Genomic DNA, 111,660 nt, shown 5'->3' on the forward strand with positions numbered 1-111,660 from the left:
TCGACGACGCAGAACTGCTGGAACTGGTTGAAATGGAAGTGCGCGAGCTGTTGTCGAAATACGACTTCCCAGGCGACGATCTGCCGATCATCAAAGGTTCGGCCCGTATGGCGCTGGAAGGCCAAGAGGGCGAAATGGGCGTTGACGCAGTTCTGCGTCTGGCCGATGCGCTGGATGCTTACATCCCAACCCCAGAGCGCGCAGTTGACGGTGCGTTCCTGATGCCAGTGGAAGACGTGTTCTCGATCTCGGGTCGCGGTACCGTTGTAACCGGTCGTATCGAGCGCGGCATCATCAAAGTCGGCGAAGAGATCGAAATCGTTGGTATCACCGATACCGTCAAAACGACTTGCACCGGTGTGGAAATGTTCCGCAAACTGCTGGACCAAGGTCAAGCAGGCGACAACGTTGGTCTGCTGCTGCGCGGCACCAAGCGTGAAGACGTGCAACGTGGTCAAGTTCTGGCAAAACCAGGCTCGATCAAGCCACACGCGCACTTCACCGGCGAGATCTATGTTCTGTCGAAAGACGAAGGCGGCCGTCACACCCCGTTCTTCAACAACTACCGTCCACAGTTCTACTTCCGTACGACTGACGTGACCGGTTCGATCGAACTGCCAGCAGACAAAGAAATGGTCATGCCAGGCGATAACGTGTCGATCACCGTCAAGCTGATCAACCCGATCGCGATGGAAGAAGGTCTGCGCTTCGCTATCCGCGAAGGTGGCCGTACCGTTGGTGCTGGTGTTGTTGCAAAAATCCTGGCTTAATTCTTAAGCCTGCAAAAAAGAAGACGCGTCGTCGCCCGGCGCCCTTCTTTTTAATCAACTGCCGGGGTAGGCAAGCATTTTGGTGCTATCATGTCGACCCTGACGGTTGTTGCGTCAGAAATTCCCGTATGACCTCATTGCCGTGCAACTTGCGCGGTTCGTTCTTTTAAGGAAATAGCATGTCGACTCCAAACCAAAAAATCCGTATCCGCCTGAAGGCTTTCGATTACAAACTGATCGACCAGTCCGCTCTGGAAATCGTTGAAACCGCGAAGCGCACCGGCGCTGTCGTCAAAGGCCCAGTTCCACTGCCTACCCGTATTCAACGTTTCGATGTGCTGCGTTCCCCGCACGTCAACAAGACTTCGCGCGATCAGTTCGAGATCCGCACCCACCAACGCCTGATGGACATCGTGGACCCAACGGACAAAACTGTTGACGCGCTGATGAAGCTGGACCTGCCAGCTGGCGTTGATGTTGAAATCAAACTGCAATAATCGATTTTAAGATAACGGACGGCGCCTGCTGTCCGTATCTGTTAAAAACCGGGCGTGTTCGCAACTGCGGATACGCCCGGTTTTGTTTTATCCGGCCCTTGGTTTGGTGCGCAGCTAGTGTGGCAGAGCGGCTGCAGCGATAGGGCACTTGGCAGCCTGCGCGCTGGGCCTGTATGCGCGCACAACCGTCGTCTTCCGGCCGCTTGACCGCGACCGCAGCATGCCGCTGCTGCTTGGCTTCGTGCTCTCCGGTTTCTTTATCTGGCTGGCGGAAAACATCAGCACGTTCTGGGGCGTATGGCGCTATCCGAACCAGCTGGGTGCGTGGTCGGCGGTGCATGTCAGCAAGTGGAGTTCCTGGTCGCTGCTGATGGTCATGACCTTTACCATCGTGGCCCACCTCAGGCATATCAAGGCCAGCATTCACGTGGCCAAAACCTAGGGCGCAGCGCGGCCAGGAGCACGCTCCCGGCCGGTTTTTTGATCGCCTGGCCAGCAGTTATTTCAGCGTGGCGGCCGTTTCCAGGAAGCTCTTGCCCAGCGCCGCTTGCGGGCCGCCCTGCAGCTGTCTGGCGTACAGGTTCAGCACTTCGATCGAGTAGGTACGCGAGGTGGCCGACATCTTGTGCAGCAGTGGCTGGGCGCGCTCGAGGTAGCCTGCGCCTTCCTGCCATTTACCTTGCGCCGACAGCGCCGAGGCCAGCTCCACCAGGCGCCGCCCGATGCGCGCTTCGCTGCGCGGCATGGCCGCTTCTTCGGTCGCCAGCGCCTGCTTGTACAGCGCTTCGGCCTCGGCATGCTTGCCTTCCAGGCGTTTGATGCGTCCCAGGTTGTACTGGCGCTGCGACAGCAGTTCGTCTCTGGCGCCAGCCTTGACGGCGTTCTCGAGCGCCTGCGTGCACGCTGCCTCGGCCTGCACCAGATTGCCGGCCAGTTCGGCGGCATGGCAGGCGTCATGCTGCGTGGCGGAGGTGGCGAGCACGCCCGGGTCGGGCGCGGTGGGCGCGGTGGTGCAGGCCGCCAGCAGACTGGCGGCGCCGAACAGGCTGATCAGGCGGATGGTCGATGGTTTCATGGTCTCCTCGTACGGGCGGTTGGCGCGGTTGCATCAGTGGAATAGTATGTGATGAATATACTATAACTAATTTACTGTCGGCATTTTTTCGCGTCAGCCGTGCGCACCTGCCGCCAGCACGATTGACGCTGCCGGCGGGCCTAGTGGATACTCCGGCTTTCATCCTGAAACCTGGCGCCTTCGCATGAGCAAAACCATCCTGATTGTGGAAGATGAGCAGGCCATTGCCGACAGCATTGCCTATGCACTGCGCACCGATGGTTTCGAGCCGCGCCATGTGCTGCTCGGTGAGCAGGCGCTTGCCGTGCTGCGCAGTGAAAGCGCGCCCGCGCTGGTGGTGCTCGATATCGGCCTGCCCGACATGAGCGGGCTGGAAGTGTGTCGCCGCCTGCGCCAGTTTTCCGATGTGCCGGTGATCTTCCTGACGGCGCGCAGCGATGAGATCGACCGTATCGTCGGCCTGGAAATAGGTGCCGACGACTATGTGACCAAGCCGTTTTCGCCGCGCGAACTGGTGGCGCGCATCCGCGTGATTTTGCGCCGTGCCAGATCACTTCAGCCTTCCCTGGAGGCTGGCATGACGATAGCCACGGCGCCGGCGGGCCCGTTTGAATTGCGCCCGCTCGAGGCGCGCGTGCTGTTTCATGGGCGTGCGCTGGACCTGACCCGTTACGAGTATCTGCTGCTGAAAACCCTGTTGGAGCGCCCAGGGCATGTGCTGTCGCGCGCGCAACTGATGGAGCGCGTCTGGAGCGGCGCGTCCGAGACGCTTGAGCGCACCGTCGACGCCCACGTGAAATCGCTGCGCGCCAAGCTGCGCGCCATCGATGAAGCGCATGATCCGATCCAGACCCATCGCGGCCTCGGTTACAGCCTGGCGGGCGGCTGAGATGCGCATCGGCCTGCGCATCCTGCTCGGTTATTTCCTGGTGGTGGGGCTGGCGGCCTGGTTTCTGCTCAATGTTTTCATGCAGCAGGTCAAGCCCGGCGTGCGCTCGACCCAGGAAGATACTTTGGTCGACACCGCTCAGCTGCTGGCCAGCCTGGTGGCGCCCGACCTGCGCGCCGGCACGCTGGATGCCTCGCCCGTGGCGCAGCGCCTGCGCGACCATGCGCAGCGCAGCGTCGATATCGAGATCAACGGCATCCGCAAGCGTACGCTCGACTACCGTATTTATATTACCGACCGCCATGGCGTGGTGCTGTTCGATACCAGTAGGCGCGACGTGGGGCAGGACTATTCGCGCTGGAACGATGTGTACCTGACGCTGCAGGGCAAATATGGCGCGCGCAGCACGCGCGCCGATGCCTACGACGAATTGTCGACCGTGATGTATGTAGCGGCGCCGATTCGCGACGGCGATCAGGTGATCGGCGTGCTGACGGTGGCCAAGCCGAACGCCAGCGTGCAGCCGTTTGTCGAGCGCAGCCAGCGCATTATCCTGCAGCGCGGCGCCGTGCTGCTGCTTTTGTCGCTGCTGGTCGGGCTGGCGTTTGCCTGGTGGCTGCACCATGCGCTGGCCAGGTTGATGCGCTATGCACAGGCGGTCGAAGCAGGGCAGAAGGTGATGCTGCCCGAGCTGGGCAAAGATGAAATTGGCACCCTGGGGCGGGCGCTCGAAGCGATGCGCGTGCGCCTGGAGGGCAAGGAATATGTCGAGCAGCTGATGCATACGCTGGCGCATGAACTGAAAAGCCCGATTGCCGCCATCCAGGCCTCGGCCGAGCTGTTGCATGAAGACATGCCGGCGCCGGAGCGTGCGCAGTTCCTGGTCAGCATACTGGAACAGAATGCGCGCCAGCGGCAACTGATCGACAAGCTGCTGGCCCTGGTGCGGGTGGAAAAGCAGCAGCACCTCGACAGCCGCGAGCACCTGGCCATTGTGCCGTTGCTGGAGCAGGCGGCGCAGGATGGCGCTGCCGCGCTGGCGGCGCGCGGCGTGCAGTTGCAGATCGAAGCGCAGGATGTGCATGTCAAGGGGGACCGCCTGCTGCTGCGCCAGGCGCTGGGCAATCTGCTCGACAACGCCATCGGCTTTGCGCCGCCTGGCAGCATGATCACGCTGGCGGCGCGGCGGCAGGGCGAACGCGTGGACGTGACGGTGCGCGACCATGGCGCCGGCATTCCCGACTTTGCCACGGCGCGCCTGTTCGAGCGCTTTTATTCGCTGCCGCGCCCGGGCGGCGGCAAGAGCACCGGACTGGGCCTGCCATTCGTGCGCGAGGTGGCGCTGCTGCATGGCGGCACGGTCGAGGTGGTCAACCATCGCGACGGCGGCGCCGAAGCGCGCCTGGCGCTGCCGCTGGCGTAATTTCTGCTGCACTTCACACAGAACGCATCATCAGTGCATACAGCTTTTCTAGACTGGCCCCCTTGAACATTGCCAGAGGAAAGCACCATGCAAAAAACTTTACTGATCAAGGCCCTGATCGTGTTCGGGCTGATGCTGCTGATCGGCCTGCCGCTATTGATGATCCAGGAGACCATCAAGGAACGCATGCAGTTCCGCCAGGAAGCGGTCGACAGCATCGCCGCCGACTCGGTGCGCGAGCAAACCGTGATCGGCCCCATCCTGGTGATTCCGTACACCGAGCAATTCGATGAGCGGGTCGAGATCGCTGCCGACAAGGACCAGAAGAGCAGCGTGCCGGTGCGCACCGAAGTGCAGCGGCGCACTATGCAGCGCCGTTTTCTGGTGTACCCGAACAATCTGGAGTTGCGCGGCAATATCGAGACCGACCGCCGCTACCGCGGCATCCACCAGGTGCTGGTCTACAGCGGCCAGCATGCATTCAAGGGCGACTTTACGCTGCCGTCGCAGGAGCAGCTGCCGCGCAAGACCACCGACGCGCGCATTACGCTGGGCCAGCCGTTTATCGCGCTGTCGATCGAGGACGTGCGCGGCATCCGCAATATTCCCAAGATTAACTGGGGCGGGCGCCAGATCGAATTCGAGCAGGGCACCAATCTGTTTGCCTTTCGCAGCGGCCTGCATGCGCCGCTTGGTGCGCTGGCCCTGGCAGCGCAGCAGCAGGTCAATTTCTCCTTTGATCTGGGGCTCGATGGCATCGAACGCCAGCATTTCGTGCCGGTGGCCAAAAACAGCCAGATCACGCTCAAATCGAACTGGCCCCATCCGCAGTTTGGCGGGCGCTTCCTGCCGTCGCCGAAGAACCGCCAGATCGACGCCAATGGCTTCAACGTGAGCTGGGCCATCTCGGCGCTGGCCAGCAATGCGCAGACGCAAATTTCTGGTATCGAAGGCGAATTCAAGGTGCCCGACAGCGCGCCGCTGGGTCAGGTCGAGCGCTTCAATGTGGGTTTTATCGAGCCCGTCAATGTGTACTCGCAGTCGGACCGCGCCACCAAGTACGGCCTGCTGTTCGTGGCGCTGACCTTTGCCGCTTTCTTTATCTTTGAAATACTGAAAAGCCTGCCAATCCATCCGGTGCAGTACCTGCTGGTGGGCCTGGCGCTGGCCATGTTCTTCCTGCTGCTGGTGGGCCTGGCCGAGCATATTGCTTTTATTTATGCGTATCTGATTGCCAGCGCCGCCTGTATCGCGCTCAACAGCTTTTACCTCGCCCATGTGTTGCACGACGCGCGCCGCGGCCTGGGCTTCGGCGTGGCGCTGACGCTGCTGTACGGCGCCCTGTATGGCCTGCTCAATTCGGAGAGCAATGCGCTGGTAATGGGCAGCATTCTGCTGTTCGCGGTGCTGGCGGCCATCATGGTGGCGACCCGCAAAGTTGACTGGTATCAGGTGGGCAAAAACAACGCCGCGCCAGCCGCGCCTGCGCATGAATCGGTGGCGCCAGGCTGATTCGTGTTACTCTTGCTGCCCCTCGCGGTGGTCCCGGACGGCGGTGCCGGGATCGTCGCGCAACACTTTGACATACCTCGTGTTAACTTGTTGCGTCAAGGGTTTTTGTGCTATATACTAGCCGGCTTCGGTATGGATTCGTCTTTTTTGAGTCCTACGTTATTTGTAGTTAAACAAGCCCCGCCCAATCGCAGGTGGGAATGGAGAAAAAATGAGCCTAGGCCTTCTCGGTCGCAAGGTTGGCATGATGCGCATCTTCACGGACGAAGGGGATTCGATTCCTGTCACCGTGCTGGACGTGTCGAACAACCGTGTTGCGCAAATCAAAACCCCTGAAACAGATGGTTACTCCGCTGTTCAGGTCGCATTCGGTCAACGTCGCGCTTCCCGCGTGACCAAAGCTGTTGCTGGTCATCACGCTAAAGCTGGTGTTGAAGCCGGTACTCTGTTGAAAGAGTTCCGTGTTGACGCTGCTAAAGCCGCCGAACTGAAAGCTGGCGACGTTGTTGCTGCTTCCCTGTTCGAAGTCGGTCAGAAAATCGACGTACAAGGCGTGACCATTGGTAAAGGCTATGCCGGTACCATCAAGCGTCACCACTTCTCGTCGGGCCGCGCAACGCACGGTAACTCGCGTTCGCACAACGTTCCAGGCTCCATCGGTATGGCTCAAGATCCAGGTCGCGTTTTCCCTGGTAAGCGCATGACCGGTCATCTGGGTGACGTTAACCGTACCATCCAGAACCTCGTGATCGCCCGTATCGACGCCGACCGTCAGCTGCTGCTGGTCAAAGGCGCGATTCCAGGCGCAAAAAATGGCCAGGTAGTCGTTTCGCCAGCCATCAAAACCAAAGCCAAGAAAGGAGCTTAAACGATGGAACTCAAGCTTCTGAATGCGCAAGGTCAAGCTGGCTCGAATGTTGTTGCTGCTGATGAAATTTTCGGCCGTGATTACAACGAAGCGCTGATCCACCAAGTCGTCGTTGCTTATCAAGCAAACGCACGTAGCGGTAACCGCAAGCAAAAAGACCGTGAAGAAGTTCACCACACGACCAAAAAGCCATGGCGCCAAAAAGGTACCGGCCGCGCTCGTGCTGGTATGTCGTCGTCGCCTCTGTGGCGCGGTGGTGGTCGGGTATTCCCGAACTCGCCTGACGAGAACTTCACCCACAAAGTGAACAAAAAAATGTATCGCGCAGGTGTCTGCTCGATCCTGTCGCAGCTGGTTCGCGAAGAGCGCCTGATCGTCATCGACGATCTGACGATCGACGCGCCAAAAACCAAACTGCTGTCGCAAAAACTGAACGGCCTGGGCTTTGATTCGGTCCTGATCATCACCGACGTTCTGAACGAAAACCTGGAACTGGCATCGCGCAACCTGCCAAACGTGCTCGTCGTTGAGCCACGTCACGCAGATCCGATGTCCCTGGTGTTCTACAAAAAGATCCTGGTCACCAAAGCTGCACTGGCCAAGATTGAGGAGATGCTGGCATGAGCGCGATTTTGAAACATAGCGAAGAACGCTTGATGAAGGTGCTGTTGGCTCCTGTTATTTCCGAAAAGGCCACCATGGTCGCGGAAAAGAACGAGCAAATTGTATTCCGCGTACTGCCGGATGCAACCAAGCCTGAAATCAAGGCAGCGGTCGAACTGCTGTTCAAGGTTGAAGTCCTGTCGGTGCAAACCGCGAACCGTGAAGGTAAGCAAAAGCGCACTGGCCGTTTCAACGGTCGTCGTAACCATACCAAGCGTGCTTTCGTGTGCCTGAAACCTGGCCAGGAAATCAACTTCTCCGAGGAGGCTGCATAATGGCACTCGTTAAGATGAAACCAACCTCGCCAGGCCGTCGCGGCATGGTGAAGGTGGTCAATGCCGACCTGTACAAGGGTCGTCCATTTGCTGCCCTGGTTGAAAAGAAATCCAAGACCGCTGGTCGTAACAACAACGGTCACATCACCACCCGTCATATCGGTGGTGGTCACAAGCAACACTACCGCCTGATCGACTTCAAGCGCACCAAAGATGGTATTCCAGCGAAAGTGGAACGTATCGAATACGATCCTAACCGCACCGCGAATATCGCTCTGCTGTGCTACGCCGACGGCGAGCGTCAGTACATCATCGCGACCAAAGGCATGTCCGTTGGCGACAGCGTGATGAACGGTTCGGAAGCACCGATCAAATCGGGTAACTGCTTGCCAATCCGTAACATCCCAGTCGGTACCGTGATGCATTGCGTCGAAATGCTGCCAGGTAAAGGTGCCCAGATGGCACGTACCGCCGGCGCCGGCGTTGTGCTGATGGCCCGTGAAGGTACCTACGCTCAAGTGCGTCTGCGCTCGGGTGAAGTACGTCGCGTGCACATCGAGTGCCGTGCAACCGTGGGTGAAGTCGGCAATGCCGAACACAGCCTGCGTAAAATCGGTAAAGCTGGTGCGATGCGCTGGCGCGGTGTTCGTCCTACCGTTCGCGGTGTGGTCATGAACCCGGTCGATCACCCGCACGGTGGTGGTGAAGGTAAAACAGCAGCTGGTCGTCATCCAGTTTCGCCTTGGGGCCAACAGACTAAAGGTAAGAAGACACGCAGCAACAAGCGTACTACTTCCATGATCGTCTCGCGCCGCGGCAAGAAATAAGGGGTAGCACATGACACGTTCATTGAAAAAAGGGCCGTTCTGTGACGCCCACCTGGTGAAAAAAGTTGAAGCCGCGCAAGCTGCCAAAGACAAAAAGCCAATCAAAACCTGGTCGCGTCGTTCGACAATCATGCCTGACTTTATCGGCCTGACGATCGCGGTTCATAACGGCAAGCTGCACGTGCCGGTTTATGTTTCCGAAAACATGGTTGGTCACAAGCTCGGCGAATTCGCACTGACCCGTACGTTCAAGGGCCATGCAGCTGACAAAAAGGCTAAGAAATAATGGAAACTAAAGCTATCCTCAAAGGTGTGCGCCTGTCGGACCAAAAGGGCCGCCTGGTTGCTGACCTGATCCGTGGCAAGAAAGTTGACGCAGCACTCAACATCTTGCAATTCAGCCCGAAAAAAGGTGCTGCGATCATCAAGCGTGTTCTGGAATCGGCAATCGCCAATGCAGAACACAACGATGGCGCCGACATCGACGAATTGTTCGTGAAAACGATCTACGTTGAAAAGGGTCCGGTCCTGAAGCGCTTCACCGCGCGTGCAAAAGGCCGTGGCGACCGTATTTCGAAACAATCCTGTCACGTTTACGTGACTGTCGGTAACTAAGGAGCCACGATGGGTCAGAAAATTCATCCAACCGGTTTCCGTCTGGCGGTCACCCGTAACTGGGCTTCGCGCTGGTATGCAGGCAACGGCAATTTCGCTGCCATGCTGAACGAAGACCTGAAAGCACGTGCTTACCTGAAAAAGAAACTGAAGAACGCTTCGGTTGGTCGCATCGTTATCGAGCGCCCAGCAAAGAACGCGCGCTTCACGATCTACAGCTCGCGTCCAGGCGTGGTCATTGGTAAAAAAGGCGAAGACATCGAAGTACTGAAGTCCGCTTTGACCAAGATCATGGGCGTACCTGTTCATGTGAACATCGAAGAAATTCGCAAGCCTGAAATCGATTCGCAACTGATCGCCGATTCGATCTCGCAGCAGCTGGAAAAGCGTATCATGTTCCGCCGCGCCATGAAGCGTGCAATGCAAAATGCAATGCGCCTGGGTGCACTCGGTATCAAGATCATGTCGTCCGGCCGTCTGAACGGTATCGAAATCGCCCGTACTGAATGGTACCGCGAAGGCCGCGTGCCTCTGCATACCCTGCGCGCCGATATCGACTACGGTACCAGCGAAGCGTCGACCACCTACGGCATCATCGGTGTCAAGGTTTGGGTATACAAAGGTGACCGCGCGCCTAACGGCGATGCACCAGTCATCGATACCCCGCCTGACGAGAAGAAAAGCCGCGGCCCACGCCGTGACGATGGCAAGCCAGCTGGCCGTCCGCGTCCAGCAGGTGCCGGTGCGAAACCATCCACAGCACCAGGTGCACGTGTGCGTACCGCCGCTAAACCGGCCGCCGCAGCACCAGCTGAGAAAGCAGGAGAATAATCATGCTGCAACCAGCACGCAGAAAGTATCGTAAAGAGCAGAAAGGCCGTAACACCGGTATTTCGCACAGCCGCGGCACCGCCGTGTCGTTTGGCGAATTCGGTCTGAAGGCAGTTGCGCGCGGTCGTATCACTGCGCGTCAAATTGAAGCGGCGCGTCGTGCAATGACCCGTCACATCAAGCGCGGTGGCCGTATCTGGATCCGTATTTTCCCAGACAAGCCGATCTCGAACAAACCAGCTGAAGTCCGTATGGGTAACGGTAAAGGTAATCCAGAGTACTACGTCGCTGAAATTCAGCCAGGTAAAGTACTGTACGAAATGGATGGCGTCGATGAAGCGCTGGCACGGGAAGCTTTCCGTCTTGCCGCCGCTAAACTGCCACTGGCTACGACTTTCGTCGTACGTCAAGTTGGCCAATAATTGGAGTTGGATATGAAAGCAACTGAACTCCGCGGCAAAGACCAGCCAGCTCTGCAAAAAGAGCTGAATGACTTGTTGAAGGCACAGTTCGGCCTGCGTATGCAAATCGCTACGCAACAGCTGAGCAACACTTCGCAGCTCAAGAAGGTACGCCGCGATATCGCGCGTGTGAAGACGGTAATGAATCTGAAGGAAGCCAAATGAACGAACCAGTGAAACAGTCGCTCAAGCGCACGCTGATCGGTAAAGTGGTATCCGACAAGATGGACAAGACCGTTACCGTTCTGATCGAGCGCCACGTAAAACATCCTTTGTATGGCAAGATCATCATGCGTTCGAACAAGTATCACGCGCATGACGAGACCAACCAGGTCAAAGCCGGTGACACGGTAGAGATCCAGGAAGGTCGTCCGATCTCGAAAACGAAGGCATGGACGGTGACACGTGTGGTTCAAGCCGCACCCATCGTTTAAATAAAAAACCACTGTTTCGACAGTGGTTTTAATTAGTACTTGCAGGCCCGCAAATTGTATGTAATACTTGCGGGCTTCGTTCATGTAACGCCGCAAAGTGTCTGGCCACAGACAGTAGCATTCGCGGTCAGTTGATGTATGAAGGTCAAGCACCCAAACAGTGAAGCCCAGCAGGGCGGCTCTGGCGGGACCAAGACTGACCGCGGGTCTACATTGTGTGGATTCTTCGGCTTAAGTTGGGAAAGAGAATACTATGATTCAAACTGAAAGCCGGCTCGAAGTGGCTGACAATACCGGTGCCAAAGAAGTAATGTGCATCAAGGTATTGGGCGGCTCCAAGCGCCGTTATGCTGGCATTGGCGATGTGATCAAGGTAACCGTCAAGGTTGCTGCGCCACGTGGCCGTGTCAAAAAAGGTGAAATTTATAACGCCGTGGTTGTGCGCACCGCTAAAGGTGTTCGCCGCCAAGACGGTTCCCTGGTGAAGTTCGACGGCAATGCCGCCGTTCTGTTGAACGCCAAGCTGGAACCGATCGGTACCCGCATCTTCGGACCAGTGACGCGCGAGCTGCGCACTGAAAAGTTCATGAAGATCGTGTCCCTGGCACCTGAAGTACTGTAAGGAGTCAGCAATGGATAAGATTCGTAAAAACGACGAAGTCATCGTTCTGGCCGGTAAAGACAAGGGCAAACGCGGCGTCGTTTCGCGTCGCGTAGACGCAGAACACGTAGTGGTTGAAGGCGTCAACGTCGCTAAAAAAGCGACCAAACCGAACCCGATGACTGGCGTACAAGGTGGTATCGTCGACAAGACCATGCCAATTCACGTGTCCAACGTTGCATTGTTCAATGCAGCTAGTGGCAAGGCAGACCGTGTTGGTTTCAAAGATGTCGACGGCAAAAAAGTCCGCGTCTTCAAATCGTCCGGCGAAGTAGTGAAGGCTTAAGAAATCATGGCACGTCTCCAAGAGTTCTATAAAGAAAAAGTCGTCGCCGACCTGACAGCCAAATTTGGCTACAAGTCGTCGATGGAAGTTCCACGTCTGACCAAGATCACCCTGAACATGGGTGTTGGTGAGGCTATCGCTGATAAAAAAGTTCTCGAGCACGCAGTTGCTGACTTGACCAAGATCGCCGGCCAGAAACCAGTGACCACCAAGTCCCGCAAAGCGATCGCAGGCTTCAAAATCCGCGAAGGCTACCCGATCGGTACGATGGTCACCCTGCGCGGCGCTCGCATGTACGAGTTCCTGGATCGCTTCATCACCGTGGCTCTGCCGCGCGTGCGCGATTTCCGTGGTGTGAACGGCCGTGCATTTGATGGTCGTGGTAACTACAACATCGGTGTCAAGGAACAGATCATTTTCCCTGAGATCGACTACGACAAGATTGACGCGTTGCGCGGTATGAATATCAGCATCACGACAACTGCTAAGACCGACGACGAAGCCAAAGCTTTGCTCGCCGCCTTCAAATTCCCGTTCAGAAACTGAGATCATGGCAAAATTGGCACTGATTAACCGTGAGCAAAAGCGCGTAGACCTGGCTGCGAAATTCGCCGTCAAACGCGCTGCGCTGAAGGCCATCGTTGATGACCAGTCGAAATCGGAAGAAGAGCGTTACGAAGCGCGCCTGAAACTGCAGGCACTGCCACGTAACTCGAATCCGACGCGTCAGCGCAACCGCTGCGCCGTCACCGGTCGTCCACGCGGCACATTCCGTAAATTCGGTCTGGGTCGTATCAAGCTCCGTGAGTTCGCCATGCGTGGTGAAATTCCGGGTATGACTAAAGCAAGCTGGTAATAGGAGAATATGCAATGAGTATGAGCGATCCTATCGCCGATATGCTGACCCGCATTCGCAACGCCCAAGGCGTTCAAAAAACGACCGTGGCCATGCCATCGTCGAAAGTCAAAGTAGCGATTGCCAACGTCCTCAAGGACGAGGGTTACATTGAAGATTTCGCTGTTGCCGAAGCTGGTGGCAAAGCGGAACTGAAGATCGGTTTGAAGTATTATGTTGGCCGTCCCGTCATCGAGCGCCTTGAGCGCGTGTCCCGTCCGGGCCTGCGCGTCTACAAAGGCAAAGACGAGATCCCTGTTGTGATGAATGGCTTGGGTGTGGCGATCGTGTCGACTCCGCAAGGCGTCATGACTGACCGCAAAGCACGCGCTACCGGTGTCGGCGGCGAAGTTATTTGCTACGTGGCTTAAGGAGTTACACATGTCTCGAGTAGCTAAAATGCCAATCGTAGTGCCAGCTGGCGCAGAAGTCGCCATCTCCGCACAAGCGATCACCGTAAAAGGCCCACTGGGCGTGCTTTCGCAAGCCCTGACCGGCCAGGTGAAAGTGGAAAACAATGCAGGAACCCTGAGTTTCGACGTGGCTGACGAAAGCCGCGAAGCCAATGCCATGTCCGGCACGCTGCGCGCGCTGGTCAACAACATGGTTGTTGGCGTCACCAAGGGTTTCGAGAAAAAGCTGAACCTGGTAGGCGTGGGTTACAAGGCGCAAGCTCAAGGCGACAAGCTGAATCTGTCCCTGGGTTTCTCGCACCCTGTAGTGCATGACATGCCAGCCGGCGTTACCTGCGCAACACCAACCCCGACCGAAATCCTGATCAAGGGTATCGATCGTCAAAAGGTTGGCCAGGTAGCCGCTGAAGTTCGTGCTTACCGCGCTCCTGAGCCATACAAAGGCAAGGGCGTTCGCTATGCGGACGAAGTGGTTAAGCTTAAAGAAACCAAGAAGAAGTAATTAGGGGCTGACGATGGATAAGAAAGAATCACGGCTTCGCCGCGGACGCCAAACCCGCATCAAGATCGCGGAATTGAAAGTAAATCGCCTGTCGGTGCATCGCACCAACTTGCACATTTACGCCAACCTGATCAGCCCGGACGCTAAAGTTCTGGTATCGGCATCGACTGCCGAAGCCGAAGTGCGCGCTGAACTGGCAGGTCAATCCGGCAAAGGCGGCAATGCCGCTGCTGCAGCCTTGATCGGCAAGCGCGTCGCTGAAAAAGCGTTGAAAGCAGGAATCACCGAAGTTGCGTTTGACCGCTCCGGTTTCCGTTACCACGGCCGTGTGAAAGCGTTGGCAGAAGCCGCACGCGAAGCCGGTCTGAAGTTCTAAGGATCAATCATGGCAAAAATGCAAGCAAAAATGCAAAGCGACAAGCCGGATGATGGCATGCGCGAAAAAATGATCGCGATCAACCGCGTGACCAAAGTGGTCAAGGGTGGTCGTATCATGGGTTTCGCCGCGCTGACCGTAGTTGGTGATGGCGATGGCCGCGTCGGCATGGGCAAGGGCAAGTCGAAAGAAGTGCCAGTTGGCGTGCAGAAGGCAATGGAAGAAGCCCGTCGCAACCTGATCAAAGTACCGCTCAAAAACGGCACCTTGCATCACACGGTTGTTGGTCGTCACGGCGCCTCCAAGGTCCTGATGAACCCAGCCAAGCCTGGTACCGGCGTGATCGCTGGTGGCGCAATGCGCGCTATCTTCGAAGTAATGGGCGTAACGGACGTGGTGGCGAAATCCACCGGTTCGAACAACCCTTACAACCTGGTACGCGCTACGCTGGATGGCCTGGCAAAAATGAGTACTCCAGCTGACATCGCCGCCAAACGCGGCAAGTCGGTTGAAGACATCCTGGCTTAAGGTGAAGAAATGACTACCAAAACCCTCAAAGTACAACTGGTCAAGGGCTTGATCGGTACGCGTGAAGATCACCGTGCCACCGTCCGCGGTCTGGGTCTGCGTCGTGTTAACTCGGTTTCCGAGCTGCAAGACACCCCATCCGTGCGCGGCATGATCAACAAAGTATCGTACCTCGTTAAAGTAGTTGGGTAAGCCGCAGGGCTTACACACGGAGAAATCATGGAACTGAATACCATTCAACCAGCCGACGGCGCCAAGCACTACAAGCGTCGCGTCGGCCGCGGTATCGGCTCCGGCCTGGGTAAAACCTCGGGTCGCGGCCACAAGGGTCAGAAATCGCGTTCGGGCGGCTTTCATAAAGTCGGTTTCGAAGGCGGTCAGATGCCTCTGCAACGCCGTCTGCCTAAGCGCGGTTTCAAATCGCTCAACGCCACTTTCAAAGCTGAAGTGCGTCTGTCCGATCTGAACAACCTGGCTGTTGGCGAAGTCGACATTCTGGTCTTGAAGCAAGCTGGCGTCCTGGGCGTGTTGGCCCGTGACGTGCGCGTGATCTTGTCCGGCGAAATCACCAAAGCGGTGAATTTGAAGGGCTTGAAAGTGTCCGCTGGCGCGAAAGCAGCCATCGAAGCAGCCGGCGGCTCAGTAGCCTGAGTTGACCGCTAACAGCTTGATCGGAGCGAAAATTGGCGACTAATCCACAACTTGCTAAAAGTGCAGCAGCCGGTTTCCCTTGGGGACGGCTCTGGTTTTTGCTTGGCGCATTGGTGGTTTATCGTATCGGTGCTCATGTCCCGGTTCCCGGGATTGACCCGACACAATTAGCCTCGCTGTTCAAGGAGCACGAAGGCGGCGTCCTGGGCATGTTCAACATGTTCTCGGGCGGTGCCTTGTCTCGTTTTACAGTGTTTGCGCTGGGTATCATGCCTTACATCTCGGCCTCGATCATCATGCAGTTGCTGTCGATCGTGTCACCGCAGATGGAAGCGTTGAAAAAAGAAGGCGAAGCAGGCCGCCGCAAGATCACCCAGTACACCCGTTATTTCACGGTGGCCCTGGCTCTGTTTCAAGCGTTAGGCATTGCAGTCGCACTGGAGTCGCAAGCTGGTCTGGTGTTGGAACCTGGTCTTGCATTCCGCTTCGTAACGGTCGTCACTTTGTTGACCGGAACAATGTTCTTGATGTGGTTGGGTGAGCAAATTACCGAGCGTGGCTTGGGTAATGGCATCTCGATCATCATCTTTGCCGGTATTGCAGCAGGTCTGCCTTCGGCGCTGGGTGGTTTGTTCAGCCTGGTATCGAACGGTTCGATCGGCAGCCTGGGCGCGATTTTCATCGTCCTGCTGGTAGCACTGGTAACGTTCTTCGTGGTATTTGTCGAACGCGGTCAGCGCAAGATCTTGGTCAATTATGCGAAGCGCCAGGTAGGTAACAAGATTTATGGCGGTCAAACCAGCCATTTGCCGTTGAAGCTGAACATGGCCGGCGTGATCCCGCCGATCTTTGCTTCTTCGATCATCTTGTTCCCGGCCACGATCGTGGACTGGTTTTCAAAGGGCGCCGATAACGCTAACCCTGTGGTGCGGTTCCTGAAAGATTTGGCAGCATCGATGGGGCCTGGTGAGCCTATCCATGCGCTGTTGTACGCAGTGGCGATCGTGTTTTTCTGCTTCTTTTATACCGCGCTGGTGTTTAACAGCAAGGAAACGGCAGATAACTTGAAGAAAAGCGGTGCTTTCATTCCCGGGATTCGTCCAGGCGAACAGACAGCGCGCTATATCGACAAGATCCTGACACGCTTGACACTTGCCGGCGCAGTCTACATCACCCTGGTGTGTTTATTGCCGGAATTTATGCAAGCCCAGTGGAAAGTACCATTCTATTTCGGCGGTACTTCTTTATTGATTATTGTAGTTGTCACCATGGATTTCATGGCGCAAGTACAGAACTACGTGATGTCGCAGCAATATGATTCACTGCTGCGCAAAGCAAACTTCAAGGGCGGAATTCCGACGCGTTAAGCGCGGTAAACACACCGAATGGCAAAAGACGACGTCATACAGATGCAGGGCGAGATTCTTGAGAATCTCCCAAATGCAACATTTCGAGTGAAGCTGGAGAACGGACACGTGGTGCTCGGGCATATTTCGGGTAAAATGCGGATGAACTATATTCGCATTCTCCCTGGAGACAAGGTGACGGTGGAGTTGACGCCGTACGACCTGAGCCGAGCCCGCATTGTGTTCCGTACCAAGTAACACAGTGAATCAAACCATAGAAGCGAAAGAAAGAGCCTTAAAATGAAAGTTCTCGCATCAGTCAAGCGGATCTGCCGCAACTGCAAAGTCATCAAGCGCAAAGGCGTAGTCCGCGTAATCTGCGTGGAGCCACGTCACAAGCAGCGTCAAGGTTAATCGAGGAATAACAAATGGCACGTATTGCAGGGGTTAATATCCCAAATCATCAGCATACCGTTATCGGCCTGACCGCCATCTACGGTGTGGGCCGTCCACGCGCACAAAAAATCTGTGCAGCGACCGGCATTGCAACCAACAAAAAGATCAAAGATCTGGACGACAGCGAACTGGAAAAGCTGCGCGATGAAGTAGGTAAATTCATCGTTGAAGGCGATCTGCGTCGTGAACTCTCGATGAACATCAAGCGTTTGATGGATCTGGGTTGCTACCGCGGCATGCGTCATCGCAAAGGTCTGCCAGTTCGTGGCCAGCGTACGCGTACAAACGCACGTACCCGCAAGGGTCCGCGTAAAGCCGCTCAATCGCTGAAAAAATAATCCGTTAGGAAAAAATTATGGCCAAGTCGCAAAATAACGCCGCATCAGCACGCGTGCGTAAAAAAGTCAAAAAGAACGTCGCTGAAGGCATCGCGCATGTCCACGCTTCGTTCAACAACACGATCATTACCATCACCGATCGTCAAGGCAATGCCTTGTCGTGGGCTACGTCCGGCGGTGCAGGCTTCAAGGGTTCGCGTAAATCGACCCCGTTCGCAGCGCAGGTCGCCGCGGAAGCCGCTGGTAAAGTGGCTGTTGAGTGTGGCGTGAAGAACCTGGAAGTACGTATCAAGGGCCCAGGTCCTGGTCGTGAATCCGCTGTTCGCGCGCTGAACAACCTGGGCATCAAGATCACCGAGATCCAGGACGTGACGCCGGTACCGCACAACGGTTGCCGTCCACCGAAACGCCGTCGTATCTAAGACAGTATTGCAGAGGGCGCTTCGGCGCCAGCTGCTTTCTTGTCTGTTGTAACTTTAGTATAGTCGTGTGAAAACGCTGGAGCAGGGAGCCGGAAACGGTTATACTGCCCGGCTGTTATCGCCTGTCAAATTCGTTTGACGGGTTTTTCGTTTTCAGCCACCGTCTGCTCGATATCGGGTCAGACTAGCGCCTAACTGCATCAGCGTGCTTGTGCATGCGTGTAGCTGGGGCGTTATCATTTAAAAAAAGGAAGTATCGTGGCACGTTATATCGGACCTAAAGCAAAACTTTCCCGCCGTGAAGGTACAGACCTGTTCCTGAAGAGCGCACGTCGCTCGCTCGACAGCAAGTGCAAACTGGACGTCAAGCCAGGCCAACACGGTGTCAAATCCGGCGCCCGCACCTCGGACTACGGTAACCAACTGCGCGAAAAGCAAAAAGTCAAGCGCATGTACGGCGTGCTGGAACGTCAATTCCGCCGCTACTTCGCTGAAGCTGACCGTCGTAAAGGCAACACCGGCGAAACGCTGTTGAAGTTGCTGGAAACGCGTCTGGACAACGTTTGCTACCGCATGGGCTTTGGCTCGACCCGCGCTGAAGCGCGTCAACTGGTCAGCCACAAAGCGTTCACCGTGAACGGTATCGTTGTCAACATCGCTTCGTACTCGGTCAAAGTCGGCGACGTCATCGCTGTTCGTGAAAAATCGAAAAAGCAAGTGCGTATCGTTGAAGCACTGTCGCTGGCCGAACAAGTTGGTATGCCTAGCTGGGTTTCGGTTGATGCCAAGAAAATGGAAGGTACTTTCAAGTCCCTGCCAGAGCGTAACGAAATCGCCAACGACGTCAACGAATCGCTGATCGTCGAGCTGTACTCGCGTTAATTGTAGTTTAGCTGTATCACCGCCCACCTGGTTCGCCCGGTGGGCGTTTTACCAATATGCCATCAGCCTTATCGGTGTAATGAGCCGAGGGTATTGAAAAGGACATTTCATGCAAAACAGTTTGTTGAAGCCACGTATTATCGATGTTGAAGCGCTCGGCGCAGGTCACGCCAAGGTCGTGATGGAGCCGTTTGAGCGTGGCTATGGCCACACATTGGGTAATGCGCTGCGCCGCGTACTGCTGTCGTCGATGGTGGGCTATGCGCCGACCGAAGTGACGATCGCAGGTGTTGTACACGAATATTCGTCGCTCGATGGCGTGCAGGAAGACGTCGTCGATCTGCTGCTGAACCTGAAGGGCGTGGTCTTCAAGGTCCACAACCGTGACTCCGTCACGCTGACCCTGAAAAAGGAAGGCGAAGGCGCCATCCTGGCATCCGATATCGACCTGCCGCACGACGTTGAACTGATTAACCCTGATCACGTGATCGCCCACCTGACCGCTGGTGGCAAGCTGGACATGCAGATCAAGGTTGAAAAAGGCCGCGGCTATGTGCCGGGCAACGTGCGCCGCCTGTCGGAAGACACCAACAAGACCATCGGCCGCATCATTCTGGACGCATCGTTCTCGCCAGTACGCCGTGTGTCGTACTCGGTTGAGTCGGCTCGCGTTGAACAGCGTACCGACCTGGACAAGCTGATCATCAACATCGAAACCAACGGCGTGATCTCGCCGGAAGAAGCGATCCGTCAATCGGCACGCGTGCTGGTCGACCAGTTGAATGTGTTCGCTGCCCTGGAAGGCACGGAAGCTGCTGCCGAAGCGCCATCGCGCGCTCCGCTGGTCGATCCGATCCTGCTGCGTCCAGTCGATGATCTGGAGTTGACCGTGCGTTCGGCTAACTGCCTGAAAGCGGAAAACATCTATTACATCGGCGACCTGATCCAGCGTTCGGAAAACGAGCTGCTGAAAACGCCAAATCTGGGCCGCAAGTCCCTGAACGAAATCAAGGAAGTGCTGGCGTCGCGCGGCCTGACCTTGGGCATGAAGCTGGAAAACTGGCCGCCTGCTGGCCTGGAAAAGTAATTTGTAGTGGTAGCAAACTGCCTGGGACAGGTGTCCCAGGCTTTTATTTTGAAGTACCAAACCGGTCCGCGATGCAGCATTTGCCGCATCGATCGAAGAACTGGATTTAAACTCACCGAAAGGATTTACCATGCGTCACGGTCACGGCCTCCGTAAACTGAATCGTACCTCGTCCCACCGTCTGGCTATGCTGCGCAACATGACAGTATCGCTGCTGCGTCACGAAGCGATCAAGACCACCCTGCCAAAAGCAAAAGAACTGCGCCGCGTTGTCGAGCCAATTCTGACCCTGGGCAAAACCGACACCCTGGCAAACAAGCGTCTGGCTTTCAGCCGTCTGCGCGACCGTGAAATGGTCGTCAAACTGTTCGCTGAACTGGGCCCACGTTTCGCCAACCGTAACGGCGGCTACGTGCGTATCCTGAAAATGGGTTTCCGCGTAGGCGATAACGCTCCGATGGCTTTCGTGGAACTGATGGATCGTCCAGAAACCACCGAAGCAGTTGAAGTCGCTGGCGAGTAATCGCGGCAACTGCACGATGAAAAGCCAGGCTCTGCCTGGCTTTTTTGTTTTCTGCTGCAGCTAAAAGTTCTGCGGTGTACTATTCTGCTTTCGCGCCGCGCCCGCATTAGCACCGAGCACCGCGCGTCTCTCAGTCGAATGGCAGAAAAGGTAGTTCATGTCCCGTTTCCCCTCCCGCGCCAGCGCGCGCTCCGCTTCACTACAGCAGTTGATCTTCTTCCTGGCCAGTTGCATGCTGCTGGTCATGGCCGTGTTTGGCGCCGGCGCCGCGCGCGCCGATGACGAGTTTCTCGATCCTGAAGTGGCGTTCAAGTTTTCGGCCCGCATGCAGGATCCGGCCACCATCGCCGTGACCTATGTGATTGCCGATGGCTACTATATGTACCATGAGCGCTTCAAGTTCGAGGCGACCGGCGCCACGCTGGGCACGCCCGTCTTCCCGAAAGGCAAGGTCAAGTTCGATGAAACGTTCCAGAAGAATGTTGAAACGTTCCGTCATACGCTGACCATTACCATTCCGGTACAGGCCAGCGGCGCCTTTACGCTCAAGTCGACCGGCCAGGGCTGCTCCGACAAGGGCCTGTGCTATGCGCCGCAGGACGCCACCATCAAACTGGTGGGCGCCGGTGGCCAGAGCGTGGCGCCAGGCGCTGCCGCCTCGAAATTTGCGCTGCCGGCGGCGCCGGCCGTCGATACGCCCGCCATCAATGGCCCGCAGGCGCAGGCTTCGCCTGGCGTGTCGGTAATCAGCATTCCACAACCCGATATCACCAGTACGCCCGATGCGGCGCCGGCGGCGCCAGTGGCTGCAACGGCAGCACCAACGGCTGCGCCCGGCAGTGAAATGGGCAAGATCGAGTCGGCATTGAAAGGCGGCAAGCTGCTGGTGATCGTGCCGCTGTTTATGTTGCTGGGCCTGGGCCTGGCTTTTACGCCATGCGTGCTGCCGATGGTGCCGATCCTGTCGTCGATTATCGTCGGCGACGGCGCCAAGGTCAGCCGTTCGCGCGGCCTGCTGCTGTCGCTGACCTATGCGCTGGGCATGGCAATCGTCTATACGGCGCTGGGCGTGGCCGCAGGGCTGGCTGGTGAAGGGCTGGCGGCCAAGCTGCAAAACCCGTGGGTGCTGGGCTTTTTTGCGCTGCTGATGGCGGTGCTGTCGCTGTCGATGTTTGGTTTTTACGAGCTGCAGGTGCCGTCCTTCCTGCAGGGCAAGCTCACTTCGGTATCGAACCAGCAGTCGTCGGGCCGCCTGGCCGGCGTGTTTGTAATGGGCGCCATCTCGGCCCTGATCGTCGGTCCTTGCGTAGCCGCGCCGCTGGCTGGCGCCTTGCTTTATATCAGCCAGACGCGCGACGTGGTGATTGGCGGCAGCGCGCTGTTTGCGATGGCGGTCGGCATGAGCGTGCCTTTGATACTGGTTGGCGTCTCGGCTGGCACCCTGTTGCCGCGCGCCGGCATGTGGATGGAATCGGTCAAGCGCTTCTTTGGCGTGCTGCTGCTGGGCGTGGCCTGGTGGCTGGTCTCGCCGGTGCTGCCAGGTGCGGTGCAGATGCTTGGCTGGACGGTACTGCTGATCGGCTATGGCATGTATCTGCTGGCGGGCAACAGCAAGAACGGCTGGGTGGCCAAGGCCTTCGGCCTGGCTTTCGCCGTGCTGGGCGCCATGCAGCTGGTGGGCGTGGCCAGTGGCGGGCGCGATCCGCTGGCGCCGCTGGCACACCTGGGCGGTGCACCGGTACATGCGCAGCAATTTACGCGCATCAAGACCACCGCTCAACTGGACGCAGCGCTGGCGCAGTTGAACGGCAAGCCGGCGCTGCTGGACTTTTATGCCGACTGGTGCGTTTCGTGCAAAGAAATGGAAAAGCTGACCTTCGTGGCGCCGGCCGTGCGCGACAAGATGGCCCAGGCCGTGCTGCTGCAGGTCGATGTGACGGCCAACGATGCCGACGACAAGGCCATGCTCAAGCGTTTCGGCCTGTTCGGCCCGCCAGGCATTATCATGTTCAACCCGCAAGGCCAGGAGATTACCCATTCGCGCGTGATCGGTTTCCAGAATGCGGAAACCTTCCTGGCGTCGCTGGCGAAATTGCAATAAACCGTAGGTCGGATTAGCGGGGCGAGGCCCCGCGTAATCCGACAAATGCAAGGGTCAACAATGTTGTCGGATTACGGCCCGAAGGGCCTAATCCGACCTACGCTTTCGGTGCGTCGCGGTGGCCGCCATGCTTGCCGCCGGGCACGCTGTCATCAAACACCTTCTGTTGTTCCGGCGTCAGTACCGCGTAGAAAGTTTTCAGCGAACCCAGGCGCGCTTCCTGGCCGGCAATGCGCTCTTTGGACATCGCGATCCACTGCTCCATCCGTTGTGGCGCAGACAGCTTGGCAAATGCTTCGCGTTTGGCCTTCCAGTCGCTGGCCGGTTTTTTCGGCGCGTTAGCGGCGGTGAAGGTGGCCCAGGCCGGTTCTTGCGCTGCCGTCAGTTTCAGCTTGTCATGCAGGCGCGCCTGGTATTTGGCCATGCGTTCGGCAGGATTGCCGCGCATCGGCTTGTGGCCGTCGCCGCGGTGGCCTTCATGCGGGGCTACTGCCTTGGCGCCCGGCGCCGGTGCGCTGCTATCTTGGGCTTGCGCACCGAAAGTGGCGGCGCCGAGCGCGAGGGCGCTGACGGCGATCAGCAGGTTTTTGCGCATGGTATTGATTGTGGTGTTCATGGTGCTTCCTTTCAGGTTGTGAGAGATGTACATCGCTGCACATGAATCCATGTTGGACGCGCCATGTTTCTCCGAAGTGTCCGCTGTCCGACAGTTTGTATCGATATGTTTCTTTGCCCAAGCTATATACAAGACGATACAAATGCGCTGTGCAGCGCTGGCCGAAGTGCGGATAATTCAATCTATGGAACCTACTTCTACTATTCTGATCGTCGACGACGACCGCGATATCCGCAGCCTGCTGGCGGATTACCTGGAAACGAACGCCTACCGCACGCTTGACGCGGCCGATGGCGCCGCCATGTGGAAGGTGCTCGATGAAAACCGGCCCGACTTGATCGTGCTCGACCTGAACCTGCCCGGCGACGACGGCCTGACGCTGTGCCGCAAGCTGCGCGCGCAATCAAGCGTGCCGGTCATTATGCTGACGGCGCGCAATGAACCGCTCGACCGCATCCTGGGCCTGGAGATGGGTGCCGACGATTACTTGCCCAAGCCGTTCGAGCCGCGTGAATTGCTGGCGCGCATACGCAGCGTGCTGCGCCGCAGCCATGCAATGCCGTCCAATTCGCCGTCCGATAAAGCCCAGCAGATCCGCTTTTCCGGCTGGACGCTCGACCTGACGGCGCGCCACCTGCTCAATCCGTCGGGCCTGGTGATCATGCTGTCGGGCGCCGAGTTCCGCCTGCTGCGCGTGTTCCTCGAACACCCGAATCGCGTGCTCAACCGCGATCAGCTGCTGAACCTGACGCAAGGGCGCGACGCCGATCCGTTCGACCGCTCGATCGATATCCAGATCAGCCGCCTGCGCCAGAAGCTGGGCGAAGATGCGCGCCTGCCGCAGATTATCAAGACCGTGCGCAATGGCGGCTATGTGCTGGCCGGCCAGGTCAACGTGGAGCCGCACGCGTGAAGGCTTTTCTCGGCTCGATGACCGGGCGCGTATTCATGGTGCTGCTGCTGGGCGTGGTGGCGTCGGCCGCGCTCACGCAATGGCTGGCCGTGGGCGAGCGCCAGCGCGCCATCGAACAGTACCGTGACTTTCACGCCGTCGAGCGCGCCGAGCAGCTGGTGATGGCCACCGACATGGTGCCGCTCGCTTCGCGCGCGGCCTACCTGAAAGTGGCCAACAAGGGCAGCGTGCGGCTCGAACTGCGCCCCGACACGCCACATACGCCAGGCAAGGCCACCGAGTTTTCCAGCGCGCTGCAAGCCAAGCTTGGCGACGCCTTTCGCGTCACGGCGCTGGCCGAGCGCCCGGAAGCCTGTGTCAAGCCGCGTGAAGGCGGCCTGTTCGCACCGAAGCCCTGGGGCGGTTACTGCGAGAACCTCGACGTGCACATGCAGGATGGCCACGTGCTGCGCCTGCTGATCCTGCCGCCGCGCCAGCAGCCGCCGTTTACCGAACACAACGACTGGATGACGCTGCTGCCATTTTTGATCAGCATTGCCATCCTGGCCTACCTGGTCACACGCATGACCATGCGCCCGCTCAAGCAGCTGGCGCAGGCCGCCAAGGACCTGGGCAACGATATCAACCATCCGCCACTGACCCTGTCGGGCGCCAGCGAGATCCGCCAGGCCGGCGCCGCCTTCAATGCGATGCAGGCGCGTATCCGCCAGCATATCTTCCAGCGCACGCAAATGCTCGCCGCCATTACGCACGACCTGCAGACGCCGCTGACGCGTTTGCGCTTGCGGCTGGAAAAGGTAGCCGATTCCGATCTGTATGATCGCCTGGTGGGCGACCTGTCGGCCATGCAAAGCATGGTCAAGGAAGGGCTGGACCTGGCCCGTTCGATGGACAGCACCGAAGCGATGCAGGCGCTCGACCTTGACTCGCTGCTCGACAGTGTCTGCTCGGATGCCGCCGACGCGGGCCAGAACGTGACCTTGAGCGGCCAGGCCGGCATGGCGCTGATGGGCCGGCCGATCGCCATGCGCCGCTGCCTGGTCAACCTGATCGATAACGCCGTCAAGTATGGCCAGTACGCCCATGTGACGGTCGAGCGCATCACCGGTGCAGCGCGCATCCGCATCCGCGATGGCGGTCCCGGCATTGCGCCGGACCAGCTGGCCAAGGTGTTCGAGCCCTTCTACCGGATTGAAACCTCGCGTTCGCGCGAATCGGGCGGCACGGGCCTGGGGCTGACGATTGCACGCAATATCGCCGAGCAGCACGGCGCCACGGTTTTGCTGTCCAACCATGTCGATGGCGGCCTGGAAGTAACCTTGATCGTGCCGCAATATTACGCAGGGAAATAGGGTTTTTCGTGAGACAATATCGGCCTTAATTCCTTACGGCAATTAATCCAACCTGACATTCCGCGTCGAGACCGCGTAACAGCATAATGAAAAAAACAAGCCTGGTAATCCTGGTGGGTGCAGCCCTGTGTATCGGTGGCGGCGCCTGGTATGTCTATCATCAACCGGCGGCCAGCGGTGCTGCCGGCACTGCCAGCCCTGGCGGCAAGGGCAAGGGGGGCCAGGCGCCGACCTCGGTCAGCGTGGTCAAGCCGCTGCGCCAGGATGTGCCCATCGTGCTGTCGGCCAACGGTAGCGTGACGCCGATCAGTAGTGTCGAATTGCGCCCGCAAACGACCAGCACCATTGCCAAGGTGCATATCCGCGAAGGCCAGTTCGTCAAGCAGGGCGAACTGTTGTTTACGCTCGACGCGCGCACCGAACATGCGAACGTGGAAAAAGCCCAGGCGCAGGTGCTGCGCGACCGCGCCTCGGTGGCCGATTACGAGCGCCAGCTCAAGCGCAATACCGATTTGCTGAGCAAGAATTTCATTGCCCAGGGTGCTGTCGACACGCTGCAAAGCCAGCTCGACGCTGCGCGCGCCGTGCTGGCGGCCGACCAGGCCGCCTTGCGCGCCGCCCAGGTCGATTCCAGCTATACCGTGCTGCGCGCCCCCCAGGCTGGCCGTGTGGGCGCCATCGGCGTGTATCCAGGCAGCCTGGTGCAGCCAACCACGGCGCTGACCACCATCACCCAGCTCGACCCGATCGATGTGGTGTTTACCTTGCCGGAAAGCAGCCTGTCGGGCCTGCTGGCGGCGCAAAAGGCGGGCAATGTGCTGGTCTCGGCGCTGCTGGCCGACGCCGGCGGCCAGCAGCTCGAGGGCAAACTGAGCTTTATCGACAATGCGGTGGACGCCACGTCCGGCGTGATTAAGGTCAAGGCGCGTTTCAATAATACGCAAACCGATTTGTGGCCAGGCCAGTACGTCAACACCCAGCTGACCGTGCGTACGCTCAAGGACGCGCTGGTGATTCCGCAAAACGCCATCATCACCACCACCAGCGGCACCATGGTCTATTCGATGGCGCCCGACCAGAGCGCCAGATCGCACAAGGTCACGCGCGTCTATGCATTTGGCGCCAACGCCGTGGTGACCGGTCTCAATGGCGACGAGCAGGTGATTGTTGACGGCAAGCAGAACCTGCGTCCGGGCAGCAAGGTGCGCCTGGCTGAAAAACGCAAGGGCGCTGACGGCGCGCCGGCCAGCGTGGCGGGCCCGGCAGCATGAACCTGTCAGAACTGAGTATCCGCCGCCCGGTGATGGTGGTGCTGTTGTCGATCAGCATCATCCTGGCCGGCGTGCTGGCCTACCTGCATATTCCGGTAGCGGCCCTGCCGAGCTATAACACGCCGGTCATCAACGTCAGCGCCGACCTGGCCGGCGCCAGTCCGGACACCATGGCCTCGTCGGTGGCCTTGCCGCTGGAAAAGCAGTTTTCTACCATTTCCGGCCTGAGCCTGATTACCTCGACCAGTACCTTGGGCAATACCTCGCTGACGCTGGAATTCGATTCGAGCATCAACGTCAACGAAGCGGCAGTCGATGTGCAGGCGGCGCTGTTGCGCGCGCAGCGCCAGTTGCCAACTGAAATGACCGACCTGCCGTCGTACCGCAAGGTCAATCCGGCCGATGCGCCGGTGCTGTTCATCCAGATGACGTCGCCGTCGCTGAACTTGTCGGACCTGAACGATTACGCGGAAAACCTGATTGCGCCCAGCCTGTCGACCCTGCCTGGCGTCGCGCAGGTGCAGGTCAATGGTCAGAAGCGCTTTGCCGTGCGCGTGCGTGCGCGCGCCGACCTGATGAATGCGCGCGACCTGACCATGGACGAACTGGCCGCTGCGCTGCGCGCCTCGAACACCAATTCGCCGCTCGGCATCCTCGACGGCCCCAGCCAGACGCTGACCATCCAGGGCAATCCGCAGATGATGAAGGCGGCCGATTTTGCCGACCTGATCGTGGCTACCCGCAACGGCCAGCCGGTGCGCCTGAAAGACGTGGCCATCGTGGAAGACAGCTTCCAGTCGATCAAGGCGGTGGGCAGCTTCAACGGCGAGCGCTCGATCAGCCTGATGGTGCAGCGCCAGCCCGACGCCAATACGGTGCAGGTGGTTGACGGCGTGCGCCGCCTGCTGCCGGGCTTCAAGGAACAGCTGCCGCAATCGATCCAGATCAGCCTGGTTAATGACCGCTCACTGTCGATCCGCGAAGCCATTCACGACGTCAACCTGACGCTGGCCCTGACGGTGGTGCTGGTGGTGCTGGTGATCTTTTTGTTCCTGCACCGTGCTGCCGCCACCTTTATTCCGGCCGTCACCATGCCCATTTCCCTGCTCGGTGCGCTGGCCCTGCTGTACTGGCTCGGCTACAGCCTGGACAATATTTCGTTGCTGGGCATTACGCTGGCCGTCGGCCTGGTGGTCGATGACGCCATCGTGGTGCTGGAAAACATCGTGCGCCATATCGAGATGGGCAAAAAACCCATCCAGGCGGCGCTGGTGGGAGCGAAGGAAATGGGCTTTACGATTATTTCCATTTCCGTTTCGCTGGTGGCGGTATTTATTCCGATCTTCTTTATGCCGGGCGTGATCGGTTTGCTGTTCCATGAATTTGCGGTGGTGGTGTCGCTGTCGATCCTGGTGTCGGCGGTGGTGTCGCTGACGCTGGTGCCGATGCTGGCCAGCCGTTTTCTGCCGGCCGGTGCACAGGACCACGACCATACACAGGAAAAAACCTTTATCGGCCGTCACTTCGAGGCCGGCTTCACGCGCCTGCGCAACGGTTATGTGCGCGTGCTCGACCTGGCGCTGGCGCACCGCACCATCGTGCTGCTCATTGCCGTGGGTACATTTGCACTGACGGTGATCCTGTATTCTTCCATCCCCAAGGGCTTTTTCCCCGAAGAAGACTTGGGCCAGATCCAGGTCAATACGGAAGCGTCGGAAGATATTTCCTCGGAAGCGCTGCAGGATCTGCAGGCGCGCATGGCGGCCGTGATCAAGGCCGACCCCAGTGTGCAGGATGTGACCTCGTTTACCGGCGGCGGCAATACCGGGCGCATGTTCCTGGTATTGAAGCCGCGCGAACAGCGTCCGAAAATGCCGGTGGTGCTGGAAAACCTGCGCCGCGCCACCAGCGCCGTGCCGGGCATGGCCGTGTATTTCCGTCCGGTGCAGAACTTGCAGTTGGGTGGGCGCCAGAGCAAGAGCCGCTACCAGTACACGCTGCAAAGCGTCAGTCCCGATGCACTCAATGACTGGGCCGAAAAGTTCCTGACCGGCATGCGCGCCGATCCGGCTTTCCGCGACGTCACCAGCGATTCGCAGATCAAGGGCCTGCAGGCATCGCTGAAGATCGACCGCGACAAGGCCAATATGCTGGGCGTGCAGATGTCCGATATCCGCACCGCCCTGTACAGCAACTTTGGCGAGCGCCAGGTCTCGACCATCTATTCCTCGGCTGCCAGCTACTATGTCATCCTGGAAGCGGCCACGCCGGATCGCCAGTACGACGATGCCCTCACGCGCGTATCGGTGCGCAGCAAGAGCGGCGAGCTGGTCAAGCTGTCGAGTATTGCCAGCGTGCAGCGCACCATCGGCCCGACGTCCGTCAACCACCAGGGCCAGCTGCAGGCCGTCACCATTGCCTTCAACCTGGCGCCGGACGTGCCCCTGGGCGTGGCCACCGGCAAGATCGATGTATTGAGCCGCGACATGAATCTGCCGGCCTCGATTATTACCCGCTATGGCGGCGATGCGGCCGTGTTCCAGGATTCGCAGGCCAGCCAGATTATCCTGATCATCGCCGCGCTGGGCGTGATCTATGTGTTGCTGGGCGTGCTGTATGAAAGCTATATTCATCCGCTGACGATCCTGGCCGGTCTGCCGTCGGCGGCGGTGGGGGCATTGATCACGCTGCGCCTGTTCGGCATGGACCTGACCATGATTGCGATTATCGGCATCCTGATGCTGATCGGCATCGTCAAGAAAAACGCCATCATGATGATCGACTTCGCCCTGCATGCGCAGCGCAACGAAGGGCTGGCGCCTGCCGAGGCAATACGCCAGGCGTGTATCCTGCGGTTCCGCCCGATCATGATGACCTCGGCGGCGGCGCTGATGGGTGCCTTGCCGATTGCGCTGGGCCTGGGCGCCGGCGCCGAGCTGCGCCAGCCGCTGGGCCTGGCGGTGGTCGGCGGCCTGCTGTTCTCGCAGGTTATTACGCTGTTTATCACGCCGGTGATCTACCTGTTTCTCGACAAATACAGTGGCACCGGTCCGATGACAGACGAGCAATTGATTGCGCGCGATAACAAGGCCTGAAGTACCTGAACTGACCGGCGGCGCGTTGTTTCAATAGAAACAGCGCGCCGTTTTTGTATGGATGCGATGTTGATCTGGTGATACATACAGTAACAACCATCAAGCGCTGCCTCGGTTACTCTGAGCTACTGCAAGAAATGTCGCTATCCTGTACGCTTTGTGTTTCAACGCTGCGGCAGGTGTTTCCAAATGACGGGTACTCTGGCACTATGGCTGCCCTGTCAGATCAATTTTGTTGCTATACAGAAAGCATGATTTATTTTGCATGACGCGACGCACCCGCTGGCTGGAAACTCGGACTATTGCCCAACTTGCGGGCAATTAATCCAGCCGCCATTGACCTACGGAACCCGGACCAGCAACCGCCGCAAGGCCGTGCTGGGCGTGTCGATCTTGCTGCACGTTCTGCTGGCAGCTTATATCCTGTTTCACAGCGACAAGATTGAAAAAATCATCGAGCCGAAAAAAGAAAGCGCGATGGTGTATATCGCGCCGATGAAAGACAAGCCGCAGCCCAAGCCCACACCGAAACCGACGCCCAAGCCCACCAAGGAAACCAAGGTGGCCAAGGTCAAGCCGCCGCCGTCGCCAAGCAAACCGGTGGTGACCAAACGCACGCCGGTCGAGCAGCCGAAGCAGGAAACATTTACACCACCGCTGGTGTCGAAAGTGCCGTTGCCGCCACCGCCGGCCGAAGACATGAGCGCCATGATCGAGCAGCGTCGCAAGCAACGCCAGGCGCAGCAGCCGGCGCAGCCGGCCGAGGAAAGCGAGAACGACCGCGCCATCCGCGTGGCGAAAGCCAATATCGCCGGCGCCCAGGGGCGCAACTCCGGCGCCGACAATGACGACTCGGGTGGCGTGTTCTCGATCGTCAACCAGACCTCGTTCAGCGCCGAAGTCAAGTTCAAGGGCTGGAACGGCAACTTCAAGCGCAACTGGCTCAAGCAGGAAAAAGTTGAAATTGGCAATGAGCCCGATATTGAATCGGCCATTATCAAGAAGATGATCCAGCTGATCCGCGCCGAGAAGCCGGGCGACTTCGTATGGGAATCGCGCCGCCTGGGCCGCAATGTCAATCTGTCGGCGCGGGTGGAAGATACGGCCGAACTGACCGCCTTTTTGCGCCAGGAGTTCTTCTCCGAGCGGCAGCGGCCACGGCGCTAAAAAAATGCCCGGTTTCAACCGGGAAACTATTTCGATACCGGATCAGCCGGGTTTGCCGTCTTCCGGCTCCACATCATCTTCCATCGCGATCAGTTCGCCCACCTGGGCGGCAGCGCCGTCTTCACTGATGCCGGCCAGTTCCATGATCTTGGCAGTCGCTTCGTCGATACCGACCCGCTTCAATGCCGAGAATAATTGCACGGTAAACGGGAAACCGACGCCATCTTCGTCGACATAGCTGTCGAGCTTGGCCTTGGCCTGGCGCAGCGCGTTGACCGATTCATTGCGGTTGAGCTTGTCGACCTTGGTCAGGATGCAGTGGATTGGCTTGCCTGTTGGTGCGAACCATTCCAACATCTGGATATCGAGGTCGGTAAACGGGCGGCGCGAATCCATAATCAGGATCAGGCCGGCCAGCTGTTCACGGCGCTGTACATAGTCGCCCAGCAGGCGCTGCCAGTGCAGCTTGGCCGAGCCCGACACTTCCGCATAGCCATAACCGGGCAAGTCGACCAGCAGGCATTCGATTTCCTCGACAATGGTGGCATCCTTGCGGTGCTGGCCCACATGGGCGCCGCCGATCGAGAAATAATTGATGTGCTGGGTGCGGCCAGGGGTCTTGGAGGCGAACGCCAGACCCTTCTGGTTGCACAGAATATTGATGGCGGTCGATTTACCGGCATTGGAGCGGCCGGCAAAAGCGATTTCCGGCACCGTGGTATCGGGCAGGTCACGCAGTTGATTGACGGTCGTAAAGAAACGGGCTTGCCAGAGTTTTGACATGGGAGTAGTAAAGCAAAGAAATGGAGCGAAAAGGGCGCAAGAAGGGAGCAATATCGCCAAAAAGCTATTGTACAATAAGGAGTTGTTAATTGTTGCCGGCGTAGCAGCGATGCGGCTTGCGGCCCTGAGAATAAAGCAAAAATCCCCAGGGTGCGGCAAGATCCACCACTAATTTCTCACTGTCTCAGGGTGCCTGAATGAATCGTGCTTTTTCACCGTTGATCCCCTCCGTGCTGCTTGCCTTGCTGGCCGTCACAGTCACTGCTTCCGCGGCGGAAGAACCGAAAACAGCAGCAGCGCATCCACCTGCCGCAGCCGTCAAGCCTGACGCCGGCAAGGGCGCCACCCTGTACGCCGACGGCGACGCCGCGCGCGGCCTGCCTGCCTGCGTCTCGTGCCATGGCGCGGCCGGCAATTCGACCATTACGGTCAATCCCAAGCTGGCCGGCCAGAGCGAACACTATCTGTACAAGCAACTGGTTGATTTCACCACGCCGCAGCGCAACCAGCCGGTGATGACTACTTACGCAAAAATGCTCAGCGACGCTGACAAGAAAAACGTTGCCGCTTACCTCAGCGCTCAGCAGGCCAAGCCGGGGGCCGCCAAGAACAAGGATACGATCGAACTGGGCAAGAAGATCTACCGTGGCGGTATTGCAGCCAAGCAAGTAGCGGCCTGTGCCAGCTGTCATGGCGCGGCGGGCAATGGCATTCCCGTGCAGTATCCGCGCATTGCCGGTCAACATCAGGATTACACGGTGGCCCAGCTGACCAGCTTTCGCAGCACCAAGGCCGATGCGCGCAAAAACAGCGCCGACATGCATACCATTGCCAGCCGCCTGTCGGACGATGAGATCGCCGCCGTTGCCGACTATATCGCCGGCCTGAAGTAAGTTTTCATAGCGGCAAGCGATTGCCGGGCACCTCGGTGCGTATCAGCCAGGGCGGCCTTGATCAGGGGCTGCCTTTTTTTATGGCAACGGCAAAACAGTAGTATGCTGCCGCCTGGCGCGCGCATGCTGCCTGCGTCCCTGGCCCTTTTTTAGATTGCACTTTTCTGTATGAGTTACCACGCATGAGTACCAGTACCACCGGCATCGAGCTGAACACCAGGCGTCGCCGCCTGGCCGAATTCGTCGAGCTGATTTCGTCGATGCGCTTTGCCATCAGCCTGCTGACGCTGATCGCGATTGCCTCCGTGATCGGCACCGTGCTCAAGCAAAATGAGCCCATGCCCAACTACATCAACCAGTTCGGCCCGTTCTGGTTTGGCGTGTTTGACAAACTGAGCCTGTATTCCGTGTATTCGGCCTGGTGGTTCCTGCTGATCATGGGTTTCCTGGTGACATCGACCACGCTGTGCATCGTGCGCAATGCGCCGAAGATGCTCAAGGACATGCGCAGCTGGCGCGAGAGCGTGCGCGAGCAGTCGCTGCGCAACTTCCACCACAAGGTCGAGTGGCAGGCCGCGCTGCCGCGCGCCATCCTGGCCCAGCAGATGGTGCTGCGCCTGAAGGACGCCGGTTACCAGGCCAAGATAGTGGAAAAGGACAACGCCACGCTGGTGGCGGCCAAGCGCGGCGCTGCCAACAAATGGGGCTATATCTTTGCCCACGGCGCGATCGTGATTATCTGTATCGGCGGCCTGCTCGATTCGGAAATGCCGATCCGCCTGCAGCAGTGGTTCCTGGGCAAGACGCCGTTTGCCGGCAGCGGCGTGATTGCCGAGATTCCGGCTCAGCACCGCCTCGGCCTGTCGAACCCTACCTTCCGCGGCAACACCATGATCCCGGAAGGCTCGACCAGCAGCACCGCCATTATTCCGCAGGCCGACGGCGTGCTGATCCAGGATCTGCCGATCACCATCCTGCTGAAAAAATTCCATATTGATTTTTATAGCACCGGCATGCCCAAGCTGTTTGCCAGCGATGTGGTGATTACCGACCACGAAACGGGCAAGAGTTTTCCTGCCACCATCAAGGTCAACCAGCCGCTGATCTACAACGGGCTGGCGCTGTACCAGTCGAGCTTTGAAGACGGCGGCAGCAAGCTCAAGCTGACAGGTTTTCCGATGGTGGGCAAGACCGACAAGCGCTTCGATATCGGCGGCGAAGTGGGCGGCAGCACGCCGCTCGAGCGCAGCGACGGCAATTCCTATACGGTTGAATGGTCGGGCTTCCGGCCATTTAACGTGGAAAACCTCAGCGCCGGCCAGGATGTGCGCGCCGTCAACAAGGCCGAGAGTTTCAACGAGAAATTTGCCGTCGGCCTCGACAAGCGCCTGGGATCGGCCGCCAAGAACGCCAACAACAAGGACCTGAAAAACGTCGGCCCGAGCGTGCAGTACAAGCTGCGCGACAAGACCGGCCAGGCGCGCGAGTACCAGAATTACATGCAGCCGATCACCGTCGATGGCGCTACCGTGTTTCTGGCTGGCATGCGCGTCAACCCGAGCGATGCCTTCAGCTTCCTGCGCATTCCGGCCGATGACAACTACAGCGTGAACGAATGGATGCGTCTGCGCGCCGCCTTGCAGGACCCTGAACTGCGCCAGCAGGCCGCCGTGCGTTATGCCCGGCGCGCCATGCCGCAGGACGGCGCCGAAGCCTTGCGCACCCAGTTGCAGGAATCGGCCGCCAAGAGCCTGGGCATTTTTGCCGGCAATGGCGGTGGCCAGGACGGCGGCTTTTTGGCCATTTCGCGCTTCCTGGAAAAAGTACCAACAGCCGAGCAGGAAAAGGCGGCCGATATCTTCATGAAGATATTGAACGGCAGCATGTGGGACCTGTGGCAGGCCGCGCGCGCCAAGTCGGGCTTGAAACCGGTTGAAGGCGATGAAAAGCATGGCCGCTTCCTGCAACTGGCCACCAACGCGCTGTCGGACAGCTTCTTCTATGGCGCGCCCGTGTATCTGCAGCTCGATGACTTTACGGAGATCAAGGCCTCCGTGCTGCAGGTGACACGCTCGCCGGGCAAGGGCGTGGTCTATCTGGGTTGCTTGTTCCTGGTGATCGGCGTCTTTGCCATGTTCTATATCCGCGAGCGTCGCCTGTGGGTGTGGATCAAGGATAGCGAGCCGGGCAGTGACAAGGATAGTACGGCCCTGATGGCCATGAGCACGCAGCGCAAGACGCTGGACTTTGAAAAAGAATTTGAAAATCTGAAGGCAAAGCTGCCGCAATCGGCGTAAGCTGCGCACAGTTTGAGCGGGATTGGAGAGAATATGGAATTATCGGAAAAGCAAATTTACACCCAAGAGCCGGGCTTTTTCAAGCGCCTGAACCTGGTCGACTGGATCTACGGCGCCGGCCTGCTGGCGGCAGCGCTGTACGCGCTGGTGCACTTCGGCCAATTCATGGATATCTATGAGAAAGCGATCCTGCTGGCCAGTGCGCCGACCTTTGCCTGGCTGGGCTGGTACTGGAAGCCGGTACGCTGGCTGATCCCCGTGTCAGCGGTGTTGTCGCTGTTTGCCATCGAGCTGTACAGCGGCCAACTGGACATGGCGAACCAGAAGTTTTTCCTCAAATACATGCTGTCGAGCCAGTCGGCGATACTGTGGATGGGCACCTTTTTTGTGCTCTCGACCGTGTTCTACTGGATCGGCCTGATCACGCGCTCCGACTTTGGCGCCTCGGTCGGCTCCAAGCTGTGCTGGGCCGGCGTGGTGCTGGGCCTGACGGGCATGCTGGTGCGCTGGTATGAATCGTATCTGATCGGCGCCGATGTCGGCCATATTCCGGTGTCGAACCTGTACGAAGTGTTTATCCTGTTTTCGATCATTACCGCCATGTTCTACCTGTATTACGAGCAGCACTATGCAACGCGCCAGCTGGGCGCTTTCGTGATGCTGGTGATCTCGGCGGCGGTGGTGTTCCTGCTGTGGTACACCGTCACGCGCGACGCGGCCGATATCCAGCCGCTGGTGCCGGCGCTGCAAAGCTGGTGGATGAAAATCCATGTGCCGGCCAACTTTATCGGTTATGGCACCTTCTCGCTGTCGGCCATGGTGGCCTCGGCCTACCTGCTCAAGTCGAGCGGTTACCTGGTCGACCGCCTGCCGTCGCTGGAAGTGCTTGACGATGTGATGTACAAGGCCATTTCGGTCGGCTTTGCCTTCTTTACGGTAGCCACCATCCTCGGTGCGCTGTGGGCGGCCGAAGCATGGGGCGGCTACTGGTCGTGGGATCCGAAGGAAACCTGGGCGCTGATCGTCTGGCTCAACTATGCCGCCTGGCTGCATATGCGCCTGATGACGGGCCTGCGTGGCCGCGTGGCGGCCTGGTGGGCGCTGGCCGGCTTGCTGGTCACCACGTTTGCCTTCCTGGGTGTCAATATGTTCCTCTCCGGACTGCATTCTTACGGGAAATTGTAGGATTTTCTGCATGACAGCAACGTCATGAACGGCTTTGGAAATCTGGTGTAAGGTACAGCTAACCACCACTTTTCCGGAGCCGCCATGTTGATCAAGCGCAGTCCCAACGGCATCGACCTGCCATTTTCTTCCGAAATCACGCCGCGCGACGTCTTCGAATCGCGCCGCAGCTTTATCCGCCAGATGGCAGTCGGCTCGATTGCCGGCGCCTCCCTGCTGGAAATGGCCAACCGCGAAGCATTCGCGCAAGGCAACCTGCCCAAACTGGCCGCCAAGGCCAACCCCGCCTTTGTAGCGCCGGACAAGCAGACCGCCTACAAGGACGCCACCACCTACAACAATTTCTACGAGTTCGGCACCGACAAGAGCGACCCGGCGCAAAACGCCGGCACCCTGCGCACGCGGCCGTGGACCGTCAGTATCGAAGGCGAAGTGAAAAAGCCGATGACACTCGATATCGATGCGCTGCTCAAACTGGCACCGCTCGAAGAGCGCGTCTACCGTTTGCGCTGCGTGGAAGGCTGGTCGATGGTGATTCCATGGATCGGTTATTCCTTCTCCGAGCTCATCAAGAAAGTCGAGCCGACCGGCAACGCCAAGTATGTGGAATTCATTACGCTGGACGACAAGAAGCAGATGCCGGGCATCAACAGCCGCATTATCCAATGGCCGTACACGGAAGGCCTGCGCATGGATGAAGCCAACCATCCGCTGACGCTGTTGACGCTGGGTATGTATGGCGAGACCTTGCCGAACCAGAATGGCGCGCCGGTGCGCATGGTGATGCCGTGGAAATATGGCTTCAAGTCGGGCAAGTCGATCGTCAAGATCCGCTTTGTGAAGGAACAGCCGCGTACCTCGTGGAGCGTGCTGGCGCCATCCGAATATGGTTTCTATGCCAACGTCAATCCCAACGTCGACCATCCGCGCTGGTCGCAGGCCAGCGAGCGCCGCATCGGCGAAGACGGCTTCCTGGCGCGCAAGCGCAAGACGCTGATGTTCAACGGCTATGACCAGGTGGCGCCGCTGTATGCCGGCATGGATCTGAAGAAATTTTATTAAGGAAAACCATGCCCCTGCAACCGACGCCCAAGCAAGTATCGCTGATAAAAGGCCTGGTTTTCGTGCTGGCGCTGGTGCCGTTCGTGCGCCTGTTCTGGCTGACCTGGTCGGGCCAGCTGGTCGAGCCGCTGCAGTTTATTACCCGCAGCACCGGTGACTGGGCGCTGTATTTCCTGTGCATCGGCCTGGCCGTCACGCCACTGCGCCGTCTGGCGCACTGGAGCTGGCTGGCCCGATTTCGCCGCATGCTCGGTCTGTTCGGGTTTTTCTATGCCGCGCTGCATTTCACCACGTTTCTATGGTTCGATCATTTCTTCGATCTGCAGGAAATGTGGAAGGACGTGCTCAAGCGGCCCTTTATCACGATCGGCTTTATTGCCTTCGTGCTGTTGATTCCGCTGGCGCTGACCAGCACCAACGCCATGATGAAGCGGCTCGGTGGCAAGCGCTGGCAGTGGCTGCATCGCCTGGTCTACCTGATCGCGCCGCTGGGCGTCTTGCATTACTGGTGGATGAAGGCTGGCAAGAATGATCTGGGCCAGCCGCTGCTGTTTGCCGGCATCGTGGCGGTGCTGCTGCTGGTTCGCGTGTATTTTGCCTGGAACAAGCACGCAAAAAGCACCGCCACGGCCCGCTAGATACCTTCAGGTGGCTGGCACCGGCGTTGGTGCGGCCGCGCCTTCGGGCACGATGACCGGTGGCGGCGGTACCGGCGCCGGCTCGATTTTGCCTGGTGCGCCCTTGGCCGCTGGCGGCTTGGGCAGATAGAGGGCGCCGGGCTGGCCGCAGGCCGCCAGGGTGCTGGAAACCACAATGGCAGTGGCGATATAAAACGCTTTGGATGACTTCACGATTAGAATCACGGTTTGATTAAGATTTTTGGAGTGTAGCATGAGCGAATCGGAATTCCTGGCCCAGGCCGAAGCCACCCTGACCGCCATTGCCGCGGCGCTGGACCGCCTCAACGATGAAGACGTGGTCGACGTCGAATGCAGCCGCAGCGGCAATGTGCTGGAAATCGAGTTTATCGACAACGGCAGCAAGATTATCGTCAACAGCCAGGCGCCGATGCGCGAGATGTGGATCGCTGCACGTTCGGGCGGCTTTCACTACAAGCGCGTGGGCGACCAGTGGATCAACACGCGCGACGGCTCGGAGCTGTTTGCTGCCTTGTCGAGCCTGGCCAGCGAGCAGGCCGGGGTGGCGGTGGTGGTCAAATAACTGTTGCGGCATAAAAAAACGGCAGACTGTGAAGTCTGCCGTTTTTGTTTGGTGCGGTGTCAGAACAACTCGTTCTTGACCGCTTCCCTGGCTTTTTCTTCCTCCGGCGTACCACGCGCCGCGCCTTCCAGGCTGCCCACGCCGGTGCCGGGTGGGTTTTCCGCGTAGTAGTATTCGTCGCCCACGTGAACCATGCCTTCCGGTACGGCGCGCTCTTCGACCGGGATGCTCTTGAGCGCCTTGCTCATGTAGCTGATCCAGATCGGCAGGGCCAGGCCGCCACCGGTTTCGCGGTTGCCCAGGTTGCGCGGCTGGTCGTAGCCGATCCAGGCAATGCCGACCAGCTTGGCCTGGTAGCCCGCAAACCAGGCGTCGATGGAATCGTTGGTGGTGCCGGTCTTGCCGGCCAGGTCCGGGCGCTTGAGCGACATGGCCTTGTTGGCCGTACCGAAACGCACTACGTCGTTAAGCATGCTGTTCATCAAAAAGGCGTTGCGCTCGTCGATCACGCGGTTGGCCTCTTCGCCGGCCTTGTCGGGCTTGGCTTCGGACAGAACCTTGCCGTCGCTGTCGGTGACCTTGGCGATCAGGTAAGGACTGATCTTGTAGCCGCCGTTGGCAAACACCGCGTAGGCGCCAGCCATCTGCAGTGGCGTGACGTTGCCGGCGCCCAGCGCCAGCGTCAGATAGGGCGGGTTCTTGTCGGCGTCAAAGCCGAAGCGCGTGGCATATTCCTGGCCGTATTTGGCGCCGATCTTGTGCAGGATGCGGATGGAAATCATGTTTTTTGACTTCATCAGGCCCTTGCGCATGGTCATCGGACCATCGTACTTGCTGTCGTAGTTCTTCGGCTCCCACGCCTGGCCGCCGGTCTGGCCGGCGTCAAACGAGATCGGTGCGTCGTTGATAATGGTCGCCGGCGACAGGCCGCGTTCGAGCGAGGCGGAATAGATGAAAGGCTTGAATGCCGAGCCCGGCTGGCGCCAGGCCTGCGTCACATGGTTGAACTTGTTACGGTTGTAATCGAAGCCGCCCACCATGGCGCGGATGGCGCCGTCGGTGGTGCTGGCCGACACGAATGCCGATTGCACTTCCGGCATCTGCGTCAGCGCCCAGTTGTCGCCTTCTTTCATCACGCGAACCACGGCGCCGCGCTTGATGCGGCGATTCGGCGCAGCTTTTTCCGACAGCCAGGCCGAGCCGAAGGTCAGACCCGGGCCGGTAATGGTGATTTCTTCGCCGGCCGAGGTCACCGCCTGCAAGGATTTGGGCGAGGCCTGCAGCACCATGGCGGCAATGATGTCATCGCTGTCAGGGTGGTCGGCCAGTTCCGTTTCAATCGCATCGTCGGCCTCGGCCTTGGTTTTTGGAATCTCGATATATGCTTCAGGGCCGCGATAGCCGTGGCGTTTCTCGTAGTCCATCACACCCTTGCGCAGCGCAATGTAGGCAGCGTCCTGATCAGCCTTGGTGATGGTGGTGTAGACGTTCAGGCCGCGCGTATACGTGTCTTCCTTGAATTGCTCGTAGACCAGCTGGCGCGCCATTTCCGACACGTATTCGGCATGCACGCCAAAGGCGCTGCTGTCGGTCTTGACCTTCAGTTCCTCATGCTTGGCTTCTTCATATTGCGCTGGCGTGATGTAGCCGAGCTGCGCCATGCGCTGCAAAATATACTGCTGGCGCAGCCGCGCACGCTTCGGATTGACCACCGGATTGTAGGCCGACGGCGCCTTCGGCAGGCCGGCCAGCATGGCCGCTTCGGCAACCGTCAGGTCACGGATATTCTTGCCGAAATAAATCTGCGCGGCCGAGGCAAAACCGTAGGCGCGCTGGCCCAGGTAGATCTGGTTCATATACACCTCGAGGATCTGGTCCTTGCTGAGGTTTTTCTCGATTTTCCACGCCAACAAGACTTCATAGGCTTTGCGCTTGAGCGTCTGTTCGCTCGACAGGAAGAAATTGCGCGCCACCTGCTGCGTGATGGTCGAAGCGCCCTGTTTGGCGCCACCGGTCAGGTTGTGCAGCGCGGCGCGCGTGATGCCAAGGTAGTCGACGCCGCCGTGTTCATAGAAGCGGTCATCCTCGATGGCCAGCACGGCTTTTTTCATGACATCGGGAATGTCCTTGATATGCACCATATTGCGCCGCTCTTCGCCGAACTCGCCGATCAGCACGTTATCCGACGTAAAAATGCGCAGTGGCATTTTCGGACGGTAATCGGTCAGCGTATCGAGCGCCGGCAGGTTAGGGTAGGCCATGGCCAGGCCGAACACCACCAGCAGCACGCCGCCTATGCCCAGGCCGACTACCGATAGCAGCGCCATCAGCAGGAAACGTTTGGGTTTGCTGCCCTTGTTGGGTGGCTGCGAGCCAGCTTTGCCGGCGGATTGGGAAGAAGTCATGCGTGTTATGTCTTTTGGTTAATAAGCCGGGCCATTATAAGCGAGCTTGCCTGAGGGACGGCGCGCCGACGGGCCGTGCTTGTGCGGTTGCCGATACGCTATATAAGCATGTCTGTGCTGCCTGGCAACAAGGATTTGGTAACAAATATTTTGCGCCAGATCACGGCCGGGTCACTTAGGCGCACTGCTTTGCCGCCGCAGCGGTAGCATTTCGAATGGCGTTCGCCGTGCTGACGCAGGAGTGCGCGATGAGAAACTTGCTGGAGCTTCGTTGCTGGCCCGGGCCGCAAGGTCTGTTGGGCGTCGATATCGGCGCCACGGCCGTGCGCGTGATCGAACTGGTGCGGCTGCGCGGCGCACTGGCCTGCCGCCATTATGGCGTGGCCGTTCTACCTGCTTTGCCGCCTGGCGCGTCATGCCACGAGCATGATCTGGCGGCGCTGGCTTCGGCCATCGCCGGGGCGCGCCAGGCCAGTGGCAGCCGTGCCTGCCGCGCTGCGCTGGCCATGCCGGCCGACAGCCTGATCACCCAGACGCTGCGCCTGCCTGCCGGCTTGCCTGACGAGCAGCTTGAAATCCTGGTCGAACTCGAGGCGGCGCAATACATGCCGTTTGCCGTGGACGACGCCTGCCTGGACTTTTGCCTGCTGGGACCAGGGCCGTCGTCGGTGGGGGCAGTCAGCGAAGTCGACGTGCTGCTGGTGGCGGCGCGTCGCGCCAGCGTGATGCAACTGGTCGAGGTCGCTGCCGCCGCCGGCCTGCAGGCGGTGGCCATCGACAGCGACGCGCTGGCCAGGCAGGCGGCGATCAAGCAGGGCGGCTGGCGCAGCGTGGCCGATGGCGAAGCGGTGCAGGTGGCCTGGGGCCTGGCGCTGCACGGTCTGACGCCATGATTGCACCCGCCGCTATCCGCATCAATCTGCTGCCGCATCGTGCTGCGGCGCGCCGGCGACGCGAACGGCGGTTGCTGCTGTGGCTGGCAAGTGGCGTGCTGGCGGGTTTGCTGCCGGTGCTGTTGGCTGGTACAGCCTTGCATTTGAGTATCGCTGAGCATGAACGGCGCACACAGCAGTGGCGCCAGGCCAGCACCAGCCTGGCTGGTGCCCTGACGGCGGTGCGCCAGGCGCAGGCCGAGACCGGTATGCTGGCCCTGCGCCAGCGTGCCGTGATGCAACTGCAGGCGCAGCGCAATGACTGGGTCTTGCTGCTGGCCGCGCTGGCGCGCGCGGTGCCGGTCGGCGTCACGCTGCATGGGTTGCGCCAGCACGAAGGCCGCTTGCGCGTTGAGGGGCGCGCAGCGGCGCAGGAGCAGGTGGTGCAATTGCTCGATGCACTGGCGCAGGCCTTGCCGTCATCGCATCCGCAACTGCTGGAAGTGCGCGCTGCGCAGGAGGCGGGCGTCGAACTGGTGTTGCAACTGCAGTGGCCGGCGCCGTCGGCCTGTACAGCCGTTGGCGATGCATCATGCTGAGCATGATGACCGTGCTCAGGCAGGCTGCTGCGTGGCCGCGCCCCTGGCGCCTGGCCTGCGCCGCGCTGGTGGCCTTAATGGTGGCGGCGGTCACTGGCGCCAGCGTGCTGGCCAGCCTGCTTGAGCGCTGGCATACGGCGCAGGCGCACGAGGCCGAGGCGCGCATTGCCCATGCGCAGGCGCGCGCGCTGGCGGCGCAATTGCCGCAGCTGCGCGCACGCCAGCGCCAGGCTGGCGCTGTACTGGCCGAACTGGAGCAGCAATTACCGGGCAAGCAGGAAATGGCGGACTTGTTGTCAGCGATTAACCAGGCCGGCCTGGCGCGCGGCCTGCAATTCGAATTGTTCAAGCCGGGAGAGCCGGTGCCGCAAGACCAGTATGTCGCCATGCCCGTCAGCGTGCGCCTGCGCGGGACGTATCACGCCATCGGTGCGTTTGCCGCCGACCTGGCCCATCTGCCGCGCATTGTTACCGTGCAGTCGCTGTCGCTGGCTGCCAGCAAGCAGGGGCCGCCGGTGCTGGAGGCGCTGCTGCATGCTTTTCGTCTGCCCGATGCGGCTGAAATGGCTGAGCAGCAGGCGCGCGCCGCCAGGCTGCAGAAAGGCAAGCCAGCTGCTGCGCCTGCATGGCGTGCGCCGGCCTTGTCGCCGGCTTTGTCAGCGCGTTTGTCTCCATTTTTTGCACGCGAGTACGATGCCGCGCAGCTGCCCGATCCGTTTGGCGCGCCGCAGCCGGTGCTGGCAGCCAGCACCGGCGCCGGCATGGCGGCACCGGACTTGCGCCGCGTGCGCGAGCCGCTGGAAAGCGTGGCCATGACCAGCCTGGCCATGGTGGGCAGCGTGCGCCACGGCGGCGCGTTTGACGCATTGCTGCAAGCGGGGCCGCGCGTGCTGCGGGTGGCGGTCGGACAATATCTTGGGCCGGACCATGGCCGGGTCACCGCCATCGAAGAGCAGGCACTGCATTATCGGGAAGTGCTGCAGGACGCTGGCGGCGCCTGGCGCGAACGGCGCGGCAGTCTGCCGCTGCAGGTCGCTGGTGCGGCGTCAGCGCAGCTTGTTCCAGCGGAGCCTGGCAAATGAAGCCGCGCATGTTGTTTCTGCTGCTTCTGACGGTTGTGTTGTTCTCGCCGGGCGGCGCGGCGCAGGAAAGTACGGCGCAGGACAGCGCAGCAGTGGACGCGGTCGTGCAGGTCACCGCGCCGCGCCTGTATGCGGGTGAGGCGATCTCGATCGACTTCCAGAACGTGGCCGTGCGTGCAGCGTTGCATGTGCTGGCCGATGTGTCGGGCCAGAACATCATTGCCAGTGACAGCGTAGTCGGCAATGTGACGTTGCGCCTGCGCGATTTGCCGTGGGACCAGGCACTCGATGTGTTACTGCAGGCCAAAGGGTTGGCCATGCGGCGCATCGGCAATGTGCTGTGGATTGCACCGCGAGAAGAAATCCTCGCGCGTGAAAAGCTGGAACTGGAGCAGCGCGCACAGATCGCCGAACTCGAACCGCTGCAATCGGCCGTGTTCCAGCTCAATTACCAGAAGGCGGAAACGTTTCGCGCCATGCTCAGCCTTGATGCCGGCGAAGCGCGCAGCCGGGTGCTGTCGCGCCGTGGCAGCGTGCTGATCGATCCGCGCACCAACCAGCTGTTTGTCAGCGATGTGCCGGCCCGGCTCGAGCAGATCCGCCTCCTGATTGCCCGTACCGATGTGCCCACGCGCCAGGTGCTGATCGAAGCGCGCATCGTCGAGGCCAACGACAGTTTCAGCCGCAACCTGGGTGCGCGCCTGGGTTTTGCCGACCAGCGCCTGGCGCAGGGCGGCCAGGCCGGCTTTGCCATCGGTGGCGGGCGCCGCGCGGTGCTCGGTGGCAGTTACCAGGGCGTGGGCGAGGCAACCGGACAGACCGTGGCCGGCGTTGGCGCCTATGTGCCCAATACGCAGTTCGTCAACCTGCCGGCGGCCAGCATCAATGGCCTGGCGCCGGCCAGCTTTGCGCTGAGCCTGTTTTCGGCCGCCGCCAACCGCTTCCTGAACCTGGAACTGTCGGCGCTGGAAGCCGATGGCCAGGGCAAGATCATTTCCAGCCCGCGCGTGGTCACGGCCGACAAGGTGCTGGCGCTGATCGAGCAGGGCATCGAGCTGCCCTACCAGGTTGCCACCAGCAGCGGCGCCACCTCGATTACCTTTCGCAAAGCCAACTTGCGCCTGGAAGTCACGCCGCAGATCACGCCGGACGGCAATGTTGTGCTGGAAGTCGATGTCAGCAAGGACAGCGTGGGCCAGGAAACGCGTTCCGGCTTTGCCATCGACACCAAGCACGTCAAGACGCAGGTGATGGTCGAAGATGGCGGCACGGTGGTACTGGGCGGCATCTACCAGCAGTCCGAACGGGGTACGCAAAGCAAGGTGCCGCTGCTCGGTGATATCCCCCTATTGGGCGTTTTCTTCCGTAGCACGGGCCGCAGTCAAGAAAAAACCGAGCTGATGGTGTTTATTACACCGAAAATAGTGGCAGATCGGCCCCTAAAGCGGTAAGGTCATATCTTTGCGTTTAAGTAACAATTCATACCTCAGGGAAGCAAGGGCGGATATGCAGAATAGAGTCAATAACAAGGGGATGCTCGGCAGGGCATATCAATGGCTGGCGCTGCTGGTAGTGGGCACGCTGCTGGCGGCATGCGGCGGTGGCGGCGGCGATCCGACCATCGGTGGTGGTAGTGGCAGTGGTAACGGCGGCACGCCGGCCGTGGCCACGACATTGAAATTGTCGTTGCTGGGCGCGAGCGGACAAAGCAGCAATGCATTGAGCACTACCGCACCACTGACCGCCCAGGCACTGGTGCTCGATGCCGCTGGTATGCCAGTGAGCAATATGCTGGTGGCGTTTACCAGCGATGCAACCCTGGTGACCCTGTCGCCCACCAATGGCTCGGCACTGACTGATGCCAAGGGTATTGCCAGCGTGACCCTTTCGCCCTTCAATGCCACGGTTTCAGGCGCTGGCAAGTTGACAGCTTCCGTCACACCTGCCACCACGGGCGCGACCCCGATTATCGGGGAGGCTAATTATGTGGTCACGGCGGCACAGCCAGCCGGTGCCAGGATTGCGCTGTCATTGCTCAATGGTGCGTCCGCCAGTAATGCGCTGTCGAACGCAACACCGCTGACGGCCAAGGCCGTAGTGACCGATCTCGGTGGCAAGCCGATCAGCGGCGCGCTGGTCTTGTTTTCCACCGATAGCAAACTGGCGGCCCTGTCTTCTTCAACAGGCACTGCGCTGACGGATGCCAGCGGCACGGCCAGCTTGCGGGTCACGCCGGTCAGTCTGCAGGCAAGCGGCGCAGGCTCCCTGCAGGTCAGCACGACCGCCAATGGCGCCACTGCCAGCGATCAAGTCAACTATACGCTGAAAGCGACAGAATTGTATGCGCGCAATTTAAGTTTCTTGCCCGACACCATCGCGGCTTTCGACAGTACCACCATGACGGTTGATATCATCGCTGACGATGGTACCCTGGAGGGTGTTCCATATAACGGTTCTGGTGTCAGCGTCAGATTCAGTTCACCCTGCATTCAGTCAGGCAAGGCCAGCGTCGGTGGCGATGTGGTGGCCGTCAATGGCAAGGCAACGGTGGTTTATCGCGACCTCGGCTGCCGCACCGAGATGATTATGGCCAGTGTCGTCGGTTCGGATGGCGCGGCCCATAGCATGCTGACGATTGCACCGCAGATGGCGGCGTCGATCCAGTTGATCGACGTGACTCCGGCCAACAAGTCGATCGTGATCAAGGGACAGGGCGGACTATTGCGCACGGAAACGGCAACCTTGAAATATCGTGTCTATGACACGGCAAACAGGCCGCTGGCAGGGCAGGAGGTGCTGTTTTCGGTAGACGATGGCTCGCCTGTCACGCTCAATAAAGTATCAGCTTTCAGCGATGTCAATGGGGAAGTCATGACCACGGTCAATTCCGGTAACCAACCCACCACCTTCCGCGTAAAAGCCTGGCTCAAGTCCAATCTGATGTATTCCTATTCCGACTCCATGCTGGTGACCACCGGCAGCCCCGTGCAATCGGGATTCTCGCTCAGCGTGGACAAGGCCAATGTCGAAGGATGGCAATATGACAGCGGCACCAATAGCCCGGCCGCCACCGTGTTTGTCCTGCTGGCAGACCAGGCCGGCAATCCGGTTCCCGATGGCACGCCGGTAGCTTTCCAGACCAATCTGGGCTCGGTGGGATCCTCGAACATGGGTGGTTGCATTACCGCCAATGGCGGTTGTTCGGTCGATTTCCGCAGCCAGAATCCGCGCACGGCCAGCAATCCGCCGGTAACGCCATGCAACGATATCAGCAAAGGCGGCGTGCCCGACAGCACCCAGCCTGGTCTTGCCTCCATCTGCGCAAGCACCAGCGATGGCAGCAAGACCCTGTTCAGGAAAACCACCATTTTCCTCAGCGGCAGCCGGGCCGAGAATGTCATCATCAATGACACCAACAATCAGGGCAGTTTCAGCGCCAAGCTGACTGGCGCGCAATATAACCTTGGTACGACGGCCAACAGCGCGCAGCGCAAATTCAGCCTGAAAATCAGCGACCTGCATGAAAATCCGATGCCATACGGCACGACGGTAACGATCACCGATGCCGTCAATGCAACAGGCAGCGTGGTGCCGGCAACCATTAACAATGTCTATGCGCACAATGCACAGGGCGTCGATGATCGTACTGGCGCCAACCTCGAAGGCAACCAGGGAAGCTTCCATGCCGTTACAATTAACAGCCTGACACCGAATACCTGTACCACGTCGGTGAGCAGCACGTTTAATGTGACGGTGACGACGCCGATCGGCAATATCACCAGCTTTCCGTTTAAACTGGTGTTTTCTTGCCCCTGAGGCAAGTAAAGGCGCCGTCGGTGCGGCGCCTGTTATTTTGTGATTGATAGAAAAGTGGCTGAAATTTCCAACCGTAACATCTTCCTTGTCGGCCTCATGGGCGCAGGCAAAACCACGATCGGGCGCATTCTGGCCCGCAAGCTGGGCTTGCGCTTTGTCGATTCCGATCACGAGATCGAAGCGCGCACCGGCGCCTCGATACCGTTGATCTTCGAGATCGAGGGCGAGCCGAGCTTTCGCCGCCGCGAGGCCGAGGTGATCCGCGAGCTGTGCGGCCAGGAAGGGCTGGTGCTGGCCACCGGCGGCGGCGCCATTCTCAATGCCGAAAGCCGCGCTTTCCTGAAAGAACGCGGCACGGTGATCTACCTGCGCGCCAGCGTCAGCAATATCCTGGCGCGTACCAGCCATGACAAGAACCGCCCGCTGCTGCAGACGGCCGACCCGCGCAAAAAGCTTGAAGAACTGACGGCGCAGCGCGAGCCGCATTACCTGGAAGTGGCCGATATCGTGATCGATACCGGCCGTCCTAACGTACAATCGATGGTCCAGACCATCCTGATGCAGCTGGCCAGCCTCGAATGCGAGGCGTCGCCCAACTGCGTCATTCATGCAGAGCCTTCGATGAACGAGCAATCCAAAATGTTGTTGAGCGTAGACCTCGACGAACGCAGCTATCCCATTACCATCGGTCCCGACCTGCTGTTTGATGCCGACGCGCTGGTGCGCCATGTCAGCGGCAACAAGGTTGCCATCGTCACCAATACCACCGTCGCGCCGCTGTACCTGGAGCGGTTGCAGACAGCACTGTCGGGCGACGGGCGCGACGTGTTCAGCATCGTGCTGCCGGACGGTGAAGAGTACAAGAACTGGGCCAGCCTGATGCAGATTTTCGATGCGCTGCTGGCCAACAAGTGCGACCGCAAGACCACCCTGGTGGCGCTGGGCGGCGGCGTGATTGGCGACCTGACCGGCTACGCTGCTGCAAGCTATATGCGCGGTATCGGCTTCGTGCAGGTGCCCACCACACTGCTGTCGCAGGTCGATTCCTCGGTCGGCGGCAAGACCGGCATCAACCATCCGCTGGGCAAGAACATGATCGGCGCGTTCTACCAGCCGCGCGCCGTCTTTGCCGACACCACCACGCTCGACACGCTGCCGGCGCGCGAGCTGTCGGCCGGCCTGGCCGAAGTGATCAAGCATGGCGCGATTATCGACAGCGTTTTCTTTGACTGGATCGAAGCGAACATCGGCAAGCTGATGGCGCGCGACAAGGGCGCACTGGCCTACGCGATCGCGCGCTCGTGCGAGATCAAGGCAGATGTGGTGCGCCAGGACGAACGCGAGGGCGGCCTGCGCGCCATTCTCAATTTCGGCCATACCTTCGGCCACGCCATCGAGGCGGGCATGGGCTACGGCCAGTGGCTGCACGGCGAAGCAGTCGGCTGTGGCATGGTGATGGCGGCCGACCTGTCGTGCCGCATGGGCCATATCGACCAGGCCACGGTCGAGCGCATGCGCAAGCTGGTGGCCGCTGCCGGTTTGCCGGTCAAGGCACCGGACCTGGGCACCGCGCGCTGGCTCGAGCTGATGGAAGTGGACAAGAAAAACGAAGGCGGCGCCATCAAGTTCATTCTGTTGAAGCCGCTGGGCAGCCCGGCCATCACGGCCGCGCCGCAGGAACTGCTGCTGGCCACGCTGGCCGCCGGAGTGGCCTGAGATGACGCTTGACGACTTCCTCGCTCCTTACGCGGCCCACTCGGCACAGGGGCCGGGACGTCGTTTTGACGAAGCGGCGCACGCCTCGCGCAGCCAGTTCCAGCGCGACCGTGACCGCATCATCCACTCGTCGGCGTTTCGCCGGCTCGAATATAAAACCCAGGTTTTTCTCAATCACGAAGGCGACCTGTTCCGCACGCGCCTGACGCACAGCCTGGAAGTGGCGCAGATCGGCCGCTCGATCGCGCGCAACCTGCGCCTCAATGAAGACCTGGTCGAAGCCATCGCGCTGGCCCATGACCTGGGCCATACGCCGTTCGGCCATGTCGGCCAGGATGTGCTCAATGAGTGCATGAAGGAGCACGGCGGCTTCGAGCACAACCTGCAAAGCCTGCGCGTGGTCGACCATCTCGAAGAACACTATGGCGCCTTCGATGGCCTGAACCTGATGTTTGAAACGCGTGAAGGCATCCTGAAACACTGCTCGCTGGCCAATGCACGCGAACTGGGTCCGGTAGCGCAGCGCTTTATCGACCGCAGCCAGCCCACGCTCGAAGCGCAGCTGACCAACCTGGCCGATGAAATCGCCTACAACAGCCACGATATCGACGATGGCCTGCGCTCTGGCCTGATCACCATCGCCCAACTGGAGCAAGTGCCGTTCTTCGGCCGCCTGTGGCGCGAGGTGCAGGGCGCTTACCCTGGCCTGTCTGGCCGGCGCGCCATCTATGAAACGCTGCGCCGCCTGATCACGGCGCTGGCCGACGACCTGATCGTCACTTCCACCGGCCTGATTGCCGATGCCGCGCCACGCAGCGTGGCAGAAGTGCGCGCCAGCGCGCCGCTGATCCGCTTTTCCGACACCATGCGTCTTGAGGCCACCGAGCTCAAACGCTTCCTGCGCACCAATCTGTACCGCCACTACCAGGTCAACCGCATGCGCGTAAAAGCCAGCCGCATCGTGCGCGAGCTGTATGACAGCTTCATGGCCGAACCGGCGCTGCTGCCGCCTGCCTACCAGCTGCCAGACGCCGGCACCACCGAGCAGGCGCGCAAGATCGCCGACTATATTGCCGGCATGACCGACCGCTATGCGATTCGCGAACACCGCCGGCTGTATTCGCTTGATGAGTTGTGACCATGTAGGTCGGATTAGCGGGGCAAAGCCCCGCGTAATCCGACAACACCACCGACGCTAACAATGTTGTCGGATTACGGCCCAAAGGGCCTAATCCGACCTACCTCCCGCCGCCTCATATTTTCAAAACATGCTGCGCTGCACCGCTTGGCTGTCGCCGCACAGGTCGAGCAGCAGTTTCTTGACCGGCGCAGGCAGGGCTGCGTCTGCCAGTTTGTCGCTGTCCAGCCATACAAAACCGGCTTCGCCTGCGAGCAAGTTGCGATGCGCCAGCGTAATACGACAGGGCACGATATGCAGCTTGTAGTGAGTAAAGACATGCACGATCGGCAGCAGCGTTTCCACTGATTCGATTTCGCCAAACGGCGCCACGGCGCGCGTCAACGCCTGCTGGTCGATGGCGGGAAGCACGCTGCCGGTGTTGTGCAGCACATGGCCATCGAGTTCAGGCAGCGACAGCAGGCCGCCCCAGATGCCGGTACCCGGGCGCAGTTCCAGCAGCACCTGGCCCTGGTCGATCACCACCAGCATGACAGCATGCTTTTCGGGGCTGGTTTTTTTCGGCTTGCGCACAGGTAGGTCTTTGGTGCGGCCGGTGGCGTAGGCAACGCAGCGCGCCTGCAACGGGCAGCGCCCGCAGGCCGGGCTGCTGCGCGTGCAGACGGTGGCGCCCAGGTCCATCAGCCCTTGCGTATAGGCTTCGATGCCGGTTGCCGGCAGCAGCGCTTCGGCGCGCCGCCACATATCCTGCTCGACCTTTTTTTCGCCGGGAAAAGCGTCGATGCCGAACACGCGCGCAAATACGCGCTTGACGTTGCCGTCCATAATGGCTGCGCGCGTGCCGCTGGAAAAGGCGGCAATCGCCGCCGCCGTCGAGCGCCCGATGCCGGGCAGTTCGGCCAGCAGCGCGGGGTCGGCGGGGAACACGCCATCGTACTGCGCCACCACCTGCTGCGCACACTTGTGCAGGTTGCGCGCGCGCGTGTAGTAGCCCAGGCCGCTCCACTGCGCCATCACGTCTTCCACCGGCGCTGCCGCCAGGTCGCGCAGGGTCGGGAAGCGTTCGAGAAAGCGCGCATAGTAGCCGAGCACTGCCGACACCTGGGTCTGCTGCAGCATGATTTCGGACAGCCACACCAGATAGGCGTTGCGCGTGTTCTGCCAGGGCAGCGTATGGCGGCCATGCTGCTTTTGCCAGTCGATGACGGCAGCGGAGAAACTCGGGTCGGTATAGTCTTCAAGCGTGGTGAGCGAGAGCGGGTGCAGCAAACGTTTCATGCAGATTCCAGAAATTCAATAGGTAAGGTGGTCTCAGGCGTCGATGGCCTGGCGCAATAGCGCCGCCAGCTGCGCCAGTTGCTGCCGGTCGCGTTCCAGCGCCGCCAGGCTGGCCTCGAAGGAGGCGATCTTCTGCTCCAGCGTGCCGGTGGCGTCGTGGATGCGCTGGATCGACGCAAAGCGCAGTTTCAGCTGTTCCTTGTAGTCGACGATCTGCGCTTCGAGCGGCGCCATGATGACTTTCAGCCAGGCGCTGGCGTCGTCGTTGGCCTCGGTAAAACTGCGCCGCACGCGCGAGGCGATGGTGTCGAAAAACTTCTCCATCAGCACCACGCGGCTGGTAGTCAGCAGTGTCGCGGTGCCGAACTGCTGGTGGTAGGCCGCCTCGATATCGCTGATCTGCTGGCGGTAGCGCGCCAGTGTAAAGGGCATCGGCGTGGCCAGCGTCAGGCCGTGTTCGGCGGCGAATTTGCGGTACATGCCAGCCATCATGTCGGCAATCTCGGCGGTCTTGCGCTCCGAGCGGTCCAGGTTCTGGCCGATGCGCTCAAAATACTGGCGCACTGCTTCGCGCAGGCCCGTAAAGAAGCGGCTGCGCTGCATGGCCAGGCGCACCGCGTCGATATCGTCGCGCACGATATCCATGCCCAGGCTGGTATAGAGTTCGGTTGACAGGCGCGTAAATACCGCGCGCGTGGCCTGCAGCTTGAACACGCTGCTGTCAAACTGCTTTTTCTCGATATCGACACGGCGCATCATGTGCGCGATCACGCTCTGGTTCTTGCCGCGCAGGCTATGGAGTTCATGCAATTGCTCAGCGATGCCACGCGCACGCGCAGTGCACTGCACCTGCTGCGCAGCGAGGATGGCGGCCAGGTCGAAGTCGAGCTGGTGGCGGATAATGTTCTTGCGCGCCGGGATCAGCTCATTGAACAGCGCCGCTTCGAGCGGCAGCAGCCGGCTTTTTTCCAGCAGCGCATGATCGTGGTTGATCTTGCCCACCAGCGCCTTTTGCGCCGAGACGGGAAACACCTGCGCCTCGTCGAGCGCCAGGAGGTGCGCCACGCTGGCCTGCTGGCGCGCGATCGCCTGCGATACTTCCTCGCTGGCGCGCAATTCGTCCCACATGCTGTCGATCTTGTTGAGCACCACCAGCCGGCCCGTACCCTTTGCGCCATCGGCACCGATATGGTTGCGCCACACTTCGATATCGCTGCGCGTCACGCCCGTGTCGGCGGCCAGGATAAACAGCACCGCATGCGCATTGGGAATCAGGTTGAGCGTCAGTTCGGGCTCGGTGCCGATGGCGTTCAGGCCCGGCGTGTCGAGTATCACCAGCCCCTGCTTCAACAGCGGATGCGGGAAGTTGATGATGGCGTGGCGCCACATGGAAATTTCCACCAGACCGTCCTCGCCCAGCATGGCGCTGGCGTCGGCGTCATCGGCGTCATACAGGCCATAGCGCGTGGCATCTTCGACGCTGACGCGGCGCGTCAGGCTGACCTGGCGCACCGCTTCCTGCATGTCGTCGCCGGCATCGAGATTGAGTGGTAGCACGGTCCAGGCGCCGGGCAGGTCGCGGTAGTCGCTGGTCGACAGATTGTGCGCGCGCGTCTCGATTGGCAACAGCCGGATCGACGGCTCCCAGCCTGCGTGGTACAGCAGTTCGGTCGGACACATGGTGGTGCGCCCCGCGCCCGAGGGCAGGATGCGCTGGCCGTAATCGGCAAAGAAAATGGCGTTGATCAGTTCGGATTTGCCGCGCGAGAACTCGGCCACGAAGGCCACCGACAGGCGGTCGTCAAGCAGGCGCGACAGGCAGCGCGCCAGGCGCAGCCCGGTCGCGCCGTCGACCAGTGCGGCGGCCTGCGCGGCCTGCTGGTAAGCCTGCAGGGCCGTGCGCACATCCTGGCGCCAAGCGCTGTACTGTTCCAGATCCCTGACCATATGCCTGCCTTTACGGTGACTGATTGTTGACGGCTTACTTCTGGCAATTCACGCAATAGAACGTCGAGCGCTGGCCCTGCACGATCTGGCGGATCGGCGCGGCGCAGACGCGGCACGGCTGGCCGGTGCGGTTGTAGACGAAATACGTTTGCTGGAAATAGCCGGACTGCCCGTTGACGTTGATGAAGTCGCGCAGCGTGCTGCCGCCCTGGATAATCGCTTCGGCCAGCACCTCGCGGATGGCCTGCGCCAGTTTTTCATAGCGCGCCAGCCCGATGCGCCGCGCCGGCGTCTTCGGATTGATGCCGGCCCGGAACAGGCTTTCGGAACAATAGATATTGCCCACGCCGACCACGATATCGCCGGCCAGCAGCACCTGCTTGATATTGGTATTGCGGTTGCGCGTTTTTTCAAACAGCAGCTGGCCCGTAAAGCCGTCTTCCAGCGGCTCGACGCCCAGGCCGCGCAGCAGCACGTGGCTGTCGAGCGGGCCGTCGGCGGCGTCATGCCACAGCACGGCGCCGAAGCGGCGCGGATCGGTCATGCGCAGCGCTTGGGTGCTGCCGTCGGCGTTTTCCACGATCAGGTCGATATGATCGTGTTTTTGCACCTCGGTCTCGGGCGGCAGCACGCGCAAGTGACCCGACATGCCCAGGTGGATGATCAGCGTGCCATGCTGGAAGTGGATCAGCAGATATTTGCCGCGCCGGCCGGTGGCGCTGATGGTCTGGCCCGACAGCTGTTCGCCCAGCGCAGTCGGGAACGGCCAGCGCAGGCCGTCGCGGCGCAGCACCACCTTGCGCACGGCGCGTCCTTCGATATGGGGCGCGACACCGCGCCGTGTAACTTCGACTTCTGGCAATTCTGGCATAGGGCAGTGAGGAATAAAGGATCAAAACACAGGCAGGGCCAACCGCGGCAGCGCAGGGCGCCGCGCAATCGTATATATTTCGTTACACACGTGAAGCCACGCAAAACACGGCCAGGGCGTAGAATCAGCTTTTGCCGTTCAGCCAGGATATGCCTTGAAAAACGCTTTCGCCATTGTAACCTTGTCCGCCCTGATGGCTACGCATGCCATGGCACAGACCTCCGTTTCGCCGTTCGGCAAGCCGGCCAGCAAGCCTGTGCCTGCCGCCAGGGAAGACGACAAGTCCGATCCGTCCACTGCCAAGCCGGGCGCTTTGCCCAATGCCGAGTTAAGCAGCGATCTGCTGTACAAACTGTCCAAGGCTGAACTCGAATTCAAGAACGGCCAGTGGCAGGGCCCGTACATGACCATGATGGTGGCCGCGCAGCAGACGCGCGATCCGCGCCTGGCGCGGCGCGCCTCGGAAATGGCGCTGGCCGCCAAGCAGGGCGCCGAAGCGATGGCCGCCATCCGCCTGTGGCGCGAGCTGGCGCCGGACTCCGATGAAGCGACCCAGTTCTACCTGGGCTTCGTGGTGCTGACCGACAAGATGGACGAGGCCGAGCCGATCTTCGCCGAACGCATCAAGAATGCGCCGCCCGGTTCGCGCGGCGTGGCGCTGTTTCAGATGCAGCAGATCCTGCTGCGCGCCAATGACAAGCTGTATGCCTACGCCATGATGACGCGCCTGGTCGAGCCATATCTGAACATGTTCGAGGCGCACCTGGTGCTGGCGCAAGGCGCGCTGTCGCTGGGCGAGCGCCCGCGCGCGATTGCCGAAGCGAACAAGGCGCTGGTCATCAAGCCCGACTCCGAACTGGCCGTGCTGACGCTGGCCCAGGTGACGGGCGAGCCGCAGGCGGCTAACGCGGTGCTGGTCGACTTCCTGAAAAAGTATCCCGACGCCGTCGAAGTGCGCGCCGCCTATGCGCGCTTGCTGGTCGAGCAAAAGCAGCTCGATGCGGCGCGACTGCAGTTCGAGGCGCTGCTCAAAAGCCAGCCCGACAACCTGGCCGGCCTGTACGCGGCCGGCATCGTTGCGCTGCAACTCAATGACGCCAAGGGCGCGGAACAATACTTCAAGCGTTTCCTGGCGGCGCTGGAAAAAGCGCCGGCCGATGACCGTGATCCGTCCAAGGCCCTGATGATCCTGTCGCAGATTGCCGAGTCGCGCAACGACATGCCCGGCGCCATCGCCTGGCTCGACAAGGTCGACAACCGCGCCTCGCCCGCCTATCTCGATGCGCGCCTGCGCCGCGCCCAGCTGATCGCCCGCAATGGCGACCTCGATGGCGCGCGCAAGGCGCTCACGCAGATCGAACCGGCCGATGTGGCCGGCCAGGCGCAGGTGCTGCTGGTCGACGCGCAGTTGCTGCGCGACGCCGGCTACGCGCAAAGCGCCTACACGGTGCTGGAAAACGCGCTGCTGCGCTTTCCCGACCAGCCTGAATTGCTGTACGACTTTGCCTTGCTGGCCGAACGCATGGAGCGTTACGACCTGATGGAGTCGAGCCTGCTGCGCGTGATGAAGCTGGCGCCCGATAACCAGCATGCCTACAACGCGCTCGGCTACTCGCTGGCCGAACGCGGTGTGCGCCTGCCCGAGGCCCATGCGCTGATCGAGAAAGCGCTGCAGATGGCGCCAGGCGACCCATTCATCCTCGACAGCATGGGCTGGGTGCAGTTCCGCATGGGTAATATGGCTGGCGCCGAAGAATCGCTGCGCCGCGCCTATGGCGTGCGCCCCGACCCGGAAATCGCCGTGCATTTGGGCGAAGTGCTGTGGCAGAAGGGCAGCCGTGACGAGGCACAGAAAATGTGGCGGGAAGCGCAGCAGAAAGATCCGAAAAACGAGGCGCTCAAAAGCACGCTGGCGCGGCTGAAGGTCAAACTGTAAAAACCATGCCAAAAAAACTTCTTGCGCTTGGCGCACTGTGTTTGTCCCTCTCCGCCTGCTCGACCCTGCAGTCGCCGTTTTCCGGCAGCGCGGCGCCGTCGGCGCAGAGCGTGGCGCCATACCGCGAGCAGATCGAGCTGGCCGGCCGCCTCAACGTGGTCTACCAGAAGAATGACAAGCCCGAATCGGCCACCGTCAATTTCACCTGGCAGCAGTCGCCTGCACGCATCGATGTCGGCCTGTTCTCGCCGGTCGGCAGCACGCTGGCCACGATTGCCGTCACCCCACAACAGGCGGTGCTCGAGCAAAGCGGCAAGGCGCCGCGCAGCGCGCCCGATGTCGATAGTTTGAGCGCGCAGATGCTGGGCTGGGCGCTGCCGGTATCGGGACTGCGCGACTGGCTGCAGGGCTACGCGACAGGTGAAGACGGCAAGCGCTTTGTTGCCTCGCCGCAGCACGACAGCGTGACCACCAAGGATGGCTGGCGCCTGCGCTATGTATCGTGGCAAGATGGCGCCGCTGACGCTGTACCGCAGCCGCGGCGCATCGATGCCGAGCGCAATACCAGCGCCCAGGCCGACGCCGTCTCGCTGCGCATCGTGCTCGACCCGATTACTCCTGCTTCTGCTCCATGACACTGACCACCCTGAACAACTGCCCGGCGCCGGCCAAGCTTAATCTTTTCCTGCACGTCAATGGCCGCCGCGAAGACGGCTACCATCTGCTGCAAACCGTATTTCAACTGCTCGACCATGGCGACACGCTGCATTTCACGCTGCGCGACGATGCGCAGCTGGTGCGCGTGACCGATCTGCCTGGCGTGCCGCAAGAGCAGGATCTGATCATTCGTGCGGCAAAGCTGTTGCAGGCCGAAGTACAGCGCCGCACGGGTGCCTTGCCGCGCGGCGTCGATATCGCCATCGACAAGGTGCTGCCGATGGGCGGCGGCTTAGGTGGCGGCTCGTCCGATGCGGCTACTGCGCTGATGGCGCTGAACCGCTTGTGGAATGCGGGCCTGTCGCGTGAAGAGCTGATGGCGCTGGGCCTGCCGCTGGGCGCCGATATTCCGTTTTTTATCTTTGGCGAGAACGCGTTTGCTGAAGGCGTGGGGGAAGACCTGCAACCGGTCAGCACGCCGGACTGCTGGTATGTGGTAATCGAGCCGGGCGTGCAGGTGCCGACCGCTGCAATTTTTTCTGCAGAAGGCTTGACGAGGAATACTGAAGCCGTCACAATAGCGGACTTTTCCAGGCACCTCGCAGAAAGAAACAGCGCGAACGGGTTTGGAAGAAACGACTTGCAGCAAGTAGCAAGCAGTCTTTTCAAACCGGTAGCAGATGCGGTAGAATGGCTGGGTGCTTACGGAGAGGCCAGGATGACTGGTTCCGGAGCTTGTGTGTTTGGTGCGTTTTCCACTCAGGAAGAAGCCGATGAAGTGCTCAGCAATGTGCCACCTCACTGGTCAGCCTGGAAGGCAAAAGCGCTGAAACAACATCCGATACTCTCGATGTTGTAAGTAGTAAAAAAAGATTTTGCTTAGCTTCAAAAAATCGGTATAATACCGGCCAACATGACAGCAAGCAGTCAGTTGCGTAGGGGAATCGCCAAGCTGGTTAAGGCACTGGATTTTGATTCCAGCATGCGAAGGTTCGAATCCTTCTTCCCCTGCCACCCGTTTCACCGTAGTCTGTCGATGCGAAGTTGGCGTCCAGTACGGGAGGCAAAAATGCATCGCAACGCGATGCATGCACGTCACAGACTGACCGGGCTACTGCCCGGTTAGTTCTTTTCAAGACTTCTATATCACCTCTTGGGACTTCCATGGCTTACGAAAACCTGATGGTTTTTACTGGCAACGCGAATCCAGCGTTAGCAGAGGGGGTCGCAAAGAATCTCGGCATCCCTCTCGGCAAAGCAAACGTTTCTAAATTCTCCGACGGCGAAGTTATGGTCGAGATCAACGAAAACGTGCGCGGCAAAGACGTATTTGTTCTGCAATCGACCTGCGCTCCAACCAACGACAGCCTGATGGAAATCATCTTGATGGTTGACGCCCTGAAGCGCGCTTCGGCTGGCCGCATTACCGCAGCGATTCCTTACTTCGGCTATGCCCGTCAAGACCGTCGTCCGCGCTCGGCGCGTGTGGCCATCTCGGCCAAGGTCGTGGCCAATATGCTGGAAAAAGCCGGTGTCGAGCGCGTCCTGATCATGGACCTGCACGCTGACCAGATCCAGGGCTTCTTTGATATTCCAGTCGACAATATTTATGCGTCGCCGATTCTGCTGGGCGACCTGCAGAAGAAAAACTACCAGGATCTGCTGGTGGTGTCGCCCGACGTTGGCGGTGTGGTACGTGCGCGCGCCCTGGCAAAACGCCTGGGCTGCGACCTGGCCATTATCGACAAGCGCCGTCCGAAAGCCAACGTTTCCGAAGTGATGAACATCATCGGTGAAGTCGAAGGCCGTAACTGCGTGATCATGGATGACATGGTCGACACCGCTGGCACGCTGACCAAGGCTGCCGAAGTGCTCAAGGAGCGCGGCGCCAAGAAAGTGGTGGCGTATTGCACCCACGCCGTGCTGTCGGGCCCGGCCATCGACCGTATTTCGGCTTCGTCGCTCGATGAACTGGTGGTGACCGACACGATTCCGCTGTCCGAAGCAGCGCTGGCCTGCGGCAAGATCCGTCAACTGACGTGTGCACCGCTGCTGGCCGAGACCTTCAAGCGCATTATCAAGGGCGATTCGGTCATCTCCCTGTTTATTGATTAAAGCGCAGCAGTAACCAACGTAACAGCAGCGGCGCGGCCTGGTTTCATACCGGCCGCGCCGCTGTTTTAGTCTTTTTCGGGGTGCATGAATCGCATGCGCCCATTGTCGAAGATTCCTGGTCGCGGGAGTCTTCATAACACAAGGCGCAAGTCTTGTTCTTTTTGGAGTATCACATGAAAGTTATCGCATTCAAACGCGAATTGCAAGGTTCCGGAGCGAGCCGCCGCCTGCGCAATTCGGGCCAAACCCCTGGTATCGTCTACGGTGGCGCTGAAGCCCCTGTGCTGGTATCGCTGGACCACAACGCGCTGTACCACGCGCTGAAAAAAGAAGTGTTCCACTCGTCGATCCTGGATCTGGAAATCGACGGCGTTTCCCAGCAAGTTCTGCTGCGCGACTTCCAAGTCCACGCATACAAACAACTGGTTCTGCACGCTGACTTCCAGCGCGTTGACGCTTCGCAACCGATCCACGTGAAAGTGGCGCTGCACTTCATCAACGCCGACGTTTCCCCAGCAGTCAAACTGCACGGCGCGACCATCAGCCACGTTGCCAACGAAATCGAAGTTGCTTGCCTGCCAGGCAAACTGCCAGAATTCATCAACGTTGATCTGGCAAACATCGACGTCGGCCACTCGCTGCACGTAGGCGACCTGGTTCTGCCAGAAGGCGTGACCGCTGTCACCCACGGCGCCAACCTGACCATCGCTACCGCTTCGGTACCGGCTGGCCACGTTGCTGCTGAAGCTGAAGCAGCTGCTGAAGCCGACAAGAAGTAATCAGTTGCCGCGCAAGCGGCTGCTGGAGAAAAACCCGCCTGGCTTGCCGCGCGGGTTTTTTTCTGCCTGTTTTTACCGATTTTTCTAGGATACGCAAGCCATGCCCATACGCCTGATCGTCGGCCTCGGCAATCCCGGGCCCGAATACGAACAAACCCGCCACAACGCCGGCTTCTGGCTGGTGGACAACCTGGCCAACAGCCTGCCGGGCACGCGACTGCAGCGCGATTCGCGCTATAACGCCATGCTCGCCAAGACCAGCATCGGCGGCAACGAAGTGTGGCTGCTCGAGCCGCTGACGTTCATGAACCGCTCGGGCCAGTCGGTCGGCGCGCTGGCGCGCTTTTTCAAGATTGCCCCGGCCGAAGTGCTGGTGGTGCATGACGAACTCGATCTGATGCCCGGCATCGCTCGCTTGAAAAAAGGCGGCTCGGTCGGCGGCCACAATGGCCTCAAGGATATTACTGCCGCACTGGGCACGCAGGACTACTGGCGCCTGCGCCTCGGTATCGGCCATCCGCGCACCCTGAGCCTGCAGCAGCAGGTGGCCGACTTCGTGCTGCATCGTCCGCGTCGCGAAGACCAGGAGCTGATCGAGCAGGCCATCGACAAATCGTTGCTGGTCATGCCGCAGATCGTCGAGGGCAAGTTCGAGGCGGCCACCATGAAGCTGCATACGGCCTGATGTCGCCGACGCGTGCCGCAAGCATCGCGGCAAAGCTGTTGCCGCGCGCCGGGCAGGGGTACAATGACGCCTTGAATGCAATGCGTCTCCTGCCTGGAAACGGCGCCATTGCCGCCATTTTCCCTAACAGCACCGCAAGCACGCCGACTGGCGGCGCCATGTGCTTTGATAATTAAAGGTTTTCCATGAGTCTCCAATGCGGTATCGTCGGCCTGCCCAACGTCGGCAAATCCACCCTGTTCAATGCCCTGACCAAGGCCGGCATCCCGGCTGAAAACTATCCGTTCTGCACCATCGAGCCGAACGTCGGCGTGGTCGAAGTACCGGATCCGCGCATGGCCGCACTGGCCGAGATCGTCAAGCCGGAACGCATGGTCAACGCCATCGTTGAATTTGTCGATATCGCCGGCCTGGTAGCTGGCGCCTCGAAAGGCGAGGGCCTGGGCAACCAGTTCCTGTCGCATATCCGCGAAACCGACGCCATCGTCAACGTGGTGCGCTGCTTCGAAGACGACAACGTGATCCACGTGGCCGGCAAGATCAATCCGCTCGACGATATCGAAGTCATCCAGACCGAACTGGCGCTGGCCGACATGGGCACGGTAGAAAAAGCCATCCACCGCGAAAGCAAGAAAGCGCGTTCGGGCGACAAGGACGCCGCCAAGCTGATGGCCATCATGGAACGCATGATGCCGTACCTGAACGACGCCAAGCCAGTGCGCGCGATGGGCCTGGACGCCGACGAAATGGCCCTGATCAAGCCGCTGTGCCTGATTACCGCCAAGCCGGCGATGTTCGTGGCCAACGTGTCCGACAGCGGCTTTACCGATAACCCGCTGCTCGATCAGTTGACCGCATACGCGAAATCGCAAAACGCCCCGATCGTGGCCATCTGCGCCGCGCTGGAAGCGGAAATCGCCGACCTCGACGACGCCGACAAGGGCGCTTTCCTGGCCGACATGGGCATGGAAGAGCCAGGCCTGGACCGCCTGATCCGCGCCGCCTACAAGCTGCTGGGCCTGCAAACCTACTTCACCGCCGGCGTCAAGGAAGTACGCGCCTGGACCATCCCTGTCGGCGCCACCGGCCCGCAAGCGGCCGGCGTGATCCACACCGACTTCGAACGCGGCTTCATCCGCGCCCAGACCATCGCCTACGAAGACTACGTCGCCCTGAAAGGCGAAGCCGGCGCCAAGGAAGCTGGCAAGATGCGCGCCGAGGGCAAGGAATATATCGTCAAGGATGGCGATGTGTTGAACTTCCTGTTCAACGTCTGATTGGTAAGCCGGATCCGAGAAAATCGACTGGCACCGAAAAGCCCCGCAAATACCTAGGTTTGCGGGGTTTTTTATTCCGGGGAGCTGAGATTTCCCCCGATTTCAGGATAGATGTCTCGTCATTTACCACGACTGAAAAAAATGAACCTTACACCCCTATATCCCGCCTTATTGACCTTCGCTGCAGCAATCGTGGCCGGCGGGGTAGCGCGTTCAAACTTAATTGCTACCAAGGAAACGAAAGTCTCGGAGTTTCGACAAGCTTGGATTAATTCCTTGAGAGAGGAACTTTCAACCCTCTTCTCAAATACTCGCACCCTTGCGCGTTCGGTCCAGGAAGATCGCGATTCCAAGCCTGAAATAAAATCAAAATTCCATTTTGCGCAGGACAAAATTACGGATGTCCGGCACGGGGCCGCCGAAACCTACTACCGCATCAAACTCCGCCTCAACCGGGACCAAGACGACCACAAGGAACTCTTGAAGCTCCTGCGTGAAATGATGGAGGCACAGCAAAGGTACATGAGTGACCCGGCTGCCGACGTACAGCTTCCGCTCAATCAGGTAGAGAAGGCCTCTGACCAGGCCGAGAAGGTACTGAAAAATGAGTGGCGCACTGTCAAAGGAGGTGAGAAAGCGTACCGCAGCGCCATTAATATAACCACTTGGGTATTGAGTGTTTCAGTTGTTATTTGGATAATATTAGTTGCATTCTCAGTATATATGGCCTTAACGGAGCCAGAGCAGGCAACTAATGGGTTGACTTCCCTTTCGACCTCACAAGCGCCATCTCGTTCGACCGGGCCTGCAACAGTGTCGCTTCCGGCCGCACAGGGCAGTTCATCTGCCCCAAAACCACCGGCTTCGAAATAACATGAGTTGCCTCATACGACCGCGTTGAATGCAGAGCCAGTTTCCCTGAAGAAATCCGATGGTGGAGCAGTTTATAAATCGGGATAGGGCAGTAATGCCGCTAAGTTAAGGAAAAATGTTGGCAAACTAAGTAGGTCGGATTAGCCGCGTAGCGGCGTAATCCGACAATATCAGCTGCCAATTGTCGGATTACGCTACGCTAATCCGACCTACCGTCCTCTTAACTTAGCGGCATTAGGATAAAGCGGTCATTTTTATTGGCCGGCCCTATCCCGATTGCTTCTTGGGCTAAGTCGCTGCCCGCTCGCTCAGCCACTTATCAAATACTTTTTTGAACGCACGCGCCATTGGTTCTTCTTCAAAGTGGTACATCGACGGGGCAAACTCCTTGAAATAGTTCTCACGCACCTCGGCCCAGCTTTGGACGTCTAGGGGCAGGTGTTGACAGTCGATGGCGTCGTTGATGACGTGCCGGCGGTCGGTGTTGGCACCCTTCAGCAAACGGCTCCTATTCTCGATGAGCCAGCGCTTGAAGGAGGTCGACCACATATTCAGCATTTCCTCGTGCGTGGTCGTCCGGCGGTACAAGATGAGTGTTGTCGCATGGGCCGAGTACCAAGTCCAATCAGCCAACTCGGCATACTGCCACCCCACGCGTGCAGCCAGTGCCTGCGCTGCAGGCAGTTCCGGAATTCGAAACGAGCCTTTATACGGCATCGAGACCAGGGCGGTGCTGTACTCGACGTACTTCCCATTCGAAAGCGGGAGGCGTTCGTAGAATCGAACTTGGTGGTCGCTTCCCGGGAAATCGAGGCCGGGATGGTTCGTGTTGATTGAATTGCCCCAGCCAGGTTGGCAGGCCTTATGGTCAACCCCGCGGGTTAGGCGTTTCGCCAGACTCTTGTCGTCTTCGCTCGGCTCGACATATCCAATGCCGAAGGTCTTAGCGAACAAAGTCGCACATTGCCGGCGCAAGGCATGAATAACGGGATACCGCCCCTCCGGTTGTTCTTCTAGCTTCAACAGCCGGGCAATCAAGTCTCGGGCTTCCTCCGGGACATCTGTCGCACCAAGCCAGACCGAACTGAAGGCGAACGGCTTGATACCGGGGTACCCCAGTTCATGTAGGCGCTGAACGAACGGTTTGTCGTTCAGAAAGACGATAGGTACAGCCGTGGTGCTCTTAGTATATGCTAGCAGTGCTGCGTGTGTTCGGAAACCAGCGGTTACAGCAATTGCTTCGCTAAGGTGAGCCGATTTGACGGAGGGGAAGCGGTCTTGCAGGGCATTCTTGAGAGAACGCACGGTTGTAGAGGACAAGGCGAAATTAGCCATGGTGAAATTCCAATCATATATGCGGTCAGTGTCTCCCGATTACGCACTGGCCAAATGAATGGAATGCGAGTGCTACGTTTGCTGCAAGTCTGCTTTAACCCGGGAGCAGGTTAGGCCCAGACGCCTTTGACGCATAGTAACACCGCAACACGCTGGGCTGTCAAGACTTGAGATTAGACTTTCCTTATTGTCGGATTGAACCCTTGAATAGTTGCAGCCTTGCACGCGGTTTCGCTCATTCCGAGGCTCCCTCTGGCTGCGCTTCAGCTGAAGGGCTTGCGGATTCAATATTGTTCGATTAGGCATACAAAATCCTATTTTTGTCCATCTTATCGGACATAGAGAATTTTATTGAAATTTGAAATGTCCGATTAAATTGACAAAATTAACGGTATTGTCTACATTATCGGACATGAAGACTAAGACTCCACGCCCCTTTCCCTCTGTGGACCGACAACTCAAGGCATTTGGACAGCGCTTGCGGGAGGCGCGCCTGCGTCGGGACATCTCAACGGTACTATTCTGCGAACGAATGAATGTCTCGCGCGACACCTTGAACCGTATGGAAAAAGGCGATGCATCCATCGCCATTGGCACATATCTCCGGGCTCTACGCGTTCTGGGCATGGATAAGGATTTTGAAACGGTGGCCAAGAGCGACGAACTGGGCCGCAAGCTCCAGGATGCCAAGCTCTTGATACGGACTCCACGCGGGCGAGCGCAGAAGTCCCGCAAGGACGAAGAAGGCGCAATAACCGAAGGGAAGCCCCTCAATGAGCAAAGCTAAAGTACCAGTGGAGCGAGAATCCTATAACGTACACCTGGAGACAGCAGAACTGGGAATACAGGAACAGGTTGGCGTACTTCATCGCAATTTGCGCAAGGAAGACCTGCCGGCCTCTTTTCAATATGTTCCGAGCTGGGAAGAGCACCCTGGCAAGTTCATGCTGGACCCGCGCCTGGACCTTCACTCCGGGGAGCAGTACCCAGATGCCGGCGCGCCAGGCTTTGGCATTTTCCTTGATTCAGCACCAGACCGCTGGGGTCGGATGCTCATGGAGCGACGCGAGGCAGCCGAAGCCGACCGTGAGGGTCGACCAATGAAGGCGCTACGCGAAGTGGACTTCCTGTTGGGAGTGCACGACATTACACGCATGGGGGCACTTCGCTTTCGCAAGCTCGACAGCGCCAACTTTCTTGATGACCGTGAAAGAGCCGCACCACCCGTCACTAGCTTGGGCGAACTGGCCGAAATAAGCCGCAAGCTGGAAGAGCCCGGCGTCGAGAAACTTCCGGAATATGAGCGCTGGCTGTCAATGCTGATCGCTCCAGGTATGTCCCTCGGTGGCGCGCGCCCAAAGGCGAACTTTACTGACCTGACGGGCAAGCTCTGGTTCGCGAAGTTTCCGTCCAGGGAAGATCGATATGACGTGGCCGCCTGGGAGTTTATCGTTCACCAGATGGCTCGTGACGCCGGCATCTGGGTGCCGGCTTCTCGACTGGAGAAATTTGGGGATGGGTACCGCACGTTTTGTGTAGAGCGCTTTGACCGCGCAGGAGAGAGCCGCCGCATGTTTGTATCGGCAATGACCCTGCTCGAACGCCAGGATGGACACACCGGTGCCAGCTACGTCGACCTGGCGCAACTTGTCTCCGATCAAGGTGCTCAGGGCCACATCAATCTCGACCTCGAGCAGCTCTATCGCCGCGTTGTCTTTAATGTTCTTGTCGGAAATCGGGATGACCACCTGCGCAATCACGGGTGTATCCGCGACAAAACCGGCTGGCGCCTGGCGCCCGCATATGACATGAATCCTAACCTTTACAAACATGAGCATGCCTTGACCCTGGATGGAAATGTGGCCGCCCCGAGCATAAAAGCCGTGCGTGATACCGCAGAAGATTTTTATCGCCTCACCCGAGCCCAGGCAGACGCCATCGAAAAACAAGTGACAGACGTGGTCAAGGAGTGGCCAGACCGGGCCGACCAGCTGAACATGCCTCGTTTTGAGATTCAGCAAATGACCAAAGTCTTTCTTTCAGGGCTATAAGCACAATTTTTGAGCCGAAACTTGAACGTCCGATGGGAAGCGTAACCCCAGACTGGTTCGACCAAAGCTTGGGCATCGTCCCACCGGATAACTTTGTCGTCTTGCTGTCCAACGTCTAAGCCAGCCCCATGAAAACCCGCCGCGTGCGGTTTTTTTACGCCCCTTTTTACTCAGCCTGCATCGCTGGCAACTGCGTTTGATCAAGTACTTGCTCTTGTCTTGACGGGCAAACAGGAGAATAATGCGTTACATCTGCAACGCTTTGGAGCCTTGATGAAAACAGCAAACTTTCCTTCGCTGCGGGTTGATCCGGCGCTGCGCCAGGCGGCTGAAGACAGCCTGTTCGATGGCGAAACCATCTCTGGGTTTGTGGAGCAATCGATACGCGACAGTATTTTACGCAGGCAGCATCAGCGTGAATTTGTCGCGCGGGGCCTGGCTGCACGCGATGCGGCTGCCGCTGATGGGCACTATGTGAGCGCCGAAACTGTGCTTGGCAGATTGAGCGGAATGCTTGCCGAGGCTAGGGCACAGGCGGCTACCGAGGCTGCCGAGTGACTCTCACCGAGCGTTTTGCCGTTCGCTTTACGCCGCATGCCGAAGCCGATCTGGTGCGACTGTATGACTTTATCCTGCAGCGTGACACCAGCGATCTGGCGATGGCCGAACGCGCACTGACTGCCATTGGACATGCGATTCGGGGGCTGGAAATGTCGCCGTTCAGCTATCGCAAGGTGCGCAGCAATGATCCGTTTCTGCGTGAAATCATCATTCCCTTTGGCGCTGCCGGTTATGTTGCCTTGTTTGAGATCGGGCACGCGCATACCGTGACGATTCTGGCCGTGCGCCACCAGCTTGAAGACGATTATCTGTAATTAATCCCCGCTGCCACGCGCCGCCTGGCTTGAGCGTTGCCACGTCCACATCACCCCAAAACCGGCCGAGGTGCCGCTGGTTTGCTGCAGCAGCGGGCTGTTGCGGTTGGCTGCGCCTTGGTAGAGCTCGTGGCGCACGAAGGCAAAGGCGCGCCAGTCGGGATGCAGCAGGTAGGAGCCTGACAGGCCCAGGCGCGTGAGCATCAGGCCGCTTTTGGCGGCATAGGCAGGGCGCTCCGGCGTGGCGTATTGCGGCGCAACGGTGTAGAAGTAATCGTTGATATCGCGGTTGCCCAGCACGGCACTGAGTGACGCATCCATGCTCCAGCGTCCGCTGTCGCCCTGGCGTGCGTAGCTTAAGCGCGGCTCCAATGTCGCGCCCTGGCGGCGCAGGCCGCCGCGCGCTTCGATCACGGCGCGTAGCGGCAGTTCCAGTTGCCAGCGGCTGGTGGGCGTTGGCTCGGCCAGCTTGATTTTCAGGCGCGGGCCGAACTCCACCAGCGTGCCCAGATCGGGCATGCCGCGCCGGGCCGGCACGTCGTCGGACCTGGCCGGCAGCGACAGGGCAAAGCCCACGTCAAATTGCGTTCGGTCGGTATTGAGCAGGCGCGCACCAACGCCGGAGCGGTCGGCGCGCAGCACTTCGCCGCGGTAAATCAGATAGGGCAGCGCCAGCGTGCGCGTCGAGCGTTCGCTGGCGCCCGGGTAGGCGGGCGTGACGGCGCTGCCGGCAAAGACGCCGGCTTCCCACAAGGGTAAGGCTGGCTCGGCGGCCAGCAGCGGGCCTGCCAGGGCCAGCAGGCCGGCGCCTGCCAATATCCGGTAGTTTGATGGGCACATGTTGCTACTGTAGCGCATCGAGGCTGGTGCACGCTTGATGTTGCTGATTTCAACTTGGTACACAGGTGCGATGACATATAATTTGCACACGGTTCAGTTATTCCAAACATCCTATTGAGGAGCACCATGTTTTCACGTAAATTCCAGTCCTGCGCCCAGCTGATGCTGGCGACCGTCATGCTGAGCTTTGTCGCGGCGTCGCCTGCGCGCGCGCAGCAGCCTGCTGCCAAATTGCCCAACGTGGTGATCTTGGCGACCGGCGGCACGATTGCCGGCAGCGGCGCCGACAGCACCACCACCGTTGGCTACACCTCCGCCACGGTCGGCGTCGATCGCCTGATCGCGGCAGTACCGGAATTGAAAAAAGTGGCCAACGTCAAGGGTGAGCAGGTGTTCCAGATCGCCAGTGAAAGCATGACCAATGCACACTGGCTGACGCTGGCCAAGCGCATCAATGTGCTGTTGGCTGGAAGCGACGTCGATGGCGTGGTCGTTACGCACGGTACCGACACGATCGAAGAGACGGCGTATTTCCTCAATCTGACGGTCAAAAGCAACAAGCCTGTGGTGGTTGTGGGCGCCATGCGTCCGTCGACGGCTATTTCGGCAGACGGCCCGATCAATCTGTACAACGCCGTGCTGCTCGCTGGCAGCAAGGAAGCCGTCGGCAAGGGCGTGCTGGTGGCGCTGAACGACCAGATCAATGCGGCGCGCGAAGTGAGCAAAACCAACACTTCCACCACCGACACCTTCAAGTCGACCGAACTGGGCATGCTCGGCTATATCCAGGGCAGCAAGCCTTATTTTTATCGCCAGTCGACCCGCAAGCACACGCTGGAGTCCGAATTCGATATCAGCAAGCTCGACAGCCTGCCGCAGGTCGATATCGTCTACGGCTATGCCAATATGAACCGCATCGGCATGGATGCCTTTATTGCTGCTGGCGCCAAGGGCATTATCCACGCTGGCGTGGGTGATGGCAGCGTGGCCGCACAGATGAAGCCGGCACTGGTCGAAGCACGCCAGAAAGGCGTACTGATCGTGCGTTCGAGCCGCGTTGGCCAGGGCATCGTGGCGCGCAATGGCGAAGCGAACGATGATGAACTCGACAGCGTGGTGTCCGATACCCTGAACCCGCAAAAAGCGCGCATCCTGCTGATGCTGGCGCTGACCAAAACCAATAGCACGCAGGAAATCCAGCGTATTTTCTATACCTATTGATTTTGCTGCAGGCCATCAGCAGGTTGGCAACATCGCTGCCCCTAAAGGCGGATTGTCGCTGGCCTGCTTTGCTGCCATACTTCGCCCCTGAACAATTGCTGGCGTCAATCATGGCGCATCCTGCTGGCTTATGGCTATCCTGACCGACATCACGCTCTATCCGATCAAATCGTGCGCCGGTATTGCGCTGCAGGAAGCGGTACTGACGCGCGACGGCCTGATGAGCGAGCAGGTCTATGACCGCGAATGGATGGTCGTCGATGCCAACGGGCGCTTTCTGACCCAGCGCGAGCATCCGCGCATGGCGCTGATCGTGCCGCGCATCAAGGCTTCCACGCTGGAACTGCGCGCGCCCGGCATGCTGCGCCTGGAAATCGAACTGGGCTTGCCGCATCCGCAACTGGCGCCGATGCTCGAGGTGCAGTTGTGGGACGAGACTGTGCGCGCCTACGATTGCGATGACGCCACCGCTTCCTGGTTCTCCAAGGCCATCGGCGTGCCGTGCCGGCTGGTGCGCTTCCACCCTGAGGTGGTGCGCCCCACCAGCACCAAATGGACTGGCGGCATTGCCGCTTCCACCATGTTTGCCGACGGCTATCCGGTGCTGATCGCCAGCGAGGCTTCGCTTGACGACGTCAATGACAAGCTGCGTACCATCGGCCGCGCGCCGGTACCGATGAACCGTTTCCGGCCCAATCTGGTGATCGGCGAGATCGGCGCTTTTGAAGAAGATTATGCCGATTTCCTGCAGTTTGGCGCCACCACCCTGAAACCGGTCAAGCCTTGTTCGCGCTGCCCGATTCCTTCGGTGGACCAGGCTACTGGCGAGATCGGTCCGGACCCGCTGGACGTGATGCAGGCTTACCGGGCCAAGCCTGAACTGGACGGCGCCATCTGCTTTGGCATGAATGCCATCGTGACCGCCGGCGGCGACGAGCCACTGGTGGTGGGGCAGGAAGTCGGTTTCGAACTGGCGTTTTGAGTGTCGTGCGCGCACTGTAGGGTGTAAGGTAATCATGAACCAAGCAATTTTGCCCGTCACGGGTGCCGATGCCAGCGACGGGCGCCTTGCCCGTCTGGAGGCGGAAAACCAGAACCTGCGCGAGCGGCTGGCGTTCCTGCTTGAACAGGTCGAGCGCAACCATGACATCATGTGCCGTCACCAGGCGTTCGACCTGGAAATCGTCGGCGCTGCCACCTTTCCCGAACTGATCGGCACGATTTTTCGCACCTTGCCCGCGATCTCCGATCTCGACGGCGTGACCCTGAGCCTGCTCGATGAAGATGACGATATCTTGCTGGTGATGGAAAAGCTCGGTGTCGATTTCAGCCTGTTCCCGCAGTTGCTGTTTGTCCATGGCGTGCAGGAACTGGGCTTTGCTGTCGGCAGCGATCAGGCGGACGGCGCGCCGCTGCCGCTATTGGGCGCTTTTGACGCCGCCTTGCATGCGGCGCGTTTTCCGTGTTCGACGGTGGCGCTCGGCAGCGTGGCGCTGGTGCCTTTGCTGCGCAACAAACGCCTGATCGGCAGCCTGAACCTGGCCAGCAGCGATGCTGCCCGTTTTACCCCGGTGCTGGGCACCGACTTTATCAAGCATATGGCCTCGATCATCGCCATTTGCCTGGAAAACGTGATCAGCAATGAAATGCTGAAGTATATCGGCCTGACCGATGCGCTGACTGGTGTGTACAACCGCCGTTATATCGACCGGCGCCTGCTCGAAGAGATCGGCCGTGCGCGCCGGCAAAGCTATTGCATTGCCTGCATGTATATCGATATCGACCATTTCAAGCGAGTCAACGATACCCATGGTCATCAGGGCGGCGACGAGGTGCTGCGCGAGGTGGCCGTGCGCATCCGCCAGGAACTGCGCCGCTCGGACGCGCTGGGCCGCTTTGGCGGCGAGGAATTCGTGGTGCTGCTGATCGACGCCGACCTGGCCAGCGCTGCCTTTGTGGCCGAACGCATCCGCGCCAGCATTGCCGAGAAGCCATTTGAACTGCCGGCCGGCACGCAGACCTGGGCCAGCGTCTCGATCGGCGTCGCGAGCTTGCCGTCGCAGTCGCCGGACAGCCTGCTGCCGCTCGATGTGGTGGCGCAGCAACTGGTGGCGCACGCCGACCATGCGCTGTACCAGGCCAAGGCCGGTGGCCGCAACCAGGTAGTCAGCTGGAGCGAGGCCCAGGCCGCGCAGTGAGCGCAGCTACTTCAGCAGCAACGTTTCCGCTTTGGCCACGGCGTCGGCACTGCCGCGCAGCACCACCACGTCGCCACTGGCCAATTCAGTTTCAGGCGTGACCGACAGGCGGGCGCGGCCGCGGCGGATGGTGGCAACAGCCGCGCCGCAGGCGGCCACATCAACCGTCGAGAGCGGCAGGCCCACGCACTGCGCACCATCGCCGACTGTCACCGAATGCAGCCGTTCCAGTTCGGCTTCGTCGCCGCTGTCGCTGGCGCCATGGAAATAGCCGCGCAGCGAGGCATAGCGTTCCTCGCGCGCCGTTTGCACGCGGTGCACCACGCGCCGCAGCGGCACGCCCATCATGATCAAGGCGTGCGAAGCGAGCATCAGGCTGCCTTCCATCAGTTCCGGCACGACTTCGGTGGCGCCCGCTTCGCGTAGCTGGTCGAGGTCGCTGTCGTCATGGCTGCGCACGATCACCGGCAGCGACGGCGCCAGTTCATTGAGCAGATGCAGCAGGCGCAGCGCCGACGGCGTATTGGCGTAAGTAATCACGACCGCGCTGGCGCGATAGACGCCGGCGGCCACCAGGCTTTCACGCCGCGCTGCGTCGCCATACGAGACATGCGCGCCAGCCAGTTGCGCCTCCTGCACCCGTTCCGGGTCCAGGTCGAGCGCATGGTATTCGATCTTTTCTTCCGTCAGCAAAGTGGCCAGGCTCTGGCCGCTGCGGCCAAAGCCGGCGATCAATACGTGTTTCTGCGAGGCCATGGTGCGCGTGGCGATACGCGTCAGCGTCAGCGACTGCATCATCCATTCGTTGGCGGCCAGCTTCATCACGATGGCGTCGGACTTGGCGATGATCAAGGGCGCCACCAGCATCGATAGCACCATCGCCGCCAGCACCACCTGCACCACGAACGGGTCCATCAGCTTGATGCCGCCGGCCAGATTGAGCAGCACGAAGCCGAATTCGCCGGCCTGCGCCAGCGCCAGGCCGGTGCGCATTGATACCCCCGCTGACGAGCCGAACAGGCGCGCCAGGCCGGCGATCAGGGAAAACTTGAGCAGTACCGGCGCGCACAGCAGCAACAGCACCAGGCCCCAGTTGTCGAGCACCACGCGGATATTGAGCAGCATGCCCACGGTAATGAAAAACAGCCCCAGCAGCACATCGCGAAACGGCTTGATGTCTTCTTCCACCTGGTGCTTGAATTCGGTTTCCGAGATCAGCATGCCGGCCACAAAGGCGCCGAGTGCCAAGGATAATCCCGCGCGCTCGGTAATCCAGGCTGCGCCCAGCGTGATCAGGAGCAGGTTGAGCATGAACAATTCCTGCGAGCGGCGCTTGGCCACCACCGTCAGCCAGCCGCGTACCATCTTCTGGCCGAGAAACAGTAGCAGGATCAGCACCACCAGCGCCTTGGCGCCGGCCCAGGCCAGCGTTTCGGCCAGGTTGTCGGAGTCGCGCGTGAGGGCCGGAATCAGGATCAGCAGCGGCACCACGGCCAGGTCCTGGAACAGCAGGATGCCGATGATCTTGCGGCCGTGCTCGCTTTCGAGCTCCAGCCGCTCGGTCAGCATCTTCGACACGATGGCGGTGGACGACATGGCCAGCGCGCCGCCCAGTGCAAACGCGGCCTGCCAGCTCAGGTGGACATACGCTTGCAGGTAGTGCGCGACAAACCAGCCGAAGGCCATGGTGGCGGCAATGGTCGAGGCCACCTGCGCCATGCCCAGGCCGAACACGATGCGCCGCATGGCCATGAATTTGGGAAGGGAAAACTCGAGCCCGATGGAAAACATCAGGAACACCACGCCGAATTCGGCCAGCGTATGGCTGGCTTCGTTTTCAGCGGCCAGCCCTAGCGCATGGGGGCCGATCACGATGCCGACGGCCAGGTAGCCGAGCATGGGCGGCAAATGCAACATTCTGAAAGCAACCACGCCAAGCACGGCGCTGCCCAGTAACATCAATGTCAGTTCAAGCGAGGAAAACATGGGTTGCCTGTTGCGGTCAATGGAAATCGTTGTTTGTTGTGACTGGCAAGTTTTTTGCTTTCCTAATTCGTTTATACTTTGGGGATGAGTGTAACCCATGAAAAAACAATGCAGAAAGCTTTTGATCGAATTGACATGAAAGCCACAGCCGAGCGCGCCGTCGCGCTGGCGCGCACCACCTTGCAGATCGAAGCGGACGCCATCAATGCGCTGCAGGCGCGGCTCGACAGCGACGACAGCGTTGGCCGTGCCGTCGCCTTGTTGCTGCAGTGCAAAGGACGCGTGGTAGTGTCGGGCATCGGCAAGTCCGGCCATATCGCACGCAAGATTGCAGCGACGCTGGCCTCGACCGGTACGCCGGCGCTGTTTGTGCATCCGGCCGAAGCGGCCCATGGCGACCTGGGCATGGTCACTTCGGATGATGCGTTTATTGCCATTTCGTATTCGGGCGAGTCGTCCGAACTGATGGCCATCATGCCGGTGGTCAAGCGCATGGGCGGCGTGCTGATCGCCATGACCGGTAAGCCGAACTCCAGCCTGGCGCAACTGGCCGATGTGCATCTCGATATTTCGGTTGAAAAAGAAGCCTGTCCGCTCAATCTGGCGCCTACGGCCAGCACCACCGTGACGCTGGCGCTGGGCGATGCGCTGGCGGTGGCGCTGCTGGACCTGCGCGGCTTCAAAGAAGAAGATTTTGCCCGTTCCCACCCCGGTGGCGCGCTGGGCCGGCGCCTGCTCACGCACGTGCATGACGTGATGCGCAGCGGCGAACAGGTGCCGCAGGTGCCGCTGCAGGCCAGCCTGTTGCAGGCGCTGGAAGAAATTACCAGGAAGGGCATGGGCATGACGGCGATTGTCGACGAGCAGCAGCGTCCGGTTGGCGTGTTTACCGATGGCGACCTGCGCCGCATGTTCGAGCGCGTGCAGGATTTCACCAAGGTGGCGATCCGCGACGTGATGCACGCCAACCCGCGCAGCATTGCGCCCGAGCGCCTGGCGGTCGACGCCGTGGCCGTGATGGAGCAGTACCGTATCAACCAGATGCTGGTGGTCGACGCCGACGGCAAACTGGTCGGCGCGCTGCATATCCATGACCTGACGCAAGCGAAGGTGATCTGATGGACAGCGTAGCAGACAACCTGGCGCGCGCCGCCAAAGTAAAATTGATGATTTTCGATGTCGACGGCGTGCTGACCGACGGCAGCCTGCATTTCGGCCCGGACGGCGAAATGATGAAGACGTTTAATGTGTATGATGGCCTGGGCATCAAGCTGCTGCAGGAATCGGGCGTGCAAACGGCCATTATCAGCGCGCGCCGCTCGGCCATTACGGCGCGCCGCGCCGAGGATCTCGGTTTTACCCATGTGCATCAGGGCGGGCATGACAAGCTGACGCCGTTTCAGGCGCTGCTGGCGCTGACCGGCCTCTCGGCCGAACAGTGCGGCTATATCGGCGACGATGTGGTCGACGCGCCGCTGTTGAAACGCGTCGGCTTTGCCGTCAGCGTGCCGGGCGGCCGGCCCGAAGCGCATGCGCTGGCTCATCATGTCACGCAAGCCGGTGGCGGGCGCGGCGCGGTGCGCGAAATCTGCGAATTCCTGCTGCGCGCGCAAGGCAATTATGAACGCGTGATGGCGCCGTTTCTCGAGTGAAACGCGCCGCGACCATTTGAAAGAGAAGCAATATGGCTAAGCCAGGGGGCGCCCCACGCTGGCGCATGATCGTCACCGTGCTGGGCGCGGTATTTTTCGCGCTGGGCAGCTTCTGGCTGCTGCAGGTGATGAACCGCGGCGAGCAGGATATCAACGCCAGCAAGAAGCTCGATGAGCCCGATTATTTCGTCACCAATTTCAGCCTGGTGCGCATGGACCTGGAGGGCAAACCCAGCTATATCGTGTCCGGCACCAAGCTGACCCATTATCCGGCCGACGATTCGTCCGATATCGATCAGCCCTTCGTGCGCAAGCTCAGTCCGGCGTTGCCGCCGATGAATATGCGCGCCGAACTGGCCCATATCGACCAGAACAATACGCGCCTGCAGCTGACGCGCAAGGTCGAGATCGACCGGGCCGCCAGTGCCAAATCGCAGCGCATGTCGCTCAAGACCGAGGCGCTGACGATTTTCCCGGACGAGGAAAAAATGGAAACGACCGCGCCGGTCGATCTGCTGATGGGCGATGCCCACACCACGGGCGTGGGCATGACGGCCAATAACGCCACCAGCGTGGTCACGGTGCCGCAGTCGCTGCGCATCGTGTATCCGCCGCGCAAGCCTGCTGCGCGCGCGGCCAAATGACAGTATGCAAAAAGGAAAACCTCAAATGAAAAAAATCTTGCTGTTGGGCCTGTTGTCGGGCGTGTGCTCGCTGGCCATGCTGGGCCAGGCGCACGCCGAAAAGGCCGACTCCGACAAGGAAACCGTGATCATCGCCGACCATGGCGACGCCGATGAAGTCAAGCAGGTGCGCAATCTGCATGGCAATGTGTCGCTGGTCAAGGGCACGCTGGTCATGAAGGCCGGCCGCGCAATGGTGACGGAAGATCCGCAAGGCTACCAGTTCATCACCTTCTGGGCTGAACCGGGCAAGCTGGCCACGTTTCGCCAGAAGCGCGACGGCGCCGGCGATCTGTGGGTCGAAGGCGAGGCCGAGCGCGTGGAATACGACAACAAATCGGAAATCGTGCGCCTGTTTTCCAAGGCCAAGCTGACCCGCCTGGAAGGCAGCAAGCCGACCGACGTGGCCAATGGCGCGTTTATTTCCTACGACAGCCGCAATGAAGTCTTCAAGCTGGAAAACAGCGACAGCGGCACCAGCAAGCCGGGCGGCGGCAGTGTGCGCATGGTGATCCAGCCGAAACCGAAGGCGCCAGCGACACCTGAAGCAGGAAAGAAATAATGGACAATCAACGTTGCGGCAGCACCCTGATCGTGCGGGGGCTGCAAAAGACCTATGGCAAGCGGCAAGTCGTGCATGATGTGTCGCTGCAAGTCGAATGCGGCGAAGTGGTGGGCCTGCTGGGCCCGAACGGCGCCGGCAAGACCACCTCGTTTTACATGATCGTCGGCCTGGTGCCGTCCGACGGCGGTACCATCGATATCAGCGGCGTTGATATCTCCAGCCTGCCGATACATCGCCGCGCGCAGATGGGGCTGTCTTATCTGCCGCAGGAAGCGTCGGTATTTCGCAAGCTGACGGTGGAAGACAATATCCGCGCCGTGCTGGAAATCCAGACCGTCGACGGCCGCGCGCTGAAGAAAGCCGAGATCGAGGAGCGTCTCGACAAGCTGCTGGCCGACTTGCAGATTGAAAAGTTGCGCGAGAATCAGGCGCTGTCGCTGTCGGGCGGCGAGCGCCGCCGGGTCGAGATTGCGCGTGCGCTGGCGACCGACCCGCGCTTCGTGCTGCTCGATGAGCCGTTTGCCGGCGTCGATCCGATCGCCGTGATCGAGATCCAGCGCATCGTGCGCTTTTTGAAAGAGCGCAATATCGGCGTGCTGATCACCGACCATAATGTGCGCGAAACGCTGGGTATCTGCGACCGCGCCTATATCATCAACCAGGGTTCGGTACTTGCTTCGGGCCGCCCCGACGACATCATTGCGAATGAATCGGTGCGCCGCGTTTATCTGGGCGAACATTTCCGCATGTAAGTTGATGGGTAGCTGATGAAACAATCATTGCAACTGCGCACGTCGCAACATCTGGCTCTGACGCCGCAATTGCAGCAATCGATACGCCTGCTGCAATTGTCGACGCTCGAGCTGCACCAGGAGCTCGAGCAGCTGCTGACCGACAATCCCTTGCTGGAACGGCTCGACGATCCGCTCGACCGTTCCCTGCGCCTGTTGTCGGACGGCGCCCTGAGCTCGACCGCTGCGCCGGCCGAGGCACCGCCGCAGCCGCCTGGCCAGGAAGCGCCGGCGCCGGCTGGTGAAGCCGATAGCGGCGATGCTGACGCCGGTGGTGAATCGACCACGCCCGACAGCGCCGAGCCGGACTGGAGCGATACGCGCAGCGGCAAGGCTCCCGAAGACGACGATTCCCGCCCACAACTCGAAGCCCATCACTGCACGCTACGCGAACACCTGATGGAGCAAATGCGCGTCACGGTGCTCGAACTGCGCGACCGCGCGCTGGTCGAACTGATCATCGATGCGCTCGATGACAATGGCTACCTGGACGAGCCGCTCGAAGAGATCCTTGCGCGCCTGCCTGAAGAGCTCGAAGTCGATGCCGACGAGCTGCGCACGGCGCTGGTGCTGCTGCAAAGCTTTGATCCGCCGGGCGTGGGGGCGCGCACCGCCGCCGAATGCCTGGCGCTGCAGATCCGCCGCCTGCCGCATGTCGCGCTGGTGACGCGGCGCATGGCGCTGCAGATCGTGGAAAAACACCTGGCCTGGTTTGCCCAGCGCGACTTCAACAAGCTGAAAAAAGCCCTCGATTGCGACGAGGAAGATCTGCGCGAAGCGCAGGCGGTGATTCGCCTGTGCAACCCGCATCCGGGCGCCGTGTTTGCCTCCGACGTCTCCGACTATGTGGTACCGGACGTGGTGGTCAGGCGTGGCCGGCACGGCTGGCAGGCATCGCTCAACAATGACGTGATGCCGCGCCTGCGCGTCAACGCCATGTACGCCAACTTGCTCAAGCAGCGCAAGGGGGAAGGCGAGGGTGGCATGGGCACGCAGTTGCAGGAAGCCAAGTGGCTGATCAAGAACATGCGCCAGCGCTTTGACACCATCTTGCGGGTGGCGCAGGCGATAGTAGAACGACAAAAGGATTTTTTCTCGCATGGCGCCGTTGCAATGCGCCCCCTTGTGCTCCGCGAAATAGCTGATACACTGGGTTTACACGAGAGTACTATCTCGCGGGTCACAACCCAAAAGTACATGCTCACCCCGCATGGTATGTTTGAGTTGAAGTATTTCTTTGGCAGCCACGTCGCCACCGAAACGGGGGGAGAGGCGTCATCGACGGCGATACGTGCATTGATCGTGCAATTGACAGGAGCAGAGAACCCTAAAAATCCTTTATCCGACAGTAAGATTGCGGACATGCTGGGCGAGCAAGGCATGGTGATTGCGCGACGTACTGTTGCCAAATACCGGGAGGCGTTAAAGATCCCGCCTGTGAGCCTGCGTAAGTCCTTGTAGTTTTTTTCGGTTCCTCTGCGGACAAGGTTTTCATGTCACGCATGAACCCGATCATCTTTAGGAGTGTGTATGAATCTCACCATCAGCGGACATCATCTCGAAGTGACACCGGCCATCCGTGAATACGTACAAACCAAACTGGAACGTGTAAAGCGTCATTTCGATCAGGTGATCGATATTGCCGTGATTCTGACCGTCGACAACCTCAAAGAGAAAGAAAAACGCCAGAAGGCCGAAGTGAATCTGCGACTGAGCGGCAAGACCGTCTATGTGGAAAGCCTGGCGCAAGACCTGTATGCCGCGATTGACAGCCTGATCGACAAGCTGGACCGGCAAGTGATGAAGTATAAAACCCGCGTGCAAGGGCACGGTAAAGAGGCGATCAAGTATCTGCCGGACAACACTGAAGAAGCCGCCGTCGCCGCCGCATAAGGGCAGCAGGCCAGCCGCTTCCAGCTAGTCATCATCAACTAAGGGCGCATCGCGCCCTTTTTTGCGTCTATAGCTTTTGTATCAGCTGCGTTCGCGATGCCGCAGCACCACCCGTTCGCTGGCGCTGAAATACTGCGCCAGGTGCTCGGCCATATAGACCGAACGGTGCTGACCGCCCGTGCAACCGAGCGCTACCGTCAGATAACTGCGGTTGTCGGACTTGAACGAGGGCAGCCATTTCTCGATAAAGTTGCGGATATCGGCCAGCAGTTCCAGTGCGGCCGGCTGAGCGTCGAGAAAGGCAATCACCGGTGCGTCGCGGCCATCGAGCGGACGCAGCGCCAGGTCGTAATACGGATTGGGCAGCGCGCGTACGTCGAACACGAAGTCGGCGTCGAGCGGTACGCCGAGCTTGAAGGCGAACGACTCGAAAAACAGCGTCAGCGGCGCGCGTTCGGAGGCCACCATCTCCTTGATCCAGGCGCGCAGCTTGTTGGCGCTCAGCTCCGAGGTATCGATCACATGGCCGAGCTGCTGGATCGCCGACAGCCGTTCGCGCTCTTCCAGTATGCATTCGATCAGGGTACGGCGGCTGGCCGGATTATGGTCGGGCCGTAATTCATGCGACAGCGGGTGGCTGCGCCGTGTTTCCGAAAAGCGCGCCACCAGCGAGTGGGTGCTGGCCGTGAGAAACAGCACCTTGACATCGTGTCCTTGTTCGCGCAGCAGCTTGACGTTGTGCGGCAGACTGGCCAGCGACTCGGCGCTGCGCGCATCGACTGCCACACCGAGCTGGCTGGTTCCTTCATCGAGCAGGGTCTGCACCAGGCTGGGCAGCAAAGCCGGCGGCAGGTTGTCGACGCAATAGTAGCCGGTATCCTCGAGCACCTTGAGTGCAACGGATTTGCCGGAGCCGGAGATGCCGGTCAGGAGAATGATATGCATACGCGCGATCATACAATAAAGAGCGCGCCTGTGCCTTGCAGGCAACGGCTTTACAAACTATTGCAATTAGTCGCCGCTCATGGCCAGACGCTGGCGCTCCATGAATTCCTGCAGGGTGTCGATGCCGCGCAACTGCAAGATGGTATTGCGTACGGCCGCCTCCAGCAGCACCGCGATATTGCGGCCGGCAGCGACGGGAATGACGACCTTGCGCACCGGCAGGCCCAATACATCTTCGGTGGGGAACAGGAACGGCAGGCGTTCGACTTCTTCTTCCAGTGCATTGCGGCGCACCAGATGTACGATCAGCTTCAGGCGCATCTTGCGGCGCACCGCGGTTTCGCCAAAGATGGCCTTGATGTCAAGCAGGCCCAGGCCGCGCACTTCCAGCAAGTTCTGCAGCAGTGGCGGGCAACGTCCTTCGATCATGTTGGGCGCAATGCGCGAAAACTCGACCGCGTCGTCGGCCACCAGGCCATGGCTGCGCGAGATCAGCTCCAGCCCCAGTTCGCTCTTGCCGAGGCCCGAGTCGCCCGTGATCAGCACGCCCACGCCCAGTACATCCATAAACACGCCATGCATGATGATGCGTTGCGCCAGCTTTTTGGACAGGTAGACGCGCAGGAAGTCGATCACCTGCGCTGCCGGCAGCGGGGTGGAAAACAGCGGAATATTCTGCTCGTCGCAGATGGCCAGGATATCGGGCGGGGTTTCAAGCCCCTGTGCAATGATCAGCGCCGGCGGACCACCAGCGATCAGCTCGCCGATCACATGGGTGCGCGTGTTGACCTTGAGGCGCTGGTAGTAATTGATTTCCTGATGGCCAAACACCTGCAGGCGGCCCGGATGAATCAGGTTCAGGTGGCCGACCTGGTCGGCCGCTGACGAGACGTCGCCTGAAATGAGGCGCTCGCCGCCGGGAAAGCCGGCAAACCAGCCCAGTTGCAGGCTTTCACGATTATCGTCATACAGGCGTTGGATCGTCAGCGGCGTTTGCAACATGAGGGGCTCTTCAGGAGTGGGTCAATACCTGAAGTTTAACCTGCCGTCTGCAAGCTGGGTTGCCAATTGACGATGCGCGAATGCACGGACCGGGCATCGGGATCGGTGGCCAGCGCGGTGCGGATGGCGTCATCGGAAAACATTTCTGCAATTTCCGACAGGATTTCCAAATGCTGCTGGGTAACGTGATCGGGAATCAGGAGGAAGAACAGCAGGCTGACCGGCTTGCCATCCGGCGACTCGAAAGGAATCGGCTCGGCCAGGCGTACAAACGCGCCCAGCGGCGCCTTCAAGGTCTTGCTGCCCTTGATGCGGCCATGCGGCACGGCGACACCATGGCCCAGGCCGGTCGAGCCCAGCCGTTCACGGGCAAACAGATTGTCCGATACGGTGGAGCGGGCGATGCCGTAGTTGTTCTCGAAGATCAGGCCGGCTTGTTCGAAAGCGCGCTTTTTGCTGGAGACTTCCAGGTCGAGACAGACGTTTTCGAGGGATAAGATTTTGCTAAGATTAGTCATGACACTCAATGAAATGGTGCAATGCGCAGAAGGCTTGCGAGCCGAATTATAGGCCTGTTTATAGGGCCTGTAACCTCAATTCTCAACAGTATATGCCTGCTGCAGGCGCAGTGTGCGCTATGGCGGCAAGCACATGACATTTACCAAAAGAATAATATCAAGGGCAATTAGCCATTTCTTGATTGAAAACGAATGTCCTGCCGGTTTTTTCGTCGCCGAACACGGATTTTCCAATTTTTCAGCGTTTTTTTATTGCCGTTCGTCTCAACCGCAGCGTTGTATTAAAACACGGCGAACATGCTTATTGGCATTATTTTCCTGTTTCCAGCATGTTCGTGCCGTTGTTGCTCACACCTTACTGACGCGCGTTGCGCAGATTGCCCGGCATCTGGCCCGTGCTGAAATTGCTGCGCCAGGGGTTGATATCGAGTCCGCCGCGCCGCGTATAGCGTGCATAGACCGACAGTTTTTGCGGCTTGCATTGACGCAGAATATCGACAAAGATGCGTTCCACGCATTGCTCGTGAAATTCATTATGTTCGCGGAAACCGATCAGATAGCGCAGCAGGCTTTCCTGGTCGATCTGCGGCCCTGCATACGTGATCTGCACGCTGCCCCAGTCCGGCTGGCCGGTGACCAGGCAGTTCGATTTGAGCAGGTGCGACACCAGCGTCTGTTCCACCGGTGCTTCGTCAAGCGCCGCCTTGAGCAGCAGTGGCGAAGGCGTGTACTGGGTGATTTCCAGGTCCAGCCGGTCGAGCAGCACGCCGTCGAATTCGCCCATTTTGAGCTTGTCGAAATCTTCCTGCATGGTCAGCTCGACCTGTACCGGCGCGCCAAAGCCGTTCGACAGATCCTGTTTGAGCAACACCTGCAGCGCTTGCGGGCTTTCCAGGCGCGTCTGGTTGAACGAGTTCAGGTACAGCTTGAACGATTTTGACTCGACGATATTGGGCGAGTCCGCCGGTGCGCTGATGCGCGCTATCGCCACTTGCGGCTTGCCGCGCAGATTGAGCCACGACAGTTCGTAGGCGTTCCAGATATCGAGGCCAAAGAAGGGTAGCGTGCCCTGCAAGCCCAGTTCGTCGCGCTTGCCCTGGCGCGGAATCGGAAACAGCAGTTCTGGCGCGTAATCGGTGCGGTAAGCAGAGCTTTTGCCAAGCGGAGACAGTTCGGCGAGGTCGTTGGTGGTGGTCATAGTCGTACCATTCATACAGTCAAGCATGCATGGTAGCGCATCGGGAGCAGACCTGTTGAGGTCTGATCCTAAAGCCGCTAAAAGTGGCGGGCAGGGACGCGAACCTGAGAAAATGCCGATAGCCGTGGTGTTGTCGGGTTACGCCCTGCGGGCTAACCCGACCTACGCCTTGCCCTCGACATTTTTCAGGCCCGCTTGGCCCGGTGTGCCTTTGCTGGCACCCAGGCCCGGCAGTGATCAGGGGTTTAGCCTAAAAACAACTGATACACGGGATTGCTGGTCTCATCCCAATAACGGTAGCCCAGCGTATCGAGGAAGCGGCCGAATTCGCCCATCTCGTCTGGCGGCACCTGCAAGCCGATCAGGATGCGGCCGACATCGCCGCCCTGGCTGCGGTAGTGGCACAGCGAAATATTCCAGTTCGGCGCCATGCTGTCGAGAAAGCGCATCAGTGCGCCCGGGCGTTCGGGGAACTCGAAGCGGTACAGCAGCTCGTCCTGCGCCAGCCGGCTCTTGCCGCCCACCAGGTGGCGTATATGCGACTTGGCCAGTTCGTCGTGGGTCAGGTCCAGCGTGCGGAACTGGTGCTCCTCGAAACGCCGGGCCAGCGCACCCGATTCGTGGCGGTCGGCAATCTGGATGCCGACAAAGACGTGAGCGTCTTTTTCATCGCTGATGCGGTAGTTGAATTCGGTCACATTGCGCGCGCCGATCAGCGAGCAGAAACGCTTGAAGCTGCCGCGCTGTTCCTGCATGGTGACGGCAAACACGGCTTCGCGAAATTCGCCCAGTTCGGCCCTCTCGGCAACAAAACGCAGGCGGTCGAAATTCATGTTGGCACCACAGGCGATCGTGATCAGCGTTTCATGGCGGATCGGATGGCGCGACAGGGCGGCGCGCTCCACATACGCCTTGGCGCCAGCAATGGCCAGCGCGCCCGCCGGCTCCAGGATCGAGCGCGTATCGGTAAAGACATCCTTGATGGCGGCGCAGATGGCATCGGTGTCGACAATGATCACCTCATCCACATATTGCTGTGCCAGGCGGAAAGTTTCTTCTCCCACCAGGCGCACCGCCGTACCGTCGGAAAACAGGCCGACATCGGGCAGGGTCACGCGTTCTTTTGCTTTGAGCGAGCGCGCCATGGCGTCCGAGTCCACCGTCTGCACACCGATGATCTTGATGTCGGGGCGAATCTGTTTCACGTACGCTGCCACCCCGGCGATCAGGCCACCGCCACCGATGGCGACAAAGATCGCGTGTATCGGACCTGCATGCTGGCGCAGGATTTCCATGCCGATGGTGCCTTGACCGGCAATCACGTCCGGGTCGTCGAACGGGTGGACAAACGTGAGCTTTTGTTCCTGCTCCAAGGTCAGGGCGTGATTGTAGGCATCGGTGTAGGAGTCGCCATGCAGTACGATTTCCACGCTGCTGCCGCCGCGCGCCCTGACGGCGTCGATCTTGACCGGTGGCGTGGTAGTTGGCATCACGATGACCGCGCGGCAGCCCATACGCGCGGCCGACAGCGCCACGCCCTGTGCATGGTTGCCGGCCGACGCGCAAATGACGCCGCGCTTGCGCTGCGCTTCACTCAGCTGCGCCATCTTGTTGTAGGCGCCGCGCACCTTGAAGCTGAACACGCTTTGCATGTCTTCGCGCTTGAAGTAAATCTGGTTCTCCAGCCGCTGCGACAGGGCAGGAGCCAGTTCCAGCGGCGTTTCGGAGGCGACGTCATAGACGCGGGCGGTCAGGATTTTCTTGAGGTAGTCGATGTTCATGGTCTGCAAGCGTGTGATTCTGGGCCAGGGTTGACTGGTGCGTGTTCGTGTGCGGCGGCATCGTGCGCCCGGACGGATAGCCAGGTGCAGAGGTGCTGATGGAACGGCGGGGCCGGTGAGCCCTGCTGGCCCTTGCTTGACTGCACGGTTCGTGCGGCGCGCAAGCTGCGCTTCATTATAATGGAGAGCCTGACTGCAACACGAAGCGAGCAATGATTGAATCTGCAATTGCCTGGCTGCTGAACCTGATTGCCGCGCCGGAAGTAGGGCTGACCTCGGTTTTCCTGATCAGCTTTATCTCGGCCACCCTGCTCCCGCTGGGTTCGGAGCCGGCCGTGTTTGCCGTCATCAAGGCCAATCCGGCCCTGTTCTGGCCCACCATCCTGGTGGCCACGGTGGGCAATACGCTGGGCGGCGCCGTCGACTACTGGATGGGCTATCGCGCCAAGCAGGCGTTTGCCAAGGAGCGTGATACGCGCTGGTTCCGCTGGCTGGCCCGCTATGGCGCCAAGACCATGCTGCTGGCCTGGCTGCCCGGCGTGGGTGACCCCTTGTGCACGCTGGCCGGCTGGCTCAAGCTGCCGTTCTGGCCCAGCGTGGCTTATATGGCGGTTGGCAAGTTTGCGCGTTATCTCACCATGACCGGCTTGCTGCTCTACGTGCCTGATGGCGTGTGGCACCAGATCGGACAGTGGCTGGGTTAAAAACAGCGGGCCAAAAGCGTTCGCTTGGCCCGGGATGCCTTTGCGGGCGCCTGGGGCGGCCCCAGCATTTGGCAGTTTGCAACGCCTGTCTGCACCCATTTTGGGCAAAAAGATAGTTTGTGGACGGCGTCATATATTGGCATTTTCCAACTAAAAATAATTGGAAACTGATTTTTTATTTGATAAAAAATCGTCTTTTCCATATTTGATTCTGTTGCGTTCGCCTCACTTAAACCTTAGGCCGTCTAAGGCTGTTCCGGCATGGTGCGACGCAATAAGATAAAATGGGTCTTTAGGGTCCAGTCCACATCGTCCTCACATTCATGAACGCTCCCGCACATATTCAAGCTTTATTGGCAGAAACGCCCAATGGTCCCGCAGCGAGCCGCCTGCGCGAAATCCCGTATAACTACACCTCGTTTTCCGATCGCGAGATCGTGATCCGGCTGTTGGGAGAGGACTCGTGGCGCCTGCTCGACGAGCTGCGCGGCGCGCGCCAGACCGGCCGTTCGGCGCGCATGCTGTATGAAGTGCTGGGCGATATCTGGGTGGTGCGCCGCAATCCCTACCTGCAGGACGATTTGCTCGACAACCCGAAGCGCCGCCAGGGCCTGATCGACGCCTTGCATCATCGCCTGGCTGAAGTGGACAAGCGCCGCATGAGCATCGATGCGGCCGGTGACAACGCTCCAGAGGAAGCGCCGGAAGTGGCCAAAGCGCGCAGCCACAATGTTGAGCTGCTGCTGAAAGCGGCCAGCAAGGCCGTGGCCGACTTTGGCGAGGAATTTCGCAAGACCTACGACCTGCGCAAGCGCACGCTGAAGGTGCTGGGCCGCTATACCGAAAAGCACAATGTGCGCTTTGACGGCATGACGCGCGTGACCCACGTGACCGACGCCACCGACTGGCGCGTCGAGTATCCGTTCGTGGTGCTGACCCCGGAATCGGAAGATGAAATGGCTGGCCTCGTCAAAGGCTGTATCGAGCTGGGGCTGACGATTATTCCGCGCGGCGGCGGCACCGGCTACACGGGCGGCGCGATTCCGCTCACACCGATGTCGGCCGTGATCAACACGGAAAAACTGATTACCCTGGGCCCGGTGGAAATGACCGTGCTGCCGGGCCTCACCAGCGAATACGCGACGATCTATTCGGGTGCCGGCGTGATCACCAACAAGGTTTCGGAAGCGGCTGAAAAAGCCGGCTTCGTGTTTGCTGTCGACCCGACCTCGGCGCATGCCTCGTGTATCGGCGGCAACGTGGCCATGAACGCAGGCGGCAAAAAAGCCGTGCTGTGGGGCACGGCGCTCGACAACCTCGCTTCGTGGCGCATGGTCGACCCGAACGGCGACTGGCTCGATGTCACGCGCCTTGACCATAATCTGGGCAAGATCCACGATATCAAGCTGGCCCGTTTCCAGCTCGAATGGCGCCACCCGGCCACGCGCGATGCGGGCAAGCCCAATGCGCCGTTCAAGACGGAAATTTTGGAAATTCCAGGCCGCAAGTTCCGCAAGGAAGGCCTGGGCAAGGACGTCACCGATAAATTCCTGGCCGGCTTGCCGGGCATCCAGAAGGAAGGCTGCGACGGCCTGATTACGTCGGCGCGCTGGATTTTGCACAAGATGCCGAAGTTTGCCCGTACCGTTTGCCTGGAGTTCTTCGGCCAGGCACGCGATGCGATTCCATCGATCGTGGAAATCAAGGATTACCTGGACAGCTTGCCGGCCAAGGGCGAGCAATACACCACCATCCGCCTGGCCGGTCTCGAGCATCTGGACGAGCGCTACCTGCGCGCGGTCGGCTACGCCACCAAGTCCAAGCGCGGCGTGCTGCCGAAGATGGCGCTGTTCGGCGATATCGTCGGCGACGATGAAAACGCGGTGGCGCAGGCCGCCTCGGAAGTGGTGCGTATTGCCAATACGCGCGTCGGCGAAGGTTTCGTGGCCGTCAGCCCTGAAGCGCGCAAGAAGTTCTGGCTCGACCGCGCCCGTACGGCCGCGATTGCCAAGCATACCAATGCGTTCAAGATCAATGAAGACGTGGTCATTCCGCTTAACCGCATGGGCGAATACACGGACGGCATCGAGCGCATCAATATTGAACTGTCGATCAAGAACAAGCTGCAGCTGGCTGACGCCCTGACAGAGTTTTTTGCCAAAGGCAATCTGCCGGTCGGCAAGAGCGATGACGCTTCGGACGACCGCGTGGACGACGCTGAAATGCTGGGCGACCGCCCGGAGCAGGCGCAGCAGTTGCTGGCGCAGGTCACCGCGCGCTGGACCTATTTGCTGAGCCACTTGGACCAGCCTCTGGCGTCCATCCAGAATGAACTGGCCGGCGTGGGTCTGGAGCGCCTGCTGCCCGTGTTTGCAGCGCGCCTGGAAACCCAGCCCGGCGCCACCCTGTTCGACGTGGTGCAGGATCGCACCGTGCGCATTACCTGGAAGCAGGAAGTGCGCGCCCAGCTGCGCCAGATCTTCAATGGCGCCGCCTTCAAGCTGATTCTCGATGAAGCCACTGCCATCCACGCGCGCGTGCTGCGCAGCCGCGTGTTTGTGGCGCTGCACATGCATGCGGGCGACGGCAATGTGCATACCAACTTGCCGGTCAACTCCGATAACTACGCCATGCTGCAGGATGCGCATGAAGCGGTAGGCCGCATCATGATCCTGGCCCGCTCGCTTAATGGCGTCATTTCTGGCGAACATGGCATCGGCATTACCAAGCTGGAGTTCCTGACCGAAGAAGAAATCGGCGACTTCCGCAGCTACAAGCTGCGCATCGACCCGGAAGGCCGCTTCAACAAGGGCAAGCTGCTGAACCTGCCTGACATGGGCGCCGACCTGCGCAATGCCTATACGCCATCGTTTGGCCTGATGGGGCACGAATCGTTGATCATGCAGCAAAGCGATATCGGTGCGATTGCCGACAGCGTCAAGGACTGCCTGCGCTGCGGCAAGTGCAAACCCGTGTGCTCGACCCACGTGCCGCGCGCCAATATGCTGTACTCGCCGCGCGATAAAATTTTGGCGACCTCGTCGCTGATTGAAGCGTTCCTGTACGAAGAGCAGACGCGCCGCGGCATTTCCATCAAGCATTGGGAAGAGTTCGAGGATGTGGCCGACCATTGCACGGTCTGCCATAAATGCGTGACGCCGTGCCCGGTCAATATTGACTTTGGCGATGTGTCGATGAATATGCGCAATCTGCTGCGCAAGATGGACAAGAAGAGCTTCAATCCCGGTACCAAGGCCACCATGCTGTTTTTGAACGCCACCGATCCGGTGACGATCAATGCCACGCGCAAGACCATGATCGGCTGGGGCTACAAGGCGCAGCGCCTGGGGCACGACCTGCTCAAGAAATTTGCCAAGAAGCAGACCAAGGCGCCGCCGCCGACCACCGGCAAGCCGCCGGTCAAGGCGCAGGTGATCCACTTCATCAATAAAAAGATGCCGGGCAACCTGCCCAAGAAAACCGCGCGTGCGCTGCTCGATATCGAAGACGACAAGGTGGTGCCGATTATCCGCAATCCGAAGACCACCACGGCCGATACGGAAGCGGTGTTCTACTTCCCCGGTTGCGGTTCGGAACGCCTGTTCTCGCAGGTGGGGCTGGCAACGCAAGCGATGTTGTGGGAAGTGGGCGTGCAGACGGTCTTGCCGCCAGGCTACCTGTGCTGCGGTTATCCGCAGCGCGGCGCCGGCGAGTTCGACAAGGCCGAAAAGATGATGACGGACAACCGCGTGCTGTTCCATCGCATGGCCAATACGCTTAACTACCTCGACATCAAGACCGTGCTGGTATCGTGCGGCACCTGCTATGACCAGCTGGCAACATACCAGTTCGAGAAGATTTTCCCGGGCTGCCGCATCATGGATATCCATGAATACCTGCTGGAAAAACAGGTCAAGCTCGAAGGCGTCAACGGCACGCGCTATATGTACCACGAGCCTTGCCACAACCCGATGAAGCTGCAGGAGTCAAGCAAGACCATCAACTCGCTGATCAGCACGGTAGACAACGTGAAGATCGAGAAGAATGACCGCTGCTGCGGCGAATCCGGTTCGCTGGCCGTCACGCGCCCCGACATTTCCACGCAAGTGCGTTTCCGCAAGGAAGAGGAAATGGTCAAGGGCGCCGACAAGCTGCGCGGCGACGGCTTTGCCGGCGACGTGAAGATACTCACCAGCTGCCCGTCCTGCCTGCAAGGCCTGTCGCGCTACAATGACGATTCGGGCACCACGGCCGACTATATCGTCGTTGAAATCGCTAAACACTTGCTGGGAGAAAACTGGATGCCGGAATACGTCAAGCGCGCCAATGATGGCGGCATCGAGCGGGTGCTGGTTTGAGTTCGGGTGTGCGTGCCGGTGTGAGTTCGTGCGACCTGTGCAAGCTGCTCGACGGTTTTGCTGCCGGGCAGGGGCGCGAAGCGCTGCTATGGCGCAGCGAACAGTTGTCAGTGGTGGCGGTTGACGATCCGGCCTATCCCGGCTTTTGCCGCGTGCTCTGGAACAGCCATGTCAAGGAAATGACGGACCTGCTGCCCGCCGAGCGCAATGCCGTGATGGACGCGGTATGGCAGGTCGAGCTGGCCGTGCGTGAAGTGATGCAGCCGGACAAGGTCAACGTCGCCAGTTTCGGCAATATGACGCCGCATGTGCATTGGCACGTGATTCCCCGCTATGGCGACGATGCGCATTTCCCGCAACCGAGCTGGGCGCCTGTCCAGCGCGCCACCGATCCCGCGGTGCTGGCCGCCCGCCGCGCGCTGCTGCCGCAATTGCACGCCGCTATTATCGAACGTTTGTCTGCCTGAAACATACCATGACCGTAACCAATACTCCCCAGCCTACCGGCATCACCCTGCATAACGCTTCGCGCGTGCTGGACATCAGTTTTGACGACGGCGCCAGCTTTTCGCTGCCGTATGAATACCTGCGCGTCTATTCGCCGTCGGCCGAAGTGCAAGGTCACGGCAAGGGCCAGGAAACGCTGCAGCTGGGCAAGCGCCTGGTCGGCTTGTCCGGCCTGGAGCCAGTCGGCAACTACGCCGTGCAGCCGACCTTCAGCGACGGCCACAATTCGGGCCTGTACACCTGGAGCTATCTGTACAAACTGGGCGCAGAACAAGCTACCTTGTGGCAGGATTATCTGGACCGTTTGAGCGCTGCCGGCTACCCGGGCGACAGCGGCCGCGATGCCAAGGCCGACATGACCATCAAGCAGTCGTCGGGGCATGTGCATGGGCCGGGTTGCGGGCATCAGCATTAACTGCATGCGTTAGCAATGTTGTCGGATTACGGCCCCTGCGGGGCCTAATCCGACCTACGTGGCCACGTATCTACATCACGGCGTTGCCGGCTTCCACGTCCACACGCTGCCGGCTACCACCACCGGCTTTGGTATCAGCTTCTGCTGGTAAAACGCATCGGCCACGCGCTGCTGGTTGGCCACGATGTCGCTGGTGACCGGTACCGCGCCATAGCGTGAACGGCCTTGCCAGATGGCCACGATATCGGGCGGCAAGCCGGTCAGCGGGCCGACCAGCGCGGCAATTTCCTTGGGATGCTTATTGGCCCAGGTACCGGCCTCGCGTATCTGCCCGAGCACGGCCGACAGCAGCTGCGGCGACTGGCCGGCAAACTTGCGCGAGGCCAGGTAAAAGCCGTTGGCCAGCGGCAGCCCCGCGTAATCGGCCAGTACCCGCACCTGATAGGCCTGCTGGGCCGACGCAAAATACGGGTCCCATACCACCCACGCATCGATCTTGCCGCTGACAAAGGCGGCGCGTGCCTCGGCGGGCGCCAGATAAATCGGCGTGATATCGCGCATGCTCAAGCCGGCTTTCTGCAGCGCCACCAGCAGCAGAAAGTGCGAGCCCGAGCCTTTCTGGAACGCCACTTTTTTTCCCTTCAACTGCTTGACGTCGCGTAATGGCGAGTCTTTGGACACAAAGATCGCTTCGCTGTGCACCGGCGCCGGCTCCGCGCCCACATACAGCAGGTCGATGCCGGCCGCCTGCCCGAAAACAGGCGGCGGCGCACCGGTGCTGCCAAAGTCGATGCTGCCGGTATTGAGCGCTTCGAGCATCTGCGGGCCGGCCGGAAACTCGATCCAGCGCACCTGCTGCTGCGTGGCCGACAGGCTTTTCTCCAGCGTACCCTGGGCCTTGAGCAGGGCCAGCAGGCCGCTGCCTTTCTGGAAACCGATGGTCACCAGCTTTTGCTCGGCCGCCTGTGCCAGTGGCGCAATGCCGGCGATCAGGCTGGCAGCAAGCAGGAAGTGTTTGAACAGTTTCATGGGATTTCCTTTCAGGGGATTCAGGCGCTTTCGCGCGCAATAACGTCGCAGGCAAGCCGGTTCAGGCGCGCCTTTGCTGGCGGTGTGTCGCTGGCCACCACGCCCAGCGCTTCCAGAATGCGCAGGGCGGCAATTTCGCCGATGGCGCGCGCAGGCGGGCGGATGGTGGTCAAACTGGGCAGCAGCAAGGGTGAGATCGCGTAGTCGCCAAAGCCCATCAGTGCGCATTGTTGCGGGATGGGCACGCCGGCGCGCTGACCGGCCAGCAGGGCGCCGGCCGCCAGGTTGTCGTTGGCAAAGATGATCGCCTCGGCGCGCCCACGCTTGCGCAGGGCCAGCGCCTCGAACGCCTGGCGCCCGGCATCGAACGGCGCCGGCTCGGTGGGAACAAAGGTCCATGGCTGCAGGCCGGCTTCTGCCATTGCTTCCAGATAGCCATCGCGCCGGTCCAGTGCGCTCAGGTCGCCAGGCACGCTGTTTTGCACAAAGGCGATGCGCCGGTAGCCCTGGTCCAGCAGATAGCGCGCCTGCTGCTGGCCCACGTCCAGATTGGAAAAGCCGACCTGTATCGGTTTGCGGCGCGGCCGGTAATCCCAGGTTTCCACCACCGGTATCTGCGCCTGCGTCAGCATCGTTTCGGTGGCCTTGCTGTGAAACGGGCCGGTGACCACCAGCGCAGCGGGCGACCAGCCGAGAAAGGCGCGCACCGCGTTTTCTTCCTGCTCCTGTGAGAAATAGCTCGACGCCAGCAGCAGTTGGTAGCCGTGCGCGCTCAGGGTGTCGCTGAAGCTTTCGATGGTGTTGGCAAAGATCGGTCCCGAGATATTCGGGATCACCATGCCGACCACCCGGCTGTGGGTCGAGGCCAGGCCGCCGGCCACCAGGTTGGGTACATAGTGCAGCTCTTTGACCGCCTGCGCGATACGCGCGCCGAGCTCGCCTGAAACTTGCGACGGCTGCTTCAGGTAGCGCGACACCGTGATCGAGCCGACCTGCGCCAGGCGCGCCACATCGTGGATGGTGGCGCGACCGGAACCGCGCCGCTTGCGCGGTGCTGCTTTTTCTTCTGTCATGCGCTTATTCCCAAAAGACATATCCAAGAGTTTTTTAATTCTTTGACTTCAATCCGGCCATCAAAGACACTTCAGACGGTACCGGTACCATGAAAAGTCTAGCAGAGTTGCCGGGCAGGTCAAAGTTGATTCCATGACGTCGCCGCGCCATTTTTTGCATAAGGCGCCAGCGCAGAGGCAGCACATACAACAGGGGTAAAACATGCAGCGATTGAACAGCAAGCGCGCCGCCCGCCAGGCGGCTTTGGGACAAGGTTTGTTATTGAGCAGCGTGCTGCTGGCCGGCGGCACCCATGCCGACACGCTGGCGGCGGCCGGTGCGGACAATGCCGGTGAAGCGGCAATTGGCGTGGCGCAGGCCGGCAGCGAAGTGGCCAGCGTGACCGTCAGCGCCACGCGCCGCAACGCCAGCCTGCAGACCGTACCGCTGGCCATCACGGTGCTCGACGGCGAGCGCCTGGAACAGGCCAACCGCAACAGCATCGAGTCGATCGTGCAGGAAATCCCCAGCGCCACGTTTCGCCAGCAGGGCGGCAACAAGGACTCCACGCTGTTCGTGCGCGGCATCGGCACCATCTCGACCTCGCCCGGCGTCGAGCCGACGGTATCGACCGTGATCGACGGCGTGGTACTGGCGCGTCCAGGCCAGGCCACGCTGGACCTGCTCGATATCGACCGGGTGGAAGTGCTGCGCGGCCCGCAAGGCACGCTGTTCGGCAAGAACGCCTCGTCGGGCGTATTGAATGTGGTCAGCCGCAAGCCTGGCCAGCAACTGGCCGGGTTTGTCGACGGCGGCTATTACGAAGGCAATGAAAAGCGCGTGCGCGCCGGCGTTTCCGGTGCGCTGGTGCCGAACGTGGTTGCAGCTTCTCTCAATGCGCTGTATGCCGATTACGACGGCAACGTCAGCAACCTGCATGCTGGCGGCGGTAAAGTCAACGGCTACGAGCGCAAAGGGCTGCGCGCGCGCATCGATATCACGCCGCGCGACGATCTCGATATCACGCTGATCGCCGACTATCTGCGCAGCACCGGTTCGCCCAGCTTTACCGCCTACAAATCGACCAGCGCCGCGTTCTCGCAGGCTATCGCGCCGGTGCTGGCCAGCCCCGGCAACCGCAGCATCAACGCCGATCTGGCCAGCGATATTCGCGATACCAACCGCGGCCTCTCGGCGCAGGTGGACTGGCGTTTCAACGGCTACACGCTGACCTCGATTTCAGCCGCGCGCGACTGGGACAACCAGCAGTACACCAGCACCTCGGCGATTGGCAACAGCGCGGAGGCATCGCGCATCACCGCCGCCTATCCGGCCACGCGCGATATTGGCACGGTGGCGTTTTCACAGCTCTCGCAGGAGCTGCGCGTGGCTTCGCCCAAGGACGGCTTTGTCGACTATGTGGCGGGTGCCTATTACCTTCATGGCAAGGACCGCGAGGTGTATCAGCGCATCGTGACGACCAATGCCGTCAACAGCGGGCGCGCCGATTATGGTGTCAAGAATGACAGCTACGCCGTGTTTGGCGAAGCGACGCTCAATTTCACGCCGCTCCTGCGCGGCATTGTCGGTGCGCGCTGGAACCGCGACGAGCTGTCTTACGACCATGTGCGCACCTCGACTCAGGCGGCGGCCTTTCCCGGCGTGCAGCCGGCCACGCAAAGCGCCGGCGAAACCGACAAGGACGGCTACTCGGGCCGCCTGGGCCTGCAATACGACCTGGCGCCAGGCATCAACACCTACGCCACCTATTCGCGCGGCTACAAGGGCCCGGCCTACAATGTGTTTTTCAATATGCTGGCGCGCGACACGCTGGCGCTGAAACCGGAAACCTCGGACGCGTTTGAACTGGGGGTGAAATCGAGCTGGCTCGAGCGCCGCCTGACGGTCAATCTGGCCGCCTTCCATACGGCATACAAGGATTACCAGGCCAACTTCTATGACACCGTGGCCGGCGCCGTCGTCACGCGCCTGATCAATGCCGGCGAAGTCTCCACGCGCGGGCTTGAGCTTGACGTTACGGCACGGCCCACCCAGCGTTTGAGCCTGAACGCGGCGCTCGCTTATACCGATGCAAAAATCGACCAGTTCAACTGCCCCGCGGCAGCGGCTGCCTCGTGCAATCTCAATGGCAAGACGCTGCCGTTTTCGCCCAAGTGGAAAAGCTTTGTGCGCGCCAGTTACGGCCTGCCGCTCGACAACGGTCTGCTGCTCGATCTGTCGGCCGACTACAGTGTCCAGAGCCGTACCCAGTACGATCTGTTCCAGTCGCCTGACGCGATCCAGGGCGCTTATGGTCTGGTCAATGCGGGCGTGACGCTGTCGTCTTCCGAGGGCGGCTGGCGCGTGGCGCTGGTGGCCAAGAACCTGGCCAACAAATCGTATGCCACCAACTTGGTGACTTCGACCGGCTACGTCACGCGCGGCGTGCCGCGCGACGACAGCCGCTACTTCGGCATTACCGCCCGCAAGGAGTTTTAAGCATGAGCCGTACACCACCACGCCAGCTGAGCATCGGCGCTTTCCTGATGCGCCACGGCCACCATGTCGCAGCCTGGCGCCATCCCGATACCGATCTGGAAGGCAATGTGTTCCAGGTCTTCAAGCGCCAGGTGCTGGCGGCCGAACGCGCCTGTCTCGATGCGGTGTTTTTTGCCGACAGCGTGGCGCTGACCAATGGCGTGCCGGCGCTGGAACCACTGACGCTACTGTCTGCGCTGGCGGCGGTGACCGAGCGCATCGGCCTGATCGGCACCGCCACCACCACCTACAATGAGCCGTATCACGTGGCGCGCAAGTTCGCTTCGCTCGACGCCATTTCGCAGGGCCGGGCAGGGTGGAATCTGGTGACCTCCGACAACGCCATCGAGGCGCACAACTTCGGCCGCGACGCGCATGTGGGCCATGCCGAACGCTATGCGCGGGCGCGCGAATTTTATGACGTGGTCACCGGCCTGTGGAATGGCTGGGACGATGATGCCGCCGTCAACGACAAGGCCGGCGCGCAACTGTACCGGCCCGGCAGCGTGCGCCGGCTTGATCACCGTGGCGAGCACTTTTCGGTAGCCGGCCCGCTCAATGTGGCGCGCAGCGAACAGGGGCATCCGGTGGTGGTGCAGGCAGGCAGTTCCGAAGCGGGCCGCGACCTGGCCGCCGCCACGGCCGACGTGGTATTTACCGCCCATCCGGTACTCGCTTCAGCGCAGGCGTTTTACCGCGATCTCAAGCAGCGCGTGGCGGCAGCCGGACGCCATCCCGACCAGCTTAAAATCATGCCGGGCCTGTTTGCCGTGGTGGGCAGCAGCGAAGCCGAAGCGCAGGATAAATTCGGCCTGCTGCAGGAACTGATACAGCCCGATGTGGGGCTGGCGCTGCTGGGGCGCATGATCGGCAACTTCGATTTGTCCGGCTACGATCTCGACGGCCCCTTGCCCGAGCTGCCGCTGACCAATGACGGCCAGCGCAGCCGCCAGCAATTGCTGACCGCTCTGGCGCAAGGCGAGAACCTGACCATCCGCCAGCTGTACCAGCGCATTGCCGGCGGACGCGGCCACTTTACCGTGATCGGTACCGCGCAAACAGTAGCCGACCAGATGCAGCAGTGGTTTGAAGAAGGCGCCGCCGACGGCTTCAACTTCATGTCGCCGCACCTGCCCGGTGGCCTCGACGATTTCCTGCAAGGCGTGGTGCCCGAACTGCAGCGGCGCGGCCTGTTTCGCACCGCTTACGCGGGCAGCACCTTGCGCGATCATCTGGGGCTGGCCAGGCCGGGGAGGGCGCATGCGTAAGCTGGCATTGACAGTCATGCTGGCCGTGTCCATGGCCAGTGCGGCCTTGCCGGCTTGCGCCGAATGGGTGATCGGCGACGCCCGGCCCGATGCGCCCGAACTGGCCGCGCGCGGGGCGTTCAAGGTGGGCGTGCGCACCGAGCGCATCGTGCATCGCGACCAGTTCGATATATTGCGCGCCAGCGAGAGCAACCGTGCGCCGCGTTATGACCGCACCCTGACGCTGGAGCTCTGGTATCCGGCGCAACTGGCGCCAGGTCAGCGCGAGGCGGTGCAGTACACCGATGTGCTGGGTGCCGGCGCCAACAATCCGGCACGCCCCAATACGCCGTTTACGTTTGCCGGGCGCGCCGCGCGCGATGCGGCGCCGTTGCCGGGCAAGCCGTATCCGCTGGTGATCGTCTCGCATGGCTATCCGGGCTCGCGTCTGCAGATGAGCTACCTGACTGAAAACCTGGCGTCCAAAGGCTATGTGGTGGTGGCCATCGACCATATGGAGTCGACGCGGCTGGACCGCGCCGGCTTTGCCAGCACCTTGCTCAATCGCCCGTTTGACGACCAGTACGTGCTCGATACCGTGGCGGCTTGGGCCCGGCCGGGCAGCGGTCATTTCTTGTCCGGCATGGTCGATGCCGGCCATACCGCGCTGGTCGGCTATTCAATGGGCGGCTATGGCGCGCTGGTGGCGGCCGGCGCCGGCATTGAAGCGCCTGCACTCAAGCCCTTGGGTGTGACGGACACTGCACCGTTTGCATCGCTGCTGCATGGCGCGGCGCGCACGCTAGACACGCGCATCCGGGCGGTGGTGGCGTTTGCGCCGTGGGGTGGCTCGCGCGGCCTGTGGCAGGACGCCGGCCTGGCGCAGCTGCGCGTGCCGCTGCTGTTTGTCGCCGGCGAAGACGATCAGATCGCCGGCTATGCCGATGGTGTGCTGAGGCTGGCGCAGCAGGTCGTGCATGCGCCACGCTATCTGCTCGGTTACCAGCTGGCACGCCACAATATCGCCCCGAATCCGCCGCCGCCGGCCAGCCACGCCAATCCGATCGACTTTTCCGCCTACGCCGAGCCGGTATGGGATAGCGCACGCATTAACAATATCAACCAGCATGTGGTGACGGCTTTTCTCGAGCAGGCCCTGCGCCAGCGCGATATGTCGGCCTGGCTGGCGCCCGACTCGCCGGCGTCTCCGGCGCGCAGCATCGCAGGCGTGCATTGGCGGTACTGGCCGGCGGCGGAGAATTAAGCTTGGGCTAAGTTTGCTTTAAGTCAATTACGATAGTCTTGACTCCAGCTCAGTACATGTACGCGGCAAAGAGCTGGCCGCTTGTATAATGCAGGCAAATCAACAGGGCTGCCTACCATGACCAATACCACTCATTTCGGATACAAAACCGTCGCAGAAGAAGACAAAGTGCGCGAAGTCGCCAAGGTGTTCCATTCCGTCGCCGCCAAATATGACGTAATGAACGACTTGATGTCGGGCGGTCTGCACCGCTTGTGGAAAACTTTTACGATTGCCAATGCCGGCGTGCGCCCGGGCTTCAAGGTGCTCGATATTGCCGGCGGCACCGGTGACCTGTCCAAGGCATTTGCCAAGCAGGCAGGCCCGACCGGTGAAGTGTGGCTGACCGATATCAACGAGTCGATGCTGCGCGTGGGTCGCGACCGTCTCTTGAACCGTGGCCTGCTGACCCCCACCATGTTGTGTGATGCGGAAAAGCTGCCGTTCCCTGACAATTATTTTGACCGCGTCAGCGTGGCCTTTGGCCTGCGCAACATGACGCACAAGGATGTGGCGCTGGCCGAAATGCGCCGCGTTCTCAAACCAGGTGGCAAGCTGCTGGTGCTGGAGTTTTCCAAGGTGGCCGCACCGCTGCAAAAGCCGTACGACCTGTATTCGTTTTCCGTATTGCCATGGTTCGGCCAGAAAATTGCCGGCGACGCGGAAAGTTATCGTTACCTGGCTGAATCGATTCGCATGCACCCTGACCAGGAAACGCTGAAGACCATGATGGAAACAGCGGGCCTGGAACGGGTGCAGTACTACAATTTGACGGCTGGCATAGCCGCATTGCATACCGGCATCAAAATGTAAGGTTGTCCAACCTTGCCGGTTATTTTAGGAGATGGCATGAAAGTGAAAAAATTCCTGGTTGGCGTGATGCTGGCCGCAACCACCTTGTCGGTGCTGGGCGAAGCGTTGGCCCGTCCGATGGGCGGTGGCCGCTCGTTTGGCCGCCAGTCGCAAAACGTGGGTCGCCAGGCGCCTGCGCCGGCTCCGACGCCTGCACCGGCTGCTGCGCCACGCCAGGCCCAGCCAACTCCGGCGCCGGCACCGGCCGCTGCGGCCAAGCCGCCTAGCCGCTGGAAAGGCATCCTGGGCGGCGCCCTGCTGGGCCTTGGCCTGGGCGCACTGCTGTCGCATTTTGGCCTGGGCGGCGCCCTGGCCAGCATGATCAGCTCGCTGTTAATGATCCTGCTGATCGGCGGCGTGATCTTCTTTATCTACCGCATGGTGCGCAGCAAGCGTGACGCTGGCGCGAACAGCAGCGGCAATGCGCCGTTTGCCGGTTTTGGCGGCAACCAGCCTATGCCTGCTGGCGCTGGCAATACGCCAGAGATCGGCTCGCGCATTCCACCGCTGCCGCCGCTGCAACCAGTTTCGTCGGGCGTGGCGCTCGATAAACCGGCAGCTGCTGCGCCATGGGGCGTGCCGGCCGACTTTGACAAGGATGCGTTCCTGCGTCATGCGAAAAGCAACTTCATTCGCCTGCAGGCGGCCTGGGACAAGGCCGATACCAACGATATCCGCGAATTTACCTCGCCGGAAGTGTATGCCGAACTGCGCATGCAGATCCAGGAGCGCGGTGCGCAGCCGGACTTTACCGATGTGGTCACCATCGATGCCGAACTGCTGGGCATTGAAACGAGCGACAACGATTACCTGGCCAGCGTCAAGTTCAGCGGCCTGATCCGTTCGGCGCCGAATGCCGCGGCCGAGCCGTTTGCCGAGGTGTGGAATATGGCCAAGCCGGTCAGCGGCAATAGCGGCTGGGTGTTGGCAGGTATTCAACAACTGAATTAAAAATCGGAATTGCTTGCTGAATGGCAGCTTAAGCACCTGCTTTATTCGCCAAGCGTCGGCGAAACCTGCTGCCGAACTGGTAAGATCGAAGCCGCCCGTTGCATGACGGGCGGTTTTTTCTTTTTAAGGGCGCGCGCGGCGCGCAAGTATATGATGGCACCACTTTCTGATCTGACCCCAATGGCGCCGATAGTGGCCACTCTCAACCACCTGCTGGCGCAGGAGCCGTGGGCGCGCCAGCAACTGGCGCGCCATGCCGGCAAGCTGGCCGTGATCGATACCGGTGCGCTGGCGCTGCGCCTGCGCATCGACAGCACCGGCCTGCTGGCAACGGCGCCGGCCGACGCGCCGGCCAGCGTCACCATCCGCGTCAAATTGTCCGACTTGCCGCTGATGGCGAAAAACCGCGAGCGTGCTTTTTCCTACGTCAAGATCGAGGGTGACGCCGAGTTGGCCAATACGCTGTCGCAAGTGGGCAAGAGCGTGCGCTGGGATGCCGAGCACGACCTGGAAAAGCTGTTTGGCCCTGTTCTCGGGTCTGCCTTGGCGCCCATTCTGGCCACGCGCCTGGTGACCGGCGCCCGGTCGGCGGTGGCCGCCGTGCAGGCCGGCCAGCAGAAACTGGCTGAAAACGTCGCTGAATATTTTCTCGACGAGCAGCCGCTGCTGATCCGCCCCACCAACCTGGCCGAGTATTCGGCCGGCGTCACGCGCGTGCGCGATGATGTCGAGCGCCTCGATAAACGTCTTGCCAGGCTGGAAAAGGCGCTTGCCGCCCGCCAGCCTTCACCACCATCATCGGATGTTCCTACATGATTCTGAAATTTTTGCGCCTGTTAAAAATCATCCGGGTTGCTGTCAAGTATGGTCTTGATGAGATAGCAATTTCTGGCTTGCAGGTTCCGCGCACGGCCAAGCTGATCGATACGGTCATTTTCTGGCGCGACCTGTCTTCGCCGCGTGGCTTGCGCCTGCGCCTGGCGCTCGAAGAGCTGGGGCCGATCTTTGTCAAGTTTGGCCAGGTACTGTCGACCCGGCGCGACCTGATGCCGCCCGATATCGCCGATGAGCTGGCGCGTCTGCAGGACCGCGTGCCGCCGTTTGACTCGGACCTGGCCGTGGCGCAGATCACGCGTTCGCTGGGCGCGCCGCCCGACGTGCTGTTCGCGCAGTTCGACCGCGTACCGGTGGCGTCCGCCTCGATTGCCCAGGTGCATTTTGCCACCTTGCGCAATGGCAAGCAGGTGGCCGTCAAGGTCTTGCGTCCTGGCATGAAAAAGCTGATCGACGAAGACGTGGCGCTGATGCATATCGCCGCCGACTGGACCAGCCGCCTGTGGGCCGACAGCAAGCGCTTAAAACCGCGCGAGGTGGTGGGCGAATTCGACAAATATCTGCATGACGAACTCGACCTGATGCGCGAGGCGGCCAACGCCAGCCAGCTGCGTCGCAACTTTGCCGAGTCGAACCTGCTGCTGGTGCCGGAGATGTACTGGGATTATTGCTCCAGCAATGTGATCGTCATGGAGCGCATGAACGGCATTCCGGTGTCGCAGACCGAGCGCCTGGTCGAGGCCGGCGTGGACCTGCGCAAGCTGTCCACCGATGGCGTCGAGATTTTCTTTACGCAGGTGTTTCGCGACGGCTTTTTCCACGCCGATATGCATCCGGGCAATATCCTGGTGTCGATCGAGCCCGAATCGTTCGGCCGCTATATCGCGCTTGATTTCGGCATCGTTGGGACGCTGAACGACTACGACAAGGATTACCTGTCGCAAAACTTCCTGGCCTTTTTCCGCCGCGACTACAAGCGCGTGGCCGAGGCGCATATCGAGTCGGGCTGGGCGCCCAAGGAAACGCGCGTCGATGAACTGGAAGCGGCCGTGCGCGCCTGCTGTGAGCCGATCTTCGACCGTCCGCTGAAAGACATCTCGTTTGGCCAGGTGCTGCTGCGCCTGTTCCAGACCTCGCGCCGCTTCAATGTGGAAGTGCAGCCGCAACTGGTGCTGCTGCAAAAGACGCTGCTCAATATCGAAGGCCTGGGTCGCCAGCTCGATCCGGAACTGGATCTGTGGAAAACCGCCAAGCCCTACCTGGAAAAATGGATGAAGGATCAGGTCGGCGTGCAGGGCTTTGTCGAGCGCCTGCGCGCCGAGGCGCCGCGCTACGCGCATATCTTCCCGCAACTGCCGCGCCTGCTGCACCAGGCCCTGACGGTGGCTGGCGAGCCGCGCGAGAACGAGGTGGAGATCATGAAAACCCTGCTGGCCGAGCAGCAGCAGACCAATCGCCTGCTCAGTTTTATCGTCTATTTTGTCGGCGCCTTTGCTGTCGGTGCACTGGGCCTGCAGCTGTTTATGCGCTGGCATCCGCTGCCGTTTTAGCGCCTTGAAAGGGAAGTGATGACTGACTCCGGCGCGCCATTCACGATACGCGATCCGCTGTCGCCAGCGTTCTGGGACGAGCGCTTCGAGCGCCAGTTCACGCCGTGGGACCAGGGCGGCGTGCCGGCCCGGGTGCGCGCGTTTGTGGAAAACAGCCCGGCGCCGCTGCATTGCCTGATTCCCGGCTGTGGCTCGGCCTACGAGCTGGTGCATATGCTGGCGCATCAGTGGGACGCCACCGCCATCGACTTTTCCCCGGGTGCCGTGGCCAGTGCGCAGGCGGTGCTGGGCGAGCGGTCCGCCCATGTGGTGCTGGCCGATTTTTTCAGCTACCAGCCGGGCGCGCCGCTCGACCTGATCTATGAGCGTGCATTCTTGTGCGCCATGCCGCGCACTATGTGGCCGCAGGTGGCCGCGCGCTGGGCGCAGCTGCTGCCTGCTGGCGCCATGCTGGCCGGCTACTTCTTTTTTGACGACAACGCCAAGGGCCCACCGTTCGGCATCGCGCGTGAACAGCTGGTGGCCTTGCTGGCGCCGCATTTCGATTGCGTGGCTGATGAAGCCGTCGACGATTCGATCGCCGTATTTGCCGGCCGCGAGCGCTGGATGCAATGGCGCCGCCGTACCGCCTGAGGTGGCCCGGTCAATTTTCGTTAGCGCGGCGGAAAAGCTTTATAATTCAGGGTTTTTGATGATTTTTGCGGAGTTGTGATGCCGATTTACGCTTACCGCTGTACAGAGTGTGGTTTTGCCAAAGATGTCTTGCAAAAGCTCTCTGATCCAGTGCTGACGGTTTGCCTGTCGTGTGGCAAGCCCAGTTTCAAGAAACAATTGACCGCTGCCGGTTTCCAGTTGAAGGGTACCGGCTGGTACGCCACCGATTTCCGCGGCGGCACGGCGCCGACCACGGCCTTGCCGACCGGGCCGGTCGACAGCGCCAAGCCGGCCGCTGCCGACAGCGCACCGGCGGCGCCAGCTGCTGCTGCGCCAGCGCCTGCAGCACCGAAGGCGGACTGACGCCATGCGGCGCAAGCCGCAGCTTTTTCCCTTACCGAGACACCGATGCGTAAATACTTTATTACCGGACTGTTGATACTCGTACCCCTGGCCATTACGCTGTGGGTACTCAATCTGGTGATCGGCACGCTGGACCAGTCGCTGTTGCTGGTGCCTAAACGTTTCCGTCCCGATTCGCTGTTCGGCTTCGACCTGCCTGGCCTGGGCACGATACTGACCATCGTGATCGTGTTCCTGACGGGCTTGCTGACCAACAATCTGGTCGGCAACTACGTGGTGCGCATGTGGGAAAAGCTGTTGCAGCGTATACCGATCGTCAATTCCCTGTATTCCAGCGTCAAGCAGGTGTCCGATACGCTGTTTTCATCGTCGGGCAACGCTTTTCGCAAGGCCGTGCTGATCCCGTATCCACACCAGAATTCATGGACCATCGCTTTCCTGACCGGCGTGCCCGGCGGCGATGTGGCCAATCATCTGGTGGGCGACTATGTCAGCGTGTACGTGCCAACCACGCCCAATCCCACGTCAGGCTTTTTCCTGATGATGAAGCGCAGCGATGTCGTCGAGCTCGACATGAGCGTCGATGCCGCGCTCAAATACATCGTCTCGATGGGCGTGGTGGCGCCGGCGGAAGTTGTCGCAGTAGTAGCCCCTGACCTGGCTCCGGTATCGGCCGCCAAACAATAAAGGCAGGCGCCCGGGCAGCAAGCCGGGCGGCCGCCGGATCGAACATTCAAAACTAACCTGGACTGAGAAATTTATGTCAATGCGTACTCAATACTGCGGCCTCGTCACCGAAGCCATGCTTGGTCAAACCGTCAGCCTGTGCGGCTGGGTGCATCGCCGCCGTGACCACGGCAGCCTGATTTTCATCGACCTGCGCGACCGCGAAGGCCTGGTGCAGATCGTCTGCAATCCGGAGCAAGCCGAGATGTTCAAGGTTGCCGAGGCAGTGCGCAATGAATTCTGCCTGCGCGTGACTGGCGTGGTGACCAACCGTATCGAAGGCACGGTCAACAACAACCTGAAATCGGGCAAGATCGAAGTGGTGTGCTCGGAACTGGAAGTGCTGAACGCCTCGGTGCCGGTACCGTTCCAGCTCGACGACGACAACCTGTCGGAAACCACCCGCCTGACTCATCGCGTGCTGGACCTGCGCCGTCCGCAAATGCAGAACAACCTGCGCCTGCGTTACAAGGTGACGATGGAAGTGCGCAAGTACCTCGACAACCTGGGCTTTATCGATATCGAAACGCCGATGCTGACCAAGTCGACCCCGGAAGGCGCGCGCGACTACCTGGTGCCATCGCGTGTGAACGCCGGTAACTTCTTCGCCCTGCCGCAATCGCCACAGCTGTTCAAGCAGCTGCTGATGGTGGCCAACTTCGACCGCTACTACCAGATCACTAAGTGCTTCCGCGACGAAGACCTGCGCGCTGACCGTCAGCCTGAATTTACCCAGATCGACTGCGAAACGTCGTTCCTGACCGAACAGGAAATCCGCGATCTGTTCGAAGACATGATCCGCGTGGTGTTCAAGAACACGCTCGATATCGACCTGCCTAACCCGTTCCCGGTGATGGACTACGCCGAAGCGATGGGTCTGTACGGTTCGGACAAGCCGGACATGCGCGTCAAGCTGGCCTTTACCGACCTGACCGACGTGATGAAAGACGTCGACTTCAAGGTCTTCTCGGGTGCCGCCAACATGGCCAACGGCCGTGTGGTGGGCCTCCTGGTGCCAGGCGGCGGCGCCATGCCACGTTCGGAAATCGACGCCTACACGCAATTTGTCGGTATCTATGGCGCCAAGGGCCTGGCCTACATCAAGGTCAATGAAAAAGCCAAGGGCCGTGACGGCCTGCAGTCGCCGATCGTGAAGAACCTGCACGATGCAGCGCTGGCACAGATCATCGAACTGACCAAGGCGCAAGACGGCGACCTGATCTTCTTCGGCGCCGACAAGGCCAAGGTCGTCAACGACGCCATCGGCGCGCTGCGCGTGAAGATCGGCCACAGCGAATTTGGCAAGAAGAGCGGCCTGTTTGACGACGTGTGGAAGCCATTGTGGGTGGTGGACTTCCCGATGTTCGAACACGACGAAGAAGCCGACCGCTGGACCGCGACCCACCATCCGTTCACGGCGCCGAAAGACGGCCATGAAGATATGCTGGAAACCAATCCGGGCGCCTGCATCGCCAAGGCCTACGACATGGTGCTGAACGGCTGGGAACTGGGCGGCGGCTCGATCCGTATCCACCGCGAGGAAGTGCAGTCGAAAGTGTTCCGCGCACTGAAGATCGATGCCGAAGAAGCCCAACTGAAGTTCGGCTTCCTGCTCGACGCCCTGCAATACGGCGCGCCACCGCATGGCGGCCTGGCATTCGGCCTGGATCGTATCGTGACCATGATGACCGGTTCCGAATCGATCCGCGACGTGATCGCCTTCCCGAAAACCCAGCGCGCGCAAGACCTGCTGACCCACGCACCGTCGGAAGTCGACGAGAAGCAACTGCGCGAGCTGCATATCCGCCTGCGCAATCCAGAGCCGAAGGTCGCTGGTTAATAACGACGTAGGTCGGATTAGGTCGGGCCGCGCAGGCTCCGGAGGGGCCGTAATCCGACAACATTGTTGGCCTCAGGTGTTGTCGGATTACGCGCTTGCGCGCTAATCTGCCCGCGGAGGGGTGGTAATACGATACATTGCTCGCTTATCGGATGTTGTCGGATTACGCCGTTCCGGCTAATCCGACCTACGCGGCATGACCGTCTGTTCCCTTTACGCCATGACACACAAAATCCCCGTTTCCGTCCTGGTCGTGATCCATACCCCCGAACTCGAGGTGCTGGTGATGGAGCGCGCCGGCCAGCCAGGGTTCTGGCAGTCGGTGACCGGTTCGGTCGATGCACTGGACGAACCGTTGGACCAGGCCGCTGCGCGCGAACTGTTTGAAGAAACCGGCATCGTTGCCGACGGCCGCCAGATCGCGCTGCGCGACTGGAACTTGTCGAACGTCTACGAGATTTACCCTGTCTGGCGCCACCGTTATGCGCCGGGCGTGACGCGCAATACCGAGCATGTCTTCAGCGTGCAGGTGCCGCGCGACACTATCATTACGCTTAGCCCGCGCGAGCATTTGCAATATGCGTGGCTGCCGCACCTGGCTGCCGCCGACAAATGTTTTTCCGCTTCCAACGCGGAAGCGATACTGCAACTGCCTGCGTTTACTTTTTTGTAGAAAGCACCCATGTTGAACTGGACCAATCTGACGCTGCAGCAAAAGCTGATCAGCGTGCTGGGCATCGCGCTGTGCCTGTGCGTAATCCTGGCGCTATTCCGCTTTACGCCGCCTGATCGCACGCCGCCGATCGGCCTGTGGCTGATGGCCATCGGCTGGCTGCTGCACCCTGGCGCCTTTATCAAGGGCAAGCGCACGGTGGCCTGGCGCGGTGCGCCGTTGCTGGTCAAGATCGTCTGGGCTGGCGGCATTACGGCACTGCTGGTGAGCGTCACGGCTGGCGTCGGGCGCATGCTGGCCTGAACCTGTTTTTGAAAGTGTTTTTATGCTGAACTGGTCACAACTGTCCACCATGCAACGCCTGATCAGTCTGGTGTTCCTGTCATTTGTCTGCATGTCGCTGTACTCGGTTCTCTTTGCGCAACAGGCGCATACGAGAGTGCCGCAACTTGGCCTTCCGCTGCTGATGCTGGGCTGTCTGCTCCATCCTCGCTTTTTTGCCGGCGGCCGCGGCGCTTTTTCTTGGCATAGCGCGCCCATGGTGGTCAGGGTGCTGTGGATCGTTGGTGCGGTCGTTGGCGCAGTCAGTGCGGCGCAAAGCTGGTTCCTGGTGCTGACCTCCTGAAATCTTGCCGGACGTGCGCACGCGCACGTTTGCTTGCTGCAGTATCGTGGCGTCTCGGAGTAGAATCGACGCATGAAAATCCGCGTAGCAACTTATAATATTCATAAGGGCGTGTCTTCGGTACGAGGCCTGCCGCGTGTGCATGCGCTCAAGCAGGCGATTGCCCTGTTTGATGCCGATGTGGTGTTCCTGCAGGAAGTGCAGGGCAAGCATGACCACAAGGCGGCCCGCTTCGGCGCCGAAAGCCATGGCCACAAGCATTGGCCGGAAACTTCGCAGCACGAATTTTTTGCCGGCGCCGAACACCATAGCGCCTATGGCATGAATGCCGTGTATGACCATGGCCACCATGGCAACGCCCTGCTCAGCCGTTATCCGATCAGCTCGCAAATCAACCACGATGTGTCCGACCATGCTTACGAGCAGCGCGGCATCCTGCATTGCGTGCTCAAGACGCCCAAGGCCGATGTGCATTGCTATGTGGTGCACTTGGGCCTTTTTGAAGCCGGGCGCGGGCGCCAGACGCAGGCGCTGATCGACGCCGTGCTGGAATCGGCGCCCAATGGCGAGCCGGTGATTATTGCCGGCGACTTCAACGACTGGCGCAATACCCTCAGCGACAAATTGCGCAATGCGCTGGGCGTGGTGGAGGTATTCGATCAGCGCGCGTCGAACTCGGCGCTGGGCGACCTGGTGCGCACGCTGGCGCGCCGCCAGAGCCGCCCTCCGGCGCCGGTACCGGCGCGTACTTTCCCGGCTGCCTTGCCGTGGTTCCGGCTGGACCGCATCTACGTGCGCGGTTTTCAGGTGGAAGGCGCGCAGGTGATGCATGGTTCATTATGGGCAAAACTGTCCGACCATGCGCCTATCGTCGCGGCCCTGAAACTGGCGTAGACTGCCTGCATGCGCTCAGTCAACTACATCGCCCATAACGACGTCCAGCTGCTACATTGCGGTACCGATTATTTTCCGGCGCTGATCGGCGCGATCGACGGCGCCCGGCGCGAAGTCTATTTCGAGACCTATATCTTTGCCGACGACGCGACCGGCACCCTGGTGATCGAGGCGTTGATGCGCGCGGCGCAGCGCGGCGTGCTGGTCTGCATGATTACCGACTGGTTCGGCACGGGACGGCGCCGCATCAACGCCATGCATGCGCAGCTCGAAGCGGCCGGCGTGCATCACCGCGTCTTCAATCCCTGGTTCCTGGGCGGCATTGCCCGTACCCACCGCAAGATCTGCGTGGTCGACAGCGAGGTGGCGCTGGTGGGCGGCATCAATATCAACGACGACATGTTCTGCGACTACGACCACAACATCAGCTTGGCCGCACCGCGCTGGGATTTTGCGGTGCAGGTCAGGGGGCCGCTGGTCGAGGCGATCCATACCGAAGCGCAGGCGCAGTGGGCGCGCCTGGGCAAGATGAACCTGGTGCGGCGCATCAAGCTGTACAACAAGATGCGCGGCGTGAGCAAGGAACTGGCAAAGAACCCTGTGGTGGCCGGCTTCGTGGTGCGCGACAACCTGCGCAACCGCCGCACCATCCAGCGCGCCTATCTGCAGGCGCTGGGCCAGGCCAGGCACAGCGTGCTGCTGGCCAACCCGTATTTTGCGCCCGGTCACAAGCTGCGCCGCGCCTTGCGCAATGCCGCCCAGCGCGGCGTGGACGTAGTGCTGCTGATCGGCGTGGGCGAGTTTCATCTGCAGGATGCGGTGGCGCATTCCTTTTATCCCAAGCTGCTCGATGCCGGCGTCAAGATCGTCGAATACCGCAAGACCCAGCTGCACGCCAAGGTGGCGGTGGTTGATGACGACTGGGCCACGGTGGGCTCGAGCAATATCGATGCCCTGAGCCTGTTCCTGAACCAGGAAGCCAATGTGGTGATCAAGGATGCGGCGTTTGCGCATGCCTTGCGCAAGCATATCGAACAGGGCATTGCCGACGGCACGGTGATCCACCAGGACGACTTCAAGCATATCGGCCGCGTGCGCCGCTTCGGCTACGGCGTGGCGTTCTGGATGTACCGGCTGGTAATGCGCATTTTTTCCGTAGGCAGGTATGCATGAGTAAAGAAACAAGCAATCAGGCTGGCGACATGAACGCCATGCGCCTGGACAAATGGCTGTGGGCGGCGCGCTTTTTCAAGACGCGCACGCTGGCCAGCGAGGCGGTCGAGACCGGCAAGGTGAAACTGGGCGGCGAACACGTCAAGCCGGCGCGCAACTTGCGCGTGGGCGACAAGCTGCTGATCGACAACGGTTCCGACAGCTGGGAGGTCGGCGTACTGGGCCTGTCCGACAAGCGCGGCGCGGCCCCGGTGGCGCGCCTGCTGTACGCGGAAACGCAGGCCAGCATTGCACGGCGCGAGCAGACGGCGGAAGAACGCAAGCTGTTCCGCGAACCGGGCAGCACCATCAAGGGGCGGCCGACCAAGCGCGACCGCCGTCAATTGAGCAAGGCCGGCGACCATTCCTGAGGCCGGCTGTCTGCTGCAGTGCATCAATAGAAGAGCAACTCTAAAGTTCCCGTTTGACTTTTAAGTCACAGTGGATAATAGTACGAGCGTTCGGATTTTTTCAAGGCGTGCTTTTTTTTGCCTCGATGATCCGCAGATCGGCTTTATCAATATGGAATGGACCTCTTGAATACTTCAGTCAAATTCATGCGCAAGGGTGAACTGACCCGCGCAGCCATTCTCGACGTGGCGCTGGATCTGTCCAGCCGCGACGGCCTGGAAGGCCTGACGATAGGCTTGCTGGCAGACAAAATGAATATGAGCAAGTCGGGCGTGTTTGCCCATTTCGGTTCGCGCGAAGACTTGCAGATGGAAGTGTTGAAGCTCTATCACTATCGTTTTGAACAGGAAGTCTTTTTTCCGGCCATGAAAGAGCCGCGCGGCATTGCGCGGCTCGAATCGATGTTTGCCCGCTGGATCAAGCGCGTCAGCGTGGAAATCGCCTCGGGCTGCATCTATATCAGCGGCGCGGTCGAGTACGACGACCGTCCGGGTCCGATCCGCGAAGAACTGGTGGCGATGGTGCAGGCATGGCGGGGCGCCCTGCTGCGCAGCGTGCAGCAGTCGATCGACTGCGGCGACCTCAAGACGGGCACCGACGCGCAGCAAATGGTCTACGAGATGTACGGCCTGATCCTGGCCTTGCACCACGACGCGCGCTTCCTGCACGTGCCAGGCAGCATCGAGCGGGCGCAGGTGGCATTTGCGCGCCTGATCGAGTCCTACCAGAATCATCCGCAATAACGCGCAGCAATTCCAATACAGCACAACACTTCAGCTAACGTTTTCAGGAGATACATTATGGGTCAATACGTCGCGCCAATCCGGGATATGCAATTCGTGCTGCACGAGTTCCTGAACGTCGGAGAAGAACTCAAGGCCATGCCGGACTACGCCGATGTCGACGCCGACATCATCAACCAGGTACTGGAAGAGGGCGCCAAATTCACCTCCGAAGTGCTGTTCCCGCTGAACCACTCGGGCGACCGCGAAGGCTGCAAGCACGACGCCGCGACCCATACCGTGACCACCCCGAAAGGCTTCAAGGAAGCCTACAAGCAGTACGTTGACGGCGGCTGGGCAGCGCTGGCCTGCGATCCCGAATACGGCGGCCAGGGCCTGCCGGTAGTGCTGAACAATTCCTTCTACGAGATGCTGAACTCGTCGAACCAGGCCTGGTCGATGTACCCGGGCCTGTCGCATGGCGCCTACGAGTGCCTGAAAGAACACGGCACCGAGCACCAGAAGCAGGTCTACCTGCCAAAACTGGTATCGGGCGAGTGGACCGGCACCATGTGTTTGACCGAACCGCATTGCGGCACCGACCTGGGCCTGCTGCGCTCGAAAGCGCTGCCGCAGGACGACGGTTCGTGGCTGATCACCGGCAACAAGATCTTTATTTCGGCCGGCGAACACGACATGGCTGAAAACATCCTGCACCTGGTGCTGGCGCGCGTACCGGATGCACCGGAAGGCTCGAAAGGCATTTCGCTGTTCCTGGTGCCGAAGTTCCTGCCGAAAGAAGACGGCACGGTTGGCGAGCGCAACCCGATCACCTGCGGCGCGATCGAAGAAAAAATGGGCATCCACGGCAATTCGACCTGTCAGATGAATCTGGACGGCGCAAAAGGCTGGATCATCGGCCAGCCGAACAAGGGCCTGAACGCCATGTTCGTGTTCATGAACGCGGCCCGCCTGGGCGTGGGCATGCAGTCGCTGGGCCTGACCGAGATCGCGTTCCAGAACGCGCTGATCTACGCCAAGGACCGCACGCAAATGCGTTCGCTGACCGGCATCAAGAATCCGGAACTGCCGGCCGACCGCATTATCGTGCACCCGGACGTGCGCCGCATGCTGTTGACCGGCAAGGCCTACGCCGAAGGCGCGCGCGCTTTCACGTCCTACGTGGCGTTGCAGATCGACCGCGAACTGCACCACCCTGACGCCGACGTACGCAAGGAAGCAGCTGACGAAGTGGCGCTGCTGACGCCCGTCATCAAGGCCTTTATTACCGACAACGCCTGGATCGCCACCTCGGACGCGATGCAAGTGTTCGGCGGCCACGGCTATATCGCCGAATGGGGCATGGAACAGTATGTGCGCGATGCGCGCATCAACATGATTTACGAAGGCACCAACACCATCCAGTCGCTTGATCTGCTGGGTCGCAAGATTTTGGGCGACAACGGCGCCAAGCTGCGCAAGTTCGGCGAGAAGATCAAGGCGTTTGTGGAAGACAACGGCACCGACGAAGCGATGAGCGAATTTGTCACGCCGCTGGGCGACCTGGGCGACAAGGTCACCAAGCTGACCATGGAAATCGGCATGAAGGCGTTCCAGAACGCCGACGAAGTAGGCGCAGCCTGCGTGCCTTACCTGCGTGTGGTCGGCCACCTGATCTACAGCTACCTGTTTGCGCAGATGGCCAAGATCGCCCTGGAAAAAGAATCGTCCGGCGACAAGTTCTACACCGCCAAGCTGGCCACCGCGCGCTTCTACTTTGCACGCCTGCAGCCAGAAACGGCAACCCTGATCCGCCAGGCGCGTTCCGGCTCGGCCAACCTGATGGCACTCGACGCAGACCTGTTCTAAGACCTGAGGAAAATATGACCAATTTCATCGTTAAAAAAGTTGCCGTACTCGGCGCCGGCGTGATGGGCGCGCAGATCGCCGCCCATTGCATCAACGCGAAAGTACCGGTCGTGCTGTTCGACCTGCCAGCCAAGGAAGGCCCGAAAAACGGCATCGTGCTGCGCGCCATCGAGAACCTGAAAAAGCTCTCGCCTGCGCCGCTGGGCAACAAGGATGACGCTGCGCTGATCGAGGTGGCCAACTATGAAGACAACCTGGATCTGCTGGCCGGCTGCGACCTGATTATCG

General features: G+C 60.2%; 116 protein-coding genes, 1 tRNA gene and 1 pseudogene (1 of these 118 only partly in view). 100 read left to right on the plus strand and 18 right to left on the minus strand.

Annotated elements, in window-relative coordinates:
- From GCM43_RS14850 to GCM43_RS14860, 3 genes and pseudogenes are all read left to right on the plus strand, one after another.
- A partial coding sequence (locus tag GCM43_RS14850) for an elongation factor Tu (protein ID WP_152245613.1) occupies window positions 1-770 on the plus strand: 770 nt, incomplete at its 5' end.
- A 179-nt stretch (window positions 771-949) separates the two neighbouring features.
- Window positions 950-1,267 (plus strand): 30S ribosomal protein S10, encoded by a 318-nt coding sequence (rpsJ, locus tag GCM43_RS14855; protein WP_038497056.1) that lies wholly within the window; start codon window positions 950-952, stop codon window positions 1,265-1,267.
- A gap of 145 nt (window positions 1,268-1,412) precedes the next feature.
- Window positions 1,413-1,709, plus strand: a pseudogene (locus tag GCM43_RS14860) (DUF817 family protein); the annotation flags it as partial.
- A gap of 57 nt (window positions 1,710-1,766) precedes the next feature.
- Here GCM43_RS14860 and GCM43_RS14865 read toward each other — a convergent pair.
- A complete protein-coding gene (locus tag GCM43_RS14865) occupies window positions 1,767-2,342 on the minus strand; it encodes a tetratricopeptide repeat protein (protein ID WP_152245615.1) in 576 nt (191 codons plus the stop codon).
- A 184-nt stretch (window positions 2,343-2,526) separates the two neighbouring features.
- Here GCM43_RS14865 and creB point away from each other — a divergent pair, with 184 nt between their 5' ends.
- The 32 genes from creB to dsbD all read left to right on the plus strand — a co-directional run bounded on the left by creB (window position 2,527) and on the right by dsbD (window position 22,607).
- On the plus strand, window positions 2,527-3,231 hold the full coding sequence (gene creB, locus GCM43_RS14870) for a two-component system response regulator CreB (RefSeq protein ID WP_152245617.1): 705 nt from the start codon (window positions 2,527-2,529) through the stop codon (window positions 3,229-3,231).
- 1 nt (window position 3,232) lies between these two features.
- A complete protein-coding gene (gene creC, locus GCM43_RS14875; RefSeq protein WP_152245619.1) occupies window positions 3,233-4,654 on the plus strand; it encodes a two-component system sensor histidine kinase CreC in 1,422 nt (473 codons plus the stop codon).
- Between the two features lie 87 nt (window positions 4,655-4,741).
- Window positions 4,742-6,166 carry a cell envelope integrity protein CreD gene (gene creD, locus GCM43_RS14880; RefSeq protein WP_152245621.1) on the plus strand — a complete coding sequence of 475 codons (1,425 nt, stop codon included), beginning with the start codon at window positions 4,742-4,744 and terminating at the stop codon, window positions 6,164-6,166.
- A gap of 211 nt (window positions 6,167-6,377) precedes the next feature.
- A complete protein-coding gene (gene rplC, locus GCM43_RS14885) occupies window positions 6,378-7,034 on the plus strand; it encodes a 50S ribosomal protein L3 (protein ID WP_152245623.1) in 657 nt (218 codons plus the stop codon).
- A gap of 3 nt (window positions 7,035-7,037) precedes the next feature.
- Window positions 7,038-7,658, plus strand: coding sequence for a 50S ribosomal protein L4 (gene rplD / locus GCM43_RS14890; RefSeq protein WP_152245625.1), 621 nt, complete (start codon window positions 7,038-7,040; stop codon window positions 7,656-7,658).
- Window positions 7,655-7,972 (plus strand): 50S ribosomal protein L23, encoded by a 318-nt coding sequence (gene rplW, locus GCM43_RS14895; RefSeq protein WP_038497047.1) that lies wholly within the window; start codon window positions 7,655-7,657, stop codon window positions 7,970-7,972. Before rplD ends, rplW begins: the two co-directional genes overlap by 4 nt.
- Entirely contained in the window at window positions 7,972-8,799 is an 828-nt protein-coding gene (gene rplB / locus GCM43_RS14900) for a 50S ribosomal protein L2 (protein WP_152245627.1), read from the plus strand. The genes rplW and rplB overlap by 1 nt, the downstream gene beginning before the upstream one ends.
- Before the next feature lie 10 nt (window positions 8,800-8,809).
- On the plus strand, window positions 8,810-9,085 hold the full coding sequence (gene rpsS / locus GCM43_RS14905) for a 30S ribosomal protein S19 (RefSeq protein WP_008444295.1): 276 nt from the start codon (window positions 8,810-8,812) through the stop codon (window positions 9,083-9,085).
- A complete protein-coding gene (gene rplV, locus GCM43_RS14910) occupies window positions 9,082-9,414 on the plus strand; it encodes a 50S ribosomal protein L22 (protein ID WP_170840583.1) in 333 nt (110 codons plus the stop codon). The genes rpsS and rplV overlap by 4 nt, the downstream gene beginning before the upstream one ends.
- Window positions 9,415-9,423: 9 nt before the next feature.
- Window positions 9,424-10,245, plus strand: a complete 822-nt coding sequence (rpsC, locus tag GCM43_RS14915; RefSeq protein ID WP_152245629.1) for a 30S ribosomal protein S3 — start codon at window positions 9,424-9,426, stop codon at window positions 10,243-10,245.
- A gap of 2 nt (window positions 10,246-10,247) precedes the next feature.
- Window positions 10,248-10,667, plus strand: coding sequence for a 50S ribosomal protein L16 (gene rplP, locus GCM43_RS14920; protein WP_038497037.1), 420 nt, complete (start codon window positions 10,248-10,250; stop codon window positions 10,665-10,667).
- Window positions 10,668-10,679: 12 nt separating this feature from the next.
- Complete coding sequence (gene rpmC, locus GCM43_RS14925; RefSeq protein WP_071079768.1) at window positions 10,680-10,871, plus strand: 50S ribosomal protein L29; 192 nt, start codon at window positions 10,680-10,682, stop codon at window positions 10,869-10,871.
- Window positions 10,868-11,140: a 30S ribosomal protein S17 gene (gene rpsQ / locus GCM43_RS14930; RefSeq protein WP_065310148.1), complete on the plus strand. Its 273-nt coding sequence runs from the start codon at window positions 10,868-10,870 to the stop codon at window positions 11,138-11,140. Before rpmC ends, rpsQ begins: the two co-directional genes overlap by 4 nt.
- 253 nt (window positions 11,141-11,393) lie before the next feature.
- Complete coding sequence (gene rplN, locus GCM43_RS14935) at window positions 11,394-11,762, plus strand: 50S ribosomal protein L14 (RefSeq protein ID WP_008444317.1); 369 nt, start codon at window positions 11,394-11,396, stop codon at window positions 11,760-11,762.
- A 10-nt stretch (window positions 11,763-11,772) separates the two neighbouring features.
- Window positions 11,773-12,087 carry a 50S ribosomal protein L24 gene (gene rplX, locus GCM43_RS14940; protein ID WP_152245631.1) on the plus strand — a complete coding sequence of 105 codons (315 nt, stop codon included), beginning with the start codon at window positions 11,773-11,775 and terminating at the stop codon, window positions 12,085-12,087.
- A 6-nt stretch (window positions 12,088-12,093) separates the two neighbouring features.
- Window positions 12,094-12,633, plus strand: coding sequence for a 50S ribosomal protein L5 (rplE, locus tag GCM43_RS14945; RefSeq protein WP_152245633.1), 540 nt, complete (start codon window positions 12,094-12,096; stop codon window positions 12,631-12,633).
- Between the two features lie 4 nt (window positions 12,634-12,637).
- Complete coding sequence (gene rpsN, locus GCM43_RS14950; RefSeq protein WP_152245635.1) at window positions 12,638-12,943, plus strand: 30S ribosomal protein S14; 306 nt, start codon at window positions 12,638-12,640, stop codon at window positions 12,941-12,943.
- Window positions 12,944-12,957: 14 nt separating this feature from the next.
- Window positions 12,958-13,353: a 30S ribosomal protein S8 gene (gene rpsH, locus GCM43_RS14955; protein WP_152245637.1), complete on the plus strand. Its 396-nt coding sequence runs from the start codon at window positions 12,958-12,960 to the stop codon at window positions 13,351-13,353.
- A gap of 10 nt (window positions 13,354-13,363) precedes the next feature.
- The gene (gene rplF / locus GCM43_RS14960) at window positions 13,364-13,897 is read left to right on the plus strand and encodes a 50S ribosomal protein L6 (protein WP_152245639.1); all 534 of its coding nucleotides are present in this window, start codon (window positions 13,364-13,366) and stop codon (window positions 13,895-13,897) included.
- A 13-nt stretch (window positions 13,898-13,910) separates the two neighbouring features.
- Window positions 13,911-14,273, plus strand: coding sequence for a 50S ribosomal protein L18 (gene rplR, locus GCM43_RS14965; protein WP_010394431.1), 363 nt, complete (start codon window positions 13,911-13,913; stop codon window positions 14,271-14,273).
- Window positions 14,274-14,282: 9 nt separating this feature from the next.
- A complete protein-coding gene (rpsE, locus tag GCM43_RS14970) occupies window positions 14,283-14,801 on the plus strand; it encodes a 30S ribosomal protein S5 (RefSeq protein ID WP_152245641.1) in 519 nt (172 codons plus the stop codon).
- A gap of 9 nt (window positions 14,802-14,810) precedes the next feature.
- Window positions 14,811-14,993 (plus strand): 50S ribosomal protein L30, encoded by a 183-nt coding sequence (gene rpmD / locus GCM43_RS14975; RefSeq protein WP_152245643.1) that lies wholly within the window; start codon window positions 14,811-14,813, stop codon window positions 14,991-14,993.
- Window positions 14,994-15,020: 27 nt separating this feature from the next.
- Window positions 15,021-15,452, plus strand: a complete 432-nt coding sequence (rplO, locus tag GCM43_RS14980; protein ID WP_152245645.1) for a 50S ribosomal protein L15 — start codon at window positions 15,021-15,023, stop codon at window positions 15,450-15,452.
- Between the two features lie 32 nt (window positions 15,453-15,484).
- Complete coding sequence (gene secY / locus GCM43_RS14985; RefSeq protein ID WP_152245647.1) at window positions 15,485-16,819, plus strand: preprotein translocase subunit SecY; 1,335 nt, start codon at window positions 15,485-15,487, stop codon at window positions 16,817-16,819.
- An 18-nt stretch (window positions 16,820-16,837) separates the two neighbouring features.
- The gene (infA, locus tag GCM43_RS14990; RefSeq protein ID WP_005663428.1) at window positions 16,838-17,056 is read left to right on the plus strand and encodes a translation initiation factor IF-1; all 219 of its coding nucleotides are present in this window, start codon (window positions 16,838-16,840) and stop codon (window positions 17,054-17,056) included.
- Window positions 17,057-17,098: 42 nt separating this feature from the next.
- Window positions 17,099-17,212 (plus strand): 50S ribosomal protein L36, encoded by a 114-nt coding sequence (rpmJ, locus tag GCM43_RS14995; protein WP_119811791.1) that lies wholly within the window; start codon window positions 17,099-17,101, stop codon window positions 17,210-17,212.
- 14 nt (window positions 17,213-17,226) lie between these two features.
- Window positions 17,227-17,592, plus strand: a complete 366-nt coding sequence (rpsM, locus tag GCM43_RS15000; protein ID WP_152245650.1) for a 30S ribosomal protein S13 — start codon at window positions 17,227-17,229, stop codon at window positions 17,590-17,592.
- A 17-nt stretch (window positions 17,593-17,609) separates the two neighbouring features.
- Window positions 17,610-18,014: a 30S ribosomal protein S11 gene (gene rpsK / locus GCM43_RS15005; RefSeq protein ID WP_010394475.1), complete on the plus strand. Its 405-nt coding sequence runs from the start codon at window positions 17,610-17,612 to the stop codon at window positions 18,012-18,014.
- Window positions 18,015-18,272: 258 nt separating this feature from the next.
- Window positions 18,273-18,896 (plus strand): 30S ribosomal protein S4, encoded by a 624-nt coding sequence (gene rpsD / locus GCM43_RS15010; RefSeq protein WP_152245652.1) that lies wholly within the window; start codon window positions 18,273-18,275, stop codon window positions 18,894-18,896.
- Window positions 18,897-19,005: 109 nt separating this feature from the next.
- On the plus strand, window positions 19,006-19,983 hold the full coding sequence (locus GCM43_RS15015; RefSeq protein WP_038496995.1) for a DNA-directed RNA polymerase subunit alpha: 978 nt from the start codon (window positions 19,006-19,008) through the stop codon (window positions 19,981-19,983).
- Window positions 19,984-20,113: 130 nt separating this feature from the next.
- Complete coding sequence (gene rplQ / locus GCM43_RS15020; RefSeq protein ID WP_152245654.1) at window positions 20,114-20,506, plus strand: 50S ribosomal protein L17; 393 nt, start codon at window positions 20,114-20,116, stop codon at window positions 20,504-20,506.
- A gap of 157 nt (window positions 20,507-20,663) precedes the next feature.
- Window positions 20,664-22,607, plus strand: coding sequence for a protein-disulfide reductase DsbD (gene dsbD / locus GCM43_RS15025; RefSeq protein WP_152245656.1), 1,944 nt, complete (start codon window positions 20,664-20,666; stop codon window positions 22,605-22,607).
- Window positions 22,608-22,704: 97 nt separating this feature from the next.
- Here the strand turns inward: dsbD and GCM43_RS15030 are convergent, their stop codons facing one another.
- Entirely contained in the window at window positions 22,705-23,223 is a 519-nt protein-coding gene (locus GCM43_RS15030) for a Spy/CpxP family protein refolding chaperone (protein WP_193315629.1), read from the minus strand.
- Between the two features lie 184 nt (window positions 23,224-23,407).
- On the opposite strand from GCM43_RS15030, the gene GCM43_RS15035 reads away from it, so the two are divergent.
- The 5 genes from GCM43_RS15035 (at window position 23,408) to GCM43_RS15055 (ending at window position 31,021) form a co-directional block, all read left to right on the plus strand.
- Window positions 23,408-24,136 (plus strand): response regulator, encoded by a 729-nt coding sequence (locus GCM43_RS15035; protein ID WP_152245660.1) that lies wholly within the window; start codon window positions 23,408-23,410, stop codon window positions 24,134-24,136.
- On the plus strand, window positions 24,133-25,488 hold the full coding sequence (locus tag GCM43_RS15040) for an ATP-binding protein (protein WP_152245662.1): 1,356 nt from the start codon (window positions 24,133-24,135) through the stop codon (window positions 25,486-25,488). Before GCM43_RS15035 ends, GCM43_RS15040 begins: the two co-directional genes overlap by 4 nt.
- An 86-nt stretch (window positions 25,489-25,574) precedes the next feature.
- Window positions 25,575-26,759, plus strand: a complete 1,185-nt coding sequence (locus tag GCM43_RS15045) for an efflux RND transporter periplasmic adaptor subunit (protein WP_152245664.1) — start codon at window positions 25,575-25,577, stop codon at window positions 26,757-26,759.
- The gene (locus GCM43_RS15050) at window positions 26,756-29,854 is read left to right on the plus strand and encodes an efflux RND transporter permease subunit (RefSeq protein ID WP_152245666.1); all 3,099 of its coding nucleotides are present in this window, start codon (window positions 26,756-26,758) and stop codon (window positions 29,852-29,854) included. The genes GCM43_RS15045 and GCM43_RS15050 overlap by 4 nt, the downstream gene beginning before the upstream one ends.
- 336 nt (window positions 29,855-30,190) lie before the next feature.
- Window positions 30,191-31,021: a hypothetical protein gene (locus GCM43_RS15055; protein WP_152245668.1), complete on the plus strand. Its 831-nt coding sequence runs from the start codon at window positions 30,191-30,193 to the stop codon at window positions 31,019-31,021.
- A 42-nt stretch (window positions 31,022-31,063) separates the two neighbouring features.
- On the opposite strand, the gene yihA is transcribed toward GCM43_RS15055, so the two are convergent.
- The gene (gene yihA, locus GCM43_RS15060; RefSeq protein WP_152245670.1) at window positions 31,064-31,804 is read right to left on the minus strand and encodes a ribosome biogenesis GTP-binding protein YihA/YsxC; all 741 of its coding nucleotides are present in this window, start codon (window positions 31,802-31,804) and stop codon (window positions 31,064-31,066) included.
- A gap of 197 nt (window positions 31,805-32,001) precedes the next feature.
- Between yihA and GCM43_RS15065 the strand changes: the two genes are divergently transcribed.
- The 5 genes from GCM43_RS15065 (at window position 32,002) to GCM43_RS15085 (ending at window position 37,879) form a co-directional block, all read left to right on the plus strand.
- Window positions 32,002-32,697 carry a c-type cytochrome gene (locus GCM43_RS15065; RefSeq protein WP_152245672.1) on the plus strand — a complete coding sequence of 232 codons (696 nt, stop codon included), beginning with the start codon at window positions 32,002-32,004 and terminating at the stop codon, window positions 32,695-32,697.
- 182 nt (window positions 32,698-32,879) lie between these two features.
- Complete coding sequence (locus tag GCM43_RS15070) at window positions 32,880-34,994, plus strand: cytochrome c biogenesis protein ResB (protein ID WP_152245674.1); 2,115 nt, start codon at window positions 32,880-32,882, stop codon at window positions 34,992-34,994.
- 33 nt (window positions 34,995-35,027) lie between these two features.
- The gene (gene ccsB, locus GCM43_RS15075) at window positions 35,028-36,179 is read left to right on the plus strand and encodes a c-type cytochrome biogenesis protein CcsB (RefSeq protein ID WP_152245676.1); all 1,152 of its coding nucleotides are present in this window, start codon (window positions 35,028-35,030) and stop codon (window positions 36,177-36,179) included.
- Between the two features lie 84 nt (window positions 36,180-36,263).
- Window positions 36,264-37,241, plus strand: a complete 978-nt coding sequence (msrP, locus tag GCM43_RS15080) for a protein-methionine-sulfoxide reductase catalytic subunit MsrP (RefSeq protein WP_152245678.1) — start codon at window positions 36,264-36,266, stop codon at window positions 37,239-37,241.
- Window positions 37,242-37,249: 8 nt separating this feature from the next.
- Window positions 37,250-37,879: a protein-methionine-sulfoxide reductase heme-binding subunit MsrQ gene (locus GCM43_RS15085; RefSeq protein ID WP_152245680.1), complete on the plus strand. Its 630-nt coding sequence runs from the start codon at window positions 37,250-37,252 to the stop codon at window positions 37,877-37,879.
- 6 nt (window positions 37,880-37,885) lie between these two features.
- Here GCM43_RS15085 and lptM read toward each other — a convergent pair whose 3' ends face one another.
- On the minus strand, window positions 37,886-38,092 hold the full coding sequence (gene lptM, locus GCM43_RS15090) for an LPS translocon maturation chaperone LptM (protein WP_152245682.1): 207 nt from the start codon (window positions 38,090-38,092) through the stop codon (window positions 37,886-37,888).
- A 40-nt stretch (window positions 38,093-38,132) separates the two neighbouring features.
- Here lptM and cyaY point away from each other — a divergent pair, with 40 nt between their 5' ends.
- A complete protein-coding gene (gene cyaY / locus GCM43_RS15095; RefSeq protein ID WP_152245684.1) occupies window positions 38,133-38,462 on the plus strand; it encodes an iron donor protein CyaY in 330 nt (109 codons plus the stop codon).
- Between the two features lie 59 nt (window positions 38,463-38,521).
- Here the strand turns inward: cyaY and GCM43_RS15100 are convergent, their stop codons facing one another.
- A complete protein-coding gene (locus GCM43_RS15100) occupies window positions 38,522-40,867 on the minus strand; it encodes a penicillin-binding protein 1A (protein ID WP_152245686.1) in 2,346 nt (781 codons plus the stop codon).
- A gap of 248 nt (window positions 40,868-41,115) precedes the next feature.
- On the opposite strand from GCM43_RS15100, the gene pilM reads away from it, so the two are divergent.
- From pilM to GCM43_RS15135, 7 genes are all read left to right on the plus strand, one after another.
- A complete protein-coding gene (pilM, locus tag GCM43_RS15105; RefSeq protein ID WP_193315630.1) occupies window positions 41,116-41,760 on the plus strand; it encodes a pilus assembly protein PilM in 645 nt (214 codons plus the stop codon).
- Window positions 41,757-42,338, plus strand: a complete 582-nt coding sequence (locus tag GCM43_RS15110) for a PilN domain-containing protein (RefSeq protein ID WP_152245690.1) — start codon at window positions 41,757-41,759, stop codon at window positions 42,336-42,338. The genes pilM and GCM43_RS15110 overlap by 4 nt, the downstream gene beginning before the upstream one ends.
- Window positions 42,332-43,420 (plus strand): pilus assembly protein PilP, encoded by a 1,089-nt coding sequence (locus GCM43_RS15115; protein WP_152245692.1) that lies wholly within the window; start codon window positions 42,332-42,334, stop codon window positions 43,418-43,420. The genes GCM43_RS15110 and GCM43_RS15115 overlap by 7 nt, the downstream gene beginning before the upstream one ends.
- A gap of 8 nt (window positions 43,421-43,428) precedes the next feature.
- Entirely contained in the window at window positions 43,429-44,871 is a 1,443-nt protein-coding gene (locus GCM43_RS15120; protein ID WP_152245694.1) for a type IV pilus secretin PilQ, read from the plus strand.
- Between the two features lie 82 nt (window positions 44,872-44,953).
- A complete protein-coding gene (locus GCM43_RS15125; RefSeq protein ID WP_193315631.1) occupies window positions 44,954-47,236 on the plus strand; it encodes an Ig-like domain-containing protein in 2,283 nt (760 codons plus the stop codon).
- A 96-nt stretch (window positions 47,237-47,332) separates the two neighbouring features.
- Window positions 47,333-48,952 (plus strand): bifunctional shikimate kinase/3-dehydroquinate synthase AroKB, encoded by a 1,620-nt coding sequence (aroKB, locus tag GCM43_RS15130; RefSeq protein ID WP_152245698.1) that lies wholly within the window; start codon window positions 47,333-47,335, stop codon window positions 48,950-48,952.
- Window position 48,953: 1 nt separating this feature from the next.
- A complete protein-coding gene (locus GCM43_RS15135) occupies window positions 48,954-50,090 on the plus strand; it encodes a deoxyguanosinetriphosphate triphosphohydrolase (RefSeq protein WP_152245700.1) in 1,137 nt (378 codons plus the stop codon).
- A 123-nt stretch (window positions 50,091-50,213) separates the two neighbouring features.
- On the opposite strand, the gene mutY is transcribed toward GCM43_RS15135, so the two are convergent.
- From mutY to mutM, 3 genes are read right to left on the minus strand one after another with little or no spacing between them, the layout of a single operon-like run.
- Window positions 50,214-51,368 carry an A/G-specific adenine glycosylase gene (mutY, locus tag GCM43_RS15140; protein WP_152245702.1) on the minus strand — a complete coding sequence of 385 codons (1,155 nt, stop codon included), beginning with the start codon at window positions 51,366-51,368 and terminating at the stop codon, window positions 50,214-50,216.
- A 33-nt stretch (window positions 51,369-51,401) separates the two neighbouring features.
- Entirely contained in the window at window positions 51,402-53,315 is a 1,914-nt protein-coding gene (locus GCM43_RS15145) for a dynamin family protein (protein WP_152245704.1), read from the minus strand.
- A 34-nt stretch (window positions 53,316-53,349) separates the two neighbouring features.
- Window positions 53,350-54,186, minus strand: a complete 837-nt coding sequence (mutM, locus tag GCM43_RS15150) for a bifunctional DNA-formamidopyrimidine glycosylase/DNA-(apurinic or apyrimidinic site) lyase (RefSeq protein WP_152245706.1) — start codon at window positions 54,184-54,186, stop codon at window positions 53,350-53,352.
- Between the two features lie 154 nt (window positions 54,187-54,340).
- Between mutM and GCM43_RS15155 the strand changes: the two genes are divergently transcribed.
- From GCM43_RS15155 to GCM43_RS15195, 9 genes are all read left to right on the plus strand, one after another.
- The gene (locus tag GCM43_RS15155; RefSeq protein WP_152245708.1) at window positions 54,341-56,122 is read left to right on the plus strand and encodes a tetratricopeptide repeat protein; all 1,782 of its coding nucleotides are present in this window, start codon (window positions 54,341-54,343) and stop codon (window positions 56,120-56,122) included.
- A 41-nt stretch (window positions 56,123-56,163) separates the two neighbouring features.
- Window positions 56,164-56,757, plus strand: coding sequence for an outer membrane lipoprotein LolB (locus GCM43_RS15160; protein ID WP_319636963.1), 594 nt, complete (start codon window positions 56,164-56,166; stop codon window positions 56,755-56,757).
- Complete coding sequence (ispE, locus tag GCM43_RS15165; protein WP_152245712.1) at window positions 56,754-57,638, plus strand: 4-(cytidine 5'-diphospho)-2-C-methyl-D-erythritol kinase; 885 nt, start codon at window positions 56,754-56,756, stop codon at window positions 57,636-57,638. The genes GCM43_RS15160 and ispE overlap by 4 nt, the downstream gene beginning before the upstream one ends.
- Window positions 57,639-57,716: 78 nt before the next feature.
- A tRNA-Gln gene (locus tag GCM43_RS15170) sits at window positions 57,717-57,793 on the plus strand.
- Window positions 57,794-57,943: 150 nt separating this feature from the next.
- The gene (locus GCM43_RS15175) at window positions 57,944-58,894 is read left to right on the plus strand and encodes a ribose-phosphate pyrophosphokinase (protein ID WP_065310113.1); all 951 of its coding nucleotides are present in this window, start codon (window positions 57,944-57,946) and stop codon (window positions 58,892-58,894) included.
- Between the two features lie 173 nt (window positions 58,895-59,067).
- Entirely contained in the window at window positions 59,068-59,673 is a 606-nt protein-coding gene (locus GCM43_RS15180) for a 50S ribosomal protein L25/general stress protein Ctc (protein ID WP_152246016.1), read from the plus strand.
- A 100-nt stretch (window positions 59,674-59,773) separates the two neighbouring features.
- The gene (gene pth / locus GCM43_RS15185; RefSeq protein ID WP_152245714.1) at window positions 59,774-60,358 is read left to right on the plus strand and encodes an aminoacyl-tRNA hydrolase; all 585 of its coding nucleotides are present in this window, start codon (window positions 59,774-59,776) and stop codon (window positions 60,356-60,358) included.
- Between the two features lie 185 nt (window positions 60,359-60,543).
- Window positions 60,544-61,635: a redox-regulated ATPase YchF gene (gene ychF / locus GCM43_RS15190; RefSeq protein ID WP_152245716.1), complete on the plus strand. Its 1,092-nt coding sequence runs from the start codon at window positions 60,544-60,546 to the stop codon at window positions 61,633-61,635.
- A 141-nt stretch (window positions 61,636-61,776) separates the two neighbouring features.
- The gene (locus GCM43_RS15195) at window positions 61,777-62,508 is read left to right on the plus strand and encodes a hypothetical protein (protein ID WP_152245718.1); all 732 of its coding nucleotides are present in this window, start codon (window positions 61,777-61,779) and stop codon (window positions 62,506-62,508) included.
- Window positions 62,509-62,796: 288 nt separating this feature from the next.
- On the opposite strand, the gene GCM43_RS15200 is transcribed toward GCM43_RS15195, so the two are convergent.
- Entirely contained in the window at window positions 62,797-63,843 is a 1,047-nt protein-coding gene (locus GCM43_RS15200) for a hypothetical protein (RefSeq protein WP_152245720.1), read from the minus strand.
- A 412-nt stretch (window positions 63,844-64,255) separates the two neighbouring features.
- On the opposite strand from GCM43_RS15200, the gene GCM43_RS15205 reads away from it, so the two are divergent.
- The 4 genes from GCM43_RS15205 (at window position 64,256) to GCM43_RS15220 (ending at window position 66,769) form a co-directional block, all read left to right on the plus strand.
- Window positions 64,256-64,630, plus strand: coding sequence for a helix-turn-helix domain-containing protein (locus GCM43_RS15205; protein WP_152245722.1), 375 nt, complete (start codon window positions 64,256-64,258; stop codon window positions 64,628-64,630).
- Window positions 64,617-65,894, plus strand: coding sequence for a type II toxin-antitoxin system HipA family toxin (locus tag GCM43_RS15210; protein WP_152245724.1), 1,278 nt, complete (start codon window positions 64,617-64,619; stop codon window positions 65,892-65,894). The genes GCM43_RS15205 and GCM43_RS15210 overlap by 14 nt, the downstream gene beginning before the upstream one ends.
- A 273-nt stretch (window positions 65,895-66,167) precedes the next feature.
- Window positions 66,168-66,452, plus strand: coding sequence for a YlcI/YnfO family protein (locus tag GCM43_RS15215; RefSeq protein WP_152245726.1), 285 nt, complete (start codon window positions 66,168-66,170; stop codon window positions 66,450-66,452).
- Window positions 66,449-66,769 carry a type II toxin-antitoxin system RelE/ParE family toxin gene (locus GCM43_RS15220; protein WP_152245728.1) on the plus strand — a complete coding sequence of 107 codons (321 nt, stop codon included), beginning with the start codon at window positions 66,449-66,451 and terminating at the stop codon, window positions 66,767-66,769. The genes GCM43_RS15215 and GCM43_RS15220 overlap by 4 nt, the downstream gene beginning before the upstream one ends.
- Here GCM43_RS15220 and GCM43_RS15225 read toward each other — a convergent pair whose 3' ends face one another.
- Entirely contained in the window at window positions 66,770-67,609 is an 840-nt protein-coding gene (locus GCM43_RS15225) for a MipA/OmpV family protein (protein WP_152245730.1), read from the minus strand.
- 126 nt (window positions 67,610-67,735) lie between these two features.
- Here GCM43_RS15225 and GCM43_RS15230 point away from each other — a divergent pair, with 126 nt between their 5' ends.
- From GCM43_RS15230 to GCM43_RS15240, 3 genes are all read left to right on the plus strand, one after another.
- Window positions 67,736-68,830, plus strand: a complete 1,095-nt coding sequence (locus GCM43_RS15230) for a type II asparaginase (protein WP_152245732.1) — start codon at window positions 67,736-67,738, stop codon at window positions 68,828-68,830.
- 130 nt (window positions 68,831-68,960) lie between these two features.
- A complete protein-coding gene (locus tag GCM43_RS15235) occupies window positions 68,961-69,812 on the plus strand; it encodes an MOSC domain-containing protein (protein ID WP_152245734.1) in 852 nt (283 codons plus the stop codon).
- 34 nt (window positions 69,813-69,846) lie between these two features.
- The gene (locus tag GCM43_RS15240) at window positions 69,847-71,028 is read left to right on the plus strand and encodes a GGDEF domain-containing protein (protein WP_152245736.1); all 1,182 of its coding nucleotides are present in this window, start codon (window positions 69,847-69,849) and stop codon (window positions 71,026-71,028) included.
- A gap of 6 nt (window positions 71,029-71,034) precedes the next feature.
- On the opposite strand, the gene GCM43_RS15245 is transcribed toward GCM43_RS15240, so the two are convergent.
- Window positions 71,035-73,014: a monovalent cation:proton antiporter family protein gene (locus tag GCM43_RS15245; RefSeq protein WP_152245738.1), complete on the minus strand. Its 1,980-nt coding sequence runs from the start codon at window positions 73,012-73,014 to the stop codon at window positions 71,035-71,037.
- 108 nt (window positions 73,015-73,122) lie between these two features.
- On the opposite strand from GCM43_RS15245, the gene GCM43_RS15250 reads away from it, so the two are divergent.
- The 7 genes from GCM43_RS15250 to hpf all read left to right on the plus strand — a co-directional run bounded on the left by GCM43_RS15250 (window position 73,123) and on the right by hpf (window position 78,598).
- Entirely contained in the window at window positions 73,123-74,133 is a 1,011-nt protein-coding gene (locus GCM43_RS15250) for a KpsF/GutQ family sugar-phosphate isomerase (RefSeq protein ID WP_152245740.1), read from the plus strand.
- The gene (locus GCM43_RS15255; protein WP_152245742.1) at window positions 74,133-74,666 is read left to right on the plus strand and encodes a KdsC family phosphatase; all 534 of its coding nucleotides are present in this window, start codon (window positions 74,133-74,135) and stop codon (window positions 74,664-74,666) included. Before GCM43_RS15250 ends, GCM43_RS15255 begins: the two co-directional genes overlap by 1 nt.
- 32 nt (window positions 74,667-74,698) lie before the next feature.
- A complete protein-coding gene (gene lptC, locus GCM43_RS15260; RefSeq protein WP_226929502.1) occupies window positions 74,699-75,310 on the plus strand; it encodes an LPS export ABC transporter periplasmic protein LptC in 612 nt (203 codons plus the stop codon).
- Window positions 75,311-75,335: 25 nt separating this feature from the next.
- Window positions 75,336-75,911, plus strand: a complete 576-nt coding sequence (lptA, locus tag GCM43_RS15265) for a lipopolysaccharide transport periplasmic protein LptA (RefSeq protein WP_152245744.1) — start codon at window positions 75,336-75,338, stop codon at window positions 75,909-75,911.
- Window positions 75,911-76,666 carry an LPS export ABC transporter ATP-binding protein gene (lptB, locus tag GCM43_RS15270; RefSeq protein ID WP_152245746.1) on the plus strand — a complete coding sequence of 252 codons (756 nt, stop codon included), beginning with the start codon at window positions 75,911-75,913 and terminating at the stop codon, window positions 76,664-76,666. Before lptA ends, lptB begins: the two co-directional genes overlap by 1 nt.
- Before the next feature lie 15 nt (window positions 76,667-76,681).
- On the plus strand, window positions 76,682-78,166 hold the full coding sequence (locus tag GCM43_RS15275) for an RNA polymerase factor sigma-54 (protein ID WP_152245748.1): 1,485 nt from the start codon (window positions 76,682-76,684) through the stop codon (window positions 78,164-78,166).
- Between the two features lie 69 nt (window positions 78,167-78,235).
- On the plus strand, window positions 78,236-78,598 hold the full coding sequence (gene hpf, locus GCM43_RS15280) for a ribosome hibernation-promoting factor, HPF/YfiA family (protein ID WP_152245750.1): 363 nt from the start codon (window positions 78,236-78,238) through the stop codon (window positions 78,596-78,598).
- Window positions 78,599-78,679: 81 nt separating this feature from the next.
- On the opposite strand, the gene rapZ is transcribed toward hpf, so the two are convergent.
- The 5 genes from rapZ to ilvA all read right to left on the minus strand — a co-directional run bounded on the left by rapZ (window position 78,680) and on the right by ilvA (window position 84,042).
- Window positions 78,680-79,543: an RNase adapter RapZ gene (rapZ, locus tag GCM43_RS15285; RefSeq protein WP_152245752.1), complete on the minus strand. Its 864-nt coding sequence runs from the start codon at window positions 79,541-79,543 to the stop codon at window positions 78,680-78,682.
- 66 nt (window positions 79,544-79,609) lie between these two features.
- A complete protein-coding gene (gene hprK / locus GCM43_RS15290; RefSeq protein WP_152245754.1) occupies window positions 79,610-80,545 on the minus strand; it encodes an HPr(Ser) kinase/phosphatase in 936 nt (311 codons plus the stop codon).
- A gap of 35 nt (window positions 80,546-80,580) precedes the next feature.
- Window positions 80,581-81,063, minus strand: a complete 483-nt coding sequence (locus GCM43_RS15295) for a PTS sugar transporter subunit IIA (protein WP_152245756.1) — start codon at window positions 81,061-81,063, stop codon at window positions 80,581-80,583.
- A 355-nt stretch (window positions 81,064-81,418) separates the two neighbouring features.
- Complete coding sequence (queF, locus tag GCM43_RS15300) at window positions 81,419-82,261, minus strand: NADPH-dependent 7-cyano-7-deazaguanine reductase QueF (protein ID WP_152245758.1); 843 nt, start codon at window positions 82,259-82,261, stop codon at window positions 81,419-81,421.
- Between the two features lie 245 nt (window positions 82,262-82,506).
- A complete protein-coding gene (gene ilvA / locus GCM43_RS15305; RefSeq protein ID WP_152246020.1) occupies window positions 82,507-84,042 on the minus strand; it encodes a threonine ammonia-lyase, biosynthetic in 1,536 nt (511 codons plus the stop codon).
- Between the two features lie 212 nt (window positions 84,043-84,254).
- On the opposite strand from ilvA, the gene GCM43_RS15310 reads away from it, so the two are divergent.
- From GCM43_RS15310 to GCM43_RS15325, 4 genes are all read left to right on the plus strand, one after another.
- Window positions 84,255-84,746 carry a YqaA family protein gene (locus GCM43_RS15310; RefSeq protein ID WP_152245760.1) on the plus strand — a complete coding sequence of 164 codons (492 nt, stop codon included), beginning with the start codon at window positions 84,255-84,257 and terminating at the stop codon, window positions 84,744-84,746.
- A gap of 323 nt (window positions 84,747-85,069) precedes the next feature.
- The gene (locus tag GCM43_RS15315; RefSeq protein WP_152245762.1) at window positions 85,070-89,104 is read left to right on the plus strand and encodes a DUF3683 domain-containing protein; all 4,035 of its coding nucleotides are present in this window, start codon (window positions 85,070-85,072) and stop codon (window positions 89,102-89,104) included.
- Between the two features lie 20 nt (window positions 89,105-89,124).
- Complete coding sequence (locus GCM43_RS15320; RefSeq protein WP_152246022.1) at window positions 89,125-89,571, plus strand: HIT family protein; 447 nt, start codon at window positions 89,125-89,127, stop codon at window positions 89,569-89,571.
- An 8-nt stretch (window positions 89,572-89,579) separates the two neighbouring features.
- Window positions 89,580-90,026, plus strand: a complete 447-nt coding sequence (locus tag GCM43_RS15325; RefSeq protein ID WP_152245764.1) for a gamma-butyrobetaine hydroxylase family protein — start codon at window positions 89,580-89,582, stop codon at window positions 90,024-90,026.
- 75 nt (window positions 90,027-90,101) lie between these two features.
- Here GCM43_RS15325 and GCM43_RS15330 read toward each other — a convergent pair whose 3' ends face one another.
- A complete protein-coding gene (locus GCM43_RS15330) occupies window positions 90,102-91,055 on the minus strand; it encodes an aliphatic sulfonate ABC transporter substrate-binding protein (protein ID WP_152245766.1) in 954 nt (317 codons plus the stop codon).
- A gap of 20 nt (window positions 91,056-91,075) precedes the next feature.
- A complete protein-coding gene (locus GCM43_RS15335) occupies window positions 91,076-92,128 on the minus strand; it encodes a LacI family DNA-binding transcriptional regulator (RefSeq protein WP_152245768.1) in 1,053 nt (350 codons plus the stop codon).
- A gap of 202 nt (window positions 92,129-92,330) precedes the next feature.
- Between GCM43_RS15335 and GCM43_RS15340 the strand changes: the two genes are divergently transcribed.
- The 20 genes from GCM43_RS15340 to GCM43_RS15435 all read left to right on the plus strand — a co-directional run.
- Complete coding sequence (locus GCM43_RS15340; protein ID WP_152245770.1) at window positions 92,331-94,607, plus strand: TonB-dependent receptor; 2,277 nt, start codon at window positions 92,331-92,333, stop codon at window positions 94,605-94,607.
- 2 nt (window positions 94,608-94,609) lie between these two features.
- Entirely contained in the window at window positions 94,610-95,914 is a 1,305-nt protein-coding gene (locus tag GCM43_RS15345; protein WP_152245772.1) for an LLM class flavin-dependent oxidoreductase, read from the plus strand.
- Window positions 95,907-97,157, plus strand: coding sequence for an alpha/beta hydrolase family protein (locus GCM43_RS15350; protein ID WP_152245774.1), 1,251 nt, complete (start codon window positions 95,907-95,909; stop codon window positions 97,155-97,157). The genes GCM43_RS15345 and GCM43_RS15350 overlap by 8 nt, the downstream gene beginning before the upstream one ends.
- 117 nt (window positions 97,158-97,274) lie before the next feature.
- Complete coding sequence (gene ubiE / locus GCM43_RS15355) at window positions 97,275-98,009, plus strand: bifunctional demethylmenaquinone methyltransferase/2-methoxy-6-polyprenyl-1,4-benzoquinol methylase UbiE (RefSeq protein ID WP_065310081.1); 735 nt, start codon at window positions 97,275-97,277, stop codon at window positions 98,007-98,009.
- Window positions 98,010-98,045: 36 nt separating this feature from the next.
- Window positions 98,046-98,999 carry a Tim44 domain-containing protein gene (locus GCM43_RS15360; RefSeq protein WP_152245776.1) on the plus strand — a complete coding sequence of 318 codons (954 nt, stop codon included), beginning with the start codon at window positions 98,046-98,048 and terminating at the stop codon, window positions 98,997-98,999.
- Between the two features lie 180 nt (window positions 99,000-99,179).
- The gene (locus GCM43_RS15365; protein WP_152246024.1) at window positions 99,180-99,815 is read left to right on the plus strand and encodes a ubiquinone biosynthesis accessory factor UbiJ; all 636 of its coding nucleotides are present in this window, start codon (window positions 99,180-99,182) and stop codon (window positions 99,813-99,815) included.
- The gene (gene ubiB / locus GCM43_RS15370; protein WP_152245778.1) at window positions 99,812-101,383 is read left to right on the plus strand and encodes a ubiquinone biosynthesis regulatory protein kinase UbiB; all 1,572 of its coding nucleotides are present in this window, start codon (window positions 99,812-99,814) and stop codon (window positions 101,381-101,383) included. The genes GCM43_RS15365 and ubiB overlap by 4 nt, the downstream gene beginning before the upstream one ends.
- A gap of 18 nt (window positions 101,384-101,401) precedes the next feature.
- On the plus strand, window positions 101,402-102,016 hold the full coding sequence (locus GCM43_RS15375; protein ID WP_152245780.1) for a methyltransferase: 615 nt from the start codon (window positions 101,402-101,404) through the stop codon (window positions 102,014-102,016).
- Window positions 102,017-102,094: 78 nt separating this feature from the next.
- Window positions 102,095-102,400, plus strand: coding sequence for an FmdB family zinc ribbon protein (locus tag GCM43_RS15380; RefSeq protein WP_152245782.1), 306 nt, complete (start codon window positions 102,095-102,097; stop codon window positions 102,398-102,400).
- A gap of 45 nt (window positions 102,401-102,445) precedes the next feature.
- Entirely contained in the window at window positions 102,446-103,087 is a 642-nt protein-coding gene (locus GCM43_RS15385) for a DUF502 domain-containing protein (protein WP_152245784.1), read from the plus strand.
- Window positions 103,088-103,166: 79 nt separating this feature from the next.
- Window positions 103,167-104,966, plus strand: coding sequence for an aspartate--tRNA ligase (gene aspS, locus GCM43_RS15390; RefSeq protein WP_152246026.1), 1,800 nt, complete (start codon window positions 103,167-103,169; stop codon window positions 104,964-104,966).
- Window positions 104,967-105,186: 220 nt separating this feature from the next.
- Window positions 105,187-105,639 carry a dihydroneopterin triphosphate diphosphatase gene (nudB, locus tag GCM43_RS15395; protein ID WP_152245786.1) on the plus strand — a complete coding sequence of 151 codons (453 nt, stop codon included), beginning with the start codon at window positions 105,187-105,189 and terminating at the stop codon, window positions 105,637-105,639.
- Between the two features lie 9 nt (window positions 105,640-105,648).
- Complete coding sequence (locus GCM43_RS15400) at window positions 105,649-105,942, plus strand: hypothetical protein (protein ID WP_152245788.1); 294 nt, start codon at window positions 105,649-105,651, stop codon at window positions 105,940-105,942.
- Window positions 105,943-105,964: 22 nt separating this feature from the next.
- Window positions 105,965-106,264 (plus strand): hypothetical protein, encoded by a 300-nt coding sequence (locus tag GCM43_RS15405; RefSeq protein WP_152245790.1) that lies wholly within the window; start codon window positions 105,965-105,967, stop codon window positions 106,262-106,264.
- Window positions 106,265-106,336: 72 nt separating this feature from the next.
- On the plus strand, window positions 106,337-107,158 hold the full coding sequence (locus GCM43_RS15410; RefSeq protein ID WP_152245792.1) for an endonuclease/exonuclease/phosphatase family protein: 822 nt from the start codon (window positions 106,337-106,339) through the stop codon (window positions 107,156-107,158).
- 9 nt (window positions 107,159-107,167) lie between these two features.
- On the plus strand, window positions 107,168-108,331 hold the full coding sequence (clsB, locus tag GCM43_RS15415) for a cardiolipin synthase ClsB (protein WP_152245794.1): 1,164 nt from the start codon (window positions 107,168-107,170) through the stop codon (window positions 108,329-108,331).
- Window positions 108,328-108,741, plus strand: coding sequence for an RNA-binding S4 domain-containing protein (locus GCM43_RS15420; protein WP_226929503.1), 414 nt, complete (start codon window positions 108,328-108,330; stop codon window positions 108,739-108,741). The genes clsB and GCM43_RS15420 overlap by 4 nt, the downstream gene beginning before the upstream one ends.
- Window positions 108,742-108,927: 186 nt before the next feature.
- Window positions 108,928-109,524, plus strand: a complete 597-nt coding sequence (locus tag GCM43_RS15425; protein ID WP_152246030.1) for a TetR/AcrR family transcriptional regulator — start codon at window positions 108,928-108,930, stop codon at window positions 109,522-109,524.
- A 57-nt stretch (window positions 109,525-109,581) separates the two neighbouring features.
- Window positions 109,582-111,372, plus strand: a complete 1,791-nt coding sequence (locus tag GCM43_RS15430; protein WP_152245796.1) for an acyl-CoA dehydrogenase C-terminal domain-containing protein — start codon at window positions 109,582-109,584, stop codon at window positions 111,370-111,372.
- Window positions 111,373-111,386: 14 nt separating this feature from the next.
- A protein-coding gene (locus GCM43_RS15435; protein ID WP_152245798.1) for a 3-hydroxyacyl-CoA dehydrogenase/enoyl-CoA hydratase family protein crosses the window boundary here: on the plus strand, window positions 111,387-111,660 show its 5' portion. 2,126 nt of this gene lie beyond the right edge of the window; only the first 274 of its 2,400 coding nucleotides appear in the window; its start codon is at window positions 111,387-111,389; its stop codon lies beyond the right edge, outside the window.

Source organism: Janthinobacterium aquaticum, from assembly GCF_009208565.1.
In the GTDB taxonomy this organism is placed as follows: Bacteria; Pseudomonadota; Gammaproteobacteria; order Burkholderiales; family Burkholderiaceae_D; genus Janthinobacterium.

Bases quoted from the DNA above. Each gene is read 5' to 3' on its own strand.
- GCM43_RS15195 (WP_152245718.1), top strand. From the start codon at position 61,777: ATGAACCTTACACCCCTATATCCCGCCTTATTGACCTTCGCTGCAGCA.
- GCM43_RS15115 (WP_152245692.1), top strand. From the start codon at position 42,332: ATGCTGAGCATGATGACCGTGCTCAGGCAGGCTGCTGCGTGGCCGCGC.
- GCM43_RS15230 (WP_152245732.1), top strand. From the start codon at position 67,736: ATGTTTTCACGTAAATTCCAGTCCTGCGCCCAGCTGATGCTGGCGACC.
- GCM43_RS15335 (WP_152245768.1), bottom strand. From the start codon at position 92,128: ATGACAGAAGAAAAAGCAGCACCGCGCAAGCGGCGCGGTTCCGGTCGC.
- GCM43_RS15045 (WP_152245664.1), top strand. From the start codon at position 25,575: ATGAAAAAAACAAGCCTGGTAATCCTGGTGGGTGCAGCCCTGTGTATC.
- GCM43_RS15345 (WP_152245772.1), top strand. From the start codon at position 94,610: ATGAGCCGTACACCACCACGCCAGCTGAGCATCGGCGCTTTCCTGATG.
- lptB (WP_152245746.1), top strand. From the start codon at position 75,911: ATGGACAATCAACGTTGCGGCAGCACCCTGATCGTGCGGGGGCTGCAA.
- ccsB (WP_152245676.1), top strand. From the start codon at position 35,028: ATGGAATTATCGGAAAAGCAAATTTACACCCAAGAGCCGGGCTTTTTC.
- ubiE (WP_065310081.1), top strand. From the start codon at position 97,275: ATGACCAATACCACTCATTTCGGATACAAAACCGTCGCAGAAGAAGAC.
- GCM43_RS15065 (WP_152245672.1), top strand. From the start codon at position 32,002: ATGAATCGTGCTTTTTCACCGTTGATCCCCTCCGTGCTGCTTGCCTTG.
- rplF (WP_152245639.1), top strand. From the start codon at position 13,364: ATGTCTCGAGTAGCTAAAATGCCAATCGTAGTGCCAGCTGGCGCAGAA.
- rpsH (WP_152245637.1), top strand. From the start codon at position 12,958: ATGAGTATGAGCGATCCTATCGCCGATATGCTGACCCGCATTCGCAAC.
- GCM43_RS15360 (WP_152245776.1), top strand. From the start codon at position 98,046: ATGAAAGTGAAAAAATTCCTGGTTGGCGTGATGCTGGCCGCAACCACC.
- ubiB (WP_152245778.1), top strand. From the start codon at position 99,812: ATGATTCTGAAATTTTTGCGCCTGTTAAAAATCATCCGGGTTGCTGTC.
- GCM43_RS15295 (WP_152245756.1), bottom strand. From the start codon at position 81,063: ATGACTAATCTTAGCAAAATCTTATCCCTCGAAAACGTCTGTCTCGAC.
- GCM43_RS15035 (WP_152245660.1), top strand. From the start codon at position 23,408: ATGGAACCTACTTCTACTATTCTGATCGTCGACGACGACCGCGATATC.
- rpsK (WP_010394475.1), top strand. From the start codon at position 17,610: ATGGCCAAGTCGCAAAATAACGCCGCATCAGCACGCGTGCGTAAAAAA.
- GCM43_RS15385 (WP_152245784.1), top strand. From the start codon at position 102,446: ATGCGTAAATACTTTATTACCGGACTGTTGATACTCGTACCCCTGGCC.
- GCM43_RS15235 (WP_152245734.1), top strand. From the start codon at position 68,961: ATGGCTATCCTGACCGACATCACGCTCTATCCGATCAAATCGTGCGCC.
- GCM43_RS15030 (WP_193315629.1), bottom strand. From the start codon at position 23,223: ATGAACACCACAATCAATACCATGCGCAAAAACCTGCTGATCGCCGTC.
- yihA (WP_152245670.1), bottom strand. From the start codon at position 31,804: ATGTCAAAACTCTGGCAAGCCCGTTTCTTTACGACCGTCAATCAACTG.
- rpmJ (WP_119811791.1), top strand. From the start codon at position 17,099: ATGAAAGTTCTCGCATCAGTCAAGCGGATCTGCCGCAACTGCAAAGTC.
- hprK (WP_152245754.1), bottom strand. From the start codon at position 80,545: ATGTTGCAAACGCCGCTGACGATCCAACGCCTGTATGACGATAATCGT.
- GCM43_RS15120 (WP_152245694.1), top strand. From the start codon at position 43,429: ATGTTGTTTCTGCTGCTTCTGACGGTTGTGTTGTTCTCGCCGGGCGGC.
- rpsE (WP_152245641.1), top strand. From the start codon at position 14,283: ATGGCAAAAATGCAAGCAAAAATGCAAAGCGACAAGCCGGATGATGGC.
- GCM43_RS15275 (WP_152245748.1), top strand. From the start codon at position 76,682: ATGAAACAATCATTGCAACTGCGCACGTCGCAACATCTGGCTCTGACG.
- GCM43_RS15255 (WP_152245742.1), top strand. From the start codon at position 74,133: ATGGACAGCGTAGCAGACAACCTGGCGCGCGCCGCCAAAGTAAAATTG.
- GCM43_RS15205 (WP_152245722.1), top strand. From the start codon at position 64,256: ATGAAGACTAAGACTCCACGCCCCTTTCCCTCTGTGGACCGACAACTC.
- rplW (WP_038497047.1), top strand. From the start codon at position 7,655: ATGAGCGCGATTTTGAAACATAGCGAAGAACGCTTGATGAAGGTGCTG.
- rpsQ (WP_065310148.1), top strand. From the start codon at position 10,868: ATGAACGAACCAGTGAAACAGTCGCTCAAGCGCACGCTGATCGGTAAA.
- rpsC (WP_152245629.1), top strand. From the start codon at position 9,424: ATGGGTCAGAAAATTCATCCAACCGGTTTCCGTCTGGCGGTCACCCGT.
- GCM43_RS15200 (WP_152245720.1), bottom strand. From the start codon at position 63,843: ATGGCTAATTTCGCCTTGTCCTCTACAACCGTGCGTTCTCTCAAGAAT.
- GCM43_RS15430 (WP_152245796.1), top strand. From the start codon at position 109,582: ATGGGTCAATACGTCGCGCCAATCCGGGATATGCAATTCGTGCTGCAC.
- rplD (WP_152245625.1), top strand. From the start codon at position 7,038: ATGGAACTCAAGCTTCTGAATGCGCAAGGTCAAGCTGGCTCGAATGTT.
- creB (WP_152245617.1), top strand. From the start codon at position 2,527: ATGAGCAAAACCATCCTGATTGTGGAAGATGAGCAGGCCATTGCCGAC.
- GCM43_RS15245 (WP_152245738.1), bottom strand. From the start codon at position 73,014: ATGTTTTCCTCGCTTGAACTGACATTGATGTTACTGGGCAGCGCCGTG.
- GCM43_RS15175 (WP_065310113.1), top strand. From the start codon at position 57,944: ATGGCTTACGAAAACCTGATGGTTTTTACTGGCAACGCGAATCCAGCG.
- rplR (WP_010394431.1), top strand. From the start codon at position 13,911: ATGGATAAGAAAGAATCACGGCTTCGCCGCGGACGCCAAACCCGCATC.
- GCM43_RS15015 (WP_038496995.1), top strand. From the start codon at position 19,006: ATGCAAAACAGTTTGTTGAAGCCACGTATTATCGATGTTGAAGCGCTC.
- lptC (WP_226929502.1), top strand. From the start codon at position 74,699: ATGGCTAAGCCAGGGGGCGCCCCACGCTGGCGCATGATCGTCACCGTG.
- rplO (WP_152245645.1), top strand. From the start codon at position 15,021: ATGGAACTGAATACCATTCAACCAGCCGACGGCGCCAAGCACTACAAG.
- GCM43_RS15380 (WP_152245782.1), top strand. From the start codon at position 102,095: ATGCCGATTTACGCTTACCGCTGTACAGAGTGTGGTTTTGCCAAAGAT.
- GCM43_RS15420 (WP_226929503.1), top strand. From the start codon at position 108,328: ATGAGTAAAGAAACAAGCAATCAGGCTGGCGACATGAACGCCATGCGC.
- rplB (WP_152245627.1), top strand. From the start codon at position 7,972: ATGGCACTCGTTAAGATGAAACCAACCTCGCCAGGCCGTCGCGGCATG.
- dsbD (WP_152245656.1), top strand. From the start codon at position 20,664: ATGTCCCGTTTCCCCTCCCGCGCCAGCGCGCGCTCCGCTTCACTACAG.
- GCM43_RS15085 (WP_152245680.1), top strand. From the start codon at position 37,250: ATGCCCCTGCAACCGACGCCCAAGCAAGTATCGCTGATAAAAGGCCTG.
- nudB (WP_152245786.1), top strand. From the start codon at position 105,187: ATGACACACAAAATCCCCGTTTCCGTCCTGGTCGTGATCCATACCCCC.
- rpsJ (WP_038497056.1), top strand. From the start codon at position 950: ATGTCGACTCCAAACCAAAAAATCCGTATCCGCCTGAAGGCTTTCGAT.
- GCM43_RS15330 (WP_152245766.1), bottom strand. From the start codon at position 91,055: ATGAAACTGTTCAAACACTTCCTGCTTGCTGCCAGCCTGATCGCCGGC.
- GCM43_RS15250 (WP_152245740.1), top strand. From the start codon at position 73,123: ATGCAGAAAGCTTTTGATCGAATTGACATGAAAGCCACAGCCGAGCGC.
- rplE (WP_152245633.1), top strand. From the start codon at position 12,094: ATGGCACGTCTCCAAGAGTTCTATAAAGAAAAAGTCGTCGCCGACCTG.
- rapZ (WP_152245752.1), bottom strand. From the start codon at position 79,543: ATGCATATCATTCTCCTGACCGGCATCTCCGGCTCCGGCAAATCCGTT.
- clsB (WP_152245794.1), top strand. From the start codon at position 107,168: ATGCGCTCAGTCAACTACATCGCCCATAACGACGTCCAGCTGCTACAT.
- GCM43_RS15350 (WP_152245774.1), top strand. From the start codon at position 95,907: ATGCGTAAGCTGGCATTGACAGTCATGCTGGCCGTGTCCATGGCCAGT.
- GCM43_RS15340 (WP_152245770.1), top strand. From the start codon at position 92,331: ATGCAGCGATTGAACAGCAAGCGCGCCGCCCGCCAGGCGGCTTTGGGA.
- GCM43_RS15310 (WP_152245760.1), top strand. From the start codon at position 84,255: ATGATTGAATCTGCAATTGCCTGGCTGCTGAACCTGATTGCCGCGCCG.
- infA (WP_005663428.1), top strand. From the start codon at position 16,838: ATGGCAAAAGACGACGTCATACAGATGCAGGGCGAGATTCTTGAGAAT.
- GCM43_RS15405 (WP_152245790.1), top strand. From the start codon at position 105,965: ATGCTGAACTGGTCACAACTGTCCACCATGCAACGCCTGATCAGTCTG.
- creD (WP_152245621.1), top strand. From the start codon at position 4,742: ATGCAAAAAACTTTACTGATCAAGGCCCTGATCGTGTTCGGGCTGATG.
- aspS (WP_152246026.1), top strand. From the start codon at position 103,167: ATGCGTACTCAATACTGCGGCCTCGTCACCGAAGCCATGCTTGGTCAA.
- pilM (WP_193315630.1), top strand. From the start codon at position 41,116: ATGAGAAACTTGCTGGAGCTTCGTTGCTGGCCCGGGCCGCAAGGTCTG.
- GCM43_RS15210 (WP_152245724.1), top strand. From the start codon at position 64,617: ATGAGCAAAGCTAAAGTACCAGTGGAGCGAGAATCCTATAACGTACAC.
- mutM (WP_152245706.1), bottom strand. From the start codon at position 54,186: ATGCCAGAATTGCCAGAAGTCGAAGTTACACGGCGCGGTGTCGCGCCC.
- hpf (WP_152245750.1), top strand. From the start codon at position 78,236: ATGAATCTCACCATCAGCGGACATCATCTCGAAGTGACACCGGCCATC.
- GCM43_RS15145 (WP_152245704.1), bottom strand. From the start codon at position 53,315: ATGGTCAGGGATCTGGAACAGTACAGCGCTTGGCGCCAGGATGTGCGC.
- GCM43_RS15425 (WP_152246030.1), top strand. From the start codon at position 108,928: ATGCGCAAGGGTGAACTGACCCGCGCAGCCATTCTCGACGTGGCGCTG.
- GCM43_RS15365 (WP_152246024.1), top strand. From the start codon at position 99,180: ATGGCGCCGATAGTGGCCACTCTCAACCACCTGCTGGCGCAGGAGCCG.
- rpsM (WP_152245650.1), top strand. From the start codon at position 17,227: ATGGCACGTATTGCAGGGGTTAATATCCCAAATCATCAGCATACCGTT.
- rpsS (WP_008444295.1), top strand. From the start codon at position 8,810: ATGACACGTTCATTGAAAAAAGGGCCGTTCTGTGACGCCCACCTGGTG.
- GCM43_RS15180 (WP_152246016.1), top strand. From the start codon at position 59,068: ATGAAAGTTATCGCATTCAAACGCGAATTGCAAGGTTCCGGAGCGAGC.
- GCM43_RS15410 (WP_152245792.1), top strand. From the start codon at position 106,337: ATGAAAATCCGCGTAGCAACTTATAATATTCATAAGGGCGTGTCTTCG.
- GCM43_RS15110 (WP_152245690.1), top strand. From the start codon at position 41,757: ATGATTGCACCCGCCGCTATCCGCATCAATCTGCTGCCGCATCGTGCT.
- GCM43_RS14865 (WP_152245615.1), bottom strand. From the start codon at position 2,342: ATGAAACCATCGACCATCCGCCTGATCAGCCTGTTCGGCGCCGCCAGT.
- rplP (WP_038497037.1), top strand. From the start codon at position 10,248: ATGCTGCAACCAGCACGCAGAAAGTATCGTAAAGAGCAGAAAGGCCGT.
- ychF (WP_152245716.1), top strand. From the start codon at position 60,544: ATGAGTCTCCAATGCGGTATCGTCGGCCTGCCCAACGTCGGCAAATCC.
- GCM43_RS15400 (WP_152245788.1), top strand. From the start codon at position 105,649: ATGTTGAACTGGACCAATCTGACGCTGCAGCAAAAGCTGATCAGCGTG.
- GCM43_RS15240 (WP_152245736.1), top strand. From the start codon at position 69,847: ATGAACCAAGCAATTTTGCCCGTCACGGGTGCCGATGCCAGCGACGGG.
- rplX (WP_152245631.1), top strand. From the start codon at position 11,773: ATGGATAAGATTCGTAAAAACGACGAAGTCATCGTTCTGGCCGGTAAA.
- aroKB (WP_152245698.1), top strand. From the start codon at position 47,333: ATGGGCGCAGGCAAAACCACGATCGGGCGCATTCTGGCCCGCAAGCTG.
- GCM43_RS15050 (WP_152245666.1), top strand. From the start codon at position 26,756: ATGAACCTGTCAGAACTGAGTATCCGCCGCCCGGTGATGGTGGTGCTG.
- rplC (WP_152245623.1), top strand. From the start codon at position 6,378: ATGAGCCTAGGCCTTCTCGGTCGCAAGGTTGGCATGATGCGCATCTTC.
- GCM43_RS15225 (WP_152245730.1), bottom strand. From the start codon at position 67,609: ATGTGCCCATCAAACTACCGGATATTGGCAGGCGCCGGCCTGCTGGCC.
- GCM43_RS15070 (WP_152245674.1), top strand. From the start codon at position 32,880: ATGAGTACCAGTACCACCGGCATCGAGCTGAACACCAGGCGTCGCCGC.
- mutY (WP_152245702.1), bottom strand. From the start codon at position 51,368: ATGAAACGTTTGCTGCACCCGCTCTCGCTCACCACGCTTGAAGACTAT.
- GCM43_RS15315 (WP_152245762.1), top strand. From the start codon at position 85,070: ATGAACGCTCCCGCACATATTCAAGCTTTATTGGCAGAAACGCCCAAT.
- GCM43_RS15215 (WP_152245726.1), top strand. From the start codon at position 66,168: ATGAAAACAGCAAACTTTCCTTCGCTGCGGGTTGATCCGGCGCTGCGC.
- GCM43_RS15375 (WP_152245780.1), top strand. From the start codon at position 101,402: ATGACTGACTCCGGCGCGCCATTCACGATACGCGATCCGCTGTCGCCA.
- rplQ (WP_152245654.1), top strand. From the start codon at position 20,114: ATGCGTCACGGTCACGGCCTCCGTAAACTGAATCGTACCTCGTCCCAC.
- pth (WP_152245714.1), top strand. From the start codon at position 59,774: ATGCCCATACGCCTGATCGTCGGCCTCGGCAATCCCGGGCCCGAATAC.
- rpsN (WP_152245635.1), top strand. From the start codon at position 12,638: ATGGCAAAATTGGCACTGATTAACCGTGAGCAAAAGCGCGTAGACCTG.
- lptA (WP_152245744.1), top strand. From the start codon at position 75,336: ATGAAAAAAATCTTGCTGTTGGGCCTGTTGTCGGGCGTGTGCTCGCTG.
- GCM43_RS15135 (WP_152245700.1), top strand. From the start codon at position 48,954: ATGACGCTTGACGACTTCCTCGCTCCTTACGCGGCCCACTCGGCACAG.
- queF (WP_152245758.1), bottom strand. From the start codon at position 82,261: ATGACCACCACCAACGACCTCGCCGAACTGTCTCCGCTTGGCAAAAGC.
- GCM43_RS15100 (WP_152245686.1), bottom strand. From the start codon at position 40,867: ATGACTTCTTCCCAATCCGCCGGCAAAGCTGGCTCGCAGCCACCCAAC.
- ilvA (WP_152246020.1), bottom strand. From the start codon at position 84,042: ATGAACATCGACTACCTCAAGAAAATCCTGACCGCCCGCGTCTATGAC.
- rpmD (WP_152245643.1), top strand. From the start codon at position 14,811: ATGACTACCAAAACCCTCAAAGTACAACTGGTCAAGGGCTTGATCGGT.
- msrP (WP_152245678.1), top strand. From the start codon at position 36,264: ATGTTGATCAAGCGCAGTCCCAACGGCATCGACCTGCCATTTTCTTCC.
- ispE (WP_152245712.1), top strand. From the start codon at position 56,754: ATGACACTGACCACCCTGAACAACTGCCCGGCGCCGGCCAAGCTTAAT.
- GCM43_RS15125 (WP_193315631.1), top strand. From the start codon at position 44,954: ATGCTCGGCAGGGCATATCAATGGCTGGCGCTGCTGGTAGTGGGCACG.
- cyaY (WP_152245684.1), top strand. From the start codon at position 38,133: ATGAGCGAATCGGAATTCCTGGCCCAGGCCGAAGCCACCCTGACCGCC.
- GCM43_RS15325 (WP_152245764.1), top strand. From the start codon at position 89,580: ATGACCGTAACCAATACTCCCCAGCCTACCGGCATCACCCTGCATAAC.
- rplN (WP_008444317.1), top strand. From the start codon at position 11,394: ATGATTCAAACTGAAAGCCGGCTCGAAGTGGCTGACAATACCGGTGCC.
- rpmC (WP_071079768.1), top strand. From the start codon at position 10,680: ATGAAAGCAACTGAACTCCGCGGCAAAGACCAGCCAGCTCTGCAAAAA.
- creC (WP_152245619.1), top strand. From the start codon at position 3,233: ATGCGCATCGGCCTGCGCATCCTGCTCGGTTATTTCCTGGTGGTGGGG.